Source organism: Actinacidiphila yanglinensis (assembly GCF_900107965.1).
GTDB classification, from domain to species: domain Bacteria; phylum Actinomycetota; class Actinomycetes; order Streptomycetales; family Streptomycetaceae; genus Actinacidiphila; species Actinacidiphila yanglinensis.
In genome coordinates, this window is the sequence record NZ_FNVU01000028.1 from 1 (window position 1) to 114,303 (window position 114,303).

Below are 114,303 nucleotides of genomic sequence, written 5' to 3' on the forward strand. Positions count from 1 at the left end.
GCGGCCGGTGGGGGGCCGATCCAGGTGAGGTCGGCGTCGAGGACGGCTTGGGCGAATTCGGCGTTCTCGGAGAGGAAGCCGTAGCCGGGGTGGATGGCGTCGGCGCCGGATTCCTTGGCGGCTGCCAGGACTTTGCCGATGTCGAGGTAGCTGGTGGCGGGGGTGTCACCTCCGAGTGCGTATGCCTCGTCGGCCACGCGGACGTGGACCGCGTCGCGGTCGGGGTCGGCGTAGATCGCGACACTGCCGATACCGGCATCCCTACACGCACGAGCGACACGGACCGCGATTTCACCGCGGTTGGCGATGAGCACCTTGCGCAGCGGCATCGTCAACTCCTCCCCGACGGCGCGAGGGTGGGGTGCGCGGGGCGCGGGGAGGCGCTCCACGCCACGAAGGGGACGGCGCGGGACTCCTCCACCCGCGGCCAGGCGGCGGGCGCCGGGCCCGTCGCGCCGGCGGGGCCGCCGGGACCGTCCAGCGCCAGGAGCAGGACGGCGGCGACCGCCGCGAGTTCGTCGGGGGACGGAACGCCCCGGTGGACGGCCAGCTCGGGCCCGGCCGCTGCGGCCGTGGTCAGGGCGCTCACTGGGGCTGGTTCCCGTGCTTGCGGCTGGGCAGCACCACGTACTTGCCGCGCAGCATGGCCAGGGCGTCGATGACGCGGGCGCGGGTCTCGGCCGGGTCGATCACGTCGTCGACCAGCCCGCGTTCGGCCGCGTAGTAGGGGTGCATGAGTTGCTCCCGGTATTCCTTGAGGTACTGGCGGCGGGCGAGTTCGGGATCGGCGGCGGCGGTGATCTGCCGGCGGAAGACCACGTCGGCGGCGCCCTCCGCGCCCATCACGGCGATCTCGTTGATCGGCCAGGCGAAGGACACGTCCGAACCGATGGAGCGCGAGTCCATGACGATGTAGGCCCCTCCGTACGCTTTGCGGAGGACGACCTGGACCCGTGGCACCGTGGCGTTGCAGTAGGCGTAGAGCAGCTTGGCCCCGTGGCGGATGATGCCGCCGTGCTCCTGGTCGACGCCGGGCAGGAAGCCGGGCACGTCCACCAGGGTCACCAGCGGGATGTTGAACGCGTCGCACATCTGCACGAAGCGCGCGGCCTTCTCGCTGCTCTTGATGTCCATGACGCCGGCCAGCGAGGACGGCTGGTTGGCGACGATGCCGACCACGTGGCCGTCCATCCGGGCCAGCGCGCACACGACGTTGGTGGCCCAGCGGGCGTGGATCTCGAAACAGTCCCCGTGGTCGACGATCTCCTCGATCACCCGCAGCACGTCGTACGGGCGGTTCGGCTCGGCCGGCACCAGGTCCACCAGGGCGTCGGTGCGCCGGTCCGCGGGGTCGTCGGCGGGCTCGGAGGGCGGCAGTTCGCGGTTGTTGGACGGCAGCATCGACAGCAGGTGCCGGACGTCGCCCAGGCACTCGGCCTCGTCGTCGTAGGCGAAGGAGGCGACGCCCGACAGGGACGCGTGCGCGGTGGCCCCGCCCAGCCCGTCGTGGGAGATGGTCTCCCCGGTGACCGCCTTCACCACCTCGGGGCCGGTGATGAACATCTGCGAGCTGCCCTGCACCATGAACACGAAGTCGGTGAGCGCCGGCGAGTAGGCGGCGCCGCCCGCGCAGGGGCCCATGATCACGCTGATCTGCGGGATCACCCCGGAGTTGCGGACGTTGCGCTGGAAGATCCCGCCGTAGCCGGCGAGCGCGCTCACCCCCTCCTGGATGCGCGCGCCGGCGCCGTCGCACAGGCCGACCAGCGGGGCGCCCGCCGTCGCGGCCATGTCCATGATCTTGTGGATCTTCTCCGCGTGCGCCTCGCCCAGCGAGCCGCCGAAGATCCGGAAGTCGTGCGCGTACGCGAAGACGGTACGGCCCTGCACCCGGCCCCAGCAGGTGACGACCCCGTCGGTGTGGGGGCGCCGGTCCTCGAGGCCGAACCCGGTGGCCCGGTGCCGCCGCAACCCCTCGACCTCGGTGAAGGCACCGTCGTCGAACAGCAGCGCCAGCCGCTCGCGGGCGGTGAGCTTCCCCTTGGACCGCTGGGCCTCGGTGGCCCGTTCGCTCGGCCCCTGTTCGACGGCGGCGCGGATCTCCCGGAGTTCCGCGACCCGGCTGTGCACGGCGTGCGGCGGGTTCTCCTCCACGACGGTCATGACTGCCCCTTCTGTCGGTCGGCGCGGCCAGCTTGGACGGCGCGCGTCGAAGGCGGTTCGAGGAACGCTCAGGCGTGGCAGACGGGCAGCCCGCCGTGGAACTGCACCATGTCGCGGAACGCGCCCATCTCGTCGATCCGTTCGCCGAGCGGCCCGCCCCGCTGCTCGGCGAAGGACCGTACGAGGTTGGCCACCAGGCGCTCGGAGTCCAGCAGGTCGGCCCACTCGCCGAGGTCCGCCCGGCGGGCCGCCTCAAGAGGCGAGCGGCCGATGGTCAGCGCCTCCTCGGCCAGCCGCTGGACCCAGTGCAGGTAGCGGGCGCAGGTGTCGAACACCTCGGGGCCGCAGACCGGTCCGTGCCCGGGAACGACGACCTCGGGCCGCAGCGCGAGCAGCGAGCGGATGGTGCGCAGCGAGCCCTCGACCGAGCCCATCAGGCAGAAGGGCGTGACCCCGTTCATCGCGATGTCGCCGGTGAACAGCACCCGTTGCCGGGGCAGCCACACCACGGTGTCGCCCAGGGTGTGGGCCGGGCCGGGATGGATCAGCTCGACCGGCCCGTCCGCGCGGTGGATCGTCATCCGGTCGCTGTAGGTGACCTGCGGCAGGGTCACCTCGACCGGGCCCCACTCGACGTCCGGCCACAACTGCTGCAACCCGAGGCCGGACTCGGCCATGTCGGTGCGGGCGGTGTCGTGCGCCACGAACAGCGCGTCGCGGGCGAACAGGCAGTTGCCGAAGGTGTGGTCGCCGTGCTGGTGGGTGTTGACCACCAGCATCCGCGAGTCGCCCCGCAGCCGGTCGGCCTCCTCCCGCAGCCGGCCGGCGCGGCCGATGGTGGCCGCGGTGTCGACGACGACGGTCACGTCCTCGCCCGGCAGCACGCCGGCGTTGCTGAGGCACCAGCTCCCGTCGGGCTGGACGAAGGCGTGCACGCCCGGGGCGACCTCCTCCACCCCGAGCGCGTCGAGACCGATCGGCGAGGGGGGCGTGGGCGGGTCGGGCGGCCCCGACGGGCCGGGCGGGCCGGTCGGCTCCGGGTGTGTGGACGACGTGGTGATGCTCAACCTTGTCCCTCCTCCATCTGGCGGCCCCGGGCGCCTGCGGGCGGCCCGGGCCGTCCAGCGTCGGACAGGACCCTAGAAACCGGTTAGCAAAGCCGTCTTGGCCCGGCAGGGTCACCGCCCGGGCGGCCCCCGGATGCGCGATCGGGCTTCGAGCGGTTCGTGACGAGGGGCTGCCAGCCTGCCGGAACCATTGGCAGGACAGGAGGGAGAAGGCTGCTCATGAACCCGAAAGCAGTGGTGACGGGCGGGACCCGGGGCGTCGGGCTGGCGGTCGCGCGCAGGCTGTGCGCGGAGGGCACCGACGTGCTGCTGGTGCACGCGCACGACTCCGCGACCGCGCGGGACGCGGTCGCCTCGCTGTCCGGGCTGCCGGGGACCGCGGCGGCCCTGCGGGCGGACCTGCGCGCACCCGGCGGCGCCGTGCGTGTCCTGGACGAGGTACGGGCCCGCTGGGGGGTGCTCGACGTCTTCGTGCACGCCGCGGCGGACTTTCACCCCGCGGCGACCCTCGACGTCTCCTTGCGGTCGGCGCGCGACGACCTGTCGCTGGCCGTGTCGCCGCTGCTGGGCGCGGCCGCCTCGCTGGCCGACCTGATGAAGGGCCGGCCCGGCCGGATCGTGGCGGTGAGCAGCGCCGGTGCCCGGCAGGCCGTGCGCGGCTACCTGACCCAGGGCGTGGCCAAGGCGGCGCTGGAGAGCCTGGTGCGGTACCTGGCCGTCGAGTTCGCGCCGCTGGGCATCACCGTGAACGCGGTCTCCCCCTCGAAGATCGCCACGGCCTCCGGGCCGGTCGGCCCCGAGGCGGCGCTGGCCGCCCGGACGCCCGCGGGGCGGCTCACCACCGCCGAGGACGTGGCGGGTGCGGTGATGCTGCTCTGCCACCCCGACGCCGGCTGGGTGCACGGCCAGGTGCTGACCGTGGACGGCGGCCTCTCGCTGGTCGCCGGCTGACCCCCGGCCCGGCCGCGCGCACCGGCCCGCCCCGCCCCGGTCGACGGGGTACGGGGCGGGCCGGCGCCGCATGCCCGCCGCCCCGTACCCCGCCGCCAAGCCCGGGGCACGGGATCGGGCCTCACTCCGCGGCGGCGGCCGCCGCTCGGAGCGTCCGGACGTGAACGGGCCCGGTCGGCATGGCAGTTGCGGTGGAGACGGCGGTCGCGGCGGGGAGGGCGGGCGGGTCCGGCACGACGTTCCGGTGGATCCGCGTCACCACCTCCGCCTGGTTGAGCGTGATGTAGTGCAGGCCGGGCGCCCCCTCGGCGAGCAGCCGCTCGGCCATCGCGCTCGCGTGGTCCACGCCGATCCGTCGGCCGGCCGCCGGATCGCCGCCGGCCGCGAGCAGCCGCTCGGCCAGCAGGGGCGGGAAGGACGCGCCGGACAGCGCCGCGAAGCGGCTGATCTGCTGGTGGTCGGTGGCCGGCATGATCTCCGGGATGATCGGGATGTCGCAGCCCGAAGCCGCCACCCGGTCGCGCAGCCGCAGGTAGTGCTCCACCCGGAAGAACATCTGGGTGATGGCGTAGTCGGCCCCGGCCCGGCACTTGGCGACGAAATGGCGGACCTCGGACTCCCAGTCCGGCGAGCGGGGGTGCCGCTCGGGGAAGGCCGCCACCCCGACCCGGAAGCCGCCCAGCGAGCGGACCAGGTCGACCAACTGGTGCGCGTACGTCAGCCCCCGCGGGTGCGGCGTCCACGGCCCGGCGGGGTCGCCCGGCGGGTCGCCGCGCAGCGCCAGCACGTCGCGGACGCCCGCGTCGGCGTACTGCCCGATCACGGACCGCAGTTCGGCCAGCGAGTGGCCGACCGCGGTCAGGTGCGCGACGGGGCGGAGCGTGGTCTCGGTGGTGATGCGCCGGATCAGCTCGACGGTGCGGTCCCGCGAGGAGCCGCCGGCGCCGTAGGTGATCGACACGAAGTCCGGCCGTACGGCCTCGATCCGGCGCAGGGCACTCCACAGCCGGCGCTCCCCCTCGGCGGTGCGCGGCGGGAAGAACTCGAAGGAGAAGGTCCGGTCCCGGCCGGTGCCGGCCGCCGGGGGCGCGGGGGTCACAGCGCTCCCGCCAGGACCGGCTCGATCGCGCCGGCGGCGGCGCGGCCGTAGGCGCTCTCGATCAGCGCGCAGAGCGCCGCGGGGACCGGCTTGTAGTCCTGCGGGCCGACCGACTCCAGCGCCAGCGTGGCCAGCGCGCAGCCGAGCTGGGCGGCCCGCTCCCGGGGCAGTTCCCGGGCGACGCCGGCGAGGAAGCCGGCCCGGAAGGCGTCCCCGACCCCGGTCGGGTCGGCCGGCGCCTGCGAGGGCACCGCGGGCACGTCGAGCACCGGGCCGCCCGCGCCGTGCAGCCGCACGCCGTCCGCGCCGCGGGTGACGATCCAGGTGCCCACCCGCCGCAGCACCTCCTCCTCCGACCAGCCGGTCCGCTCCTGGAGCAGCGCGGCCTCGTAGGCGTTGGTGAACAGCCAGCGGGCGCCGTCGACCAGCAGCCGGGCCTGCTCGGTGTCGAGCCGGGCCAGCTGCTGGGAGGGGTCGGCGGCGACCGGCACGCCGAGCGCGTGGGCGGCGGCGGTGTGCCGCACCATGGCCTGCGGGTCGTCGGCGCCGACCAGCACCAGGTCGAGCCCGCCCGCGGCGCGCCGCACCTCCGCGAGGTCGACGTACCGGGCCTCGGCCATCGCCCCGGCGTAGAAGGAGGCGATCTGGTTCTGCGCGGTGTCCGTGGTGCACAGGAAGCGGGCGGTGTGCAGGGACTCGCTCACCCGCACCGCGGAGGTGTCCACGCCCTCCTCCCGCAGCATCCGGTCGTACTCCGCGAAGTCCGCGCCGACCGCGCCCACCAGCACCGGGCGCAGCCCCAACCGGGCCAGTCCCAGGCAGATGTTGGCGGCGACGCCGCCGCGGCGGACCTCCAGCCGGTCCACCAGGAAGGAGAGCGAGACGTGCGCCAGGCTGTCGCCGAGCAGCAGGTCGGTGAAGCGGCCGGGGAATTGCATCAGATGATCGGTGGCGATCGAGCCGGCGACGGCGATGCGCACGACGGTTCCCCTTTCCTCGGGGGGTTCGTGGGGCTCATGGGGGTGGCACGAGGGTCAGGAGCGCGCGCCTCGCGGGACACGCGCCCGCTCCGGGCCACCGGACGGCCGCTCCGCCGCGCCGCGGCCCGGCCGACCGGCGCACCGTAGCGGCGGCGGATCGCGCCGGGTTCGCGACCGGGTCCAGGGCCCCACGCACGCTCCGCGCCGTCTCGACGGCGGCTGGAAGACGCCCCGCGACCATGGGCCGTCATCCGATTCCCGGAGGAACGCGAGGAGAGACCATGGCCATCGGCGCCACCAGCTCCGCACCGCCCGTCGACGCGCAGGCGCTCACCCGGCTCAGCTCGTCGTACGCCCAAGCCCGCATCCTGCACAGCGCCGTGGAGGTCGGGCTGTTCGAGCTCCTGAGCCAGGGACCGCTGAACGTGGACGAGATCCGCACCCGGCTGGACCTCCACCCACGCCTCCTGCGGGACTTCCTGGACGCCGTGGCCGCGCTCGGGCTGATCCGCAAGGAGGGCGCGCAGTACGCCATCGACCCGGAGGCGGCCCGCTTCCTCGTCCCGGGCGGCGGCCCGGTGTACCTGGGCGCCCGGATCCGGACGGCGGCCCAGCGGCACTACCACACCTGGGGCCGGCTGACCGATGCCCTGCGCGGCGGCGAGCCGCAGGCCGGGGTCGGCGGCGACGCCTTCGCCACGCTGTACAGCAACCCCGAGGCGACCCGGAACTTCCTGATCCACATGGACGCCAACAACGGCATGGTCGGGCCGCAACTCGCCGAGGCCGTCGACTGGTCGGCGTACCAGAGCTTCGTCGACGTCGGCGGGGCCCGCGGCAACGTGGCCTCGCACCTGGTGCGCAAGCACCCGCACCTGGCCGGCGGGGTCTTCGAACTCCCGGCGGTCCGCCCGTTCTTCGAGGAGTACATGGCGGAACTGGGCCTGACCGGGAAGGTGGTCTTCCACGGTGGCGACTTCTTCACCGCGCCGATGCCGGCTGCGGACGTCCTGGTCTTCGGGCACGTGCTGCACGACTGGTCCGAGAGCGACCGGCAGCAGCTGCTCAACCGCGCCTACGCCGCACTGCCGCCCGGCGGCGCGGTGGTCGTCTACGACCAGATGCTCGACGAGCAGGCCCCGGACCTGCGCAGCCTGATCGGCAGCCTGAACGTGGGGCTGATCACCACCGGTGGCTCGGAGTACACCGTGCCCGAGTGCCGGGTGTGGGTGGAGAAGGCGGGTTTCGCCTTCGCGTCCGCCACCCGGCTGGAGAGCGGCAACGACACGGTCGTCGTCGGCGTCAAGCAGCGCTGAACACACCTCGGCCCCGGAACCGTCCACCGGTTCCGGGGCCGAGGTGTGTGCGGGTTGCGGCGGTCAGCCCGCCGCGGCGGGCTCGCCGAGGGCGGCCAGCCGGTCCAGCCAGTCGCGGGACTCGGCGTCCAGCCGCCGGGACGCCTCGACGCCCTCCCCGCCGGCCTGCGGCGCGAGCGTCACGCTCCGGGACAGCCGGACCGTCACGCCGCCGTCCTCCTGGAGGAACTCGAAGGCGCCGGTGGAGGAATGCAGCCCCGGGGCGAGCCCTGCGTGCTGCTTGAAGACCAGCCGTCCCTCCTCCGGACGGACCCGGGCGTAGCTCTCGTCGTCGCCGACCAGCGCGGTGGCCGATGCGACCACCTCGCCGGCCGGTGCGGCCACCCGCACGTGCCGCACGCTGTCGGTGGTCGCGGCACGCAGCGCGTCGATCCGCCCGGCCAGCGCGGCGATGCCGGCGAGCTGCTTCGGCACGTTCGCGTCGAGCATCCCGGCCGCCTTGGCGGCGGCGGCCTCGGGGGCGCCGCCGACCAGGTCGAAGCGGTGCGCGACCGTGATCAGGGTGCCGCCGTCGGCGGTCTCCTCGAAGCGCCACTCGCCGCGCATGAAGCTCAGCGGCGCCTTGGGCGTCTCGTGCTGGAACGCGATGACCAGCTTCTCGGTGTCCCGGGTGCGGAACAGCCGCCAGCCGCGCACCGAGCCGTTGTCGATCACCCACCGCTCCACCAGGTCGCGTTCGGGGCTCTCGGTCCGCACGATCCAGGCGTGCAGGTGGGTGGGGAAGTACTGCGGCGCCTGCACCACGTCGGCGACCAGGTCGAACAGCAGCCGGGCGGGGGCCCGCGCCGTGACGGTGTGGACCAGTTCGTTCATCGGGCTTCCTCCTGTACTCGGGGGAGTTGCGGGGACACGTCGCGGGCGCGCGGGCCGGCCTGCCAGTTCTCCTCGATGCCCCAGGAGACGATCCGGACCGGGGTGATGCGGATCATCTCCTCCGCCACGCGGTCGTTGAAGGCCGCCCGGCCGCCCTCGGTCAGCGCCTCGGCGCTGCCGCGGATCTCCAGGCCCCGGGGGGCCGCCGGGTCGTCCGGGTCGATGTCGTCCACCACGATCGCGACCAGCGGGTGCCGCCGGACGTCCCGGTACTTGCGGCTCCGGCCGAGGTTGATGCCGCCGACGTCGATGGTGCCCAGCTCGGCGTTGTAGTGCAGACCCACCGGGACGACGTGCGGATCGCCGTGCGGGCCGACCGTGGCCAGCCGCCCGAACGGCTGGCCGGTGAGGTAGGCGATCTCCTTGTCGGTGAAGGTCACGGCGTCCCCCTCACAGCCGCGCGGCGGGACCGAGCGGATCGACGGTCAGCGACACGTCGGCGCGCACCACCGGCGCGACGGCGGCCTCCACGCGCCGCAGCAGCTCCGCGTCGAGCTCGACGTCGACCGCGGCGACGTTCTCCAGCAGCTGGGCCGGCCGGGACGCGCCCATCACGGTCGCGCTCACGCCGGGCGTCGCCAGCACCCAGGCGATCGCCAGCTGGGCCGGCGTCAACCCGGCCTCGGCCGCCAGCGGCCCGAGTTCGGCCACCGCCGTCAGCACCTTCTCGTTGAGGTAGTCCCAGCGGCCGATCGACTTCGCGCCCATCGGTCCCGACCCGGCCCGGCTGCCCTCGGGCAGCGCCGCGCCGGGCTTGTACTTGCCGGTGAGGACGCCGCCGGCCAGCGGCATCCACACGATCTGGCCGACCCCGCACTCCTGGCTGGTCGGCAGCACTGCGGTCTCGATGACCCGCCACAGCAGCGAGTACTGCGACTGGTTGGCGACGAAGGGGACCGACAGGTCGCGGGCGATCCGCGCGGCCTCGCGGATGACGTCGGCCGGCCACTCGGACACGCCGATGTAGTGCGCCTTGCCCGCCTTCACGATGTCCGCGAAGGCCGCGACGGTCTCCTCCACCGGGGTCTGCGGGTCGTAGCGGTGCGCCTGGTAGAGGTCGACGTGGTCGGTGCCGAGGCGGCGCAGCGAGGCGTCGATGGACTCGGCGATGTGCTTGCGCGACAGCCGCCCCGCATTGGGGTCGTCCTTGCGCATCCACCGGCCCACCTTGCTGCAGAGGACCAGCTGCTCGCGCCGCACCCCGGCCAGCGCGCGGCCGAGGATCTCCTCCGCCTCGCCCTCGGCGTACAGGTCGGCGGTGTCGAAGGTGGTGATGCCGCTGTCGAGTGCGGCGCGCACGCAGTCCCGTGCGAGGGACTCGTCGATCTGGTCCCCGTGGGTGATGGCGTTGCCGTAGATGATCCGGCTCACCACGAGGCCGCTCTCGCCGACCTGGGCGTACTTCATGTCAAGGTCCCTTCCTCCGCGTTCAGCGGACGGGTCATCAGGAGGTGGGGCGGATTTCGGCGGCGACGACCTGGACCGGCAGCCGGTCCACCCGGCGGGCCCCGGTCTCCACCAGACCGGCGTCGGACAGCATCCGGCGGGTGTCCGCGAGGGAGTACGCCTCGCCGCCGGGCGTGGAGACCAGCATCAGCAGCGACAGCATGTGCGCGGCGTGCTCGTCGGCGGGGGCGCCGCCGTCCACGCTGAAGCCGGCGGTCACCAGGCGGCCGCCGGGGGCCAGCACGCCGGCGAGCCGGCGCAGCAGCGCGGTGCCCGGCCCGGGGCCGAACATGGGCAGCATGTTCGCCACGACCACCAGGTCGTAGGGACCGCCGAGCGGCGTGGAGAAGAGGTCGCCCTCGATCCAGGAGGTGCGGTCGGTCAGACCCGCCCGCTCGGCGTGCCCGCGGGCCTGTGCCAGCACGCCGGGCCGGTCGAGGCCGGTGAGGGTCGCGCCGGGGTGGGCGCGCAGGACCTCCAGGCCGAACAGGGCATGGCCGCAGCCGGCGTCGAGGACGCGGAGCGGGCCGCGCTCCGCGGCCCAGGCGCGGGTCTCCTCGACGACCGCCGCTGCGGCGGCCCTGGTCACGAAGGTGCCCTGGGCGGCGAACTCCTCCCAGTAGCCGAACGCCTCCTCGGTGGCGTCCGGGCTCAGGGGCGTGCCGCCCTTGCGCACGGTCGCCGCCAGGTCGCGCATCACCTCCCACTCCCAGTCGCTGACGTTGATCCGCACCGCGTGCCCGGCGAATCCGGGGCGTCCGCTGACCAGGAGGTCCTCCGCGCCGGACGGCAGCGCGAACGCCCCGTCCCGCACCGCGAGCAGCCCGGTGGCGGCCGCCGCGCCCAGGAACACCCGCAGCGCGCGGGCGTCCACGCCCAGCACGCGGGCGAGTTCGGCGGCGTCGCGCGGCCCGCCGGCCAGCGCGTCGAAGACGCCGAGATCCAGGGCGGCCCGCAGCAGGCTGGTCCGCTTGAACGCCTGCAGGGTCTCCAGCAGGCTCTGCCGGGTGACGGCCGGCACCGGCTGCGTCGTCACCGGTCAGCTCCGCTCGAAGATGAAGCCGTAGGCGCGCTCGACCTTCAGGCGCAGCACGAGCCGCTGGTCCTTGACCTTGGTCTGGCGGAACTCGGTCCAGTCGGGGTGCTCGCCCTGCGTGGAGCGGTACATCTCCACCAGCTCGTCGACCACCGCGTCGTGGGGGTCGGCGGCCACCTCGGAGACCGTGGCCGTCCCGTCGAACACCCCGTAGGCGAACATGTCCTCGGTGGTGACGTGGAAGGTGGCCCGGCCGTCACGCCGCACGTTGCGGGTCTTGGCCCGGTCGTCGGTGGTGGCGATGCGGATGGTCTCGGTGGCCGGGTCGTAGCTGTACCCGACGTTGGACAGCTGCGGGCGGCCGTCCCGCCGGAGGGTGACCAGCACCCCCCGGCCGCCGCTGCGTTCGGCGAGCAGCTTCTTGTAGGCGTCTTCCTTGCTCTGGCTCACGCTTCTGCCTTTCGTGTCGGCTTGCCTGCCGCGTCCTTCACGGCCGGTCAGGTCGGTCGGTCAGTGCGCTCCGGGAATCTCCGCGGGCCGGTTGCCGGCCGCCGCGAGGCCGATCCGGCCCAGCAGCCGGATCAGCTCCTCGCTCCGGCGCAGCGGGCCCTTGGCCGCGAGATATCCGTCCGGGCGGATGAGCGCGTAGTCGCCCGGAGCCAGGCCGAGGTCGGCGCGCACGGTGCCGCCCGCGTCCAGCAGCGGGCGGGGGCCGGTCTGGCCGAAGTCGAGGTCGCACAGCGCGCGTACGGACAGGGCGCCGTACGTGCGGTCGAGGCGTTCGGGGAGCTCGCCGGCCACCCGGGCGGCGTCGGCGGGCAGCAGCAGGGTCCAGCGCGGGTCGGCGAGTTCCTCGCACAGCGCGCGCCAGCCCGCATGGTCGCGGTGGGCCTGCTCGGTGCACCCGACCCGCTGTCCGGGCAGGGGGCCGCGGACCTGTCCGGTGCCGGCGGCCGGAGGAGGCGGGTTGATCGGGCTGGTGGGGTACTCGACGTTCAGGCCGCAGAAGCCGCGGATCATCTTCCGCTCCAGCTTCCGCTTCAGCGGGCCCACCAGCCGCATGACGCCCATGCCGACCGGCAGCAGGATCGGGCCGAGCACGTTGCGCAGCGACACCAGGGCGGTGGCCAGCCGGGTCGAGCCGAGCAGCCGCTCGCCGATCGGCACCCGCTCGGCGCTGTAGCTGTCCAGCAGCCGGTACTCGGCGAAGCCGCGGACCACGTCGGCGAGCTTCCAGGAGAGGTTGTAGGCGTCCTGGATACCGGCGTTCATGCCCTGGCCGGAGGCGGGACTGTGCACGTGCGCGGCGTCGCCGGCCACGAAGCAGCGGCCCACCCGCATGCTGGTGATCATGCGCTGCTGCACGGTGAACACCGAGATCCAGGTGGGTTCGCCCACCGTGACCCGGTGGCCGACCGCAGCGGAGATCTTCGACTCCAGCCGGGTCCTGACCACTTCGGGCCGGTCCGCGTCGCCGATGTCCTGGGTGTCGATGACCCGCCACTTGCCGTCCTGCGGGAAGGGCACCATCAGCAAGGTGCCCTTGCCGGTGTGGAGCAGGTGGTTGCTGTCGGGCGGAAGGCCGAGGTCGGCCACCACCACGTCGGCGTTGAGCCAGGTCTCGGTGGCGTCACCGAGCAGCTGCAGCCCCAGGCTCTTGCGGACGGTGCTGTGCGCGCCGTCGGTGCCCACCAGCCACGGCACGGAGAGCAGCTCGGTGCTGCCCCCGGGACCCGACAGGCGCACGTCCACCCGGTCCTCGTGCGGGGTGAACTCCTCCAGGCCGACGCCCCATTCGACCTCGACCCCGAGCCGGGCCAGCCGCTCGCGCAGCACCCGCTCGGTGACCACCTGGTCGACCATGAGGCTGAACGGGAAGCGGGTGGGCAGCGCGGAGTAGTTGGTGTCGAACCGGATCAGGGTGCGGCCGCGCATGTGCAGGCTGAAGTGCTCCACCTTGCGGCCGAGCGGCATCAGGTCCCGCAGCACGCCCATCTGCTCCAGGATCTCCATGGTGCGGGCGTGCACGGCCAGCGCCCGGCTGGTGGTCGCCGGGCCGGCGGCCCGGTCCACCACCCGCACGGGCACGCCGCGGCGGGCCAGTTCGTGGGCGGCGACCAGGCCGACCGGCCCGGCCCCTGCGACCAGGACCGCGGGCGCGGACGGCTTCGTCGCGCCCGCCCGGACCTCACCCATGCCGGGCCTCCGCGAACGACTTGGCCAGGGCCAGCGTGGCGGCGCTGTTGCCGCCGACCGCGCGGCGGATGAACTCCCGGGCCGACGCGCGGGTCCCCTCGGGACCGAGCACGGAGGTGATGTTCCGGTCGTTGACCCGCACGCGGTGCCAGGACGTGGCGCGGACCCCCTCGGGGGTCGCCTCGACGGTCCACAGGCCGACGTGCGTGGTCATCAACGGCGGCGTGACGAGCTGCTTGTAGGCGATCCGGTGCTGGTCGGGGAAGCAGATGCGCACCGACTCCGTGGTGTGCTCGGACCCGTCCTTGGTGACGGTGTCCATGACCATCCACTGCTCGTTCTCGACGCTCTCGCGCACCCGCATCCGGGACACGTGCGGCAGCCGCTCCGGCCAGGCCTCGACCTCGTGCAGGAAGCGGTAGACGGTCTCGACGTCGGAGTCGACCAGGGTCGAGTCCTCGAAGTCGAAGACGAGTTCGGCCTCGCTGCCGAGCTGCTCGGCCAGCGCCTTGATGTTGGCCAGCTCGGTCCTGCTGTTGCTGTCGGTCGCCTTCTCGATCCACTCCAGGCCGGCCGGGTCGTCGCCGACGGCCGTGTACTCGTGCACCAGCGTCAGCCGCGAGGAGCCGGGGGTGGCGCCGGGCTCGACGATCCACTCGCCGCTCATCGACGCGACGGGCGGTGAGGACACCTCCTGGGCGAACCGGATACGGCGCCGTTCGGCGTCCAGTTCCCGCCAGGACGTCCAGCTCTTGGCCTCGCCGTTGGCGGTGGCCCAGATCCGCAGCCGCTCGCGGCCGCTGACGGCGGTGGACTCCGGGCCCTCCAGCCGGTCGACGTGGATGGTGGGGGCGAAGCGGGCCGGCCAGGCCGGGGTGTCGGCGACGATCCCGTAGACGGCCTCGGCGGGGGCGTCGATGTCGATGTGGTGGGTGGTGTGCTGGATTCCGGTACGCAGCATTGCTCCGCCTTTCTTTCGGTCGGCAGGGGCCGGCCCCGCCCGGGGGCGATCAGTAGATGCCGAGGCCGCCGCACACGTTGAGGGCCTGGGCGGTGATGGAGGCGGCGGTGTCGGTGACCAGGTAGTCGACGAGGCCCGCCACCTCCTCCGGCGTGGAGTAGCGGCCCATCGGGATCTTCGCCTCGAACTCGGTCAGCACGTCGGCCGTGCTGATGCCCCGCGTCGCGGCGTAGGACTCGCGGACCCGCACCGCCATCGGGGTCTCGACGTAGCCGGGGCACACCGCGTTGACGGTGATGCCGGAGGTGGCGAGTTCCTTGGCGAGCGCCTTGGTGAAGGCGATCACGCCGCCCTTGGCCGCGGAGTAGGGCGCACCGAACGGGACGCCCTGCTTGCCGCCGGTGGAGGCGATGGTGATGATGCGGCCGTCGCCGCACGTCTCCAGGCCGCCGGCCGCGAGCACCTCGCGGGTGACCTTGAAGACGCTGGTGAGGTTGGTGTCGATCACGTCGTCCCACAGGTCGTCGGCGATCTGCGAGGTGCGGCCGCCGCCGTTGCGCCCGGCGTTGTTCACCAGCACGGTGATGGGGCCGTAGCGCTCGACCGCCGCGCGCACCAGTGCCCGCACCGACTCGGTGGAGCGCACGTCGCACGCGCCGCCGTCGACCTCGAAGCCGAGGCCGCGCAGTTCCTTGACGGTCGACGACACGTTCTCCGCGGTCCGCGCGCACAGGTACACCGGGATGCCGCGGCGCACCAGCCGGTCCACCACGGAACGGCCGATGCCGCTGGTCCCGCCGGTGACCAGGGCGACCCGGGGCGCGCCCTGGGCGCCTTCCGGGCCGGGGGAAGCTGCGTGGGTCATCTCGTTCTCCTCGATCGGGTGCCCGGCAGCCTCGCGGACCGGACTAGAGGCTGGACCGAGGACGGTTGGAGGGCACGGCGGCCGGTGGACGGCCGGGCGAGGAGATCTCCAGCGGTTCTCGAATCGCGGCTGCCAGCCTCTGCTGCACGCCACCTCGCCGTCACCGGAAGGGATTCCGCCATGTCCTTGCACGCCCCGCCCGCGGACAGCGCCCAGGACACCGCGCTGTACCAGGAAGTCCAGCGGTTCTACGCCCACCAGATGCGCAGCCTCGACGAAGGCGACGTCGACTCCTGGGTCGCGACCTTCACCGAGGACGGCGTGTTCAGCGCCAACGCCCACCCCGAGCCGCAGGAGGGCCGGGAGGCGATCCGCGAGGGCGCCACCGCGGCCACCCGCAAGCTGGCCGAGGCGAAGATCCGCCGCCGGCACTGGCTCGGGATGCTGGACGTGGCGGCGAACCCCGACGGCACCGTCCGCGCCGTCACCTACGCCCAGATCATCGCCACCCCGCTCGGCGGCACCGCCCAGCTCGAACTGAGCTGCACCTGCGAGGACCTGCTCGTGCGCGAGGGCGGCCGGCTGCTCGTCCGGCACCGCCAGGTGTACCGCGACGACCTCGCGCGGTCGTGACGGCCGCAGTGTCCCGCACCGCCCCTCAGGAGGGAGCACCGCCATGGTGAACCCGGCACCGACCGCCACCCCGGGCCCCCGCCCGGAGTCCTACGCGGCAGGTGTCCCGCTGGACACGCTCGGCGACCTGATCGGCGGGCCGCGGATCGACGACCTGCTGCACCGGGCCGCCGCGGCGGCGCCCGACCGCGTCGCGGTCCGCGACGGCGCGAGCACCACCACATACCGGGAGTTGGAGGCACTGGCCGACCGGTACGCCGCGGGGCTGGCGGAGTTGACCGGCGGCCCGGGGGGTGCGGTGGCGATCGCCACCGCGCTCGACCGGTGGTTCCCGCCGGCGTTCTTCGGCATCGCCCGCTGCGGCGGCGTACCGGCGCTGTTCAACCCGCTGCTGCGGGAGAACGGCCTCGCGCACGTGCTGAGCGCCTGTTCCGCGCGCGTGGCGGTGATCCCGCCCGGCCTGTACGAGCGGCTCGCCTCGATCCGGGGCCGGCTGCCCGAGCTGCGCCACGTGGTGCTGACCCACCGCGACCCGTCGGTGGCCGGCGTGCCGTCCGACGTGCCCACCCTCGACGAACTGGGCGAGCGCGCCGCGGGCGCCCCGCCGGCCGCGCCGGGGGACGGCGCGGCGGACCCGCCGGGGGACGTCCCGGATCAGGTGGCCTGCATCCAGTTCACCAGCGGCACCACCGGCTCGGCCAAGACGGTCCTGCTCAGCCACCGCAACCTGCTGGTGAACGCGGCGCAGTCGGCGCGTGCGCACGGCCTGGACTCCTCGTCCGTGGTCTTCGACTACCTGCCGACGTTCCACCTGATGCACCTGACCATCACCGTCGCCGTGGGCGGCACGCTCGTGCTGTGCACCCAGCAGGACCCGGCGGACGCGATGGACACCGCCAACCGGCTGCGCGCCACGCACTTCTACAGCCTGCCGGTACGCCTGGCACGGCTGGCGGTGCACCCGCGGCTGCCGGAACTGGAGTGCCCGTCCCTGCGGGCGGTGCTCTCCGGCGGCTCGACGCTGCCGCCCGCCGCGGCCACCGCGCTGCACCAGCACTTCGGGGCGCCGGCGGTGCAGGGCTACGGACTGCAGGAGACCTCCCCCTCCACGCATTTCGACAGCCTGACCGCCCCCCGCTCCCGCTCGTCCGGCCCGCCGGTCGCGGGCACCGAGTGCCGGATCGTGCACGTGGACACCGGCGCGGTGCAGCCGGTGGGCGACAAGGGCGGGATCCAGGTCCGCGGGCCCCAGTTGATGAAGGGGTACCTCGGCCGGGACCTCGCGCTGGACACCGATGCCGATGGCTGGTTCTCCACCGGCGACATCGGGGTGATGGACGAGGACGGCTTCCTGTTCGTGGTCGACCGGGTCAAGGACGTCTTCAAGCGCGACAACTGGCTGGTCTCGCCCACGGAGATCGAGCGGGTCCTGCTGCGCCACCCGGCCGTCGCCGACTGCGCCGTCGTGGACCACCCGCACGAGTTCAGCGGGGCCGTGGCCCGCGGGTTCGTCGTCCTCGCCGACCACGCTCCGGCCGGTGCCGAGGCCGTCGTCGCCGAGGTCAACGCAGAACTGCCCTACTACGAGCACATCGAGCTCGTCGAGGTGACCGACCGTATCCCGCGCTCGCCCACCGGCAAGATCCTCCGCCAGGAGCTCCGCGCGCGTCCGGTCGCCGCCGAACAGCCCACCCCCCGTCAGGAGATGAGGTCCGCCATGCACTACTTCGTCAACCGCTTCACGGTCACCGGCGACGCCGAGGAGTTCGAGCGGCTGCTCGGCAAGATCACCGACTACATGGCGGGCCAGCCCGGCTTCCGCTCCTACAAGCTCTACCGCTCGGTGCAGGACCGCAACGTCTACGTCGAGACGGCGGAGTGGGACGACGCCGCCGCGCACCAGAAGGCCGTCAGCGGCGACGGGTTCCGCGGCCCGGTGATGGAGATCATGAAGCTCGCCAAGGCCGAGGCGGGGCCCTACACCCTCGTCACCGAGCACAACGGCCGTCCGTAACCGCCCCGCGGGTCCGCCCGCGCCCTGCCGCGCGGGCGGACCGCGTCCGCGTCGACCTTCCACGATGGGATGGGACAAGCGATGACCGAGGCACAACAGGCGACCACGACCGTACCCGGACCGGTGCTGCGGCTGCGGGAGTTCGCCCACAGCGCCGCCTGCGCGGCGTCCGTCCGCGCGGCCGCCCTGCTCGGGCTGCCGGAGGCCCTGGGCGACGAGCCCGCCTCGCCGGCCGACCTGGCCGCGGCCGTGGGCGCCGACCCGGACGCCACGGCCCGGCTGCTGCGCTCGCTGGCGGTCCACGGTGTCTTCACCGAGGACGCCGACGGCAACTACGCGCACACCCCGGAGTCCCGGCTGCTGCGCGAGGACGCCCCGCACAGCATCAAGTACAACGTCCTGTGGGCCACCGAGCCGTGGACCTGGGAGCTGCTGCAGCACCTGGACGAGGGGGTCCGCACCGGCAAGGCCGTCTTCCCCTCGCTGCACGGCGGTGAGGAGTTCTTCAGCCACCTGCACTCGCACACCCCGCGCTCGGCCGAGGTGTTCGACAAGGCGATGACGCAGTCCAGCCACCTGTCGGCGCGGGCCATCGCGGAGCGCCTGGACCTGAGCGGGGCCGGCACCGTCGCCGACATCGCCGGCGGCCAGGGGCTGGTGCTCGCGACCCTGCTGGAGAAGCACGCCGGCCTGCACGGCACCCTGCTCGACCTGCCGAACGTGGTGGCCAACCCGGACCCGCGGCTCGCGGCCGGCGGCGCGTTCGCCTCCCGCACCCGGCTGCTGCCGGGCGACTGCCTCCAGGGGATACCCGTCGAGGCCGACGTCTACATCTTCAAGAACATCCTGGAGTGGGACGACGAGAGCACCGTGACCGCCCTGCGCAACGCGGTGGCCGCCGGCCGTCCCGGCGCCCGGGTGATCGTGATCGAGAACCTGGTCGACGGCAGCCCCGAGATGAAGTTCACCACCGCGATGGACCTGCTCCTGCTGCTGAACGTCGGCGGCAAGAAGCACACCCGCAAGGGACTGGCCGCCCTCATGGAGAAGGCCGGCCTGCGGGTGGACCGGATCAGCGCGGTCAACTCCTACCTGCACATGTTCGAAGCGGTCATCCCCGGCTGAGCAGCCGGGCCGGCGCCGGGAGACGCCGGCCGGTCACGGGGTGACGACGTCCCCGGACCGGCCGGTCACCCCGCCGCGGGCCGCACCGATCCGCCGCCCCGGCCACCCGGCCACGGGCGGTCCGGCCCCCGACCACCCGACCCGGTACCCGACGCACCTCACCGCCGACGCGAGTCCCGCGTGCGGGCGGTGAGGTACGCGCGTGTCCGGGCCCGTCCGCCTCGGGCGGCGCGTTCCCGGGGCTCACCCTCCATGGAGGACCCATGTCCACAGCCCGTACCGCCGGCCTCCCGGCGCCGTCCCGCCCACCAGGCGAGGGGTTGCCGATCGCCCTGCTGCTGCCGGGCCAGGGCGCCCAGCAGCCGGGCATGGCGACCGGCCTGTACCAGCGGGAGCCCGTCTTCACCGCGTCGATGGACGCGTTCTTCGAGCTGATGGGGCGGGAGGGCACCGAGCTGCGGCAGGACTGGCTGGCCGAGCACCCCCGGGTCCCGCTCGACGACGCCTCGCGGGCGCAGCCATTGCTCTTCGCCGTCGGGTACGCGCTGGGCCGCTCGCTGCTGGAACGCGGCGTGCGGCCGGCCGTGATGCTCGGCCACAGCGTCGGCGAACTCGCCGCCGCGGCGCTGGCGGGCGTCTTCGACCTCGCCGCCGCGGCCCGGCTGATGTCGGCCAGGTCGGCGGCCATGGCGGCGACCGCGCCCGGCGGCATGCTCGCGGTCGCGGCCCGCCCCGAGGACCTCGCGCACCTGGTCGCCGGCCGGTCCGGCGGCGGCCGGCAGACGATCGCGGTCGGCGCGGTCAACGCGCCGGCCCAGACGGTGCTCAGCGGTCTGGAGCCCCACCTGTCCGAGGTGGCCGCCGAACTCGCCGGCGCCGGGGTGACCGCGCGCCGGGTGCCGGCCCTCCAGGCCTTCCACACCCCGGCCATCGCCGGGGCCGCCGACGCCTTCCGGCGCGCCTTCGACACGGTGCCGCTGCACGCGCCGTCCATCCCGGTCCGCTCCACCCGCACCGGGCGGCTGGTGACGCCCGCTCAGGCGGTCGACGGCGCCTTCTGGGCCGAGCAGCTCGCCGAGCCGGTGCTGTTCTGGCCGGCGCTCGACAGTCTGCTGCGGCAGGGCGACTTTCTGCTCATGGAAGCGGGTCCGGGGCAGAGCCTTTCCATGCTCGCACGAAGGCATCCTCATATCCGTGCCCGGCGCAGCCGCGTGCTGCCGCTGCTGCCGGCCCGGGCCGGGGACGATCTTGGTACGTTCCTGGCCGCGGTGTCGCACGTCCATCCGTGAGCCGCCCGCAGGGGCCGCGGTTTGCCCGCCGATCGCCGGTACGAATTTTACCGGTAGGCACCATTCTCTTGAATCCACCGGGATCCTTCGACCCGAAATGTCCACCGGGGGCCCACAGGTGACCGAGATGTGCAGAGATACGGAAGACGGGCAACTGGTTGATGCTGCATAGTGGAGCGTCGGGTAGTGTGGGACTCTGTTTTGCATCATCCGAGCGCGCCTGCACCGCGATTAGCGTCTACAGAATTGTCGTCAGTCGAGTAAATGTCCCAGGGACGCTACTCGAAGCTTTACAGGTGAACCGGAACGCTCTAGCGTGACCTCATTACGCTTCGGGGGATGATGCATGTCATCAGGGCAGACAAGGATACTTCTCGTGGACCACGAGACACTGCTCCGCGAGTCTCTCTGCGCCAGATTAGACGCAGAACGGGACATCACCGTGGTCGGCTGCGTCGGCAGCAGTGACAAGGCCATCGAGATCATCAACCAGAGCAACCCGCAGGTCGTCATCCTGGACGCCGACCGTCCCGAGGGAGTGATGGAGAGCTTCCTGCGCCTGCGGGAGGCCGCCGCCGACGCCCGCTTCCTGGTCCTGAGTTCCCATGAGCATCCTGCGCTCCTGCAAAAACTCCTGACCCTCGGAATCAACGGCTATCTGATGAAGAGCGTGACCGTCATGGAACTCATCACCGCAATTCGCGCGGTGGTGGAGCGTGACGGACGTGTGGTGCTCTCGGTGGCCAGAACGAGCATCGAGATGCTGGGACATCCGGCCGACGGCGCGGGTCTTTCCCGGCGCGAGCGTGAGATCATGCAGCGAATCGCCGAAGGTCTGAGCAACGGGCAGATAGCGCGCCGGCTATCCATCTCCGAGGGCACGGTGAAGCGCCACGTTCACCGCATCTTCGTGAAACTCGGAGCAGTTTCCCGTATCGACGCGGTCAACAAGTACTCGGTCGCGTCGGCGCGTCTGAACGTGCAGGAGCCCGCTTCGTGAGAAACGCCGGGCGACCGGCATCCCGCCCGGCAGCCGGTTCGGACCCCCCGCCTGGAAGCGGGGGGTCCGAACCGGTCTGTCGGGTGGCTCAGGTGCTCACTTGCTGGTGCGGGTGCGGTAGAGCCGTACGGCCAGCGGGGCGAAGATCACGATCATGCCGACCGAGTAGCAGATGGTCGCCACCACCGGGTGCTGGAGCGGCCAGGCGTCCACCGTGTGGGCCGGGTTCGGGTTGCCGAACAACTGCCGCAGCGCCGCGGCCAGCGCGCTGAGCGGGTTCCAGTTCGCCACGTTCCGGAGCCAGGCGGGCATCCCGCTGGTGGGCACGAAGGCACTGGAGACGAAGGTCAGACCGAGCATCATCAGCACGCCGAACTGCTGCACGCCCTCCGCGCTGCGGAAGACCATGCCGAGGCAGGACATCGCCCAGTTGAGTGCGTAGGCGAAGAGCAGGATCAGGCCGAAGGCGGCGGCCGCGTGCCCGAAGTCGGTGTGCACCCGCCAGCCGATGGCCAGGCCGGTGGCGGCGAGCACCACCACCGCGATGATGGTGGTCAGCAGGTCCGCGATGCTCTGGCCGGCCAGCACGCCGGCCCGCGACATCGGCAGCGACCTGAACCGGTCGATGATGCCGTTGGCCATGTCGGTGTTGACCGCGGCCGCGGTGCCGGTCGAGGCGGAGGCCATCGTCATCGCGAACATGCCGGGCACGAGGTAGTCGTGGTAACTCACGCCGTTGGGAAGGGCGATGGCGCCGCCCACCACGTAGGCGAAGAGCAGCGTGAACACCACGGGGGTGAGCGTGACGTCGATCAGCGACTCGGGTTCGCTGAGTGTCCGCACCAGGTTGCGGCGGGTGAGGACGACGGTGTCGCTGACCATCTGGCTGATCCGGTGCAGCGACCCGGGGGCGTTGTCGAGGCCGGGAGCGGCCGCGTACGTGGTCATCTCGTGTCTCCCAAGCTGAGGTGGGGTGCGAGGGTCAGTGCGCGAGTGCGGCGTCGTCGGCGTTCTTCTCGGCGTCGTCGGAGCCGGTCTTCTGGCCGGTGAGCGCGAGGAAGACGTCGTCGAGCGACGGGCGTCGGATCGAGCAGTCGTCCAGGGCGATGCCGACCTCGGTCATCGCCTGCACGACCTCCGTCGCCAGCCGCGGGCGCGGGGCCACGGAGACCTCCACGTGACGCGTCTCGGAGTCGATGGTGGCGGTGCCGGCGCCGAAGCCGCCCAGCACCATGGCCGCGGTGGCCAGGTCGCTGCCGGGCGAGACGACGACCTCCAACTGGGCGCCGCCGAGCACGGACTTCAGCTCGCGCGGGGTGCCGTCGGCGATCGCCCGGCCGCGGTCGATGACCACGATCCGGTCGGCCAGCTGGTCGGCCTCCTCCAGGTACTGCGTGGTGAGGAAGAGCGTGGTGCCCGAGGCGACCAGGTCGCGGATCACCTCGTACATCACGTTGCGGCTGCGGGGGTCGAGGCCGGTCGTCGGCTCGTCGAGGAAGAGGATGCGGGGGCGGGCGACGAGGCTGGCGGCGAGGTCGAGCCGGCGGCGCATACCGCCGGAGTAGCCCTTCACCGGGCGGTCGGCCGCGTCGACGAGGTCGAACTCGTCGAGCAGTTCGGCTGCCCGCGCCTTGGCCTCGCGGCGGCCGAGGCCGGCCAGCCGGCCGATCATCACGAGGTTGTCCCGGCCGGGCTGGAACTCGTCCAGCGCCGCGTACTGGCCGGTCAGGCCGATCGCCCTGCGCACGGCGGCCGGATCCTTCTCCACGTCGTGCCCGTCGACCAGCACGCGTCCGCCGTCGGGGCGCAGCAGCGTGGCGAGCACGCGGACGGTGGTGGTCTTGCCCGCGCCGTTGGGGCCCAGGACGCCGACGACCGAGCCGGCCGGGACCTGGAACTCCACGCCCTTGAGCGCCTCGTAGTCGCCGAAGCGCTTGACGAGGCCCTCGACACTGATGGCGATGTCACTTCCGGCATTGACGGTCATGGGTTCTCCTTCTCGGGTCAGAGCGGCGAACGACTGCACCGGTGGTTGGACTCCGCAGGACCATCCCTGTATCCGGGATTGCTACCGTTGTCGGTAGCTGGACCTCCCGGCAAGTCTGGCCTAGACACGTCGGCTAGCTTCCGTTTACCGGACTGTAGAGGATTTACTTGCCGATCGTCAAGGAGAGGGATGCGCGGAATGGTCAATCAAACGGCACGAGGCCAGGTCAAGAGGGGTGAGTCGGGTGCGGACTCGGGCCGTACCCGGGATCGTCTGCTGGCGGTGGCGACGGAACTCTTCATCACCCAGGGGTACGGAGGTACCTCGCTGCGTGAGATCGCCGAGCGGCTGGGCATCAGCAAGGCGGCGATCTACTACCACTTCCGGAGCAAGGAGGACATCGCCCGGGTGGTCGTGGAGCAGATCATGGAGGTCAACGGCGGTATCGCCGACCGGCTGACCGTCGCGGGCAAGGACTCCGCGGCGTGGCAGCGCGCGTTCGAGCAGATCATCGAGATCGCGCTCGCCAACCGCCCGCTGTTCCTGGTCTGGGACCGCAACGACGACGCGTTCCACAAGCTGTTCGCCGACGACCCGGTGCTCGGGCCGCAGATCGAGGCGCAGGGCGAGCCGCTGGCGAACCTGTTCGCCGACCCCACCCTGCCGCCGGAGGACCGCATCCGGCTCGGCTGCGCGTTCGGCGCGATGATGGGCCCTCTCGTGATGTTCACGACGTTCTACGAGGACCTCAGCACCGACGTCCTGCGCGACCAGATCCGTACGACGGTCTCCGCCCTGCTGGCGCAGTGAGACCGTCTGCGGCCGCACTCGCCCACGGGTGGGCCCCGGCGGCGAGTCGCCGGACCGGGGCCGGCGGGTGCGGCAGCGGACCCTACGGGTGCGGCGGGGGACCGTACGGGTGCGGCGGGGGATCCGGCCGCACCGTCACAGCACGTCCGTCTGCTCCCCGCGGGCCAGCGCGGCCACCCGCGCCCGCAGCCCCTCCTCGGCGGTGTGCTCGATCGCCCGGGTGGCGAAGCGGAGGATCGGCGGCGCCATCACCGAGGTGACCACGGCCACCAGCACCACGATGGTGTACGAGGACGTGGTCAGGATGCCCAGCCGCAGGCCCACCGACGCCACCACCACCTCGACCACACCCCGCGCGTTCATCCCGGCGCCCACCGCCAGCGCCTCCCACCGGTTGAGCCGGCCGAACCGCGCGCCCAGGAAGGCGCCGGCGAACTTGCCCAGCACCGCCACCGTCAGGACGATCAGCGCCACGCAGAGCACCTGCGGGTGGACCAGCTCGGTCAGGTCGACGCGCAGCCCCGCGGTCGCGAAGAACAGCGGGGCCAGCACGCCCATCGTGACCGTGCGCAGGGGGGCGATCCTGGCCAGCCCGTCGGTGCGGCCCCAGCGCAGCATGATGCCCGCGACCAGCGCGCCGAGGACCGGTTCGAGCGACATCGCCTGGGTCGCCGCGGCGCACAGCAGCACCGTTCCCGCCGCCACCGCCACGGTGGCACCGCCCCCGCCGGCGCGCTCGGCCCAGTCCAGCGCGGCGCGCACCGCCAGCTGGCCGACCGTCCCCGCCGCCCCGACCACCACGGCCAGCCACATCAGCGCGTGACCCACGGAGGACGCGCGCATCCCGCCGGCCGCGACGCTGGAGACGAACGACAGCAGCACCCAGCCGACGACGTCGTCGATGATGCCGGCCGCCATGGTCAGCTGGCCCACGTTGCGGTGCAGCAGGTTCATGTCGGAGAGCGTCTTGGCGATCACCGGGATCGCGCTCACGCACAGCGCGACCCCCAGGAACAGCGCGAACACGTGGCGGTGACCGGGACCGGTGCCCACGAACGAGGCCGGCAGGTGCCAGCCGACCAGGATGCCGAGGCCGAGGGGCACGGCCAGGCCGATCAGGCTGATCCCGAGCGCGGCCCGTCCGCGGCGCCGGACCAGGCCCAGATCCAGCTCCATCCCGGTCGTCGCCACCAGCAGCAGCACGCCGAACTCGCCGACCGCGTCCAGCAAGTGGAACTGCTCGGCGCTCCGCGGCAGCAGCCAGCCGGACAGGGCGGGGTCGACATGCCGCAGCACCGTGGGTCCCAGCAGCACGCCCACCCCCAACTCGCCGACCACGGAGGGCAGTCCGCAGCGGGTCGCCAGCCGGCTCAGCGCGTGGGCCAGCAGCAGGAGGAGACCGCACTGGAGGAGGAAGACGAGCAGCGAATGGGCGGCGATCGGCGGCACCGGGCCGGTCGAGGTCACGGCGACTCCCTGGGTGCGGGGCAACTCGGACCCGCGGCACGGTGGCAGTAGTGATCAGAGTCCCGGTCGAGGGACGATCGAGCGCCGGTGGACGCCGGACGGAAGCGCCGGCGGTTTCGGCGGGCCGGACGCCGCGGGACACAATGGACACCCGCTCCCAATACGGCGGTGGGATTACATCGAAAGTTACATTGCCGCTGGGCCACGTGGATCACCGGCGGAAACTTTCAGAGATCGCCGTTGCCATGAGCGTTGGCCCACGCTTAGCATCGTGCCGAGAGCTCGTCCACATCCAAAGTAATTCTCCTCACAAAGGAATCGAAGAAATGGAGTTCAGAGTTCTTGGCCCGCTGGAAGTGATCCATGATCGTCGAATATGCACACCTAAAGCTCCCAAAGTGAAGAAGTTACTCGCACTTCTCCTGCTCAGAGCGAACCAGGTAGTCGGTCTTGATTCCTTCGTCGAAGAACTCTGGGGCGACAATCCGCCGCAGACTGCGGTCACCACGACGCAGACGTACGTGTACCACCTGCGCAAGCTGATCACGGAAGCCAAGGTCAAGACGGCCGCCCCCGGTTACGTGCTGGAGGCGGACGAGGGCGATGTCGACGCCAACCGGTTCGACTCACTGATGGCCCGGGCGCAACTGTCCGCGGCGGCCGGCGACCACCGCGCGACCGCCGGACACGCGAAAGAGGCTCTCGCCCTCTGGCGGGGCACCCCGCTCGCCGGCGTCGACTGCGGGAACGTGCTGCGCGGCTACGCGGTCAATCTCGAGGAACGGCACATCGCGGCGCTCGAGTTGCGGGTCCGCGCGGAGATGCAACTCGGCAACTACCGCGAGATGATCGCGGATCTGCGCTCGCTGGTCGCCGTGCACCCGCTCAACGAATGGTTCCATGCGCAGCTCATCACCGCCCTGCACCGGGTGGGGCGCCGCAGCGAGGCACTCCGCGCGTACCAGACGGTGCGCGAACTGCTGCGCCGGGAACTCGGCCTGGAGCCGTCCCAGGAACTGTGGCAGCTGCACCAGGAGATCCTCGCGTCCGACATGCGCAGCCGTGCCACCCGCGGCCGGGCGCCGATGGTCGCCGGAGGCCTGATCCGTCCGGCCTCGGCCCTGTAGAGCGAAGGAGTCGACCATGCCCCCGCCTCCCGCGCCGACGCCGCCGGTTCCCCCTGCCGGCCCGGTCGACGCCCAGCTTTTCCGCGCGATCATGGGCGCGCTGCCCACCGGAGTGACCGTGGTCACGACGATCGATGCCCAGGGCGAGCCCTGCGGGTTCACCTGCAGCGCGTCGTGCAGCGTGTCCCAGGACCCGCCGCTTCTGCTGGTGTGCGTGAACAGCCGCAGCCGCGTGCTGCGGGCGATGCGTTCCACCGGGGCGTTCGCCGTCAACATCCTGCGCGACAGCCGGGAGTGGGTCTCGGCGCACTTCGCCTCCGGCGCCGACGACCGCTTCTCGTCGGTGGCCTGGAAAGCCACCGACCAGCTCGGCCTGCCCTGGCTCCCCGACGACACCGTCGCCTTCGCGGAGTGCCGGGTGGATTCGGCGATCACCGCGGGAGACCACACGGTGGTCATCGGTTCGGTGATCGGCGGTGAGGCCCGGCAGACCCGGGAGCCCCTGATGTACTGGCGTCGCGAGTACGCGGGCTGGCCGCTGCGCGACGCGCCGTACGGCATCACCTTCGCCACCGAGGGCTGACCCCGGCGAGGGCCGACCCCCACAGCACGGTGCCGCCGCCGGAATCCCGGCGGCGGCACCGTGCTGTGCGTCCTGCGTGGTCCGGGTGCCGGGTGCTGGGCGCTGCCTGTGCCGAGTTGAGCGCCGCGCGCGGGGGCGGACGCCGGGTGCGGGCCGCACCGCCGTGCCCCGACCCGCCGGTGGGACCGCACAAGCGGCTGCCGCCGCCGGGACTCCCGGCGGCGGCAGCCGCTTGCGTGCGGGCGCGGGTCAGAGCGTGGCCTGGACCTTCTGCGGGGACACCGCGAGCAGGTCGCGGATCTCCTTGCGCGGGTGGGTCTTCGCCCACTCGGCGACCGCCTGCATGTTCTCCGCGGTCGGGCTGATGAACCGCTCCTCGGGGCGGTTCAGGCCCAGCGCCGGGAACATCCAGTCCGACTCGCGGACCTTCGCGAGCATCTGGTCGGCGACCTCCTGCGCCGGCACCTCACCGGCGTCGACGCGGTCGCACGCCTCGATGAGCTCCTCGAACAGCTCGGCGCTGAAGTCCGTGGGGCACCACAGGCCCGGGTACTTGCTGTCGTCGAGCGCCCGCAGCGCGTCGTCGTTGCCGACGGCCTTGGAGGTGGCGAGCGCGTTGAGGAACCGCTTGCTGCCGATGGCGCTGCCGGTCACCCAGATCCGGAAGACGGCGTTCCACAGGTCGTAGTTCTGGAAGCTGATGTAGGAGGCGTTGACCAGCTTGTCGTTGTAGTCGAGCAGGCCCTGCTCCAGGCGCTCCACCGGAGCGAACCGGTCCATGCTGAAGTCGTCGTCCTTCAGGGCCTCGACCAGCCGCCACGCCAGCGTGTTGATCAGCTCGCACGTGTTGGACAGACCGCGGGAGAACAGCGGGTCGATGAACCCGGCCGCGTGGGACATCAGGCACCAGCGCGGGCCCACGGTGCGGGTGGAGGAGTACTGCATGCGCGAGGTGCGCACCCACTCGCGGGCGCTGCGGGCGTTGGCCAGTTGCCGGGCGACGACCGGGAAGCGGTTGGCGTGCTTCCAGAACTCGTCCTCCGGGGACAGGCCCGGCTCCTCGGGGTAGAGCCGCTCGTCCACCTGAAGGCCCACGCTGCACAGCGGGTTGGTGGACGCGGCGTGGTTGTCGAACGGGATGATCCAGAGCCAGCCGCGCTCGAACATGTGGTGCAGTGTCCCGGAGTGCCACGGCACGGGCGGCCGGTCGCCGGCCTCGTGCAGCAGGTGGTCGTCCGCGGGCTCGACGCCGATCATGTGCGTGAAGATCGACCGGGCGTGGTGCTTGAGCCGGCTCGGCTGCTCCCGCAGGCCGAGCTGGTCGGCCAGCGGCGAGCGGAAACCGCTCGCGTCGACGATGTAGCGGGCCTGGTAGGTGGAGCCGTCGGCGCCGATCACGGTCACGCCGTCGTCGGCGAAGTCCACCTTCGACACACGGTAGTTCTGCCGGGCCTCGCAGCCGTAGCGCAGCGCGACGTTGAACATGTACGTGTCGCTGTCCTGCCGGAAGAAGTGGGCGGCGTTGCCGGTGACGTCCAGCAGCCGGAACATGTTCGTCTCGCGCGGGTCCGGCTCCTCACCGTCCCGCTCCATGATGAAGCCGAAATTGCTTTTCTGGCCGTGCGAGGTACCCACGTGCTTGAGCACGCTGTCCAGGCTGCCGAGGTGGCCGATTTCCGGCACCTCGTACCGGTGGGCGAGCAGCCGCAGCAGGAAGAGCGTCTGCCCGATGGTCGACTCGCCCACCGCGAAGCGCGGATGTTGCGCCCCGTCCAGCAGGAGCACGCGAAATCCGTGCTTGGCGAGGATGGCGCCGAGCATCGTGCCGGAAAGCCCGGTCCCGACGATGGCGACATCGTACGTACCTTCGTCACGCTGCATTTTCTGGCTGTCCCTTCGTTCTTTTCGCGGATTTCCCGAGCGTTTTTACCGGACCAGTAGACCAAGGGGTATTCGAGGACCGATCCAGTCCCGGTCGCCGCGTCGTCACGGGTGCGGCGCGCGGAAGACGTGGTCACGGCATGCGACGAAACATGCATCAGTGGTCGATCCGCCTTCGAATCCGCCTCTATCGCGGGCCCGCATCCTCGATTCCGGCCCGGCGCCGAGGGTGCCGGATGCCGTGGGCCGGGGAAACGCCGGCGGAGGGAGACAAAGTGGAAGGGACACCCGAGGGTCGCCGCGTCGTCATCACCGGAATCGGAGTGGTGGCGCCCGGCGGAATCGGCAGGAAGCAGTACTGGGAACTGCTCACGGCGGGACGCACCGCGACGCGGACCATCTCGCTGTTCGACGCGTCCCCTTTTCGCTCGCGCGTCGCGGCCGAGTGCGACTTCGACCCGCTCGCGGCCGGTCTGAGCCGCCGGCAGATACGGCAGTGGGACCGCACCACCCAGTTCGCCGTGGTGGCCGGCCGGGAGGCCCTGGAGGACAGCGGAATCCTCGGCCAGACCGCGCCGTACCGCACCGGCGTCATGATGGGCACCGCGTGCGGCAGCACCATGAGCCTCGACAGCGAGTACGCGCTGGTGAGTGACGAAGGGAAGTCCTGGCAGGTCGACGAGTTCCACGGGTCGCCCTACCTCTACGACTACTTCGTCCCCTCCTCGATGGCCGCCGAACTGGCCTGGATCGTGGAGGCCGAGGGGCCGGTGGGCGTGGTGTCCACCGGCTGCACCTCCGGGGTCGACGTGCTCGGGCACTCCGCCGACCTGATCCGCGAGGGCCAGGCCGACGTCATCCTCACGGGGGCGTCGGACGCGGCGATCTCACCGATCACGGTGGCCTGTTTCGACGCCATCAAGGCGACCACCGCGCGCAACGACGCGCCGGAGACCGCCTCCCGGCCCTTCGACCGGACCCGCAACGGCTTCGTGCTCGGCGAGGGCTGCGCGGTGTTCGTGCTGGAGGAGCTGGAGCACGCCCGGCTCCGCGACGCGCACATCTACGCGGAGGTCTCCGGCCACGCGTCGCGGTGCAACGCCTACTCGATGACCGGGCTGAACGATCAGGGGCTGGAGATGGCGGACGCGATCACCGCCGCCCTGGACATGGCCCGTTTCGACCCCGCGGTCATCGACTACGTCAACGCGCACGGATCGGCGACCAAGCAGAACGACCGGCACGAGACCGACGCCCTCAAGCGGAGCCTCGGCTCGCACGCCTACGACATCCCGGTCAGCTCCATCAAGTCGATGATCGGGCACTCGCTGGGCGCGGTCGGCGCGCTGGAGACGGCGGCCTGCGCCATGGCACTGGAGCACGCGGTGGTGCCGCCGACGGCGAACCTGACCGAGCCGGACCCGGACTGCGACCTCGACTACGTCCCGCTGACCGCCCGCGAGCACAAGGTGGACGCGATCCTCAGCGTGGCCAGCGGGTTCGGCGGGTTCCAGAGCGCCCTGGTGCTCAACAAGCCGGAGCGGAGAGCGGTGTGACCGCCACCGGCGTGCAGACCCGGCCGGTGATCACCGGGATCGGGATCGTGGCGCCCAACGGCATGAGCACCGACGACTACTGGTCGGCCGTGCTCCGCGGCGACAGCGGCATCCGCCGCATCACCCGCTTCGACCCGTCCTCCTACCCCGCCGCGATCGCCGGCGAGATACCCGAGTACGACCCCGCCGGGCTGCTCCCGAACCGGCTGCTGCCGCAGACGGACCGGATGACCCGGCTGGCGCTGATCGCCGCGCAGGAGGCGCTGCGGGACGCCGACGCCGATCCGGCCGAGATGCCGCCCTTCGCCTGCGGGGTGGTCACCTCGGCCTCGGCCGGCGGCTTCGAGTTCGGGCAGAAGGAGCTCCAGGCGCTGTGGTCGCAGGGCGGCAAGTTCGTCAGTGCCTACCAGTCCTTCGCCTGGTTCTACCCGGTCAACACCGGGCAGATCTCCATCCGGCACGGGATGCGCGGCCCCGGCAGCGCGATCGTGGCCGAGGGGGCGGGCGGCCTGGACGCCATCGCCAAGGCCCGCCGGCACCTGCGGGCGGGTACCTCGCTGATGGTCACCGGCGGCGTGGACGGCTCGCTGTCCCCGTGGAGCTGGCTGTGCATCCTGCGCTCCGGCCGGATCAGCACCTCCTCGGACCCGCACAGCGCGTTCGTGCCCTTCGACCGCCGGGCCCGCGGCGCGGTGGTCGGCGAGGGCGGCGCCCTGTTCGTCATGGAGGACCCGGACCGGGCCGCGGAGCGCGGCGCCGCGCACCGCTACGGCGAAGTGCTGGGCTACGGCACCACGTTCGACCCGCGGCCGGGCACCGGGCGACCGCCCGGGCTGCGCCGGGCGGTCGAACTGGCCCTGGCCGAGGCCAGGACGGAGCCCTCCGACATCGACGTCGTCTTCGCCGACGCGGCCGGTTCCCCCGAACTCGACCTGGTGGAGGCGGAGACGATCGCCTCGGTGTTCGGTCCGCGGGGCGTCCCGGTCACCGCGACCAAGACCCTGACCGGCCGGCTGCTGGCCGGCGGCGCCCCGTTGGACGTCGCCACCGCGCTGCTGTCGATGCGCGACGGTGTCATCCCGGCCACCGTCCACGTGGACTCCCCGGCCTACGAGGACCTGCTCGACCTGGTCCGGGACGTCCCCAGGGAGCAGCGGGTGTCCACCGCGCTCGTGCTCGCCCGCGGCGAGGGCGGCTACAACTCCGCCCTGGTCGTCCGCAAGGCCACCTGACCGGCACGGACGGCCGGCGCGACCCCGCGCCGGCGTCCGATCCGCACCACCCGAGAGGAAGTGACTGGCATGGACACCTTCGACACCACCACCCTGGTGCAGCTCCTGCGCGAGTGCGCCGGCGAGGAGGAGGAAGTCGACCTGGACGGCGACATCCTCGACACCGCCTTCGAGGACCTGGGCTACGACTCCCTCGCCCTGTTCAACACGGTCAGCCGGATCGAGCGGGACTACGGCGTCGAACTGCCCGACGAGGTGGTCGCGGTGGCCCAGACGCCCCGCCAGCTCATGGACCTCGTCAACACCGGGATCGCCGAGCGGGTCTAGGGCCCGGAAGTACGCCAGCCGGACGCCGCCCGCGCACCGCGCCGGACCATCCGGACGCGGTGCCGCCGGGCGGCGCCTGACCTCTGAGGGAGACCGTGATGTGTGGCATAGCAGGATGGATCGACTTCGACCGGAACCTCGCCGCCGACTCCTCCGTGGTGGAGCGGATGACGAGGACCATGGCCTGCCGCGGGCCGGACGCCGAGGGCGTGTGGATCGACCATCACGCGGCGCTCGGCCACCGCCGGCTCGCCGTGATCGACCTCGAGGGCGGCCGCCAGCCCATGACGGCGGAGGACGACGAGGGCCGCACGCTGGCGGCGCTCACCTTCTGCGGCGAGGTCTACAACTACCGCGAGCTGCGGGCCGAGCTGATCGCGCGCGGCCACCGGTTCCGGACCGACAGCGACACGGAGGTCGTGCTGCGCGGCTACCTCCAGTGGGGCGAGCGGCTGCCGGAGCGGCTCAACGGCATGTTCGCGCTGGCCGTCTGGGACACCCGCACCGAGGAACTGATGCTGCTGCGCGACCGGATGGGCGTCAAACCGCTGTTCTACCTGCCCACCGAGCACGGCGTGCTGTTCGGCTCCGAGCCCAAGGCGATCCTCGCCAACCCCCGTGCGCCGCGCCGGGTCTCCCGCCAGGGCCTGTGCGAGGTCCTCGACATGGTGAAGACCCCCGAGGTGGCGGTCTTCGACGGGATGGCCGAGGTCCGGCCCGGCCACATGGTCCGGGTCAGCCGGCGGGGCCTGCGCAAGAGCGCCTACTGGCGGCTGGAGGCCCGCGAGCACACCGACGACCTGCACACCACCGTGGCGACCGTGCGCGGCCTGCTGGAGGACATCGTCGCCCGGCAGATGGTCTCCGACGTGCCGCTGTGCATGCTGCTCTCGGGCGGCCTGGACTCCTCCACGGTGACCGCGCTCGCGGCCCGCGCGTCGGCGGCGCAGGGCACCGGCGCGGTCCGTTCGTTCTCCGTCGACTTCACGCACGCCGACGAAGGGTTCGCGCCCGACGCGGTGCGCGGCGGCCGGGACGCGCCCTTCGTCCGCGACCTCGCCGAGCACGTCGGGTCGCAGCACACCGAGGTCATCCTCGACAGCGACCAGCTCACCGACCCCGTCCTGCGGGCCGCCGTGCTGACCGCGGTCGACCAGCCGCCCGCCTTCTGGGGCGACATGTGGCCCTCCCTCTACCTGCTCTTCCGCGCGGTGAAGCAGCACTCCACGGTGGCGCTGTCCGGCGAGGCGGCCGACGAACTCTTCGGCGGCTACCGGTGGTTCCGCAATCCCAAGGCGGTCGGCGCCGACACCTTCCCCTGGCTCACCGCGGGTTCGGCCCGCTACTTCGGCGGGCTGGCCCTCCTGGACAAGGGGTTCCTGGAGAAGATCGACATCCCCGGCTACCGTGCGGCCCGCTACCACGAGGCGATGGCCGAGTGCCCGACGCTGCCGGGCGAGGGGGCCGAGGACCGGATGATGCGCAAGGTCGGCTACCTCAACCTGACCCGTTTCGTGAACACGCTGCTGGACCGCAAGGACCGGATGAGCATGGGCGTCGGACTGGAGGTCCGGGTGCCCTTCTGCGACCACCGGCTGGTCGAGTACGTCTTCAACACCCCGTGGGCGATGAAGTCGTTCGACGGCCGGGAGAAGAGCCTGCTGCGGGCGGCCGCCGCCGACCTGCTGCCGCGCTCGGTGCTGGAGCGCGTCAAGAGCCCCTACCCGGCCACTCAGGACCCGGGGTACGAGCAGGTGCTGCGGACCGAACTGGCGGCTGTGCTCGCCGATCCCGACGCCCCGGTCCTCCCGCTGCTGGACCGCTCCCGCGCGGCCGGCGTCGCCGACCGGCCGCTGCGCGACGTCAGCCTGCCCTACGACCGCGGCAGCCTGGAGATGGCCCTGTGGCTCAACTCCTGGCTGACCGCCTACGACGTCACGCTCGACGTCTGAGACGGAGGGGTGATGGACACACGTACCGACGTCCTGGTGATCGGCGGTGGGCCGGCCGGCCTGACGCTCGCCCTCCTGCTGCTGCGCTCCGGCGTACGCGTCGCCGTCATGGAGAAGGCGGCCGGCCTGGACCGCGAGTACCGCGGCGAGATCCTCCAGCCGGGCGGTCAGGCGCTGCTGCACGACCTCGGCGTGCTCGACGGCGCCCGCGAGCGGGGCGGATACGAGCACGACCGGTTCCTGCTGGAGGAGCGGGGCCGGGTGCTGATCAACGGCGACTACCGCCGGCTGCCCGGACCGTTCAACTGCCTGCTCAGCATCCCCCAGCGGCACGTGCTGGAGGAACTGCTCGCCGCCTGCTCCGGCCACGACGGCTTCGAGTACCTCCCCGCCACCCGCTGCTCCACGCTGATCGAGGACTCCTCGCGGCAGGTGCACGGCGTCATCGGCCGCGGGCCCGGCGGGGACCGCACGGTGTACGCCCGGTGGATCGTCGCGGCCGACGGCCGTTACTCCAAGGTCCGGCAGCTGGCCGGCATCCCGTACGACCGGCTGGAGGCGTTCGAGCAGGACGTGCTGTGGTTCAAGCTCCCGGCGCACGACGACCGCCCGAGGAACGTGCGGATCTTCCGGGCCGGCGGCAACCCGGCGCTGTCGTACGCCGCCCACCCGGGGATGGTGCAGATCGGCTGGACCCTCCCGCACAAGAGCTACCAGGAGCTGGCCGCCTCGGGGCTGGACCGGATCAAGGAGCGCCTCGGCGCGGCCGTCCCGGACCGGGCCGAGCAGATCGCCGCGGAGATCACCTCCTTCAAGGACCTCTCCCTGCTCGACGTCTTCTCCGGGACGGCACGGCAGTGGGTGCGCCCCGGCCTGCTGCTGCTCGGCGACAGCGCGCACACCCACGGCCCGATCGGCGCCCAGGGCATCAACCTGGCGATCCAGGACGCGGTGGCGGCCCACCCCGCACTCCTGGCCGCCCTGGACTCCGGGGACGACGGTGCGGAGCCCCTGGAGCGCTATGCGGCGGAGCGGCGGCGCGACGTGGACCGCATCCTGAGGATCCAGCACCTCCAGGCCAAGATGATGCTCTCCACCCAGGGGATCGCCTCGGTGGTACGCCCCAAGGCCGCGGCGGTGGTCTCCCGGACCCCCGTCTACCGGAAGGTGCTCCACCAACTGGCCTTCGGCAACCGGTCGATCGCGGTCCGCGACGACCTCTACCGGGCGCCGGCGACGGCCTGAACGGCGCCGCGGTACCGGAACGCAGAAGGCGCCGCACCGCGCGGGCCGCACCGCTCCCCGGTGTGGTCCGCGCGGTGCGGCGCCCTTCTCGCGGTCGGTCCGCGGGTGCCCCGCGGTCAGTCCTCGGGCCAGTCGAACCGCACCGGGAACAGCTCCCGGCTCAACCGCCGTTCGAGCTCCGTCAGGGGGATGTCGGGACGGATCCGCTCGGGGTGGCCGGGCCGCGGGTCGTCCGGGGGCGGCGGCGCGTCCCGCTCGGGCCCGCGCGCCAGCATGTCGCCCAGCGTCGCCTTGCCCTCGGGGTCCGCGACGTACAGCGAACCGTAGGAGATCAGCGTGCGCATGATGGCGCGTGCGAGCGCCCGCAGCCGCCTGCGGCAGTGCGAGTTGCCGTCCATGTCCGAACCCCGCCCTTCGCCGACCGGTACCACCGGCCGAGCATGCCGCCGGGCGGTCGGGGACCGCTGGACTGCCGCCGGAGGCTCGATGGAGCCTCGACCGTCCGCCTCTGGAGGGGCCCGCGCCGGGCGCCGCAGGGCCGTCGCGGGGAGCGGTTCACACCGGCGCGCACCAGGTGCGCAGGGCGCGGTCGAGGCCGGCGGGGTCGGCGGGCGCGCCGGCCGCCGCGGCCCAGGCGACCACGCCGTCCGGGCGCAGGAGGACGGCGGACAGCTCCCCGCCGCCGATCGCGCCGACCCGGACCACGGTGACCGCGCTCTCCCGGTCTGGGCTCTCCCGGTCTGTGCCCTCCCGTTCCACGGCCGTCGGCGGCAGGCCCGCGCCGTCGGTGTGCACCAGCACGCTGCCGCCCCGCTCGGTCAGCGCGTAGAGCGACGCCCCGGCGGCTCGGTCGGCCCCGCCGGTCCGGGGCGCCGTCAGCACCAGGTCGGGACAGTGCGTGCCGACCGCCGGGTGGGCGTCCGGCCCCGCCTCCGGCAGCGGATACCGCGTGCCCAGGCCGTTGAGCATCCGGCCGAAGTACCGGTTGACGTCGGGGAGGTCCATGAGCTCGGCGACGATGTCCCGCAGCGCGTCCGTGTGGGGGCCCGGCCGCATCAGGGCGGACTGGGCCCGCGTGTTGTGCAGGACGGCCTCGGCCGCCGGGCGGCGCTCGGCGGTGTAGCTGTCCAGCAGTCCGGGCCGCCCGTCCACCGCGGCGGCCAGCTTCCAGCCCAGGTTGGCGGCGTCCAGCAGACCGAGGGTCAGCCCCTGGCCGCCGTTGGGCGAGTGGACGTGGGCGGCGTCCCCGGCGAGCAGCACCCGGCCGAGCCGGTAGGACGGCACCAGGCGGGCCTGGTCGGTGAAGCGGGTGGCGCCGCGCAGTGCGGTCACGGTCACCTCGGTGCCGGCCACCCGGCACAGGCTGGCCTCCAGTTCCCGCGTGGTGACCGGGGAGCGCGGGTCGACCTCGGCCTCCTCGAAGTCGAAGGTGCCTACGGCGCCCGGGGCGTGGAACAGGGTGCCGGTCGGGGTGCGGCCGACCGGTGGCAGCCCGGCCGGGCAGAGCACGTCGGCGTCGGCCCGGCGGGCCGTCATGAGCGGCCCGGTGCCGGGGAAGGGGAAGCCGGCCAGCTTGCGCACGGTGGACCGCCCGCCGTCGCAGCCCACCACGTAGGCCGCCCGCAGGCGGAGTTCGCCGCCGGGGGCCCCGCACACGACGGTGACGCCGTCCCCGTCCTCCTCCAGCGCGGTCACCTGGTGCGCGCGGAGCGCCTTCCCGCCCAGCCGGTCGAGGTGTTCGGCGAGCACCCGCTCCAGGTCGGGCTGCGCGATGAGGACGCCGGTGCGGTGCGGCTCGTCCTGCATCTCCTGGTCGATCTTGTGGATCCAGCCGAAGTGCCCCTTCTCCGACCCGTGGTCGCGCGCCCGGTCCGCCCGGCCCCGCGGATGGAAGGCGTCCAGCCGCGCGCCCAGCCCGCGGCGTTGCAGCGCCTCGGCGGCCAGCGGCCCGACGCCCCGCGCCCGGGGCTCCCGTGACGGCTCGGCGAGCCTCTCCACCACCAGCGCCTGCGCCCCGGCCAGCTCCAGTTCCGCGGCCAGCAGCAATCCCACCGGCCCGGCCCCCACCACCACGACGTCCGCGTCCACTCCGCGCCTCCCATTCGTCCCACCCGTGCCGTCGCCCCGCAGATCCGGGGCATCACCTCCCCGTCAACGGTCCGTCGGCGCGGGAGGGTTACGCGGGGAGGCCGGGTGTTCACCCGAACGAACCGGGCGCGGGAATTGGCCGTATATCCGGCGTTTATCCGGGTCTGCCTAGGGTGGGAGCGTGCACCCACCCTCACTTGCCGTGGATGCCGCGTCCCCGAAGGTGGCCAGGATCAACCATCAGATCAGGCGACTCATGGAACGGCCCAGCAGTGTCGAACGGACGGCGGAATACGTACGGCTCCTCGGCCTGTGGGCCGAGGTGACCACAGCGCTCGACGGCCGCGCCACCGCGGCCTGAACACGCAGAAGGCGCACCGTGCCACCCACGGTGCGCCGGAACCGACACGACGCTACGACGAAGACCGGACGTTCTCCCACGTCAGCGCTGCTGTCGGGGGAGAGTGCCCGGAGCCGGACTTGAACCGGCACGCCCTCGAGGGGCAGCGAGGTTTAAGCTCGCCGTGTCTGCGTTCCACCATCCGGGCCGGCGGGGCGCAGACAAAAGCGTATCCGGGTTGGGAGACGTGAACAGGGCGTCTAAGTAGCCATGTTGTCTTATTTTAGGGGTTACTGACGCGGCGTCAGGGAGCCGCCCATGGTCCCGTCGCACCACAGGCGGCTTTCCCAGCAGCATCACGTCTCACGCAGAAGTGACGTGAAATCGCTCTCCGCAATCGTCTGCCGGGCCCGTCGCGACCCGCGCGGGGCCACGCGTCACGACAGCCACCCGGACCGGGTGGCCGGCAGCCCGGCCCGGCCCGCGGGGTCGGTGCGGACCGCCATCACCTGGTTCACACCGATGTGGTTGCGCTCGAAGGACAGCGCGGACGCGGCCATGTAGAGCCGCCACACCCGGGCCCGTCCGGCGCTGGTCGCGGCCACCGCCTCCTTCCAGTGCGCCTCCAGGTTCGCCACCCAGGAGCGCAGGGTGCGGCCGTAGTGCTCGCGCAGCGCCTCGACGTCCCGCACCTCGAAGCCCGCCTCCTCCAGCCGGCCCACCGTGGTGCCCACCGGGGAGAGTTCGCCGTCCGGGAAGACGTAGCGGTCGATGAACTCGTCGACCCGGTACTCCTCCTCCTGGCGCAGCGGGCGGCGGGCGATCTGGTGGTTCAGCAGCCGGCCGCCCGGCCTGAGCAGTGCGTACAGGGTCCGGGCGTACTCCAGGTAGCGCTCGCTGCCGACGTGCTCGGCCATCCCGATCGACGAGATCGCGTCGTACGGACCGTCCCTGACGTCGCGGTAGTCCTGTACCCGGATCTCGATCCGGTCGGTGAGCCCGGCCTCCGCGATCCGCTTGCGCGCGAAGGCGGCCTGCTCCACCGACAGGGTCACCCCGGTGACCCGCACCCCGTAGTGCCCGGCGGCGTGCAGCGCCATGGAGCCCCAGCCGCAGCCGACGTCCAGCAGCCGCTGGCCCTCGCGCAGCCCCAGCTTGCGGCAGACGAGATCGAGTTTGGCGTACTGCGCCTGCTCCAGGGTGACCTCCGCGGCGCCGACCGGATCGGTGCCCTCGACGGACCGGTGGGCGGCTGCACTTGCAGTCGCGGCATCCGCGGCGCGGGCCCGGGCGGCGGTCGCGTCCTCGACGACGGCGTCCGCCACGGCGTCCGACGCGCCCTCGGCGTCGCCCCACAGCGCGCACGAGTACACCATGGACGGGCCGAGCACGATCTCGTAGAAGGCGTTCCCGACGTCGTAGTGGTGGGAGATCGCCTCCTTGTCGCGGCGCTTGGTGTGCGCGATGCCGGTGCGCCGGCGCACCTCCTCGGGCGGCGGGGCGGGCGGCAGCCCCGGGCCGGCCAGTGACAGCACGCTGCGGGCGAGCCGGTAGGTCACCGGGTTGCGCAGCGCGGCGACGGCCTGCCGGACGTTCTCGGCCCGGCCGGCCGCCGGATCGGACTCGCCGCGCTCCCAGATCAGCCCGGAGAGCGTGTCGAGCGCGGTGTAGAGGTCGCCGTCGACATCGAGGTCGCCGGCCACCCACGCTCTGGCCAGGCCGAGTTCACCTGGCCGCCACAGCAGCCGGCGCAGTGCCCGGCGCTTTCTGAAGACGAGTACGGGTGCGCCGGCCGGCCCGGTCTCGCTGCCGTCCCAGGCGCGGACGCGCAGCGGGAACGGGCTGGAGAGAGCGTGGTCGGCGAGTTCGAGGATGCGATGTGCCGCGTCAGCCATAAATCCGAGCGTACGACTGAAAATCGCACTTGAGGCGCCTGACGCGGAAATCTACGTTGTGGATACACGCAGTTGGGCCGGAAGGGGCCGCTCGCGGGTCCGGCGGGGCATCGCGCCGGCCCGCGGTGGTGCCGGGCGCGGTGCGTCCGGACATCCGGAAGTGGCCCGGGCGAACGCGCGGGAACTGCCCGGCCGGACGCCGTCGAAGGAGCCGGGCGGGCATCGCCGGAGGAGCCCGGGCAACGCCGAAGGAGCAGGGGCCGGCATCGTGAAGGCGCCCGGGCATGCGGAAGGGCGCCCGCACCACGGATGGCGGGCGCCCTTCGCTGCTTGCGCGCTCCTGCTGACGCCCCGCTAGGAGGCGACCTTCTCGGCGGCGCCGGCCTCGCTGCTGCCGGCACGCTTCTCGGCGGCGGGCGCCGGGATCGGCCGCGCTGCCTCGTAGAACTCCTCGCGGGGGTTCTCGATCGCGCCGAGCGAGACGACCTCGCGCTTGAGGAACATGCCGAGCGTCCAGTCGGCGAAGACCCGGATCTTGCGGTTCCAGGTCGGCACCGCGAGGCCGTGGTAGCCGCGGTGCATGTACCAGGCGATCCGGCCCTTGAACTTGATCCTGGTCTTGCCGACCACGATCATCGCGACGCCCTTGTGCAGGCCCAGCCCCGCGACCGCGCCCTTGTTCGCGTGCTTGTAGTCCTGCTGCGGGAAGCCGCGCATCCCGGAGACCACGTTGTCGCCGAGCACCTTCGCCTGGCGCAGCGCGTGCTGGGCGTTCGGCGGGCACCAGGCGCCCTCGCCCGCGGCCAGGTCCGGGACCTGGGCGTTGTCGCCCGCGGCCCAGATGTAGTCGGTGCCCTGCACCTGGAGGGTGGTGGCGGTGTCCACGTGGCCCCGCGGGCCCAGCGGCAGGCCGAACCTGGCCAGTGCCGGGTTCGGCTTCACGCCGGCCGTCCACACGATGGTGGAAGCGTCGACCTCAAGTCCGTTGGCGAGCACCACGTGCTTGTCGACACAACTCTTCATCGAGGTGCTGAGGTAGATCTCGATGCCGCGCTCCTGGAGGTGCTCCAGGCCCCACTTGCCGAGCTGCGGGCCGACCTCCGGGAGGATCTTGTCGGCCGCGTCGACGAGGATGAAGCGCATGTCCTCGCGCTTCACGTTCGGGTAGTAGGCCGCCGCGTCGCGGGCCATGTCCTCGACCTCGCCGATGGTCTCCGCACCGGCGAAGCCGCCGCCGACGAAGACGAAGGTGAGCGCCTTGCGGCGGATCTCCTCGTCGGTGGTCGAGTCGGCCTTGTCGAGCTGCTCCAGGACGTGGTTGCGAAGGCCGATGGCCTCCTCCACGCCCTTCATTCCGATGCCGTTCTCGGCCAGGCCCGGGATCGGGAAGGTGCGGGAGACCGCGCCGAGCGCGATCACCAGGTAGTCGAAGGGCAGCTCGTACGACTCGCCCACCAGGGGCTCGACCGCGGCGACCTTGCGGTCCTGGTCGATGGTGGTGACCCGGCCGGTGAGCACCTCGACCCCGGGCAGCACGCGTCGCAGCGGGACGACGACATGCCGCGGGGAGATGCTGCCTGCTGCGGTTTCGGGAAGGAAGGGCTGGTACGTCATGTACGAGCGCGGGTCGACGACCGTGACGGTCGCCTCGCCGTACCGCATCTTCTTCATGATGCGGCGCGCCGCGTACAGGCCGACGTAACCGCCGCCTACTACGAGAATCCGTGGACGCTCCGTGGTGCTCATGGTTCGAGTATCCAGTACGCCCAGGGGGGTACCTCGTGAGCCCCTTCACAAGGGTATGGACACCCTCTGCTACACTGCGCACCTTCATGGCCGGGTTCGTCGCCGTGGCGCGACGCCCCATCGGGCCACCAGCCGTTATACACGGCGCTGAGCAGCGTGGATCGCCGGCCCGCCCGCTGCCGCACTCACTCCCGTAACACCCCGGACCCACGGACGGCCCAGGGATTCAGGGGGATTTGGGGCCCGGAGCCTGGGAAAGTCGGCCCGCTGGGCGGGAACTTCATGTGAAGAGTTTCACAAAGGTTCTGGCGTGCCCATGATCCGGACGGCCTGCCCGGCCCGCCCGGCGCGCTCACCAGGGGAGATCGCCTCCTCAACTGAGCGCGTCCGCATGCCCGCAGGAGGCCGCGGCGCCCCTGCGGAAGGGCCCGGCGGAGCTGTCCGTACTCCGCGCCGTACTCCGCGGGGAGCAGCCCTGCCCCTTGCCGGGCACGGCCGCCGGCGGTCACGCTCCGCGGCGGGCCGCGCCCTCCGGGGACGCGTCGCCCGGGTCCCCGCTGTCGTTCTGCGGGTGCTCCTGCTCCACCGGGCGCCGCCGGCGCCGCTTCATCAGCGCCCAGCGCCCGCGCGGCCCGGACGAGACGGCATGCGCGGCCGTCACCTCCGTACCGGCCTCCGACGCCGCCTCGGCCGCGGCCTCCGCGACCGGCAGGAAGCCCTCGCCGCGCCGCGCGTCCGGCCGCTCGTCGGCCTCCGGCCACAGCCCGAGCGTCGCGCACAGCGTGGGCAGGATCGCCATCGCCGCGGTCGCGTACCCCTCGGCCGAGGGATGGAAGTTGTCCGGGCCGAACAGCTCGCGCGGCCGGGCCTCGAACTCCGGGCCCAGCAGGTCGCCCAGCGAGACCGTCCGTCCGCCCAGGCCCACCACCGCGATGGTCTGCGCCGCCGCGAGCTGCCGGCTCGCCCGCCGGGCCAGCCAGCGCAGCGGCTGGTAGACCGGCTCCACCGACCCCAGGTCCGGGCAGGTGCCGACCACCACCTCGGCGCCGGTGTCGCGCAGCCGCCGCACCGCGTCCGACAGCAGCCGCACCGAGGCCGCCAGCGGCATCCGGCGGGTCACGTCGTTGGCGCCGATGATGACCACGGCCACGTCCGGCAGCGGCAGCGAGGAGTCCAGCAGCAGCGACACCTGCCGGTCCAGGTCGTCGGACTTCGCCCCGGGCAGCGCCACGTTCTCCAGCTTCACCGGGCGCTCGGCCACCGCCGCCAGCCCCGAGGCGAGCAGCGCGCCCGGCGTCTCCCGGGCCCGCCGCACCCCCAGGCCCGCCGCGATGGAATCACCCAGGAAGACCAGCCGCAGCGCGGCCTCGTCGGTGCGGTGCGCGAACGCCGACCCGTAGCGCCCGTCCGCCCGGGGCGGCACGCCGTCCGATCCGCCGACCATGCGCTTCGCCAGCCGGGCCTCCGTCAGCAGGACCCCCACCGCGGCCCCTCCCAGCAGGCTGATCCCGCCGCCGCCGAACGCCGCGGCGGTCGCGATCCGCCGTGCCACCCTCGCCCTGGACATCGAGTCGGCCCCTTTCTGGCTGTCTGGCTGTCTGGCCGTTTGACGCTCTGGTTCTCCGGAATGTCGGGACACCGCCCAGTGCCCCGCACCCACGGTCTCCCGCCGGCTGCCGATACCGTGCACCGACCCGCCGCGCCGCGCACCACGCGAGACACCACTACCCAGGTGAACGCCGATCGCAGCGTCCGCGTTTCGGCAGGCCCTAACCTGGGTGGGCTGGTGCCACCATCACGGAGAACCCGGAGACACACGGTGCAGTTTCACGACTCGATGATCAGCCTCGTCGGCAACACCCCGCTGGTGAGGCTCAACAGCGTGACCGCAGGAATCAAGGCGACCGTCCTCGCGAAGGTCGAGTACTTCAACCCCGGAGGCTCGGTCAAGGACCGCATCGCCCTGCGGATGATCGAGGCAGCCGAGGAGAGCGGCCAGCTGCGCCCCGGCGGCACCATCGTGGAGCCCACCTCCGGCAACACCGGTGTCGGCCTGGCGATGGTCGCCCAGCGCAAGGGCTACCACTGCATCTTCGTCTGCCCGGACAAGGTCTCGACGGACAAGATCAACGTCATGCGGGCCTACGGTGCCGAGGTCGTGGTCTGCCCGACCGCCGTCGACCCCAGCCACCCCGACTCGTACTACAACGTGTCCGACCGGCTGGTGCGCGAGACGCCCAACGCCTGGAAGCCGGACCAGTACAGCAACCCGAACAACCCGCTGTCGCACTACCACTCCACCGGTCCCGAGCTGTGGAAGCAGACCGACGGGCGGATCACCCACTTCGTGGCCGGCGTCGGCACCGGCGGCACCATCTCCGGCACCGGGCGGTACCTCAAGGACGCCAGCGAGGGCCGGGTCCGGGTGATCGGCGCCGACCCCGAGGGCTCCGTCTACAGCGGTGGCTCCGGGCGCCCGTACCTGGTCGAGGGGGTCGGCGAGGACTTCTGGCCGACCGCCTACGACCGCGAGGTGGCCGACGAGATCGTGGCCGTCTCCGACAAGGACTCCTTCCAGATGACCCGCCGGCTCGCCCGCGAGGAGGGCCTGCTCGTCGGCGGCTCCTGCGGCATGGCGGTCGTCGCCGCGCTGGAGGTGGCGTCCCGGCTCGGCCCGGACGACGTGGTCGTGGTCCTGCTGCCCGACAGCGGCCGCGGCTACCTGTCGAAGATCTTCAGCGACGAGTGGATGAGCTCGCACGGCTTCCTCGACGAGAACGAGGGCGAGCCCCGGGTCGTCGACGTGCTCGCGCACAAGGACGGCGGCCTGCCCAACCTGGTCCACATGCACCCCGACGAGACCGTCGGCCAGGCCATCGAGGTGCTGCGCGAGTACGGCGTCTCGCAGATGCCCGTGGTCAAGCCCGGCGCCGGGCACCCCGACGTCATGGCGGCCGAGGTGATCGGCTCGGTGGTCGAACGCGAGTTGCTGCACGCGCTGTTCAGCAAGCGCGCGAACCTCGACGACCCGCTCGACAAGCACCTGTGCCCCCCGCTGCCGCAGGTCGGCTCGGGCGAGCCGGTCGGCGACCTGATGACGGTGCTGGAGAACGCGGACGCGGCGATCGTGCTGGTGGAGGGGAAGCCGACCAACGTCGTGAGCAGGCAGGACCTGCTCGCCTTCCTCGCCGGGCACGCCGGCGCCTGAGCCGTCCCCGGGCCCTCCCGAGGGCGGGCTCGGGAGGTCGCGGCGGGTTCCGCGAACTGGTACACCCGCGACACGTCCGCGCAGCACGCGCTTAACACGGGTCCGGCAGATTGGGTCACGTCGAAAGCGCGGCCGGTTCACCGGCCGCACCGGCACCCGAGTGGCGCCAAGGCTTCCGGAGCGGCTCCCGGACTCCATGGTGACCCTGGACGCGTACGGCCCGGCCCTGACCCGGCCCGCGTCCCGGCGAGGACCGCCGTCGTCCCGCCCCCCGGCAGCGATGCCCGGGGGTGCGGCGGTCCTCGCCCCCTTTTTTTGAGGCTCTCTCGTCTCCGGGCTCCCCCAGGGCTCCCCAAGGGCTTCGCCTGGGAGGTACCCCCACCTTTCGACACCGGCGCGCCCTTTGGCTCGCTCGCGACCCGGGGGGAGGGTGCCCTCCGGCTACTCCGGGGGGAGGTGGAGGGCAGGCTCGGAGGAGCTGGGGGCGGGCCGGGGCTGAGGCGGGGTCAGGACCAGTCGTCCTTGTCGGGGTGGCGGTCGCGGGGGGAGAGGAAACTGCCCAGGCCCTGGGCGAGGTTGACGCCGACGATGCCGGCCCAGGTGATGAGGAGCCCCGCGGTGCCCCCGTTCACCGCGCCGATCGCGGAGAGCGGGATCGCGGCGATCAGCGTGAAGCCGGCGAAGCCGTAGCGCGCGAAGCGGGGATTGCTCTGCGGCGGCCCGATCGGGCGCCGGTCGGCGCGGGCGGACGACGTCTGCTGCTGGGCCAACTCGCGGCGTACCCGCTGCTCGACGCGGCTGTCCAGCCGGTCGGTCACTTTTTCCATGAACGAGTCGACCAGTTCCGACTCGTACTCCTCGCCCAGGGCCTTGCGCGCCTCAAGGGTGGCGGAGAGTTCTTTCCTGAGTTCCGGGTCGCGGGCATCCATAAGGGAAACCGTAAGAGGCAGGGCGGCTGGGCGACACTGGGGCTAGCCCCCGGTTTTCCCGGGGGCGGACCGTCCCGTAGGAGGATTCCATGTCAACGGTGCCGCTGCTCACTGCTCTGCACGGCGGGCCGGACCGTCCGGACGCGCTGCGGGTGGACGGCAAGGCGTGCGGCTACGAGGAGCTGCTCGGCGCGGCGGGCGCGGTGGCCCGCCGGGTGGCGGGGATGCCGGCCTTCGCGGTGGAGGCCGACGCGTCGCTGGAGACGGTCGCGGCGGTGGTCGGCGGGCTGCTGGCCGGGGTGCCGGTGGTGCCGCTGGCGCCGGACGCGGGTGCGGACGAACGCGCCCACGTGCTGCGGGACTCCGGCGCGGAACTGGTGGCCGTCGACTTCGCGGAGCGGGCCGACGTCGCGGAGCGGACCGACCAGGCGCCGGAGCGGCCCGCGCTGGTCCTCTACACCTCGGGGACGACCGGCCCGCCCAAGGGCGTCATGGTCTCGCGGGACGCCATCGCCGCCGACCTCGACGCCTTGGCGCAGGCCTGGCAGTGGACGGCCGACGACACCCTGGTGCACGGCCTGCCGCTGTTCCACGTGCACGGCCTGGTGCTCGGCGTGCTCGGCGCGCTCCGCGTCGGCAGCCGCCTGGTGCACACCGGCCGTCCCACCCCGGCGGCGTACGCGGCGGCCGGCGGCAGCCTCTACTTCGGGGTGCCCACCGTGTGGCACCGGGTGGCGCGCGACGAGGCGGCCGCCCGCGCGCTGTCCGGCGCGCGACTGCTGGTCTCCGGCAGCGCACCGCTGCCCGCGCCGGTCTTCACCGCCCTGGCAGGCCTGACCGGGCACGAGCCGGTCGAGCGCTACGGCATGACAGAGACGCTGATCACCGTCAGCGCCCGGGCGGACGGGCCGCGCCGCCCGGGCGCGGTCGGCACCCCGCTGCCCGGGATCGCCACCAGGATCGCGGAGTCCGCGGACGGCATCGGGGAACTCCAGCTCACCGGTCCCACCCTCTTCGACGGGTACCTCGGCCGCCCGGAGGCCACCGCGGCGTCGTACACCGAGGACGGCTGGTTCCGCACCGGCGACATCGCGTCCGTCGAGGAGGACGGCACGCACCGGATCGTCGGGCGCGCGTCCACCGACCTGATCAAGTCCGGCGGCTACCGGGTCGGCGCGGGCGAGGTGGAGAACGCGCTGCTGGCCCATCCGGCGGTACGCGAGGCGGCGGTGGTCGGCGCGCCGCACACCGACCTGGGGCAGGAGATCGTCGCCTACGTGGTCGCCGACGGGGTGAGCGCGACCGAACTCACCGACTTCGTCTCCGCCCGGCTGTCCGTGCACAAGCGCCCACGGCGGGTCCGATTCCTGGCCGAACTACCGCGCAATGCCATGGGGAAGCCGCAAAAGCGGTTGCTGCCCCCGATGTGACCGGGGTACAGATGCCTGGTCCTCCCGCCGTCGGGGCCGGCCTGCGGGACGCCCCGGGGGCGGAGCTTGCCGCTAGCCGGACGGCAAGTAAGATCTGTCTCACAACCCACCCATACGAAAACCTCCGGGCGACGTCTTGCGCGTCGCCCGGGTCGCCGATACCCGGGTACCGCTCCAAAGGGTGGCGGTGATACGTCCTGCCATGGAGGCAGCACCGCATGTTCCACCGCATCGGACGCGCCGTCGTCCGCCATCCCGTATGGACGATCGTCGCGTGGCTCGTCGCAGCCATCGCGATCGTCGCCACCGCGCCGAGCCTGCCGTCCAACAGCGACGAGAGCAGCTTCCTGCCGAGCAGCTACCAGTCGATCAAGGCGCTGGACCTGCAGGAGAAGGCGTTCCCGTCGGCGTTCACGCCGTCGGCGATCGTCCTCTACCAGCGGACCGACAACGCGCCGCTGACCGCTGCCGACAAGGCGGACATCAGCCGGATCACCACGGCCCTGGGCAACAAGCACATCGACCAGGTGCAGAAGGTCATCACGGGTTCGGAGTCCGGCGACCACAAGTACAAGACCGCGCTGGTCCAGATGGACAAGAAGTCCGACGGGCAGCCCAAGCAGGCCGACGCGGCCAAGGCGCTGCGCGCGGACTCCGCCGACCTCGCCAAGGGCACCCAGCTGAAGGTCCTGGTCGGCGGTCAGGCCGCGCAGAACCTCGACCAGCAGGACGCGGGCAACTCCTCGGACGCCGTCGCCCTGGTCGGCTCACTGCTCATCATCATCATCACGCTGCTGATCATCTTCAGGTCCCCACTGATTGCGATCATGCCGCTGGTCATCCTGATGGGCCTGGTGTTCACCACCTCCAACGGCCTGATCTCCTACGCCACCAAGCTCTTCGGCCTCCAGGCCAACAGCTCCATCTCGGCGCTGCTGATCGTGGTGGTGCTGGGTGTCGGCACGGACTACTTCCTGTTCCTCATGTTCCGCTACCGAGAACGGCTGCGGCTGGGTGACGACCCCAAGGAAGCGATGGTCAACAGCGTCACCCGGGTCGGCGAGGCCATCGCCTCGGCGGCCGGCGCGGTGATCATCTCCTTCCTGGCGCTGTCCCTGTCGACCCTGGGCTTCCTCACCCAGCTCGGCCCGGCGCTCGCCATCCTGGTCGCGGTCACCCTGATCGCGGGTCTGACCCTCTTCCCGGCGATCTGCTCGCTGATCCCGCCGAGGGCGCTGTTCTGGCCCGGCAAGAAGTGGGGCCAGGAGCCGACCGGTACCCGCTTCACCTCGATCGGCCGGATGGTCGGCGGCAAGTCCGGGTGGGTCGCGATCGTCTCCGGCCTGGTGATGGTGCTGCTGGCGCTCGGCACTCTCGGCTACAAGGCCGACTACGACCTCGCCTCCGGGTCCATCCCCAAGACCAAGGAGTCGATGGTCGTCCAGGACACCATGAAGAAGGCGTTCTCCGCCGGTGCGGCCGACCCGACCTCCGTCTTCCTCACCCGGACCGACCACAAGCCGCTGACCGGTGTGGACTTCACCGCGTACAAGGACAAGCTGGCGCAGGCCGACGGCGTCGCCAGCGCGACCTTCGACCAGAAGACCGGGCTGAGCAAGGACCGGACCACGGCCCTGTTCAACCTGACGCTGAAGTACTCCGGCGCCAGCGACAAGGCCATCTCGGCCGTCGGCGACGTCCGGACGACCGCCAAGGACAACGCTCCGCCCGGAACCGAGGCGGTGGTCGGCGGCACGTCCTCGATCTACCGGGACATCAACGCGGCCGTGAACCACGACTACCGCACGGTCTTCCCGGTGGCCGCGATCCTGATCATGGTGATCCTGGGGCTCCTGCTGCGCAGTATCGTGGCGCCCTGGTACCTGATCGCCTCGGTGGCCCTCGGGTTCGGCGCGACGCTCGGCGCCACGGTGCTGATCTTCGGCCGCGGCGACGGGTTGATCTTCCTGCTGCCGATCATCATGTACCTGTTCGTGGTGGCGATCGGAACGGACTACAACATCCTGATGATCGCCCGGCTCCGGGAGGAGGCCCGCGAGGGCCGGGAGCCACGCGAGGCCGCCGCGGAGGCGCTGCGGCACGCCGGTCCCACGATCGCCTCGGCCGGTTTCATCCTGGCCGCGACCTTCGCGACCCTGATGCTGTCGGGGAACTCCTTCCTCACCGAGATGGGCTTCGCGATCGCCTTCGGCATCGTGGTCGCCGCGTTCGTGATGGCGATGTTCTTCACGCCGAGCCTCACCGCGCTGATCGGGCACGCCGCCTGGTGGCCGGGGCACGCGGACCGCGGTGCCGGCCCGCAGGGCGGCGTGGTCGCCGCGGGCGGCGGCACGGACCCGTACGGTGCGCCGGAACTGGACGAGAGCGGACGGCGGCGCTAGCCGGCCGGGAGTTGTCCACAGGGGCCGGACAGGCGGGGAACCGCCTGTCCGGCCCTTCGGCTACGCTGGCAGAGCGGTGGGTGATTGCGGAGAGTGACCGGTTCGGGGCGGTCCGCTGCGGGCGGTGCGTGCCCACCGGGTGCGGCCGCCTGGTGTGGCCGGTCCGCGGTTCCCGGGACCGGGGCGCCGGGGGTTCCCGGAGTGGGGACGTGCTGTCCGCGAGGCCGTGGCGACGTGGCGGTCGGGCCCGCCGGGGGACGGAGTGATCGAGTCCATCGAGGGCGTGGAGGATCCGGGGGAGGCGGAGATGGGGGAAGCGATCCGTGCCGTGGACGGCGGCTCGGCGGGGGAGCACGACCGGGAGTGGCGAGCGGGTCCACCGCCGCCGTGGCCGGAGCCGCCCGAGTGGGAGCTGCCGTCGGCGCGTTGGCGGCGGCAGGTGCTGGCGGCGCCGGGACTCGCGCTGCTCGGCGTGGCGATGCTGGTGGCCGAGGTGATGCTGGACAACCGGCAGGGCCGGCGGGCGGCGGCGCTGTGCCACCGGTTGCCGGTGCCGTGGACGCAGTTCGCGGCGGCTTACGCGGCGCTGCTGTGCGGGGTGGCCGGATCGGTGCTGTGCGTGCTGCTCTTCCGGGCGGCGTCCCGGGTGGGCGCGCGCGGCGCCGAGACCTGGCAGGGCACCCTCGCGCTGTGCATATGCGTTGCCAACGTGCTGGCGCTGCTCGTCGAGGCGGTCGCGGTCCACGGGGTGCACGCCGAGGCCGGTGATCCGTACTGGCAGTGCTCGGGAGCACCCGCGCTTGCCGGACTGCATATGCTCATGCAGAGTCATGTCCTGTGAATAGGCCGGTCGACCGGGCCGCCCGCGCGCGGACCTCGCCGAGCGGTTCGGACCAGGGACGGACGGGCATGGGCAGTGCTGACGGGGCGGACGCCGCGGGTCGCGCGAGCGATGCGGACGGAGCGGGCGGCACGCCTGCCGAGGTGGGCGGCGCGTCTGCCGATGGCGGCGGGCAGGCACCCGGCGGTGGTGCGGGGACGGCCGGGAGCGGCGGGTCCGCGCGGCTGCTGAAACTCTTCGAGGCGCACCGGCTGACGCCGACCCAGCGACGCATCGCCCACTGCCTGGTGCGCAAGGCGGACGAGGCGGCGTTCCTGTCGAGCGTCGAGGTGGCCGAGCTGGCGGGCGTCAGCCAGCCGTCCGTGACCCGGTTCGCGGTCGCCCTCGGCTTCGACGGCTACCCGGCCCTGCGCAGGCACCTGCGCGAGGTGGCACCGGCAGCCGACCAGGTCGGCGCGACCGCGTACAACGAGTACCAGCAGGCAGTGCAGGCCGAGATCGAGAACCTGCGGCACCTGGCCGAGCTGCTGGCCGACCCGGCGCCCGTGGCCAGGGCCGGGGCCCTGCTCGCCGGTTCGCGTCCGCTGCCGGTGCTGGGACTGCGGGCCGCGGGTGCCCAGGCGCGCGGGTTCGCGTACTTCGCCGCGAAGGTGCACCCGGACGTGCGGCTGCTGGACGAGGGCGGCACCATGCTCGCCGACCGGATCGACGCGGCGGTGCGGGCGGGCGCGAGCGCGCTGCTGTGCTTCGCGCTGCCCCGGCACCCCCGGGAGGTGGCCGACGCGCTCGGGTACGCGCGGGCGGCCGGGCTCACCGTGGTCACCGTCGCGGACAGCGCGTTCGCGCCGGTGGCCGCGCACAGTGACCTGCTGCTGCCCGCGGCCGTCGGCACGGGTCTTGCCTTCGACACGGCGTGCGCGCCGATGCTGCTGGGCCGGGTGCTGCTGGAGTCGATGTGCGACGACCTGCCGGACGCACAGGCGCGGTTGGAGGAGTTCGACGCGCGTGCCGCGGCCCGCGGGGTGTTCATGGAGTGATCCCCGCGGGCCCTGCGGGGGCGCCGGTCGCCGGTGTGGTCAGTTGCCGGTGCGGCGGGTTCGGCGGCTGCGGGCGAGGGCGAAGGCGGCGCCGCCGAAGGCGAGGGCGGCGGCACCGGTCCAGGTGAGGATCCAGGTGCCGGTGTTGCCCGTCGTGGCGAGGGAGCCGTCGCCGCCGGTGGCGTGCGCGTCCGTGCCGGGCGTGTGGCCGGTGCCGGCCTGGGCGCTCGGCCGGTTGCCGCCGGAGCCGTCCCCCACGCCCGCGCCGCCGGCCGACGGCGACGGGGTGGGCGTGGTCGCGCCGCCCTGCACGTGCACGGTGAGCGGCGCGGTGTCGTTCGCGTGGTCGGGGTCGAAGGGCAGCCCGAGGTCGTAGACGGTGGTGGCCTTCACCGATCCGGTGGCGAGGGCGGGCGCGCCGGCGTCGATCCGCAGCGTGAACGGCAGCCGCACCACCTGGTTCGCCTCGAACGGGCGCTGGACCGCGCAGATGTAGCGGGGCGCGCCGAGGGCGGGCCGGCCCGGGCCGTCCGTCGCCCAGGGGTTGCACGCGCCGGGCACCTTCACCGCGGTGGTGCCGTGCGGAATGTCGACCATCACGCCGAGCTGGTTGTCGCTGGTCTCGACATCGACGGTGGCGGGGCCGTCGCTGCGCATCGAGGCGGTGACCACCACCCGGTCACCGGGCCTGCCCCGGGCGGTGTCTCCGCCCGCCGCGAGGTCGGCGGTGTTGTCGGTGTCGACCGTCCAGTCCGCGGAGTCCTCGCCGCCGGTGGGAGCGGCGCCGTCCGGGACGAGCGAGAGCACCGGGCCGCTGCCGTCGCCGGTCGGCGCACTTCCGGAACCGGGGACGGCCGTGTACCGGACCAGGTCCCACAGCGCCCGGGGGGTGACGTCGATGCCGATCCGGCCGGACAGCCGGTACTTCCCGCCCGGCTGGACGATGGTGGCGATGTGGCACAACGCGTCGTCGGTCAGGGAGGGATAGCCGTTGTCGATGGTCTGCCGGCTGTAGACGCAGTTGGAGAAGTGCTGCGCGAATCCGAGCCCTTCGGTGGTGGTCAGCCGCAGATCGACACCGTCGGAGGGCAGTTGGCCGGTGTTCGCGACGGTGACGCCCGCGTCCAGGGTGCTGCCGGGCGTGGCGTGGCCGACGGGCGGCAGGTCGTTGACCACCAGCCCGACCCTGCCGACGGTCACCTTCACCGTGACCGGGGTGAGCGCGGCGCCCTGCGCGGTACCGGACAGCACGGCCGTGCCCGTGGTGCCGAGCGGGACGCCCGCCTTGGCGTTGAGTTCGACCAGGCCGCCGGTGCCGCCGACGCCCAAGGCGGCGGTCTTCCACTCGCAGACGTCGTTCCGGCACTGCCCGCCGTCGTCGGCGAAGGAGCTGATCCCGGAGACGTCGAGGGTGACGTCGACGTCCGTGACGGCGGTGCCGTCGCCAGGGGCGGCCAGGCTCCAGCTGATCTGGGGCGGGTCGTCCGGGGTGGCCGGCTGCGGCAGGCCCACGTCGGTGCTGACCGCGACGAGCGGGAGCGTGGGCTGCGTGGCGGCGCGCGCGGACGGCTCGACCGCGACGGCGCCGAGCAGCGCGACCGCGCAGGCGGTGAGCGCGGCGGCCGGGCGGCGCCGGGTGAGGAGCGTGCGGAGCGGCATCACGGGATCTTCCCCCAAGTCCCTTGGACGCGACGGCGAACACCTGCTGCGACGGCCGGCGTCGGTAAATGGTTGCGTGGAAAAGCGGACCGATCGGGTTTTCGGTTTAACGAAAATCTGAGAAAGGCGCAGTAATCTCCCTCCCCAGCGCGTGGCCAACGGCGCCGTACCACCGGGACGGCGGGCCGCGACGACGACGGAGGGAGCGCGACGTGGTGCGCGGGGCCTACACATTGGCGCGGGTGGCGGTGACGGTGCGCGTGGCGGCGGCCTGGCTGTGGTGGCTGGGCGTGATCGCCGCGATTCCGGGGACCGCGGTGACGTTCAGCCCGACTGGCCGGCGGATCGGCGTGATGGCGGGCGTCGTGCTCTTCCTGCTGGCCGCGGTGATCGCCTCCCTCGTCCGCGGTGGCCGCCACGGCGAACGGGCCAAGGGCGCCTCCCGCGCCGCGAAGTCCGTGTTCCTCCAGGACCGCAAGGTGACCGCCCGGGCCTGGGTGCGTCGCCGCCGCTGGTGGCTGGTGGCCGCCTTCGTGGTCGCCGCCGCCGCGAATGCGGTCCTGCCCTGTGCGGCGGGGATGCTGCTGGGCGGGGTCGGCGCGGGCCTGTGGGTACGCTCCCGCCGCGTGGCCCGCCTCGAACGCTCCCGCGACGCCCTCCTCTGGGTCCGCCCCGACGGGGATCCCGCGCTGTATCAGCTCACTGGGACGGCCGCCGGTGATGCGGCCCCCGGCGGTGGGCGCCGCCGCTGAGGGTGCGCCCGGGGTGCCCTGGACCCTCCAGGGTGCCCGGTCCTGCCGGTTGAGGGACCACCTGCCGGTGGTGGGTTGGGGGTGCCTCCCAGGCGGAGCTCTGGGGGAGCGCAGTTCCCCGCGCCCCTTGGTTGGCGCGGCTCCCTCCGCGAAAAGAGGGTCACCAACCAGGGGGCGCGTGGGGGCACTCCCCCTGGCTTCGCCGGGGGCACCCCCACCCAGCCGCCAGGCTGGGGGAGAACTGCGCGGGCAACCACGGCCGGACCGCAAGGTCCCGTCACCGGCGGACCGGGGCAGCCGGGTGGGTCAGGCGGGCCCCAACGGGGGGAACCCCGCACCGCTCTCCGCGAGGAGCTCCTCCTGGGTCTGGGCCGCCCGCACGGGCGAGAAGTCGACGGCGCCGTCCGGGTGGACGCGGTAGCCGTACACCGCGGGCCGCGGCAGCGAGTTGTACGCGAAGTGGTTGGAGAAGTAGTACGCCCCGGTGTCGAGCAGCGCCACGTGATCCCCGGGCTCGAGCAGCGGCAGCGAACGCCCCTTGGCCACGAGGTCCCCGGCGAAGCAGCACGGTCCGGCCACATCCTGGACCACCGGCTCGCCGCCCTTCTCCACCCCCTTGGCATCCAGCGCGAGCACCCGGATCGGCCACGCCTCGGGCACGAACACCGTGCGGGTGGCGACCTGGGCGCCGGCGTGGGTGACCGCGATCGGCCGCCCGCCCGCGGACTTCGCGTACTCCACTCGCGCCAGCACGGTCCCGCTCTTGGCGAGCAGCGAGCGGCCGAACTCCGTGACGATGCCGTAGCGGCCGTCGAAGAGCCCGGGGATCTCGCTGCGCAGCAGGTCGGCGTAGTCGGCGAAGGACGGCATCGCCTCGTCGGAGCCGAAGTTCACCGGCAGGCCGCCGCCGATGTCGAGGGCGTCGACCTGCTGCCGTCCGGCGGCCGCGTTGATCCGCTCGGCCAGCTCGTAGGCGGCCCGCACCCCCTCGACCATGAGCGCCAGCGGCACCCCCTGCGAACCGGTGTGCGTGTGCAGCCGGTTGAGCCACGGCCGGCGCGCATACGCCTCCAGGACCCAGTCCAGCGCGCCCTCGTCGCGCAGCGCCACGCCGAACTTCGAGCTGGCCGTGGCGGTGCTCATCGCCCCGATACTGCCGCCGCCGACCTGGGGGTTGATCCGCAGGCCGACGGGCGCGGTGGAGGGCGCGGCCTCGCGCAGGGCGTCGATCCGGGCCAGCTCCTGCGGGTTGTCCGCGTTGACCGCGATGCCGAGCGCGAGCGCCTCGCGCAGTTCGGCGACGGTCTTGGCGGGGGAGTCCAGCACGATCCGTTCCGCGGGGATGCCGGCCGCGCGGGCCAGCGCGAGTTCGCCGGGACTGGCCACCTCCGCGCCGAGCCCGCAGGCGTTGAGCAATCCGAGCACCGGGACGAGGGAGGCAGCCTTTACGGCGAAGGTGTGCGTGATGCTCACCCCGGGGGTGGCGAACGCGTCGCGCAGGGCCGTCGCCGAGGCGGCGATGCCCGCGACGTCCAGCAGCCCGACCACGGGTTCGGCCTCGCCGGCCAGCCCCCGCTCCACCGCGGCACGCAGTGCGTGCCCCCGCCGTATCCCCAGCTCATCCGTCATGTCTGCCATCCCACCATCCCGCCCGGCGGGACTTCCACCCGGGTCCTGTTGACTAGGGCTATTCAGCGGGCAAGGATGTGAATATTTCGCCACCACGAGGAGGCTTGCCCGATGTCCGGACCGAGGCCGGTACGCGCACCGCGCGGCACGGAACTGAGCGCCCAGGGTTGGCAGCAGGAGGCCGCGCTGCGGATGCTCCAGAACAACCTGGACCCCGAAGTCGCCGAGCACCCCGACCAGCTCGTCGTCTACGGCGGCACCGGCCGGGCCGCCCGGGACTGGAACTCCTTCGACGCCATGGTGCGCACCCTGCGCGGCCTCAAGCAGGACGAGACCATGCTCGTCCAGTCAGGCCGCCCGGTCGGCGTCATGCAGACCCACGAGTGGGCGCCGCGGGTGCTGATCGCCAACTCCAACCTCGTCGGCGACTGGGCCACCTGGGAGGAGTTCCGCCGCCTGGAGGCGCTCGGCCTGACCATGTACGGGCAGATGACCGCCGGCTCCTGGATCTACATCGGTACCCAGGGCATCCTGCAGGGCACCTACGAGACCTTCGCCGCCGTCGCCGAGAAGCGCTTCGGCGGCACCCTGGCCGGCACGATCACCCTCACCGCCGGGCTCGGCGGCATGGGCGGCGCCCAGCCGCTGGCCGTGACCATGAACGGCGGCGTGGTGATCTGCGTCGACTGCGACCCGCGCGCCATCGACCGCCGGATCGAGCACCGCTACCTCGACGTACGCGCCGACTCCCTCGACCATGCGCTCCGGCTGGCCACCGAGGCCCGCGACGCCCGCCGCCCGCTGTCCATCGGCGTCCTCGGCAACGCCGCCGAGGCCGTCCCGCAGCTGCTCGCGATGGGCGCGCCGATCGACGTCGTCACCGACCAGACCTCCGCGCACGACCCGCTCGCCTACCTGCCGCTCGGCATGGACTTCGACGACATGGCCCGCTACGCGGCCGAGAAGCCGGCCGACTTCACCCTGCGGGCCCGCGAGTCCATGGCCCGGCACGTGGCGGCCATGGTCGGCTTCCAGGACGCCGGCGCCGAGGTCTTCGACTACGGCAACTCCATCCGCGGCGAGGCCCAACTCGCCGGCTACGAGCGAGCCTTCGCCTTCCCGGGCTTCGTGCCCGCCTACATCCGCCCGCTGTTCTGCGAGGGCAAGGGCCCCTTCCGCTGGGCCGCGCTGTCCGGCGACCCCGCCGACATCCACCACACCGACCGGGCGATCCTCGACCTCTTCCCGGAGAACGAGTCGCTGGCCCGCTGGATCAAGCTGGCCGGCGAGCGCGTCCACTTCCAGGGACTGCCCGCCCGCATCTGCTGGCTCGGCCACGGCGAGCGGGACCGCGCCGGCGAGCGCTTCAACGAGATGGTCGCCGACGGCACCCTCAAGGCGCCGGTCGTGATCGGCCGCGACCACCTGGACGCCGGCTCGGTCGCCTCCCCCTACCGGGAGACCGAGGGCATGCTCGACGGCTCCGACGCCATCGCGGACTGGCCGCTGCTCAACGCCATGGTCAACGTCGCCTCCGGCGCGTCCTGGGTCTCCATCCACCACGGCGGCGGCGTCGGGATCGGCCGCAGCATCCACGCCGGGCAGGTCACCGTCGCCGACGGCACCCCGCTCGCCGCCGAGAAGATCCGGCGCGTGCTCACCAACGACCCCGGCATGGGCGTCATCCGCCACGTGGACGCCGGCTACGACCGCGCGAAAGAGGTCGCGGCCGAGCGGGGCGTGCGGGTGCCGATGCGGGAGGACCAGCCGCGGTGAACGCGCGCAGCGAAGCGGGCGGCGGGTACTCCCGCGCCCGGCAGGCCCCCGCCCCGCCGCCCGGGTCCGGCGGCTCCGGACGGACCGGTACCGGCGCGGGCTTCCAGACGATGTGGCGGGAACTGGCCGCCGTCGGCCGCGACAGCGGGAGCGGCGGCTACCGCCGCTACGCCTGGACGCCCGCGGACACCGACTGCCGCGCCTGGTTCCGCGCGCAGGCCGAGGACCGCGGCCTGGCCTACGAGACCGACCGCAACGGCAACCAGTGGGCCTGGCTCGGCGACTCCGCGGCCGGCGACGCCGTGGTGACCGGCTCGCACCTGGACTCCGTGCCCGACGGAGGCGCCTTCGACGGGCCGCTCGGCGTGGTCTCCGCCTTCGCCGCCGTCGACGAGCTGCGCGCGCGGGACGTCCGGCCGCACCGGCCGCTGGCCGTGGTGAACTTCGGCGACGAGGAGGGCGCCCGCTTCGGCCTGGCCTGCGTCGGTTCGCGGCTGACCGCGGGCCGGCTCGCCGCGCGGGACGCCCGGGAGCTGCGCGACGCCGACGGGGTCACCCTCGCCCACGCCATGGAGCGGGCCGGGTACGACCCCGACGCGATCGGCGCCGACCCCGAACGCCTCGCCCGCATCGGCGCGTTCGTCGAACTGCACGTGGAGCAGGGCCGCGCCCTGGACCTGGACGGGCACCCGGTCGGGGTGGCCTCCGCGATCTGGCCGCACGGCCGCTGGCGCTTCGACTTCCGCGGCCAGGCCAACCACGCGGGGACCACCCGGCTGGAGGACCGGCACGACCCGATGCTGACCTACGCCGAGACGGTGCTCGCCGCCCGCGCCCGGGCCCGCACGTCGGGCGCGCTGGCCACCTTCGGCAAGGTCGCCGTGGAACCCAACGGGGTCAACGCCATCGCCTCCCTCGTACGCGGCTGGCTCGACTCCCGCGCCGCCGACGAGGACACCCTCGCCGAGGTCGTCGCCGGGATCGAGCAGGCGGCCAGGGAGCACGGCGCCCGCGACGGCGTGAGCGTCGAGGTGGTCCGCGAGTCCTTCACCCCGGTGGTGGAGTTCGCCCACGACCTGCGCGACCGGCTCGCCGCCCTGATCGGCGCGGACACGCCCGTCCCGGTGCTGCCGACCGGAGCGGGACACGACGCGGGAATCCTCGCCTCGGCGGTCCCGACCGCCATGCTGTTCGTACGCAACCCCACCGGTGTCTCCCATTCCCCGGCGGAGTTCGCGGCCGAGGACGACTGCGCCGCGGGCGTCACCGCGCTCGCCGATGTGCTGGAGGGGCTCGCGTGCCGGTGACGTACTGGTTGGAGCACGCCTGGCTCGACCCGATCGTCGAGCCGGGCGTGCTGCTGACCGCCGACGGCGGCCGGATCACCGCGCTGCGCCCCGGCTGCACCACCCCGCCACCGGGCGCGGTCCCGCTGCGCGGCCTGACGCTGCCCGGCCTGGCCAACGCGCACAGCCACGCCTTCCACCGCGCCCTGCGCGGCGCCGCCCAGACCGGCGGCGGCACCTTCTGGACCTGGCGCGAGATCATGTACACCACCGCACGGCACCTCACCCCCGACTCCTACTTCGACCTGGCCCGTGCGGTCTACGCCGAGATGGCGCTCGCGGGCATCACCTGCGTCGGCGAGTTCCACTACCTGCACCACCAGCCGGACGGCACCGCGTACGCCGACCCCAACGCGATGGGCGAGGCACTGATCGCGGCCGCCGCCGACGCGGGCATCCGGATCACCCTGCTGGACACGGTCTACCTGCGCGGCGGCCTGGTGCCCGGCGGCTACCGCCCGCTGGAGGGCGTCCAGGCGCGCTTCGGCGACGGCACGGCCGACCGCTGGTTCGCGCGCTGGTCACGGCTCAAGGGCGGCGAGCACGCCAGGATCGGCGCCGCCCTGCACTCGGTGCGTGCCTTCTCCGACCAGGACGGCTACGCCGACTTCGCCGAGCGCACCAAGGACGTCCCGGTGCACATCCACCTGTCCGAGCAGCCCGCCGAGAACGAGGCGTGCCTGGCGGTGCACGGCCGCACCCCGGCCCGGCTGCTCGACGACGCGGGCTTCTGGGGGCCGCACACCACCGCGGTGCACGCCACCCACCTCACCGCCGACGACATCGCCCTGCTCGGCAGCGCGGGCAGCGCGGTGTGCATGTGCCCCACCACCGAACGCGACCTCGCCGACGGCATCGGCCCCGCGCCCGCGCTGCAGCGGGCCGGCAGCCCGTTGACCCTGGGCAGCGACAGCCACGCCGTGGTGGACCTGCTGGAGGAGGCCCGCGCGATGGAGCTGAACGAGCGGCTGCGCACCCGGGCCCGCGGCCACTGGACCGCCGCCGCCCTGCTGCGCGCGGCCACCACCGACGGCCACGCCTGCCTCGGCTGGCCCGACGCGGGCCGCCTGGAGCCGGGCGCGCTCGCCGACCTCACCACCCTCGCGCTGGACTCGGTGCGCACCGCGGGGCCACCGCCCCGGCTGGGCGCCGAGACCGCGGTATTCGCGGCGACCGCCGCGGACGTACGGCACACCGTGGTGGCGGGCCGTCAGATCGTGGCGGACGGGCAGCACCTGCGCGTGACGGACGTGGCCGGCGCGCTGGCCACCGCGATCGCCGCCACCCGCGGCTGAGCCCGGCCCCGCCCGGTGCGCGAACGACCCCGGTGGTGCCCATCGCGCCGGCCCCTCCGTCCTCGCCGCGGTCGGCCGGGCGGCTCCCCCCGGGCCCGAGCGGTGCAGCGCGCCGCCGCACCGCCGGGAAGGACCCCCGTGCCCTCCCGGAGAAGCCGCGCCGGTCCGCGGAACACCCCCGTGTTCCCGCGAACCGGCCCACCCCCGCGAGCCCCCGCACTCCTGCGGACGCCCGCGCCACCGCGACCTCCCTCGCCCACGCCAGCAGCACGAAGGAGCAGGCCATGACGGTCAGCACGGCCATCACCGACATCGGCAGCCTGATCACCAACGACCCCTCCCTCACCAGCGCGGACAACCCCCTCGGACTGGTCCGGGACGCCGCCGTCGTCATCGAGGGCGACCGCGTCGTCTGGACCGGTGCGACCAGCAAAGCACCCCCCACTGACAATCGCGTCGATGCCGGCGGCCGCGCGCTGCTGCCCGGCTTCGTCGACTCCCACGCACACCTGGTCTTCGCCGGCGACCGCGGCCCGGAGTTCGCCGCGCGGATGTCCGGCCGGCCCTACAGCGCGGGCGGCATCCGCACCACCGTGGCGGCCACCCGGGCCGCCTCCGACGCCGAACTCGACGGCAACCTCGCCCGCCTCATCGCGGAGGCCCGCCGGCAGGGCACCACCACGGTCGAGACCAAGTCCGGCTACGGCCTCACCGTCGAGGACGAGGCCCGCGCGCTGCGGATCGCCGCCGAGCGGACCCCCGAGACCACCTACCTCGGCGCCCACGTCGTCGCCCCCGAGTACGCCGGCGACCCGGCCGGGTACGTCGACCTCGTGACCGGGCCGATGCTCGACGCCTGCGCGCCGTACGCCCGCTGGGTCGACGTGTTCTGCGAGCGGGGCGCCTTCGACGGCGACCAGGCCCGCGCGGTCCTCGACGCCGGGCGCGCCCGCGGGTTGACCCCCCGGGTGCACGCCAACCAGCTCGGCCACGGCCCCGGGGTGCTGCTCGCGGTCGAGCTCGGCGCCGCCTCCGCCGACCACTGCACGTACCTCACCGACGCCGACGTCGACGCCCTGGCGAGCGGCGACACCGTCGCCACGCTGCTGCCCGGCGCCGAGTTCTCCACCCGCGCCACCTACCCCGACGCCCGACGGCTCCTGGACGCGGGCGCCACCGTGGCGCTGTCCACCGACTGCAACCCCGGCTCGTCCTTCACCACGTCGATGCCCTTCTGCATCGCGGTTGCCGTCCGCGAGATGGGCATGTCGCCCGACGAGGCGGTCCGCGCCGCCACCTACGGCGGCGCGCGCGCCCTGCGCCGCACCGACGTCGGGACGGTCGCCCCCGGCTCCCGGGCCGACCTGCACCTCATCGACGCGCCCAGCCACATCCACCTCGCCTACCGCCCGGGCGTCCCGCTCACCGCGGCGGTCTGGCAGGCCGGCGCGCTGGTGAGCGCGGACGGCGCGGCGGTCTGAGCGGCCTGCGGCAGGGGACTCAGGTCCGCGGGGCCGGGACCCGCAGGATGCGCAGGAGCGTCGAGGTGAGCGCCTCGCGCAGTTCGCCGTCGGTGAGGTCGGTCAGCTCGGAAAGGCACTCCGGAATGGTGAACACCGCGTTGTAGGCGAGCCGTTCGGCGCCGCTGGGCCGGTCGCCGTAGAGCAGTCCCAGGCCGCGTTCGTGCAGGACGGACGCCTCGCTCTTGTCCTTGACCGCGGGCCGCTCGGGGTCGGTGGACGCCATCACCATGTTCTGCCGGTGGGTGACGAGGAAGTCGACGAAGCCGTGCACCAGGTGCTCGGTCCTGGCCCGGCGGCTCCGGATGTGCTCCGCCTCGTCCAGCAGCGTGCCCACCCGCTCGATGCCGGGCAGCAGCGCCGCGTGCAGGATGTCGCTCTTCGCCCGGAAGTGGTAGTAGACGGCCGCCTTCGTCAGGCCCAGCTCGTCCGCGATCATCTGGAGCGAGGTGGCGCTGTAGCCGAGTTCCGCGAAGAGCCGCTGGGCCGTCTCGAGGATCAACTGCCGTGTCTGCTCGGCCTGCGCCGCGCGGCTGGTCAGGCCCTTGGCCGACGTCGCCATGGCTGTGCCCCTCTTTCGTCCCCGTGACCCCGCAGCATACAAGTCGCCGGATGCACCGTCACCAGGTTCCACCGGCTGCTCCCGCCCGGTGGAACGGTCTCCTCCGCACCCGGGGGAGGCCGCTCTCCGGAAGCCCGCCGCGAACGTCCTCGGAGTGCCCGCACAGGACTGCTTCACCTGCCAATGGAAGGTGATTCACCTGCCAACGGCAAGTCTTTCGCTTGACGAGCGGCTAGTGAAAGCCTAGCGTCGTCGAGCGGGACGGCAACTGCGGAGAGCAGCGGCCGGAGACACCGGAGACATGGGGAAGACGTATATGTCCAGCTATCTGTACCGGCTTGCCCGCTTCTGCTACCGGCGGCGGGTACGCGTCCTCGTCGTGTGGCTGGTGGCGGCGATCGCCGCCATCGCGATCGCCCAACTGAGTGGCGGCAAGACCAACGACAACTTCACGATCCCCGGCACCGAGGCGCAGAACGCGACCGACGTGCTGAAGGCCAAGCTCCCGGCGTTCAGCGGCGGACAGAGCACCATCGTCTTCGCGACGAAGAACGGCGCCAGGATCACCGCCCCCGCCACCCGCGCCGAGATCACCACGGCGATGAAGCGGATCAGGTCCGTGCCCCAGGTGTCGGCGGTCGTGGACCCGTACGCCTCGAAGCTGGTCTCCGCGGACGACCGGATCGCCCTCGGGCAGGTCCAGTGGTCCGCGCAGCCGGCGGACGTCAAGGACGCCAACCTCGACGCCGTGCAGGACGCGGTACAGCCGGTGAGGGCCGCCGGGGTGCAGGTCGAGTACAACGGCAGCGTCTATCCCGGCTGGCGGTTCGAGGTGTCCGAGGTGCCCGAACTCGTCGGCCTGGTGATCGCGTTCGGCATCCTGATGGTCACCTTCGGCGCGTTCGCCGCCGCGGGCATGCCGATCCTCGGCGCGATCATCGGGGTGGTCACCACCTTGATGGGCGTCACCGCGGTGGCCTCCGTCGTCACCATCGCCTCGGCCTCCACCACCGTCGCGCTGATGCTCGGCCTGTCCTGCGGCATCGACTACGGCCTGTTCATCCTGTCCCGGCACCGCGCCAACCTGCTGCGCGGCGTCCCACCGGAGGAGTCGGTGCCGCTGGCCATGGGCACCGCGGGCAGCTCCGTGGTCTTCGCCGCGCTCACCGTGATCATCGCGCTGTGCGGGCTGACCGTGGTCGGCATCCCGTTCCTGACCGTGATGGGCGTGGCCGCCGCGTGCTCGGTCGCCGTGGCGCTGCTGATCGCGCTCACGCTGCTGCCGGCCCTGCTCGGCTTCGCCGGGCGCCGGGTCGCCCGCTTCAGCCGGCTGCCCAAGTTCGGCGCGCACGCCGAGCGGGTCGCCCGCCGCACCGCCGCCGACCCGGGCAGCACCGCGGGCGCGGGCTGGTCGCGGTTCGTCGTGCGCCACCGGGCGCTGGTCACCGTGGTCGGCGTGGTGCTGCTCGGCGTGCTGGCCATCCCCGCCGCGAGCATCGAGCTCGGCCTGCCGTCCGGCGCCTCCCAGTCGAAGGACAACACCCAGCGCAAGGCGTACGACCTGACCACCGAAGGCTTCGGCGCCGGGTTCAACGGCGCGCTGCTGATCGTCGCCCAGGACGTCTCCTCGCCGGCCGACACCGCGAGGATCGCCGCCGCTCTCGCCCGGCAGCCCGACGTCGTCAAGGTCACGCCGCTGGCCGGGCAGAACAACACCTCGCTGATCCGGGTGATCCCGAAGTCCGGCCCGAACGACCAGGCCACCCAGGACCTCGTGCACTCGCTGCGCGACAACCGCGCGGCCATCGAGTCGGGCACCGGGGCGCACATCCTCGTCGGCGGCACCACCGCCTCCAACATCGACGTGTCGTCGAAGCTCTCCAGCGCGCTGCCGGTCTTCCTGATCACGGTCGTCGGCCTGGCGTTCGTCCTGCTGACCTTCGCCTTCCGCACCATCCTGGTGCCGCTGAAGTCGATCGTCGGCTTCCTGCTGTCCATGGCAGCCGCGCTTGGCGCCCAGGTGGCGGTCTTCCAGTGGGGCTGGGGCCGGCACCTGCTGGGCATCACCCCGACCGAGACGATCAGCTTCCTGCCGATCATCATGCTCGCCATCATCTTCGGGCTGTCCAGCGACTACGAGGTGTTCGTCGTCTCCCGCATCAAGGAGGAGTTCACCCGGCACGGCGACGCCCGCAGGTCCGTGGAGCGCGGCACCGCGCTGTCGGCCCGGGTGGTGACCGCGGCCGCCCTGATCATGTTCTCGATCTTCGTGGCCTTCGCCTTCACCAACAACCCGACAATCCGGGCGATCGGCTTCAGCTTCGCGGTCGGCGTCTTCCTCGACGCCTTCGTGGTGCGCCTCACCCTGGTCCCGGCCGTGATGGCCCTCGTCGGCGCGCGGATCTGGTACCACCCGAAGTGGTTCGGCCGCTGGGTGCCGGACCCGGACATCGAGGGCCGCCGGCTCGAGGAGCAGCTGGCGGACGGCCGGTTCGGCGCGGACGCCGCGCAGGCCGTGGCGGACTCGAACGCAGTGGCGCGATAGCAGCGCAGGCGGCCGGAGCGGGATCCGCTCCGGCCGCCTGCGGCGTCCGCCGGGGCTAGTCCTCGACCATCAGGCCGCGGCGCAGCCGGGCGAGGGTGCGGCTGAGGAGGCGGGAGACGTGCATCTGGGAGATGCCCAGCTCCTCGCCGATCTCGGACTGGGTGAGGTTGCCCACGAAGCGCAGCGACAGGATGGTGCGGTCGCGCACCGGCAGCTTGGCGATCAGCGGCTTCAGGGACTCGATGTACTCGACGCCCTCGAGGTCCTGGTCGTCGTAGCCGATCCGGTCGGCGAGCGCGCCCTCCGGGTCGTCCTCGGCCGGCTGGGCGTCCAGCGAGCTGGCGGTGTAGGCGTTGCTCGCCGCCATGCCCTCGATCACCTCGTCGTCGGGCAGGTCCAGCCGGTCGGCCAGCTCCCGCACGGTCGGCGTGCGGTCGAGCTGCTGGGCCAGCTCGTCGCCGGCCTTGGCCAGGTCCAGGCGCAGTTCCTGGAGCCGCCGCGGCACCCGCACCGACCAGGACGTGTCACGGAAGAACCGCTTGATCTCGCCGACGATGGTCGGCATCGCGAAGGTCGGGAACTCCACACCGCGGGAGAGCTCGAACCGGTCGATCGCCTTGATCAGGCCGATGGTGCCGACCTGGACGATGTCCTCCATCGGCTCGCTGCGGGTGCGGAACCGGGAGGCGGCGAACTTCACCAGCGCCAGGTTCAGCTCCACCAGCGTGTTGCGGACGTAGCTGTACTCGCCGGTGCCCTCCTCCAGGGACTGGAGGCGGCCGAAGAGCGTCTTGGACAGCGCTCGCGCGTCCACCGGGCCGATCTCGTCGTAGGGCGGGATCTCCGGCAGCCCCTCGGGTTCGAAGCCGGTGTGGGCCGGCGCGTACGTCCCCCCGCCGAGCGTCTCCTCCCACCGGGCGGGGACGTCCCCCTGCTGTTGCTCCTGCTCCTGCTCGTGTTCCGGGCCGAGCCGGGGTGTCATGCGCTCATCCCTCTCTTGCGGCACGAGTGCCGTTCGTCTGCCGTACTTCAGCCCTACCCCCATCCGGAGGTGTCCCGCAAGTCCCGAGGGTTGCGCGATCGACTACCGCACGCACCTCGAAACGCGTAGGGTCGGGCTGGCGTCACCCGGGGGCGCAGGGTGTGTGACCAGGGACGCAGCGAGGGAGCGCAGATGGACCACGAGGCGGTGGGCACCGCCGGTCTCGGCCGGCTGCACGTCGAGGTGGGGCAGCAGGGCGGCAGCACGGTTTTCACCCCGTCGGGAGAACTCGACCACCACACCGCCGACCTCCTCGCCGAGCCGATCGCCGCGGCCGTCGACGCGGGCGCGTCCCGTCTGGTGGTGGACTGCTCGGGCCTGGAGTTCTGCGACTCCACCGGGCTGAACGTCCTGCTCGGCGCGCGTCTGCGGGTCGAGGCGCTGGGCGGCGGGGTGCACCTGGCGGCCATGCGGCCGACGGTCGCGCGGGTGTTCGAGATCACAGGCGCCGACGCGGTGTTCACCGTGCACGAAACGCTCGACCAGGCTCTCCAGGAGTAGCCGGGTCAGGGGGACGGGGGCGAGGACGCATGAGCGGTATCAGCCGGACCCCGCGCGCATTGGTCGCGTGTGGGGCGTGTTCCCGGAGATCGACCGGGCAGAAGACAGGTCGGACCCAGCCGTACATCCGTGAGGTGAGGCCTTGATGAGCACCACTCGGCCGTACGCCGCGGGTGACCAGGCGCCCGATGCGGGCGACGGCGAGAGCGAGCCGGACGTGAATCTTCGGGCGCCGGAGCCGGTGCGGCGGCTGGCGCTTTCCGGGGAGAGCGGGATCGTTCCGCGGGCTCGCGACTTCACCCGTCAGGCGCTGCGCGACTGGGGCTGGCTGCCCGGGTCGACCGCCGACCGCAGGGCCGCCGCGGAGGACGTGCTGCTCGTCGTCTCCGAACTGGTCACCAACGCGTGCCTGCATGCCGGGGGCCCCGAGGAGCTCCGGCTGCTGCGCAACGGCAAGGCGGTGCGCCTGGAGGTCGTCGACGGCGCCAGCGGCGAGCCGGCGCCCCGCTCCCCGCACCGCGCGGGCCGGCCCGGCGGCCACGGCATGTTCATCGTGCAGCGCCTGTGCCTGGACTGGGGCGTCATCCGTGACGGAGAGCGCCCGGGAAAGACCGTCTGGGCGGAGCTGGCCGCCCCGCAGTAGCCGGCCCGCGGGGAAACCGCCCGGGGCCGCCGATCGGGCGCCCCCGGGCAGGCTACGGCCGCGTCAGCGCATTCACGAGGGCGTCCAGGGCGGCGGGATACGCCCCCTCCGCCGGAGTGCCGTAGCCGACGATCAGTCCCTGCGGGCGGTGCGCGCCGCCCTCGGGCCCGGCCGCCTCCTCGTGCCAGTGATCGCCGAGCGTGCCGACCGCCAGGTCCAGCCGCGCCGCCCGCCGGCGTACGTCCGCCTCCGCCAGCTCGCCCGCCGGCAGTGTCAGCACGGCGTGCAGCCCCGCCGCGATCCCGTCCAGGCCGTACGGCCCGCCCGCGCTGCCCGCCGCCCCCGTCCCGTACGCCCGCTCCAGCCGGGCCACCAGCAGGTCGCGGCGCCGCCGGTAGCGGGACCGGCAGGCGCGCACGTGGCGGTCGTAGCCGTGGTCGCGGATCAGCTCGGCGAGGGCGAGCTGGCCCAGCGCGCCGGTGTGGAAGTCGGTGTGCAGCTTCTCCTCGGCGACCGGCCCGACCAGATGCGGCGGCAGCACCATCCAGCCCAGCCGCAACGCGGGCCCCAGCGTCTTCGAGGCGGTCCCGACGTACACCACGTGGTCGGGCGCGGTGCCCTGCAGGGCGCCCACCGGCTGGCGGTCGTAGCGGAACTCGCCGTCGTAGTCGTCCTCGACCACCAGGCCGCCGGACGCGCGCGCCCAGGCGGTCAGCGCGTGCCGGCGCGAGGGGTGCAGGGTCACCCCGGTCGGGTACTGGTGCGCGGGGGTCACCACGACCGCGTCCACCGCGCCGGCGCCCGCGGCCAGTTCGTGGGTACGCGCGCCCCGCCCGTCCGTGGGCAGCGCGACCACCCGGCCGCCGGCCCGCCGCACCACGTCGCGGTGGAAGGGCAGCCCCGGGTCCTCCATGGCGACCGTGCGCGCCGCGACCCGCACCAGCAGCGCCAGCGCCTGGACGTAGCCCGAGGTGATGACGATCCGCCCGGGTTCCGCGACGACCCCGCGGGCGCGCCCCAGGTACTCCGCGAGGGCCGTCCGCAGCTCGATCCGGCCGCAGGGGTCGCCGTAGTCGTAGGCGGCCGAGGGAGCGGCCGCCAGGGCACGCCGGGTCGCCCTGACCCAGGCGGGCGCCGGGAAGGACGTCACGTCGGGGCTGCCGGGCCGCAGGTCGTGGCGGGGCGCCCTGGGCCGGTGCCCGCCGCCGGCGGGCGTCTGCGGGGGCGCGGGGCGGCCGGCGACCACGGTGCCCGAACCCTGCCGCGCGTCGAGGTACCCCTCCGCCACGAGCTGGTCGTAGGCGGCCTTGACGGTGCCGCGCGCCACCCCGGTGTCGGCGGCGAGCCGGCGGGTGGACGGCAGCCGCGCGCCCGGGGCGAGGCGGCCGTCGCGGACGGCGGCACGCAGCGCCCGCTCCAGGGCGGCGCGACGGCCGCCCTGCCCCGGGCCCGACGGCAGGTCGAGGTGCAGGTCCACCCCGGAGGTGCCCGGCGGCGCGGGCGATCCGGGCGGAGCGGGGGGAGCCTGGGACGTCGGGGACCCCGGGGGCTCCGGGGAGGTTCCGGGAGGCGAAGTGGGCCAGGAATCATGCACGGAACTGGATCTTATCCGCGGTCCACTCCGGCCGTAGGTTCCTCGTATGAGCACTGACACCAGCACCGCACAGACCGCCGGGAACAGCGCGACCGCCGGGACCTCCCCTCACGTCGTGCCGCCCGTACGCTTCGCCGTCGACCGCCTCGCCCCGCACATCAACCGCGCGATGAACGCCCTGGACGCCGCCTCCCGCGAGGTCGGCCTGGAGGCCCCGCTGCTCGAACTCGTCCGCGCCCGCGCGTCCCAGCTCAACGGCTGCGCCTACTGCGTCGACACCCACACCAAGGACGCCCGCAGTGGCGGCGAGAGCGAGCAGCGCCTGTACGCGCTGGCGGTCTGGCGGGAGACGCCGTTCTTCACCGCCCGCGAGCGGGCCGCCCTCGCCCTGACCGAGGCGGCCACCCGCCTCACCGACGGGCCCGTGCCCGACGCCGTCGTCGACGAGGCGGCGGAGCACTTCAACCCCACCGAACTCGCCGAACTGCTGTGGACGATCACGGTGATCAACGCCTGGAACCGGCTGGGCGCGGTGGCCCGCCCCTGGCCGCTGAACGTGAGCGCGTGAGTGCCTGAGGGGGCGCCAGAGGGGGCCTGAGTACGGGTGGCGGCGGGCGCCTCAGCCGTCGAGCTGCCCGATCGTCGCCGCCGACGGCCCCCGCTCGGCGCGCAGCGTCGTCGCCGCCGACTCCGCGTCGCGCAGCACCCGGACGGCGTTGTGCCAGGTGAGCTTGGCGATGTCGGCCTCGGACCAGGAGCGGTCCAGCAGTTCGGCCACGAGGAGGGGATAGCCGGACACGTCGGGCAGGTCGGCCGGGGTGAAGGCGGTGCCGTCGTAGTCGCCGCCGATGCCGATGTGGTCGATGCCGGCCACCGCGCGCATGTGGTCGAGGTGTTCGGCCACCGTGGCGGCCGTGGCGAGCGGGCGGGGGTGCACGGCCTCGAAGGCGTGCTGCACTGCCATGCCGGCCGGGGTGGTGTCCAGGGCGTGCAGGCCGTGGGCCCGCATGTTCGCGTCCGCCTCCAGGGTCCACTCGATGGCGGCCGGCAGGATGAACTTCGGCACGAAGGTCGCCATCGCCACGCCGCCGTTGGCCGGCAGCAGCGCGAGCACGTCGTCGGGGATGTTGCGTGGGTGGTCGCAGACCGCCCGGGCCGAGGAGTGCGAGAACAGCACCGGCGCCTGCGCCACCCGCAGCGCGTCGCGCATGGTGTCGGGGGAGACGTGCGAGAGGTCCACCAGCATGCCGAGCCGGTTCATCTCGCGGACCACCTCCTCGCCGAAGGCGGTCAGCCCGTGGGCAGCCGGCTCGTCGGTCGCGGAGTCCGCCCAGGGGGTGTTGCTGTTGTGGGTGAGCGTCATGTAGCGCACCCCCAGCTCGTACAGGGCGCGCAGCGCGGCCAGCGAGCAGTCGATGGAGTGCCCGCCCTCGGCCCCCATCAGGGACGCGATCCGGCCGGACGCGCGGGCCGCCTCCATGTCGTCGGCGGTGGTCGCCAGCAGCAGGTCGGACGGGTGGCGCTCGGTCATCCTGCGCACCACGTCGACCTGTTCGAGGGTCGCGGTGAGCGCATCGCCGCCCTTGAGCGCGATCGACACGTACACCGACCAGAACTGCGCGCCCACCCCGCCGGCCCGCAGCCGCGGCAGGTCGGTGTGGGTGCGCGCGCTCTGGTCGGCGGCCAGGTCGAAACGGTCCAGGTCGTACGCGACCTGCTCGCGCAGCGCCCACGGGAGGTCGTTGTGGCCGTCCACCACGGGGTGGGCGGCGAGCAGTTCGCGGGCGCGGTCGAGGAGGCGGTCCACAGGTGTACTCCAGGTGCGTTGCGGCGGTGCGCACCGCGGGGGCGCGCGCCGCGGTGGGCGTCGGTCAGCGGGCGAAGCCGAAGCCGGCGGCCCCCTTCACCTTCGCACGCAACCGGTCGCCCTTCTCCGTGGCCTGCTCCGTCAGCGAGGTCTGGAACTCCACCATCCGCTCGCGCAGTTCCGCGTCGTGGGCGGCCAGGACGCGCACGGCCAGCAGGCCGGCGTTGCGCGCACCGGCCACCGACACCGTGGCGACGGGTACGCCCGCGGGCATCTGCACGATCGACAGCAGCGAGTCCATGCCGTCGAGGTACTTCAGCGGCACCGGCACGCCGATCACCGGCAGCGGGGTGACCGCGGCGAGCATGCCCGGCAGGTGGGCGGCGCCTCCGGCGCCCGCGATCAGCGCCTTCAGACCGCGCCCCGCGGCCTGCTCGCCGTAGGCGATCATCTCGTGCACCATCCGGTGCGCGGAGACGACGTCGACCTCGTAGGGCACGGCGAACTCGTCCAGCGCCTTGGCCGCGGCCTCCATCACCGGCCAGTCGGAGTCGGAGCCCATCACGATGCCGACGACGGGGGACGGCGCTTCACTCATCGATGGTTCCTCGCAGGTAGCCGGCCGCGTGGCGGGCGCGCTCACGCACGTCGGCCAGGTCGTCGCCGTAGGTGTTGACATGGCCCACCTTGCGGCCGGGCTTCACGTCCTTGCCGTACATGTGGATCTTCAGGCCGGGGTCGCGGGCCATGCAGTGCAGGTAGGCCCGGTACATGTCGGGGTAGTCGCCGCCGAGGACGTTGGCCATCACCGTCCAGGGCGCGCGGGGGCGCGGGTCGCCGAGCGGCAGGTCGAGGACGGCCCGCAGGTGGTTGGCGAACTGCGAGGTGACCGCGCCGTCCATGGTCCAGTGGCCGCTGTTGTGCGGGCGCATCGCGAGCTCGTTGACGAGGATCTCGGAGCTGCCGTCGGCGCCGCGCACCTCGAACAGCTCGACCGCCAGGTGCCCGACCACGCCCACCTCGCGGGCGATCGTCAGGGCCAGCCGCTGGGCCCGCGCGGACAGCTCGTCCGGCAGCCCGGGCGCGGGCGCGATCACGGTGTCGCACACGCCGTCCACCTGGATCGACTCGACCACCGGGTAGGACACCGCCTGGCCGTGCGGCGACCGCACCACGTTCGCGGCCAGCTCGCGGACGAAGTCGACCTTCTCCTCGGCCAGCACCGGCACGCCGGCCCGGAACGGTTCCTCGGCCTCGGCCGCGGAGCGGACGATCCACACGCCCTTGCCGTCGTACCCGCCGCGCGAGGTCTTCAGCACGACCGGGAACCCGTCGCCCTCCTCCGCGAACCGCTGCACGTCGGCCGGGTCGGTGACGACCCGGTTGCGCGGGCACGGCGCGCCGATCTCGGCGAGCCGGGTCCGCATCACGGCCTTGTCCTGGGCGTGCACCAGGGCGTCGGGGCCGGGCCGCACCGCGATGCCGTCGGCCTCCAGGGCGCGCAGGTGCTCGGTCGGCACGTGCTCGTGGTCGAAGGTGATGACGTCGCAGCCCGCGGCGAAGGCACGCAGGGTGTCGAGGTCGCGGTAGTCGCCGACGGTGACGTCGGCCACGACCTGGGCGGCGGAGTCCTGCGGGGTGTCGCTGAGCAGCCGGAAACGGATGCCGAGCGGGATGCCCGCTTCGTGGGTCATGCGGGCGAGCTGGCCGCCGCCGACCATGCCGACTACGGGGAATGTCACAGTGTGTCCTGCCGGTGGTACGGGGGCTTGGCGCTCCCCAGAATATCCGCTCGGCATGTCGTGCAACTCATCGGCATCGGCGGCCGTCTACTTCTGCGAGGCGGTTAGGCTGTGGTCCAGACGCTGGCATGCGGCATTCCGGCCCACCAGGAAGCCGATTCCCAGACTCCGAAAGACAGGGCCCACCGACACCATGAGCCGATTGCGCGCACTGCGTTCGAAGCTGGCCCTGCTGTACCGCGAGATCGCCAAGTTCGGTGTCGTCGGCGCGGCGGGCGTACTGGTCAACATCGGCGTGTTCAACCTGGTCAGGCACAACTCCGGGCTGCAGACGGTGCGGGCCAGCATCGTGGCCACGATGGTGTCGATCGTCTTCAACTACGTCGGCTTCCGGTATTTCACCTACCGTGACCGGGACCGTGCGGGCCGTACCAAGGAGCTCAGCCTCTTCCTGTTCTTCAGCGCCATCGGCCTGGTGATCGAGAACGGCGTGCTGTACCTGGCGACGTACGGCTTCGGCTGGGACAGCCAGCTGCAGAGCAACGTGTTCAAGTTCGCCGGTATCGGGGTGGCGACGCTCTTCCGGTTCTGGTCCTACCGCACCTGGGTGTTCCGGCGGCTGCCGGCCCACGACGCGGTCGCCCAGGCCGAGTCGTTCCTCACCGACGCCGAGCGGGGCAAGCAGGGCAAGGTCGGCCGGCAGAAGAAGCCGGCCGCCGACCGGATAGCCTGACCCGCCGCCTGGCACGATCCCGCCCCGGGCGGTTTCGTTCGGATCAACGCAGGGGCGAGTGAGGCGGGCGGTTCCTGGTGGCACTCTGGAGCGATGCGACCTGGAACCGGTGTCTCCGAGAGCGGCCTGCGGCATCTGCTCAACGAGTGGGATCCGATCGGCGTTGCCGACAAGGTGCAGGACGAGTACGACTGCATGCTCGTTCCTCTCCTCCAGCGGCTCCGCAGTGGTGCCGGCCAGGCGGAGATCGGTGAGTTCCTGCGGCACGAGCTGGAAGGCCACTTCGGTCTCACCCCTCAGCCGTTGGAGCCGGAAGCGATGGCGGCCCGAGTGATGTCCTGGTGGACGGCTAGCGGCAGGACCGACAGCACCGCCTCCGCGTAGTCGCTTCCTCCGGAACGTCCGCTCGCCGGTCGGGGTCTGATCGCCACCCGCTTCGAGAGGACGGCGGCCATCCACCTGGCCGGACCCCACGTCGCCGGCATCCTTCCCCGGTCTGCCGGACGACCCCGACGAAATCGCCTAGCCGATGACGTCCTCGCGCGGGGGCGGCGGGGTGATCTCCTGCGCCAGGAACAGCGCGAAGACCGGCGGGCGCTGCTGGAGCAGCTCCAGCCGTCCGCCGTCCGCCTCGGCGAGGTCGCGGGCAACGGCGAGGCCGAGGCCGGTGGAGTTGCGGCCGCTGACCGAGCGCTCGAAGACCCGGGCGCCCAGGTCCGTCGGCACCCCGGGGCCGTCGTCCGACACCTCGACCACCGCCTGGTTGCCGGTCACCCGGGTGTGCAGGGCGAGGGTGCCCGCGCCGTGCATCAGCGAGTTCTCGATGAGGGTGGCGAGCACCTGCGCCACGGCGCCGGGCGTGCCGACCGCGCGCAGCCCGCGGGCCCCGGACAGCTCCACCGCCCGGCCCTCGTTCTGGTAGGCGGGGCGCCACTCCTCGATCTGCTGCCGGATCACCTCGTCCAGGTCGAAGTCGACCGCGGAGCCGCTGCGCGGGTCGCGCGAGTTGGTCAGCAGCCGCTGGACGACGTCGGTGAGGCGCTCGACCTGGCCGAGGGCGATCGCCGCCTCCTCCTTGACCGCCTCGTGGTCGTCGGCGGTGGCGACGATCTCCTCCAGCCGCATCGACAGGGCGGTCAGCGGGGTGCGCAGCTGGTGCGAGGCGTCGGCGGCGAGCCGCCGCTCGGCGGTCAGCATCCGGCCGATCCGCTCGGCGCTGGCGTCCAGCACGTCCGCGATCCGGTCGAGTTCCGGCACCCCGTAGCGGCGGTGCCGGGGCCGCGGGTCGCCCGAGCCGAGGCGTTCGGCGGTCTCGGCGAGGTCGGTGAGCGGGTCGGCCAGCCGCCGGGCCTGGCGCACCGCGAGAGCGACCGCGGCCAGGACCGCGAGCAGCGCCACCGCGAGGATCACCAGCAGGGTGCGGCCGATCTCCCGGCTGACCGTGGAGCGGGCCTCCTCGACGGTGACGGACTCGCCGTGGTCGCCGAGCTGCGTCGACTTCAGGACGGCGCCCTTCGGCTGCTCGCCGAGTCGTACCTCGGGGTGGCCGGGCACCTTGACGATCGCGAAGCGGTTGTCGGCGATCTGCCGGTCCAGGCCCTTGGCGTCGACCGACTCACCGGCCAGGATGCGGTTCTCCACGATTCCGGTGAGTCGGACCGCCTCGGACTGCACCCCGTCCTGGGCGCTGCTCTGGATGGTCCGGGCCTCCACGATGACCAGGGAGATGCCGAACACGGCGATGACGACGAGCACCACGGCCAGCGTGGAGGAGATCAGGCGGCGGCGCATCGAGCGGGCGGGTCAGTTCTTCTCGAAGCGGAAGCCGACGCCGCGGACGGTCGCGATGTAGCGCGGGTTGGCGGCGTCGTCCCCGAGCTTCTTGCGCAGCCACGAGATGTGCATGTCGAGGGTCTTGGTCGACGACCACCAGGTGGTGTCCCAGACCTCGCGCATCAGCTGCTCGCGGGTGACCACCCGGCCCGCGTCCCGCACCAGCACCCGGAGCAGGTCGAACTCCTTGGCGGTGAGCTGGAGTTCGTCGTCGCCCATCCAGGCGCGGTGCGACTCGACGTCGATCCGCACCCCGTGGGTGGAGGGCTGGGTGGGCTCGGTGGTGCCGCGCCGCAGCAGGGCGCGGACCCGGGCGAGCAACTCGGCGAGGCGGAACGGCTTGGTGACGTAGTCGTCGGCGCCTGCGTCGAGGCCGACCACGGTGTCCACCTCGTCGGCCCGCGCGGTGAGCACCAGCACGGGGAACGTGTGGCCCTCCGTGCGGATGCGGCGGCACACGTCCAGGCCGTCCATGCCGGGCAGGCCCAGGTCGAGCACCACCAGGTCGACGGCGCCGAGCAGCGCCGTCTCCAGTGCGGTGGGTCCGTCCTCGCGCACCTCGACCTCGTACCCCTCGCGGCGCAGGGCGCGTGCGAGCGGTTCCGAGATGGATGCGTCGTCCTCGGCGAGAAGTACGCGGGTCATGGGCTTGATGGTAGTCCGCGCCGGAGCGTACCGGACCCGAGGTCCGCGCAGCCCTTTCGAGGGCCGGTCACAGCACTTTGCGGCGGATCAGCGCGCTCAGCACCAGGGTCGCCGGCAGCAGCGGCAACCACACGGTGACGATGCGGAAGGCGAGCACCGCGGAGGCGGCGGCCGAGGTGGGGGATCCGGCGGCGACCAGGGCGACGGCGAGGGCGGCGTCGACCGAGCCGATGCCGCCGGGGGAGGGCACCAGGGCGGCCGCGCAGGTCGCCGCGAGGTAGGCGAGCGCCACGTGCACGGGCGCCACCGGCAGGCCCAGTGCCCGCGCGACCGCCGCCATCGAGCCGGCCTGGAGCAGCGGGAAGGCCAGCGAGCCGCCCCACAGCGCCAGCACGCGCCCGGGGCGGGTGTGCAGGGTGCGGGCGTCGGCGAGCGCCGAGGTGACGAAACCGGTCACCGCCCGCCGCAGCCGCCCGGCCAGGACGAGGGTGAGGACGGCCGTGACCGCGACGGCGGCGACGGCCGTGGCCGGCAGCAGCAGTCCGGCGCCGTCGGGCAGCAGCCCCTTGGCGCGCAGTGCGTGCGGGTACGCGGCCAGCAGGACCAGGAGCAGGCCCACCCGGCAGGCGGACTCGGCGAGCGAGTACAGCGCCAGGGCGGCCGTCGAGCGGGCCAGCGGCAGCCCGTTGACGCGCAGGAAGCGCAGGTTGACCGCGCTGGCCCCGAGTCCCGCGGGGGCGAGCTGGCCGGCGGCGGTCGCGGCGAACTGGGTGGCCAGCAGCGGAAGGGGCGGCAGCGGTTCCACGACGCTGCCCTGGCGGGCGACCGCGTTGGCGACCCAGCCGAGCCCGGTGCCCGCCAGTGCGGCCAGCAGCCAGCCGGGGTCGGCGGAGACCAGGTCGTGCAGGCCCGACGCCATCAGCGAGCGGTGCAGGAGCACCCACACCGCGACCAGGACCGCGGGGACCAGTCCGGCGAGCGTGCGCAGGGGCAGGCGCCGCCACAGGGGCTTCCGGTCGGGCGGCGGCCCGCTCCGCGGCCGGGTGCGTGCGCGGCCGCGCGCCCGGGCCGGCGTTCGCAGCATCCCCGCCCCCCGCCCCGCTCGTCGCCGCACGTCGCGCGCGGCCCGGCCGGCCGCTCCTGGGGGCAGCATCGTCGGGCCGGGATACGGCGGGGATACGCCCGGGCCACGGATGGGACACGTCCTGGCGTCGGTTGGGCCGGGGCCCGGGCGCTCCGGGGGAGGGGCTCGCGTGAGGAGGGTGTCAGCCCGCCCGCCGCAGAGAGCTCAGCATGTACGGCGGCCGGACGTCAGCACGCGCGGCGGCCCGACGTCAGCACGCGCACAGGCAGAAGGGGTGCCCGGCCGGGTCCGCGTACACCCGCCAGTTGCGCTTGCCCCCGAGGTCGTCCTCGAGCAGGGTCGCGCCCAGGCCGAGGACGACCTCCTCGGCCGCCGCCATCTCGGCACGCGGCACGGCGATGTCGAGATGGAACTGCTGGGGCCGCTCCGGGTCGGGCCAGGCGGGAGGGCGGTGGTCCGGGGCGAACTGGAAGGACAGCATCTGGCCGCCCTCGCGGTCGAGGTCGACCCACGTCTCGTCCTCGTCCTCGGCCTTGACGGTGCCGCCGACGAGTTCGGCGTAGAAGGCGGCGAGCGAGGTGGGATCGGGGCAGTCGAGGACGACCGCGCCGAGGGTGCCGATCATGCGGGCTCCTTCCGGGAGCGTCATTGGCGCACAGGCGAACGGGCGGCCCGGGGCGGGTCGTGCGCGCCTGTTACCAGTGGAGGGCGTGAGCCGGTAACCGTTACCTCATGATGGTGGGGCAGGGGTAACGATGCAAGGGAGATCCGGCAGTAACGTTGCGAGGGTGGAACAGCCAGGAGAGCGCTACGCCGCCCCCGAGTCGCTGCGGCTGGTGCAGGACCTGGTCAACACCGTTGACCTGGAAGGCGGCACGGAGGAACTGGACACGCCGTCGGCCCTGACCGCCTGGGTGCGCGGGCGCGGCATCGCCGTCGGCCCCCGCGGCTTCGACCGGGCCGGGCTGCACGACGTCCTGGTGCTGCGGGAGGCGCTTCGGGACGTCTGCTCCGCGCACGCGGGCGCCGACGTGCCCCCGGGCGCCCTGGCCGCGCTCGACGGATTGCTCGCCGCCGCTCCGCTGCGGCTCGCGGTCGATCCGGCGGGCGGTGCCACGGTGGTCCCGGTGCCCGCCTCCGGGGGCGTCGCCGCCCTCACCGCGGAGGTGGCAGCCGTGATCGCCGCGGCCGCGGCGGAGGGCACCTGGCCGCGCCTGAAGGCGTGCGCGGCCGACACCTGCCGCTGGGTCTACTACGACCGCAGCCCGGCAGGGCGCGGCCGCTGGTGCTCGATGGCGATCTGCGGCAGCCGCGCCAAGATGCGGGCGTACCGCGGCAGGAAGTGACCCTGGCGGGGGCGAACGGCCCGGGTGGGGCTACGCGTTCGGGCGGCCCATCGCGCGGTAGGTCCAACCGGCCTTCCGCCACTGCTCGGCGTCCAGCGCGTTGCGCCCGTCGAGGAGGTGCCGCTGGCCGGCCACCTCGGCCAGTCGCGCGGGGTCCAGCTCGCGGAACTCCCGCCACTCGGTGAGGTGCAGGACGATGTCGGCGCCGCGCACGGCGTCGAGCGCGCTCCGGGCGTAGCCGAGGGTGGGGAAGACCCGGCGGGCGTTGTCCATGCCCTTGGGGTCGTAGACGGTGACCTGGCCGCCCTGGAGGTGGATCTGGCCGGCGACATTGAGCGCGGGGGAGTCGCGCACGTCGTCGGAGTCCGGCTTGAACGTGGCGCCGAGCACCGCGATCCGGCGGCCCAGGAAGCTCCCGCCCAGCGCCTCGCGGGCGAGTTCCACCATGTGCGTGCGGCGCCGCATGTTGACCGAGTCGACCTCGCGCAGGAACGTCAGCGCCTGGTCGGCGCCCAGCTCGCCGGCCCGGGCCATGAACGCCCGGATGTCCTTGGGCAGGCAGCCGCCGCCGAAGCCGATGCCGGCCCGCAGGAACTTGTGGCCGATCCGGTCGTCGTGCCCTATGGCCTGCGCCAGCATCGCGACGTCGCCGCCGGCGGACTCGCACACCTCGGCCATGGCGTTGATGAAGGAGATCTTCGTGGCCAGGAAGGCGTTCGCGGCGGTCTTCACCAGTTCCGAGGTCGGATAGTCCGCGACGAGGAACGGCGTCCCTTCTGCGACGGGTCCTGAGTAAACCTCCCGCAGGAGTGACTCGGCGCGCTCGCTCGCCACGCCCACCACGATCCGGTCCGGGTGCATGGTGTCCTGCACCGCGAAGCCCTCGCGCAGGAACTCCGGGTTCCAGGCGAGCTCCACCTCGTCGCCGGCGGGGGCCAGTTCGCGCAGCTTTCCGGCCAGCCGGGCCGCACTGCCCACCGGCACGGTGGACTTGCCGACCACCAGCGCGGGCCGCCGCAGGTGCGGGGCGAGCAGGGCGAAGGCGCTGTCCACGTGGCTCATGTCGCAGCCGTACTCGCCCTGCTTCTGCGGGGTGTTGACGCACACGAAGTGCACGTCGCCGAACTCGGCCACCTCCTGCCACGAGGTGGTGAAGCGCAACCTGCCGCTGGAGCCCTCCAGTCCCACCACGTGGCGGGCGAGCATGTCGTCGAGACCGGGCTCGTAGATCGGCGTCCGGCCCTGGGAGAGCAGGGCGACCTTGCCCTCGTCGATGTCGAGGCCGAGCACCTCGAATCCCAGCTCGGCCATGGCGGCGGCGTGGGTGGCGCCGAGGTAACCGGTGCCGATGACGGTGAGCTTCAGAGGCATGGGCCGAAGCATAGTCGGCACGGGCTGGGTCAAATCCAGGATGGGGGCGTGGCCAGAGGGCCACAATGCGTGCATAGATCCACAGGTCTACCGGGGTGGGGGTGCGTCATGTCGGAAGAGGGCAGACCGGACGGGACGGGCGAGGGTCCGGACGCTACGGGGGCGGGCGGGAGCGCGAAGGATGCGGACGCGGCGGCCGCCGGGGCCGCCGGGGGAGCGGTGCACGTCACGGCGACCGGGGACGCCACGGCAACCAGGGGTGTCACGGAGGTCACGGACGAAACCGGGGCGGAGCCGCCGGCGCGGCTCGACGACCTGATGTCGGAGCGCGGGGCCGAGGATGCCGCCGAGCCGGGCTCCGAGGGCGCGACCGGGCCCGGCACCGCTGAGCCCGGCACGGCCGATCCGGGCGTCCCCGAGGAGCCCGCCGGCCCTGAGCCCGCCGCTCCCGAGGGCGAGCCCGACCGCCGTGCGCGCCGCCGGCGCCGGACCCGCCGGGTGCTCTACGGGGCCCTGAGCCTGCTGTGCGCCGGTGTGCTGCTGATCGCGGGCACCGGCTACTGGGCGTACCACCACTACACCGGCCGGGTGCAGCGCATCCCGAACGCCTTCCCCACCGACGTGCCCGCCTCGGCGCAGCCGAAGCCGTCGAAGGGCGGCAGCCAGACCTTCCTGCTGGTCGGCCTCGACGCCAGGTCCGACCTGCCCACCACCGGCAAGGGCGCCAAGGCCGCCGAGTGGAAGCCGGGCGCCCAGCGCAGCGACACGATGATGCTGGTGCACATACCCGCGAACCACAAGAACGCCTACGTCGTCTCGCTGCCGCGCGACTCCTGGGTGAACATCCCCGGCCACGGCATGGCCAAGCTGAACGCGGCCTTCTCCTGGGGCGGCCCGCCGCTCCTGATCGACACCGTGCAGCGCCTGACGAAGGTGAAGATCGACCACCTGATGGTGATCGACTGGAGCGGCTTCAAGAAGCTCACCGACGCGGTCGGCGGGGTGGACATCACCGTCGACAAGACCGTCTCGCGGCGCAACGGACCCGGCGGGGTGTGGACCGCCGGCACCCACCACATGAACGGCTCGGAGGCGCTGGACTACGTCCGCGAGCGCTACGGCCTGCCGCGCGGCGACCTCGACCGCACCCACCGCCAGCAGAACTTCCTGCGCGCCGTGCTGGGCAAGATGCTCTCCACCGGCACCTTCACCAACCCGCTCAAGCTCAAGCGCACCCTCGACCAGGTCACCTCGGTGGTCAGCTTCGACGACAAGCTCTCCAACGGCGACCTGCGCGACCTGGTGTGGAACATGCGCGGGGTGCGCTCCAAGGACATGGCGTTCATGAACGCGCCCGTGGCGGGCTTCGACACGATCGACAAGCAGTCGGTCGTGCTGCTGGACGCCAACGCCACCAGCGAGCTGTGGGAGGCGATGCGCAACGACACCATGGCGCACTACATGGCCACCACCGACGGCGTCGACGAGCTCGGTACGCACGTGTCCTGACCGGCGCGGCCGGGGTGTCGCGAACGTCACGCGGGGGGAGACAGCACACGTGCGGGACCCGGTGGCCCCTGCCGTCCTACGATCGTAGGCTTACGGGGTTACCGGACAGTAGCGAGTACTCGGGAGTGGGATTTCATGGCCTCAGCAGCGGACTTCGACCTTTTCCGGACCTCCGAGGAGCACGAGATGCTCCGCGATGCCGTCCGGTCGCTCGCCGAGGCCAAGATCGCCCCCTTCGCCGCCGAGGTCGACGAGCAGGCCCGCTTCCCCCAGGAGGCGCGCGACGCCCTGGAGACCAACGACCTGCACGCCATCCACGTACCGGAGGCGTACGACGGCTCGGGCGCCGACGCGCTGTCCACGGTGATCGTGATCGAGGAGGTCGCCCGGGTCTGCGCGTCCTCCTCGCTCATCCCGGCGGTCAACAAGCTCGGCTCGATGCCGGTGCAGCTGTCCGGCTCGGAGGAGCTGAAGGCCAAGTATCTGGGCGCGCTGGCCCGCAAGGAGGGCATGTTCTCCTACGCGCTGTCGGAGCCCGAGGCCGGTTCCGACGCGGCGGGCATGAAGACGCGCGCGGTGCGCGACGGCGACTTCTACGTCCTCAACGGCGTCAAGCGCTGGATCACCAACGCGGGCGTCTCGGAGTTCTACACGGTGATGGCCGTGACCGACCCCGAGAAGCGGTCCAAGGGCATCTCCGCGTTCGTGGTCGAGAAGGGCGACGAGGGCGTCTCCTTCGGCGCCCCCGAGAAGAAGCTCGGCATCAAGGGCTCCCCGACCCGCGAGGTCTACTTCGACAACGTCCGCATCCCCGCGGACCGGATGATCGGCGCGGAGGGCACCGGCTTCGCCACCGCGATGAAGACCCTGGACCACACCCGCGTCACCATCGCCGCGCAGGCGCTGGGCATCGCCCAGGGCGCCCTGGACTACGCCAAGGGGTACGTCCAGGAGCGCAAGCAGTTCGGCAAGGCGATCGCCGAGTTCCAGGGCATCCAGTTCATGCTCGCGGACATGGCGATGAAGCTGGAGGCCGCCCGGCAGATCACGTACGCGGCCGCCGCCAGGTCGGAGCGCTCCGACCCCGACCTGACCTTCTTCGGCGCCGCCGCCAAGTGCTACGCCTCCGACGCCGCGATGGAGATCACCACGGACGCGGTGCAGCTCCTGGGCGGCTACGGCTATACCCGCGACTACCCGCTGGAGCGCATGATGCGCGACGCGAAGATCACCCAGATCTACGAGGGCACGAACCAGGTGCAGCGGATCGTGATGGCCCGTCAGCTCCTCAAGGGCTGAGTCCCCGCTGCCCGTTCCGGTCGCCCCGGGTACGTCTCAACTCTGTAATAAAGGCACGCCGGGGCGTGACCGCTTGGGCGAACTTTGGGTGGTTGGAAAGGTTTAGTGGGCGATTTGCGATCAATTGACAAGCGGTCGCCCACACTTGTAGAGCTGTGTGGGCCAACAGTGGAGACGGGGGGCGTTCGTCACCCACTGGGTGGCCATCCGCGCTTCTGCTCCGAATCTGTGAAGGGCAAACGTGTCCATATCCCGCCGCACCTCTCTTACGGTGCGTACCGTAGGCGTTGCCTCCGCCGCAGCCGCTCTCGCGCTGGGCGTCGCAGGCACCGCGTCAGCTTGCAACATCAATGACTTCTCGTTCACCGGGTCCGCCACTTGTGACCAGGCCAGCGGCAACGGAGTCATCACGGTGCACGACACCGACGGCACCCGTCCGGTGACGATCACCGTCAAGGACGACAGCGGCAAGCAGGTCGCCACCCAGCAGTTCACCGACCGCAGCGGCGACTTCAGCATCTCGGTGCCGTGGGCCGCCGGCACGCACTACCAGGTGCTCGCCTCGGTCGCGAACTACTTCCAGGACAAGCCGGTGGACAACGGCGTCACGCTGCCGAGCACCGACTGCGGCACCAAGACCCCGCCGACCAGTCCGCCGGCCTCGACGTCGCCTTCCGCGTCGCCGTCCACCTCCCCCTCGACCGCGCCGTCGGCCAGCCCGTCCGCCGTGGCGAGCACTTCGGCCGCCGCCGTGGCCGACACCAGCTCCCCCTCCCCCTCGGCGAGCGGCAGCCTCGCCGAGACCGGTGGCGGCAGCAACACCGGGATGATCGCGGGTATCGCGGGCGCCCTGGTGGTCGTCGGCGGTGGCGCGGTGTTCGGTCTGCGCCGCCGGAACGCCACCGCGCGCCACTGACCCCTCGGGTTCGTCACGGGTGCGTCTCGACGACGCGCTCCGCATGTCCCCGACACGTTTGAGGGCGGTACGCTGCGACGCCGCCGCCGGTTCGCCGGCGGCGGCGTCGTCGTCTCGTCAGCACGTCGAAAAATGGGGGCACTTCCATGGCCATTCGCAAATCCACCATGCAGGAGCAGGTGGCACAGGCCATCGCACAGATCAACCCGGGGGACCGGCCGATCGCCACGATCCACGTCCAGACCGGCCCGAGCCCGTGGGCGATCGCCGCGATCGGGGCGCTGGGCCAGGCGTTCGTGAAGTACTACTTCGTCACCGTCACCGAGCAGGCCGTGGTCTTCCACAAGGCCGGCCGGATGAGCGCGCGCCCCAAGGAACTGGTGGCCGCGATACCCCGGCAGGAGGCCGCCGGCCTGGTCAGCCAGGTCCAGCGCAACGCGGTGTGGAGCTCGATGCGGTTCCAGCTGCCCAACCAGCCGAAGCCGACCCGGCTGAACATCGGCCGCTACTGGCGTGCCGAGCTGGACCAGTGGGTGCCGGCCGTGACCGGGATGCCGGTCGCCCAGTAGCCGTGTCCGACCCGTCGTGACGGCAGCGGCCCCGGCACCCTTCCCGGGTGCCGGGGCCGCTGTATGCCGGTGCGCGGGGCGACCGGCCGGTGCTCAGCTCGCGTCGACCTTCTGGTCCTGCTGAAGTTCGGTGAAGAGCTGGTCCGCCTTCGTCTTGTCCCACAGCACGGCGTCGCCGTCCGAGGTCTCGTAGTTGGCGTTGGCTATCGGCACCGTCAGCTGGTGGCCGCTGCCGCCGCTGACGCTCTTCATCGCGAAGAACATGTGCGTCAGGTCGAGCAGGCTCATGCCCTTGTCCACCACCAGGGTGTCCAGGCCGGAGCCGATCACCGGATAGAGCTTGAACGGGTTGAGGATGGTCGACGGCGACGCCGCCTGGTGCGCCAGCGTGGCCAGGAACTGCTGCTGGTGCTTCATCCGGCCCAGGTCCTGGTCCGCCTCCTGGTGCCGCTCGCGGACGTAGGCGAGGGACTCCTTGCCGTTGACCTTCTGGCAGCCCTTCTGGAGGTCCGCGCCGGACGCCTCGTCCTTCAGCGGTGCGTCCAGGCAGAGCTTCACTCCGCCGAGCGCGTCGACCAGGTTCACGAAGCCGGAGAAGCCGATCTCCGCGTAGTGGTCGATGTGGATGCCCGTGTCGTGCTCGACGGTACGGGTCAGCAGCTCGGGGCCGCCGTCCGCGTACGCCTTGTTGAGCTTGTGGGTGGAGGCCGCGTACTCCTTCTTGGTCTCCTTGCCGTAGAACGACGGGATGTTCACGTAGGAGTCGCGGGGCAGGCTCAGCATCGTGCTGCCGTTGCTGCCGGTGTGCAGGATCATCATCGAGTCGGTGCGCTGGCCGGAGTCGGAACCGGTGTGCAGGGCCTTCTCCTGGGCCTTGGTCAGGCCCTCGCGGCTGTCGGAGCCCACGATGAGGTAGTTGGTGCCCTTGCCCTTGGCGGGGGCGCCCTGCTCCTTGTTGATGGCGCTCAGGTCCACCTCGCGGCGCACCTTGGAGTCGGCCCAGAAGTACGTGGAGACCGACACCACGAGCAGCACCACGACCAGACCCAGCGCGGTGTAGCCGATCTTCTTGCGGGTGCTCCAGCGCGGTCCGCGCGGTCCCCGGCCACCCGGCCCGCCGGTGCTCGGCGGCCCGTAGCCGTCACCCGATCCGCTGCCCGGCAGCACACCCGGCTGCGGCCGCCGCGCCTGCTGCGGCGGGACCCCGCCGTGGGCAGCTGCGGCACGGCGCGGCGACAGTTCTGGGGGCAGCGGAGGCTCGACAAGCCTGCGCCGCTCGGTGTCATCGCTCCAACCGTTCATGCCCGCCAGTGTGCCCGCGCCCGCCGCCGGACCCGCAATCACCGGCGGTTCTGTAGCAGATCCGATGCATTCGGCCACCGATCGCAGCCGGTCCGCGACAGACACATACCGGACCGCGACAGTCTTCACCGGCGACTTACAGTTGATGGCGTGATCGACTCATCCGCCGCACGGGAGCCACTGCCCACCCCGCAGGTCCCCGCTCTCCCGGGCAAGCCCACCTCCGCTTCCCGCATCACGCTCTCGCACATCATGAGCGCCCATGACACGAACCTGCTGGGCACCGTGCACGGCGGCGTGGTGATGAAGCTGGTCGACGACGCCGCGGGCGCGGTCGCCGGCCGCCACTCCGAGGGCCCCGCGGTCACCGGGGCCATGGACGAGATGGCCTTCCTCGAACCGGTCAGGGTCGGCGACCTGCTCCAGGTCAAGGCCCAGGTGAACTGGACGGGCAAGACCTCCATGGAGGTCGGGGTCCGGGTGGTCGCCGAGCGCTGGAACCAGGCGGGCCCGGGCGAGCAGGTCGCCAGCGCCTACCTGGTCTTCGTGGCCGTCGACGCCGAGGGCAAGCCGCGCCGGGTGCCGCAGGTGATCCCCGAGACCGACCGGGACCGGCGCCGCTGGCAGGAGGCGCAGATCCGCCGCACCCACCGGCTGGCCCGCCGCCGCGCGATCCTGGAGCTGCGGCGCGAGCGTGCCGCCGAGGGCCTGGACGGCTAGGTACTGTCGTGTGGATCTCCGCGGCGTCGCGGTGGAGCGCAGGGTCAGCAGCCTGCCTGCTCGCCGGTCTGCGCCGTGGCGGCCGGCTTCGGCGCCTGCGCGGTCACCGGCTGCACCCTGTGCCCCTTGAAGTCCGCGCCGAGCGTGACCTGCATCACCGGTCCCTGCCCCTTCGCCTTGACCAGCTGGGCGCCGGGCAGCGCGCCTGCCAGTGACTTCGCCGAGCGGTCCCACCGGGGGTCGTAGCGGATGGTGGTGCGCGCGACGTGCCGCTCCGCGGTGGTGGGCAGTCCCGGGGTGGCGAACCCGGTCGCGTGCAGGGCCCGCTGCGCCGTCCCGGCCAGCCCGTTGATACCGGTGCCGTTGGCCACCCGGACGCTGATGCCGCTGGGGGCGACGGCGACCTTGACCGCCTTGGAGGCGGGGGACTGCGCCGAGGGGGACGCATCCGGCGAGGTGGACGTCGCAGGGTGCGCGGTCAGCGGGCGGTCGGCGCGGATGGCCGCCCACAGCCGGCCGGCCTTGTTCGTGTCCCACTTCACGGTGGAGCCGACCCCGGGCACGTAGAAGCCCAGGTTGCTCAGCGGCACCGAAGCGAACTCCGAGGAGTCGGCGGAGAAGCCCTTCAGGCTGCTCGCCAGGGAGATCAGGTCGGCCGGCCGCAGCCCCTCGTCCGCGCGGACCGAGTCCAGTACGGTGCCCGCCACCTTCTCCAGCCTCAGCGGGTTCGTCAGGGTGCCGCTGTCGGTGACCTTGTGGATCACCTGGGCGACGAAGTGCTGCTGGCGCTGCATCCGCCCGAGGTCGGAGTCGGCGTCGATGTGCCGGGAGCGCACGTACTGCAGTGCCTCGCCGCCGTCGAGGGTCGTGGTGCCCACCGGCAGGTTCAGCCCGGTGTAGGAGTCCTTGAGCGGGCGCTTGGTGCAGACCGGGACGCCGCCGAGCACGTCCACGGTCTTCATGAAGCTGACGAAGTCGACCTCCAGGTAGTGGTCGATGTGCACGCCGGTCAGCCGTTCCACGGTGCTGACGGTGAGTTTGGGGCCGCCGTCGGCGTACGCCTCGTTGATCTTCGCCGGGTGGGTGGGGGGCAGCGGGTGCCCGCCGGCCGAGGTGGCGGTCGCCTTGGCCGAGACATGCGCGGCCGGCTTCGCGGTGACGGCACCGTGCGGCCCGGTGCCCTTGGCACCCGCCGTCCCCTTCCGCCGCGCCAGCGCGGCCGCCGGGCCGACGTCCGGCAGCTGCACGTAGGTGTCGCGGGGGATGCTCACCACGCTCGCGCGCCGGCGGTCCTGGGAGAGGTGCACCAGCATGATCGTGTCCGTGCAGTGGCAGGGCGCGCCGCCGAGGTGGTACTGCTTCTTCTCCGCCGGGTCCAGCCCGTCGCGGCCGTCGGTGCCGACCAGCAGGAAGTTGGTGCCCTTGCTGTCTCCCGGGCGGTTCTGCATGCCGCCGAACGCGTCCACCCGGTTGATCGCGCCGTTCAGCCCGGTCACCACCGCGTGACCCACACCACTCGCGGTGATCACCAGCAGTGCCACCCCGCCCGCGATCCGGGTGCTGAGCCGGACCGGCGGTCGCGGGCGCGGCCGCCGTCCGGCCGCCGTGCGGACCGAGGCCGGCGCGCGTACCGGTGCCGGAGGGCGTACGACGGCCGGCGGCGGACGGCGTCGGGTGGGCGGCACGGGCGACCTCCGAACTGAGCGGCGCAGCGGTCACCGCGAGGACACGGCGGCTCGGCGGCTGCGTACTGACCCGTTCAGGCTAGGGACAAATAGGACTGTCAGCTCTCACCCCACGCGCTGGTGTCCCCCGTTAGCGGTAACGTTTGCCGGGATGAACGCCGCCACCCCCACCGCGCTCCCGGCCGTCTCCGTGATCATGCCGGTGCTCAACGAAGAGCGCCATCTGCGCAATTCCGTCCGGCACATCCTGGAACAGGACTACCCGGGCGCGCTCGAAGTCGTCATCGCGCTCGGCCCGTCCGTGGACCGTACCGACGCGATCGCGGCCGAGCTGGTCGCCGAGGACTCCCGGGTCCACACGGTGCCCAACCCCACCGGCCGCACCCCCGCCGCGCTGAATGCGGCGATCAAGGCGTCCCGGCACCCGGTCGTGGTCCGCGTCGACGGGCACGGCATGCTCTCGCCGAACTACATCGCCACCGCCGTCCGGCTGCTGGACGAGACGGGTGCGGCCAACGTCGGCGGCATCATGCACGCCGAGGGTGAGAACGACTGGGAGCGCGCGGTGGCCGCCGCCATGACCTCGAAGATCGGCGTCGGCAACGCGGCCTTCCACACCGGGGGTTCCGCCGCCCCCGCCGACACCGTGTACCTCGGCGTCTTCCGCCGCGAGGTGCTGGAGCGGCAGGGCGGCTACAACGTGGAGTTCATCCGCGCGCAGGACTGGGAGCTGAACTACCGGATCCGCGAGGCCGGGCACCTCATCTGGTTCTCGCCGGAACTGCGGGTGTCCTACCGGCCCCGGCCCAGCGTGCGCACCCTCGCCAAGCAGTACAAGGACTACGGCCGCTGGCGCCGCGTGGTGACCCGCTACCACCGCGGCTCGGTGAACCTGCGCTACCTCGCCGCCCCGGCCGCCCTGCTGGCCAATGCGGTCGGCATCGTGGTCGGCGCCGCGCTCACCCCCTGGGCGCTGCTCGTCCCGGCCGCGTACGCCGTCGGCATCACGGTCGGCTCGCTGCCGGCCGGCCGCGGCCTGCCCGCCGGCGCCCGGCTGCGCGTCCCGCTCGCGCTGGCCACCATGCACATGTGCTGGGGCTACGGCTTCCTCACCAGCCCCCGCTCGCTGGCCCGGCGGGTCATCGCCAGCCGCCGCCCCGCGGTGACCGGCGCCGAGCACCCCCAGCCGGCGGACGTGTAACCCCGCCCGCGCGCGGCGCGCCGTACGGACGACGGACGAGGGGCCCACCGGAACTTCCGGTGGGCCCCTCGTCCGTGCCGCGCGGCGGTGTGCGCCGTCCTCAGAACGCTCAGAACTGGTAGGTCGGCAGGATGTCCATGCAGCCCTTGGTGTCCGCGCCGTTGATCACATCGGCGTCGGAGGGCACGGAACCCGCCTTCGGCAGCGTCTTCGCGTAGTCGGTGCCGGTCTTCCAGTCCGAGCCGATCGTGAGGGTGATCGTCTGCACGTCGGTGGACGCCTTGACGTTGCTCGCCGGGATCTTCAGCGCCTTGGCCACCGACAGCGCGTCCGACTTGCTCTGCGCGCCGCCGCTGGACGGGTAGTTCAGCACCGTGCCCTGGCGGGGTGCCTGGGTCTGGCTCGCGGTGGTCCGGGTGAACCCGGCGGTCTTGAGGGTGCCGGCGATCGAACCGGCGCGACCGGGGGTCGCCTCGCCGTCCGCGCTGCCCGCGGTGCCGTTGACCACGGTGACCGGGATGCTCGACGCCGCCTGCGCGGCCGGACCCGAGGGCGCCGACGTGGTCGGCTTGGCCGACGAGGTGCTGGTCTTCGCCTTGCCGTTGGCGTCCATCGCCACGTCGTTGCGCATCAGCGACCAGACCGTCGAGGCGTCCGGGGCCGGCAGGTAGTGCGCGTTGGGGTCCTGCGGGTCGGCGATCCGCGGCATGGTCAGCAGCGTGATCCGGTTCGGCGGGATCGTCTTGAGCTGCATGCCGAGGTCGTAGAGCTTCTTCGGGGTGCCGATCTCGGAGGAGACCTCGAACGCGGACATCGCCGTGGTGGCGATCTTGTTGAGCTTCGCCGGGTTGGTGAAGAGGTTCTGGCTGCGCAGCTTGCGGATCAGCGAGCTCATGTACATGTGCTGCGCCTTCGAGCGGCCCGCGTCACTGCCGAAGGCGTGCCGGGTGCGCAGCCACTGGAGCGCCTGGTTGCCCTTGACGGTGTGGGTGCCCGCGGTCAGGTGCAGGTGCGAGCCGCCGGGCTGGGCCGCGGTCGCGTGGTCGTCGACGTTCTCCTTCACGCAGACGTCGACACCGCCGACCACGTCGGCCATCTTCACCACGCCGGCGAAGTCGATGGTCAGCCAGTGGTCGATGTACAGACCGGTGAGGTTCTGCACGGCGGCCAGGGTGCAGCCCGCGCCGCCCCGGCTGAGCGAGGCGTTGATGATGTCGTTGGTCTTCGGGTAGACCTTGTGCGACTTGGGGTCGGTGCACTCGGGGATGTCCACCCGGGTGTCGCGGGGGATGCTGACCACCGACATGTTGCTGCGGTCGGCCGACAGGTGCGCGATCATGATCACGTCGGCGCGTGCGCCGGTGGCGTCGGCCGCGCCGCCGAGCTTGGCGTCCTCGGGGTCGGCGCGGGTGTCGGAGCCGAGGATCATGATGTTCATCGGCGTCTGGCCCGACGAGTTCGCCTTGGGCTTGGCGACGTTGGTCTTGCCGCTGCTGCGCTCGCCCTTGCGGATCTTGCTGGACAGGTACTCGTAGTAGCCGTAGGCCGCGCCCGCGGAGCCGAGGACGGCCACCGCGGCCACGATCGCCACCCAGCGGAGCACCTTGCGCTTGCGGCTCTTGGGCTTGCGCCGCCCGCCGCGCCGGTGGCCGCCGCCCTGACCCGCGGGGTCGAGGCCGTCGCCGGATCCGCCGGGCCCCCCGGGGCCGCCCGGGCCCTCCGGCCCGCCTGGGCCGTGGCCGCCGTCGTCGCCGCGCCCGGTCCGGTGTTCGGCCGAGCGCGGCCCGGGTATCGCGCCGTCGTGCTCCGGCGACGCCCCGAAGTCGTCCTGGTAGGCCGGGTACGACGGGCCGCCCGGGTGCCCGCCCTGGCGGAGGTCCTGCTGGTAGCCGTCGTGGTAGGAGCCCTGGGAGCTCTGGTCCCAGTCCGGGCCGCCGGGGTTGGAAGCAGCCCCGTAGCCGGGCCCTCCCATCCTGCCGTCGCGCATGCGGACTCCTCCATCGTCACTGGTCCGGCTGTGCCAGCCGTCGTCCTGTCTTCGCTGTCTTCAGTGCTGTGTGCTGTGTTCTGTGCTGTGTTCTGTCCGGACGGTCTTCAGTTCGGTCCGTCCAGATATCAGACGGTCGGGCGCCGCCTGTAGTTGCATCCCGCACCTGTGACTTGCTGTGACTTGCCACGGGGTGCCGTGTGCCGCCCGGTCCCCCCGGACGCAGGTGTCAGGCGTACCGCCCGCGCCCACCTCGCCTGCCGGTGGGCACGTCGCGTGTCACGGGCACCGTCCGCCCCCCACCACCGGCCGGTCCGCGTCCTTGCGGCCGGCACCGACGGTCAGCGTAACCATGCCGATGTCCGGTGATGCTTTCACACCGGTGTCCCGAAACTCACGCCCCTACCGCACCCGGACCGTCCGCCGCGCCCACCTGCCGCCATCAACAGGGCGCGGTGGCGGGACACATGGGTGATCACCGGACATTCCGGAGTGTGAGCTATCCCACGCAGGTGGTGCTGTCCGCCGTGATCGACCGCAGTCCCGCGGGCGGGGTGGTGGGCGGCGCGATCGGCGTGCCCGGCTGGGTGTAGTCCGCGCCCAGAGTGAGCGACATGTACGTCAGCCGCGGGACGTCCTTCGTCCCCTCGACCAGCGCCGAAGCGGGCAGGCCCATCAGCGCGGCCAGCTCGCGGGCCTGGTCGGCCTGGTTGGGGGCGTAGTCGAGGATCGTCTTCGGGTAACGCTTCGCGGCGTCGCCGCCGTTGGCCGAGCGGTTGACGCCCTCGTTGACCTGGAGCCACTGGAGGACGTCCTGCGAGGCGCCGAAGGTCCCGGTGCCGTTGTGCACGGTCACCCGGGTGTTGTGCGGGGTGGTCCTCGATCCGACCAGCTTGGGGTCCGGCGCGACCGGCCCGCGCGAGAGCGAGATGTCCTGCTTGACCAGCCCGAACAGCTGGGTCGACTTCGCCTGGTCCAGGACGACCGTGTGGTGCGTGCTGTCGGCGGGGTTGTCCTTCACTGGCAGCTCGGCGAACGTGAAGTGCTTCTGGTCGACCTTGCCGAGCTCCCGGGCCAGGTCGTCGAGCGTGCCGACGCTGCCGATCGGGGTGTCCACGGTCAGCACGCTCGCGGCCGTGGTGGCCAGCGCGGTCAGCTTCTTGGGATCGGTCAGGGTCGCGCCGGATGCCGCGGTACGGAACAGCCCGGCCAGGAACTGCTCCTGGACCTCCACCCGGGCCAGGTCGCTGCCGGCCGGGACACCGGACGTACCGGGCAGCGCCTGCTTGGCGCGCACCAGGGCCAGCGCCTGCTCACCCTCGATCCTCTGCCGGCCCGCGTCCAGTGACAGTCCGGCCGCCTTGTCGTGCAGCGGCTCCTTGAGGCACATCTCCACCCCGCCGAGCGCCGTGCTCAGTTTCTGCACCGCCGCGAAGTCCACCATCAGGAAGTGGTCCACCCGCACCCCGGTGATCTGCGTGACCAGCCGCATCGCGCACCCCGGGTCGCGCCCGGCGAGCACCGTCGAGAACTGCTGCCCGGTCGCGCCCTTCACGACCTGGTTGCCCACCGGGCACTCGGGGATGTCGGTGATCAGGTCGGGCGGGATGCTGACCGCGGTGGCGTTGCTGCGGTCGGCCGAGAGGTGCAGCAGCACCGCGGTGTCGGCCTGCCCGGTCGCGGACGCGTCGCCGGCCTCGTGGCCGAGGCCGGCGCGGCTGTCCGTGCCCAATACCAGCAGGTTCATCGCGCCGGTCGAGGAGAAGGCCGCGCTGCCCGCGTTGCCGACGTCCACGGCGTGGATGACGGTGCCGGTGCGGTGGAAGGCGAGGTAGCCGCCCAGGCCGCCGGCGACGACCGCGAGGCCGATGGTGCCGGCCGTCCACAACAGCGCCTTGGACTTGCGCTCCTTGGGCTTGCGGCGGCTCGGGGGCCCGCTGCTTCCGGTGCCGCCGCCGTGGCCGCCGTTCCCGTGCCCGACGCCCGCGGCGCGGCGGGCGGCGCGGCCGGAGGGGGCGCGGCGGCTGCCGGGAGGCCGGGGCACGGAGGGCGCGGGGACGGAGGAGGAGGCGGAGACAGGGGCCGGGTCGGGACGGGTGCCGGCGCGCGTGCCTGATTCCGGGGCGGGGCCGGGCTGCGGGGCAGGTGCTCCGGCCGGGCCCGGCGGTACGGGGCCCGGCGGTACGGGGCCCGGTGCGGACGGGTCCGGTGACTCGGCCGGTTCCAGCCGCAGTTGGTAGGTGCCCGTGACGGGGTCGAGCACCCACTGGTCCGCCGGGTCGACGTACCCGGAGCCTTGCGTGTCCACGGTCGCTCGGGACCTCCATCCGCAGTGGCCGGAGCGGCCAACCTTAGTTCATCCGTCCGTGCCGCAGATGGCTCGGTCGGCTGTCGTTCCCTGGAACGTGGGTGTGTTCGAAGGGGTTCCGGACGGGGTTCCGGAAGCGGTGCCGGACGGGGTGTGGGTGGCCGTGTCCGACGGGGTGCCGGACGGGTCCGGCGAGGCCGAGCCGCCGGTGCCGGCGTCGGACGAACCCTTCGCATCGCCGCTCGTGCCGCCGCTCTTGCCGTCGTCGCTGACCTGCACCGGCTGGTCGGCGCGCACCGCGGCGAAGAGGCTGTCGGCGTCGGGCTGCACGAGCTGGTCGCGGTTGTGGTCCTCGACATAGGGCTCGACGGGCGCCGTCACGAAGTGGATCGCGCCGGTGGGTATCTTCTGGAGCCGTTGCGCCAGGGAGTACAGCTCGCTGAGGGAGTTCAGACCGGAGTCGGCGGTCAGCGACTTGGTGGCCGCGTTCAGCAACGGGTACACCTTGCCCGGGTTGAGCAGCACCCCGTTGCTCTGCACCTTCTTGATCAGCGACGCGAGGAAGTCCTGCTGGCGGCCTATTCGCTCGGTGTCGCTGCCGTCGCCGATGCCGTGCCGGACCCGTACGTAGCCCAGCGCCTGCTCGCCGCTCAGCTTGTGCCGGCCGGCGGACAGGTCCAGGTGCGCGTCCTTGTCGTGGATCGCCTCCGGCACGCACACGTCGACGCCGCCGACCGCGTTCACCATGCTCTTGAAGCCGTTGAAGTCCACGATCAGGTGGTGGTCGATCCGCACGCCGGTCAGCTCCTCGACCGCGCGGATCGTGCAGGCCGCGCCGCCGAACTCGAACGCCCAGTTGAACTGCTCGAACTTGGGGCTGACGGTGCTGCCGTCCGCCTTGGTGCACTCCGGCACGTGCACCATCAGGTCACGCGGGATGCTGACCGCGGTGGCGTTGCTGCGGTCGGCCGAGAGGTGCAGCAGGATCGTGGTGTCCGAGCGCTGCGTTCCGGTGTCCTCGCCGTACTTCTCGTTGCCCCCGCCGCGGTTGTCCGAGCCGATCAGCAGGATGTTCTCGGTCGAGGCCGGGCCCTCGGGCGGGCGCTGCGACGCCTGCGCCTTGAGCTCGGTGTCGGTCACGGTGTCGGTGGTGATGTTGCCGTTGAGCTGCTGGTAGAGGTACCAGGCGCCTCCGGCGCCGGCCAGGACGAGCACGGTGGTGCTGATCGCGACCACCTTCAGCCAGCCGAAGCGGCGCCGGCGCGCGGGGGGTTCGGGCGGGACCGAGGAGTCGGCCGCGGCGGTGGCTGCGGCTGTCGCGGCAGCCGCGACCTCGGGCCGGTCCGGCGCCGAGGCGTCGGGGGCGTCGGGCGCCGTCCCGCCGCCGTGGGGCTTCTTGACCAGGTCGGGCTGCCCGTCCGGGCCGGGCTTCGCGTCCGGGTCGGGGGTCGTGTCCGCACCGGAACCCTCGGGACTCCCGGAACCCCCGGAACCCCCGGGATCCTGGGGGCCCTCGGCGGCCGGGTCGGCGTCGGAGCCGTCCACCGCGTCCGTGTCCGAGTCCTCCACCGTCTCCGCGGCGGAGTCGTCCTGCGGGGGCTCTGCTGGCGTGGTCACGTCGTGTCCGTCCCTCGGTCAATGGCCCGGCAGCGTACCCGGGCACGGCTTCACGCCGGGGGGATCGGACCCGAGTACCCGCACGGCACTCGTTCAGACAGTCGAAACACCGCAAGGGTTGCCTAGTGCACCCAACCTGTGCGGGAGTTGAGGAAATGTTCACGCGCGGATAACTCCCGCGTGCGGCCGGAACCGCTCAGGCGCCGCCCGGCACTGCCAGGTGCGTGACCCGTTCCTCGTCCTTGCGGCGGGCCAGCCCCTCGGGCGCGAGCTGGTCGAGGTGGCGGCACAGCACCACCGAGGACTCCGCGGCGAGTGGCGCCAACAGGCCGGTGGCCAGGCCGTTCCAGTCGCCGTACGGCAGGCCGGACAGCAGTCGCGATCCCGGCGTCAGTTCCAGGACGTCCGCCTCGGAGCGTGCCCTCGTCACCACCTCGCCCGCCGTCAGCACCTCGCCGCCGGGCAGTTCGAGGGCGGGGTCGTCCGGGCCGACGGGCACGTAGGGCGCGAACCGGTCGCCCTGGCCCGGCACCTCGACCGCGTAGTCCGCGAACCCCCGCGGCGGCTGCGGGAACCGGCCGCCGAGCGGCCGCAGCGCCAGTGCCATCCGCTCGCCGTCGCAGCGCTCGGCCTCCGCCAGCGTGTCCGGGCCGCTCACCACCAGGTCCGCGCCGGCCGGGTCGCCGCCGGGCACCGCGACCACCCCGGTGGAGAACGCCGCGAGCAGCCACACCGCGGTCTGCCAGTGCGCGGGCAGCAGCAGGGCGAGCCGGTCGCCGGGCTGCGCGCCGAGGCCGTCCTGCAGCAGGTTCGCGGTCTTGGCCACCCAGTTGCCGAACGTCGCCACGGAGAGCTCGACCCGCTCGCCGGTCGCGTCGTCGTAGAAAGTGATCAACGGGCGGCCCGGGTCGGCACGGAGTGCGTCGGCGAGCAGTCCGGCCGGGGTCAGTGCGCTGGAGGTCACACCGGCCAGGCTACCTGCGTGATCAGGCCGGCCGGGGACGGAGGGGCGGTGCCGGTCCGGGGCGGGGAGGCGCTGGCGGTCGCGGATGAACAGGGGGCGACCGGCGGCTGAACGGCTGACGAGATATCAGATGATGGTTTATCGGGTTTAAGGCTTATGCCACTATCTTCCCCATGCGAGCACATCCCGCCTCCGCGACCGGTCCAGCCGATCCGACCCGACGTCCCGCCACCGAAGCGGTTCTGCTGGTCGGCGGCAAAGGCACCCGACTGCGCCCGCTCACCGTACACACCCCCAAGCCGATGGTCCCGGCCGCAGGGGTGCCGTTCCTGACGCACCAGCTCGCGCGGGCCCGGGCCGCAGGTGTCGAGCACGTGGTGATGGCCACGTCCTACCTCGCCGAAGTCTTCGAACCGTACTTCGGCGACGGCTCCGCGCTCGGCCTGCACCTGGAGTACGTCACCGAGACCGAACCACTCGGCACCGGCGGAGCCCTGCGCAACGTCGCCCACCGGCTGCACTCCGCGCCCGGCGAGCCGGTCCTCGTCTTCAACGGCGACATCCTCACCGGCCTGGACATCGGCGCGCTCGTCGCCACCCACCGCACCAGCGGCGCCGACGTGTCGCTGCACCTCACCCGCGTCGAGGACCCGCGCGCCTTCGGTCTGGTGCCGACCGATCCCGACGGCCGGGTCACCGCCTTCCTGGAGAAGCCGCAGACGCCCGAGGAGATCGTCACCGACCAGATCAACGCGGGTGCCTACGTCTTCACCCGCGCCCTCCTCGACGAGATCCCCTCCGGCCGCCCGGTCTCCGTCGAACGCGAGACGTTCCCCGGACTGCTCGCCGCCGGCGCCCACCTGCACGGCATGGTCGACTCCACGTACTGGCTCGACCTCGGCACCCCCGAGGCGTTCGTCCGCGGCTCCGCCGACCTCGTCCTCGGCCGCGCCCCCTCGCCCGCCGTTCCCGGCCGGCACGGCGAACGCCTCGTCCTGCCCGGCGCCGTCGTCGCCGACGACGCCAAGCTCTTCGGCGGCACCTCCGTTGCCGCGGGCGCCGTCATCGGCTCCGGCGCGCTGGTCGAAGGCAGCACCGTCCTGCCCGGCGCCCGCATCGCCCCCGACGCCGTCATCCGTGACAGCCTGATCGGCGCCAACGCCCACATCGGGGACCGCACCGTCCTCGTCGGCGCCGTCGTCGGCGACAACGCGGTCGTCGGCCCCGACAACGAACTCCTCCGCGGCGCCCGCGTCTGGTGCGGCGCCCATCTCGCACCCTCCTCCATCCGCTTCTCCTCCGACCAGTAGCCCCACCGCCCGGACCGAGCCGGCCCCCGCTGGGCGCGGACCGGCGTCGGTCGTGCGTGCCCCGAAGAGGCGCGGGGAACCGCGCGCCCAGCAGGCCACCGGCGCGCAGCCGGCAGCGAACCGTGAGGGCCGCCCCGGCCCCCGTACCCCACCGTCGGGCACCCGGGGAACACGAACGGGACCCCCCACTCCCACCGAACCCCGTTACCCTTCCGTCGTGCCCGAAGAGACCCCGCCCCCTCCGACCGTCGCCGCGCAGGCACGCGCGCTGACACCCGCGCCGGCTCGTACCCGAACCTGGGCACCCCCCACCCCCCTCGACGTACGCCGCACCCTGATGCCGTTGCGCCGCGGCGGCGGCGACCCCACCTTCCGCATCGCCCCCGACGGCACGGTGTGGCGCGCCAGCCGCACCCCCGCGGGCCCCGCCACCCTGCGGCTGACCGGAACCCCCGCGGCGATCGAGGGCACCGCCTGGGGCCCGGGGGCGCAATGGATGCTCGACGGCCTCCCCGCGCTCCTGGGCGCCGACGACGACCCCTCCGCGTTCGTACCGCGGCACCGCATCGTGCACGCCGCGCACCGGCGGCACCCCGGGCTGCGGCTGACCCGCACCGGCCTGGTGCTGGAATCGCTGATCCCGTCCGTCCTGGAGCAGAAGGTCACCACGATCGAGGCGTACCGCGCCTGGCGGTTGCTGCTCCTCCAGCACGGCGAGGCGGCCCCGGGGCCGCAGGGCGCCGACGTGCCGCGCGGCCTGCGGGTCATGCCCGATCCGCGCGGCTGGACCCGGGTGCCGTCCTGGGACTGGCGCGGCGCCGGCGTCGACAACAAGCGGGCCTCCGCGATCCTGCGCGCCGTACGCCTGGGTGCCCGTCTCGACACCCTCGCCGGCCGCCCGGTCGAGGAGGCGTCCGCCCTGCTCCAGACCATCCCGGGGATCGGGCCGTGGACGGCCGCGGAGACCCTCCAGCGCAGTCACGGCGCCCCCGACGCCGTGACCGTCGGCGACCTGCACCTGCCGCACCACATCGGCTACGCCCTCACCGGCGAGCCGCGCTCCGACGACGAGACGATGCTGCGCCTGCTGGCTCCCTACGAGGGCCAGCGGCACCGGGCCACCCGGCTGATCCTTGCCGTCGCGCCCGGGCCGCCCCGTCACGCGCCCCGGATGGCGCCGGCCCGGCACCGCTGAGTCGCGCCATCCGGCGGGCCGCTCAGCGCACGGCGAGGAAGGGCTCTGCCTCGCGCTCGCGCCGGGGCGCGGGGGGTGTGGCGGCGCGTCCGACCGCAATGGTGCCCAGCGGGTCCCAGGACGGCGGCAGGTCGAGCACGTCCCGCACCACGTCGCGGCAGAACAGCGCCGAGGACACCCACGCCGACCCCAACTGCTCGCCGGCGAGGGCGACCAGGAAGTTCTGCACACCGGCGCCCCCGGAGACCAGGAACATCTCCCGCTCCGCCGTCGCCCGCCGCGCGTCCGGGTAGGCGTGCGCGCCGCCCTCGGTGACCAGGCACGGCACCACCAGGTACGGCGCCCTGCGCAACACGTCTCCCCGCCGCAAACGCTTGGCGACGCTCACCTCGGAGAAGCCGTCCCCGCGCAGGTCCGCCGCCCAGGCGTCCCGCATCGCGTCGAGCAGCCGCAGCCGCGCCTCCGGCGTCTCCAGCAGCACGAACCGCCAGGGCGTGGTGTGGTGCGGCGCGGGCGCGGTCACCGCAAGGGCGACGGCCCGCCGGACCGCCCCAGGATCCACCGGTTCGTCGGTGAACTCCCTGACGGTGCGCCGCAGCGACACCGCCTCGCGCACGGCCTCGGAGGTGCCGAGCCGGAACATGTCGTTGGCCGCGACCCGCACCAGCGCGCGCGCCCCGGTGTCGGTCGGGGAGCCCTCCGCGGTGCCCTCGTCGCCGGCGCCGCCCGCTTCGCCGCTCCCGCTCGCGTCGGAGTCCAGCAGTATGCCGCCCAGGCCGCGTACCACCGCGACCGGCAGCCCGCTCGCCTTGCCCTTGACCAGGTCGCCGGCGGCGGCCAGTTCGTCCGCGAGCGCGGTGACCGTGACGTTCAACGGGTTGCCGTGGGAGTCCTCGCCGCCGCGCAGGTCCTCCAGCACCCGCACTCCCGCCGCACCGATCGCCACATCGGTGAGCCCCTCGCGCCAGGGCCGTCCGAAGGTGTCGGTGACGACGACGCCGACCCGCACCCCCAGCGCGTCCCGCAACCCGTCCCGGATACGGCGGGCCGAGGCGTCGGGGTCCTCGGGCAGCAGGAGGACGGTGCCCGCAGGGGTGTTGGACGCGTCGACGCCCGCCGCGGCCATCACGAAACCGTGCCGGGTCTCCACGATCCGGGTGGGGCCGCGCCGCGCGACCAGCCGCACCGCTTCGGCGTCGATCGCGGCCTCCCGGTCGTCGGCGTGCACCAGGCGGCCCTCGGCCTTGCTGACGATCTTCGACGTGACCAGGAGCACGTCGCCGTCGGCAAGCGCCGTGCCCGCGGCGGCGATCAGCTTGGCGATGTCTGCGCCCGGCTGCACCTCGCCGATCCCGAGCACCCCGAACACCTCGTAGCGCGGCACCGCCGTGGTCATGCCCGCACCTCCTCGGCGAGGGTGAGTGCCTCCCGCGCCATCCGCGTGGTCGCCTCCAGGTCGGTCATGAGCAGCGGCACCGCCCGGCAGCGGATGCCGGCCGCCTCGACCTCGTCCACGGCCCCGGCGTCCACGGTGTCGACGAGCCACCCGTCGAGCAGCCCGCTGCCGTAGTGGGCCGCGACCGCCGCCGCGGTGGACTCGACGCCGACGGCGGCCAGCACCTTGTCGGCCATCCCGCGCACCGGTGCGTCACCGACGATGGGGGACAGGCCCACCACCGGCACTCCGGCCTCCGCGATGGCCTCACGCACGCCCGGCACGGCGAGGATCGTGCCGACGCTCACCACCGGGTTTGACGGCGGGAAGACGATCACGTCCGCGGCGCCGATCGCCTCCAGCACCCCGGGCGCCGGCTTGGCACCCTCCGCGCCCACGGGTACCACCGCGTGCGCGGGCACCGAGGCGCGCAACCGTACCCAGTACTCCTGGAAGTGGATGGCCTTCCGCTCCCCGTCGATCTCGACCAGCACATGGGTCTCGACCCGGTCGTCCGACATCGGGATCAGCCGCACGCCGGGCTTCCAGCGCGCGCACAGCGCCTCGGTGACGGCGCTGAGCGGGTAGCCCGCGCCGATCATCTGGGTGCGGACGATGTGTGTGGCGAAGTCCCGGTCGCCCAGGCCGAACCACTCCGGTCCGACGCCGTACGCGGCGAGTTCGTCCTTGACCGCGAAGGTCTCGTCGGCCCGGCCCCAGCCCTGCTCCTCGTGGATACCGCCGCCCAGGGTGTACATGACGGTGTCCAGGTCGGGGCAGACCTTGAGCCCGAACAGGTGGATGTCGTCTCCGGTGTTGCCGATGACGGTGATGTCCGCCTCCGGCGCCGCTGCCTTGAGGCCGCGCAGGAAGCGCGCTCCTCCGATACCTCCGGCCAGAACCACGATTCGCATGGGGACCAGTCTGTCAGCCCCCGGAGGCCGGCAGACCTGGCCGTCGGTCCTACCGTGCCCGCTCGGCTGTGCGGGCGCCCGGCGTGCAGGAGTACGGCGTCATCTCGGTCAGCCCCGGGAAGTAGACGTGCAGGCTGACCGCGCCCTCCAGCGACTCGTTGACCACGTCGTGGACGTAGCCGGTCGCGAACACCCGCTGGTGACCGGGGGTCAGGACGCGGCGGGTCTCGCCGCGGGCGGTCAGCGCCCGCTCGTGCAGGGTGCCTTCCACGACGGTGAGCACGGCGCTGGAGCCGCCGTGGTCGTGCAGGCCGCTGCCCTGTCCGGGCAGCCAGCTCAGCAGCCACACCTCGTAGCCGGGGCCGGTGTGCAGACGGGCGTATCCACGCGTGGTCGCGTCGTAGTGCACCTGCGGGGCCCATCGCGCGCGGTCGGCGGCAATGGAGCGGGCGAGTCCGGCGAACTCCGCGACGGTGCTCGGGTGTTGGGGCACCGGCGGGAGCAGGTGGGGCAGTTCGAGCGGGTCACCGGCGATCGAGACGTCGGAGTACATGAAGGTGTGTTCCTTGGGGTGCGCATGATGCGAAAGGTGCCGGCGGCCGTGTGGCGGCCGGACAGGGGATCAGCGGCAGCGGAAGGAACAACAACAGCTCTGTGCGAGCGCGACGCAGCAGGACTCGCGGCGGCGAGTCCGGAAGGGCGCGTTGTGCTCGGCATGCATGACGCAAGCCAATCGTTCGCGGCGGCGGCCTGTCAACTGAATGTCGAGAATGTCCGAATAGTTTCACCTGATCCGGCAAGGCCCGATGCCGAAAGGTTTGTGCATGGGGGTCTGAGGATAGGAGGTGCCGCATCCGTGCAGATCTGATGGTGATCGCCGTTTCGGTCCGGAGGGACATCCTCTTCCGGTATGACGTTGTGCTTCTGTGATCGAAATGTGATCCGCAACGCTTCACTCGAACGGACGGAACGCCGCGCATCGCCGCAGCGTCTGACGGAACGTGAACGTTTGGTCGTCGGGACCACGGTTGACGGATGCGGTCGTTTGAGCCGATATCAACACTATCTGTCACTCCTTGGTTCAGCGGAGTGAATAACGGGCTCAATAGCAGATCTCGGCTTGACTGGCCCGGATCGGCACACTTGTAATTTCACTCGTGTCGTTCGGCCGGACCGCCGGACGTGGTGGCAGGCAACATCACGGGGAAGCACGACAGACAGGGGCGCGCATGACCGAGCAGTTCCAGTTGTTGCTGGCCGAAGAGGCCGACGAGGAACTCGGCTGGCAGGAGCGCGCGCTGTGTGCGCAGACCGACCCCGAGTCCTTCTTCCCGGAGAAGGGCGGCTCGACCCGCGAGGCGAAGAAGGTCTGCCTCGCCTGCGAAGTCCGTTCCGACTGCCTGGAGTACGCCCTCGCCAACGACGAGCGCTTCGGCATCTGGGGCGGGCTGTCCGAGCGGGAGCGCCGCCGGCTGAAGAAGGGCGTCGTCTGACCTCGGGCACCCCTGCGGCGCCTCGGCTTCCAGCTGGTCCCCGCCCGTCGCGGACCCCGCCTCCGGCCCGTCTTCCGCGCCCTCCGGCACGGCAGGCGGGCCGCTGTTGTACCCACACCCGGACGGCCGCACCGCTGTAAGCCGTTAGTGTGGGGGGCCGTCCGAGATGCATGCCCCGCCAGTGGTGGGTTGATGCGTCCACCGCAGTCCAGCGAACCGGGGCCCGAACCTCGATGTCCGTGAACAGCCCAGCACCGGCCGTCCAGGCGCCCGGTGTCCCTGAGTTCCCGCGCCACGTCGTCACCGCCGTGCTCGTCGCGCACGACGGTGCGCGCTGGCTGCCCAAGGCCCTCCAGGGGCTGCTCGCGCAGGAGCGACCCGTCCAGGACGTCGTCGCCGCGGACACCGGCAGCGCCGACGACTCCGCCCGCCTGCTCTCCGAGGCCATCGGCGACCAGCGCGTGCTGCACCTCGCCCGCCGCACCGGCTTCGGCGCCGCCGTCGAGGAGGCCGCCCGTTCCACCGCGCCGCTGACCGCCGACGACCTGCCGTACCTGCGCCGCCGCAGCGGCTGGGATCCCGTCAGCCGCAGCTGGAACGACGACGCGTACGACGAGCCCGCCCAGCCGCATGGCGACCCGGTCCAGTGGCTGTGGCTGCTGCACGACGACTGCGAGCCCGACCCCGGGGCACTGGCCGCACTGCTGCGCACCGCCGAGGCCTCGCCCTCCGCCGCGATCATCGGCCCCAAACTCCGGAGCTGGTACGACCGTCGCCAACTCCTCGAAACGGGCGTCTCCATCGCCCGCAGCGGCCGGCGCTGGACCGGCCTGGAGCGGCGCGAGCAGGACCAGGGCCAGCACGACCAGGTCCGCCCCGTGCTGTCCGTCTCCTCCGCCGGCATGCTCGTGCGCCGCGACGTGTGGGAGGAACTCGGCGGCTTCGACCGCCGGCTGCCCCTCATGCGCGACGACGTCGACTTCTGCTGGCGCGCCCAGTCCGCCGGCCACACCGTCCTGATCGCCCCCGACGCGGTGATGCGGCACGCCGAAGCGGCCTCCCGCGAACGCCGACCCGTCGACTGCGCCGGCCGCTCGGCCGTCAACCCGCACCGGGTCGACAAGGCGGGCGCCGTCTACACCCTCCTGGCCAACACCCGCGGCCCGCTGCTCCCGTACGTGATGCTGCGGATCGTCGTCGGCACCCTGCTGCGCACCCTCGCCTACCTCGTGGGCAAGGTGCCGGGCCAGGCCGTCGACGAGATCGTCGGCCTGCTCGGCGTCCTCCTGCGCCCGGGCCGCCTGCTCGCCGCGCGCCACCGCCGCGGCCGCGGGGTCGTACCACCGTCCGAACTGCGCCCCCTGTTCCCGCCGCCGGGCGCGACCGTGCGCGCCACCGTCGACCAGGTCGTCAGCAACTTCGCCGGCCGCGCCGACGACGCGACCGCCGCGGTCGGCCGCCATGGCGGCGCGGTCGAGTCCGGACCCGGCGAGGACGACGGCGACTACCTCGAACTCGAGCAGTTCGCCCGGCTCAAGCGCATCGCCCGCAAACCGGGCCCGGTGCTCTTCGCCGTGCTGCTCGTCGTCTCCCTGGCCGCCTGCCGCGGCCTGCTCGGCGGCGGAGCTCTCGCCGGTGGCGCCCTGCTGCCCGCCGACCCGGGCGCCTCCGACCTGTGGGACACCTACGCCGGCTCCTGGCACGCCCTGGGCGCCGGCGGCACCCAGGCCGCGCCGCCCTACATCGCGGTCCTCGCACTCTTCGCCACGGTGCTCTTCGGCTCCACCGGGCTGACCTTGACGCTGTTCCTGGTCGCCTCCGTGCCGCTGGCCGGCGTCACCGCCTACTTCGCCTCCAGGCCGCTGGTCGAGTCCCGGCTGCTGCGCGCCTGGGCGTCGGTCGCCTACGCCTTCCTGCCCGCGGCGACCGGCGCGCTGGCCGGCGGCCGGCTGGGCACGGCCGTCCTGGCGATCCTGCTGCCCCTGATGGCCCGCGCCGCCGTGGCCTCCGCGGGACTCCAGTTGAGCGACTCCGCGATCGAGCGCGGCGCCCGCCCCGGCTGGCGCGCCACTTGGGCGCTTGCGCTGATGCTCACCTTCACCACCGCGTTCACGCCCGTCACCTGGCCGCTCGCCCTGGTGCTCACCGCGGGCGCGCTCGCCTGGCGCCTGGCCCGGGGACAGCAGCAGCTGCTCGTTCCGCACCTGCTGCGCTCCGCCGCCCTGGTCGTCACCCCGATCGTGCTGCTCGCCCCGTGGTCGCTGACGCTGCTCGGGCACCCCGGGCGCATGCTCGACGAGGCGGGCCTGGCGTACTCGACCAAGACCGCGTCCGGCCTCGACCTGCTCCTGCTCAGCCCCGGCGGCCCCAAGGCCTCCGGCGGCTTCCTGCTGATCGGCGTCGTGCTGGCCGCCCTCGCCGCCCTGATGCGCGGCACCCGCCGCACCTCCATCGTCGCGGCCTGGGCCGTCGCGCTGACCGGACTGCTCTTCGCCGTCATCGAGAACGGCAAGGACTGGGCCGGCCCCGCCACCCTGATCTACGGGATCGCGCTGCTGGCCGCCGCCGCGATCGGCGCCGAGGGCGCGAACGAGCGGATCGCCGCCAGCGGTTTCGGCTGGCGCCAGCCGGTCGCCGCCCTCATCGCCTTCGCCGCGGTCGCCGCCCCCCTCCTCGCCGCCTTCACCTGGGTCATCGACGGCGCCGACGGCCCGCTCAAGCGCACCGACCCGCAACAGGTCCCCGCGTTCGTCGCCGAGGAGGCCACCACCTCCGACCAGCCCCGCACCCTGGTGCTGACCGGCACCGAGGGGCATGTCAGCTACGCCGTCGTCCGCGGCTCCGGCGCCCGGATCGGGGATGCCGAACTCGGCGCCGAGGCACCACGCAACCACGCGCTGGACACGGTGGTGGCCAACCTCGTCGCGGGCTCGGGCGCCGACCAGGGCAGCCGGCTCGCCGGATACGACGTGCGCTACGTCCTGGCGCCCAAGGGCGCGCCCCGCTCCTTCGGCCGCGTCCTCGACAGCACCCCGGGCCTGTCCCGGCTCAGCCAGTCCGACGGCACCGAGCTGTGGCGGGTCAACCAGGACGTCTCCCGCATCACCATCACCAGCAAGGGCGCCCAGCCCATCGGCGTCCCCGCGGGCCGCCTGGAGGCACACACCAAGGTGCCTGCCGGCCCGTCCGGCCGGGTGCTGCGCATCGCCGACACCGCCGAGCCGGGCTGGCACGCCACCCTCGACGGCTCCGCGCTCACCCCGGTCAAGGTCGACGGCTGGGCGCAGGGCTTCGAACTGCCCGCCAACGGCGGCCGGCTGGACCTCACCTTCAAGGAACCGGTCACCCACATCGGCTGGCTCGGGATCCAGGCGTTCCTGCTTCTCGTGGTGATCGTGCTCGCGCTCCCCGGCCGCAGCCAGCAGATCGACGACGACCTGCCCGAGGCGGAGGGCGCCGCCGACATCCCCGGCCAGGCCACGGGCGAGGGCCGCCGCGCCCGCCGCCTCCAGGCCGCTGCCGAGGCCGAGGCGGAGGCCGCCGCGACGGGCGCCGAGCCGGCGCCGCCGGAACCCGCTCCCGCCGAGCCACTGCCGGTACGCGTTCCCCCGGCCCGGCAGGAGGCCCAGGAGGCCCAGGAGCCGGCCTACGACGAGCAGTCCGGCTACCCGGCCCAGGAGGGCGGCTACGACCCGTACGCGGCCCCTGAGGGCGGCGACGGCTACGCCTACCAGAACACCGGCTACCAGGAGGGCTCCTACCAGGAGGCCGGCTACCCGGAGGGCGGGTACCAGGACCCGGCCTACTCCCACTCCCAGGGCGCGGCCGAATGGGACGGCAGCCAGCCGTATCCGGCCGAGCCTGCCGGATACGACCAGCAGGCGTACGGCGACGCCTACGGCTACCCGCCGCAGCCCGGCTACGACCCCTACGCGCCGCAGCAGCAACTCCCGGACGGCCAGGTGCCGTACGAGCAGGGCTACGACGAGCAGCAGGGCGAGGGCGACCAGGGCGGTGAGCAGCCGTACCCCGGCCAGGCCGGCTACGTCGATCCCGCCTCGTACTACGCAGAAGGCGACCAGCACCACGACGGGAGCGACTACCAGTGAACCGCAGCACCCTCTCCCTGGCCGGTGCCGTCGTCGCGCTCGCCGTCCTGACCGGCGCGGCCTCGATGACCGGGGGCAGCACGTCCGACACCGCCCCGGCGGCCTCCGCGGCCCGGCTGCCCGTGCAGCGCAGCACCCTGCTGTGCCCCGAGCCGTCGCCGTCGGAGTTCGCCAGCACCACGTACACCTCGTTCACGCCGGTGAGCAGCGGACCGGGGACGAGCACGGGCGAGAGCACGGGTGCGGCCACGGGTACGTCAGGCGCCAAGGCGACGCTCGTACCCGCCACCACCAAGCCCAAGGCGCTCAAGCCGCTCACCGCGACGGGCAAGCCCATCACGTCGTCCACCGACAAGGCGGACTCGCCCGCGCTCGTCGGCACCGCGGACGGTGCCCTGGCGCCCGGGTGGACCGTGCAGCAGACCACCGTGGTGAGCGACGGCCCCGGCCGCGGCGTGCTCGGTACCTCCTGCGTCGCGCCCGACAGCGAGTTCTGGTTCCCGGGCGCGAGCACCGTGGACGGCCGCCAGGACTACGTCCACCTGGTGAACCCCGACGAGACCCCCGCCGTCGTGGACATCGACCTGTACGGCAAGGACGGCCAGCTCAAGGGCTCGACCGGGGACGGCATCACCGTGCCGGGCGACAGCTCCAAGCCGGTGCTGCTGTCCACGCTCATCGCGGACAAGGTCCAGGACCTGACCGTGCACGTCGTCGCGCGCAGCGGACGGGTCGGAGCGGCCGTCCAGGCCACCGACAACAAGGCCGGCACCGACTGGCTGGCGGCCGCCGCCGAGCCCTCCGGCAACCTGGTCATGCCGGGCATCCCCTCCGACGCCACCGACGTGCGTCTGATCACCTACGCGACCGGCTCCGACGACGCCGACCTCACGCTGAAGCTCGCCACCTCCACCGGCTCGATCACCCCGGCCGGCCACGAGACGCTGCACGTCAAGAGCGGCATGACCACCGCGGTCGACCTCGGGGACCTCACCAAGGGCGACGCCGGATCGCTGATCATCGGGTCGAGCACCTCGCACGACCCGGTGCCGGTGGTCGCCGCGCTGGAGATCACCCGGGGCAAGGGCAGCGACCAGGAGATCGCCTTCCTGCCCGCGACGAACCGGATCGACCGTGAGGCGACCGTCGCCGACAACCGGGCCAAGGGCTCCACGCTCGCGCTGACCGCGACCGGCAAGGACGTCAGCGTGAAGATCACCTCCTCGGCGGGCTCGACCGGCGGCGAGTCGACGAGCAAGACCGTCACCGTCAAGGCGGGCTCGACCCTGTCCATGGCCCCGCCGCAGCCGTCCGGCCTCAAGGGCACCTTCGCGGTCACCGTGCAGCGCCTGTCCGGCGGGCAGCTCTACGCGTCACGGATGCTGGCACTGCCGCTGGACGGGGTGCCGATGTTCACGATCCAGCCGATGCCGGACGACCAGGGCATGGTCGCGGTGCCGGATGCCGATGCGGACCTGCGGGTCCTGGAGCACTAGCCTCCCGGGGCGCCTGGCCACCCAGGACACGGGCTCACCTGGGCGCTGGGTTGCCTGGGGTGCTTGGCGTCCTAGGAGGGCAAGCGCCCCAGGATGCCGATCTCCTTCGCGCCCAGGGCACGAAGGAGGTCCTCACTCCTCGCCGTACTTCGGGTCGACGCTCTCCGGTGAGAGCCCGAGCAGTTCGGCGACCTGCTCCACGACGACCTCGTGCACCAGCAGCGCCCGCTCGTCGCGGCCCTTGGCGCGGATCTCCACCGGGCGCCGGTAGACGACGATCCGGCTCGGCCGGTCCTTGTCCGCGCCGATCAGCCTGCCGAGCGGCACCGGGTCGCCGTCGGACGGCGGGGCCTCCTGCGGCCAGGGCACGTCCTGGACGGCGAACTCCACGTCCGCGAGCTGCGGCCAGCGCCGCTCCAGCCGGTCGGCGGCATCGCGCACCAGGTCGTCGAAGGCGTCGGCCCGGCTGAGCGCGAGCGGCACCTGCGGGGGCGCGATGGGCCCGCGCATGCCGCGGCCATGGCGGTCGCGGTGCCGCGGCCGAGGCGCGGGCTGGGGCGGGGGAGGAGGGGCCGAGCTGTCCATCAGCGTGAGCCTAGTCCCCGACGCGGATGCGCACAGCAGGGCATCACCCCCCGCCGCCGTCCAGGTGCCCGAGCAGCCAGGTATCCGCAGCCCCCACCCGGCGCCGTCCACCGCGCCGTCGCCGGAACGGTGACCGGTTGCCGAACGACCCTGCCGCAGTGAGATCGAATCGGGCCACGGCGTGACGGATATCCGCCACTTGGCGACGGGACACGAAAGAGCCGGATGGCGGCGGTCATACCGTTGCTTTCGCTACCGATATCCGTCACTCCGATGGTCGTCGCAGGTCAGCCTCGTACCCCCGTGGCGCCCGGCCTCGGACCCCCACGGACGACACGAGCGGGTGAGCTGGCGGAGAGTCGTCGCGGCCCGCTCAAGAGTGCGGTACCGTCCAACATCGTGAGCCCTGTACGTCGCTGTTCGCGCACCGCTTGCGGCCGCCCCGCCGTCGCGACACTGACGTACGTCTACGCGGACTCCACGGCCGTCCTCGGCCCGCTGGCGACCTACGCCGAACCGCACTGCTACGACCTCTGCTCCGAGCACTCCGAGCGGCTCACCGCGCCCCGCGGCTGGGAGGTCGTCCGCCTGGTCACCGACACCGGCCCGGTCCGCCCGAGCGGCGACGATCTCGAAGCCCTCGCCAACGCGGTCCGCGAAGCGGCCCGCCCGCACGAACGCGGCCGGGGACCGGCCGCGGCCCGCGACATCGACCCGGTCGAGGTCGCCCGGCGCGGGCACCTGCGGGTCCTGCGGTCACCGGAGTCCTAGCCTCCGCGAAGGCCCCCGCCCGCGCCTCGGATAGGTTGTGCGCACCGGACCGCCCGGGACCGTAACGCAGAGGTGTGCAGTGCCCCAATCATCGGGTTCTTCGGTGTCACCCGACCTGTCACAGATCGTCAAGGCGTACGACATCCGCGGCGTCGTCCCCGACCAGTGGGGCGAGCCGCTCGCCGAGGTCTTCGGCGCGGCGTTCGCCACGGTCACCGGAGCCGATGCCATCGTCGTCGGCCACGACATGCGGCCCTCCTCGCCCGGGCTGTCCCGCGCCTTCGCGCGCGGCGCCGCGTCCAGGGGCGCCGACGTCACCGAGATCGGCCTGTGCTCCACCGACGAGCTGTACTTCGCCAGCGGGCACCTCGACCGGCCCGGCGCCATGTTCACCGCCAGCCACAACCCGGCCCGCTACAACGGCATCAAGATGTGCCGGGCCGGCGCCGCGCCCATCGGCCAGGACACCGGGCTGGCAGAGATCCGCGATCTGGCCGAGCGGTGGTCGGCGACCGGGCTGCCGGCCGCCACCGACGAACCCGGCACCCTCACCTCCCGCGACGTCCTCGGCGAATACGCGGGCTTCCTGCGCTCCCTGGTCGACCTGTCCAGGATCCGCCCGCTGAAGGTCGTCGTGGACGCCGGAAACGGCATGGGCGGCCACACCGTGCCCACGGTCCTGGACGGCCTGCCCGTGGACCTCGTGCCGATGTACTTCGAACTCGACGGCACCTTCCCCCACCACGAGGCGAACCCGCTCGACCCGAAGAACCTCGTCGACCTCCAGGCGGAGGTCCGCGCGACCGGCGCCGACCTGGGCCTCGCCTTCGACGGCGACGCCGACCGCTGCTTCGCGGTGGACGAGCACGGCGACCCGGTGAACCCGTCCGCCGTCACCGCGCTGGTCGCCGCCCGCGAACTGGCCAAGAACCCGGGCGGCACCATCATCCACAACCTGATCACCTCCCGGTCGGTGCCCGAGGTCGTCGCCGAGCACGGCGGCATCGCGGTGCGCACCCGAGTCGGCCACTCCTTCATCAAGCAGCAGATGGCCGAGTCGGGCGCCGTCTTCGGCGGCGAGCACTCCGCGCACTACTACTTCCGCGACTTCTGGAACGCCGACACGGGCATGCTCGCCGCCCTCCACCTGCTGGCGGCGCTCGGCGGCCAGGACGGCCCGCTGTCCGCCCTCGTCGACTCCTACGACCGCTACCCGGCCTCGGGCGAGATCAACAGCACGGTCACCGACCAGGCGGGCCGCACCGCCGCCGTGCGTGCCGCCTTCACCGAGGACGAGCACGTCACCTTCGACGAACTCGACGGCCTGACCGTGACCGCCGACGACTGGTGGTTCAACCTGCGCCCGTCGAACACCGAGCCCCTGCTCCGGCTCAACGTCGAGGCCGGCGACAGCGAGACGGTCGACCGGATCAGGGACCGCGTCCTCGCGATCGTCCGGGCCTGAGCCCGGTCCTCGCCGGAGCGTCCGGCGGCGCCCGGCGAGTCGTCCGCGGGATCCCCGATCGCCCGCCCTGCGCGCACGTCCGGGCGGAACCGCCCCGCCGGCCGCACGGCGATAGGCTGAACCCGCAGGCCGCAACGCCCACCCAACGCCGCAACCCGCACGGAGGATTCCATGCCGCTCGTCGAACCCAGCCTCTTGGAGATCCTTGCCTGCCCGGCCTGCCACGCACCGCTGCGTGAGGAAGCAGCCGAGGCCGAACTCGTGTGCACGTCCGACACGTGCGGCCTGGCCTATCCCGTACGCGATGAGATCCCCGTCCTCCTCGTGGACGAGGCCCGCCGCCCCGCCTGACCCCCAGGCCGCATCCGCACCCGACCGGGAGATCGTGTTGTTCGACGAGTCGCTGTTGGAGGATCCCGACGCGCTCGCCCGCGCCGACGTCCACGGACTGCTGCGCGGCGTCGCCGCGGCCGGGGCACGCGTGCGCACCGCCCTGAGGCTCGCCCAGGAGGCGGGCATCACCGACCTGCGCCCCGACGGCCGCCCGCGCGCCCTGCTCGTGGCAGGCAGCGGCCCCGAGGCCGCCGCGGCCGCCGACCTGCTCGCCGCGCTCGGCTCGGGCGCCGCCCCCGTGCAGCTGCTCACCCCCACCGGGCCCACCCCGGAGCAGGGCACCTGGACCCTGCCCGGCTGGGCCGGCCCGCTCGATCTGCTGCTCCTGCTCAGCGAGCACGGCACCGAGCAGGGCCTCACCGACCTCGTCGAGCAGGCGTACCGGCGGGGCTGTACCGCCGCCGCCGTCACGCCCGCCAGGACCCCGCTCGCCGAGGCCGTCGAACAGGTCCGCGGCATGGCGCTGCCCTTCGCCGGCCCCGGCAGCGAGTTCGTCCCGGCAACGTCCCCCGCGCAGGCGACGACCGACACCGGCGCGTTCTGGGCGCTGCTGACGCCGCTGCTCTCCCTCACCGACCGCATCGGGCTGATCAGCGCGCCGACGACCGCGCTCCAAGCCGTCGCCGACCGTCTCGACGCGATCGCCACCCGGTGCGGGCCCGCGGTCGCCACGTACACCAACCCGGCGAAGACCCTGGCCGCCGAACTCGACGACTCGCTGCCCCTGTTGTGGAGCCAGGGCCCCGTTGCCGCCGCTGCCGCCCGCCGGTTCGCGACCGTCCTGGCCATCCTCGCCGGACGGCCCGCGCTCGCCGCGGAGCTGCCCGCCGCACTCCCCGCCCACGTCCCCCTGCAGGCCGGCGCCCACACCCTGGCCGGCGACCCCGACGACTTCTTCCGCGATCGGGTCGAGGACACCCAGGAGCTGCGGCTCCGCATCGTCCTGCTGCAAGAGGCCCCCGACCAGCCCGGCTCGGCGGCGCCCGCGGCCCGCGAGCAGGCGTACGCCCACGACACCCCACTCAGCGAGATCACCGCCCCCGGCGGTTCCCCGCTCGACACCGCTGCCGAACTCCTCGCCCTCACCGACTTCGCCGCCGTATACCTGGCCGTCGCCTCGACCGAGAGACCATGACCGGAATGAATCGCCTCACCAACACCATCCGCCCCTACGCCTGGGGCTCCACCACCGCCATCCCCGAGCTCCTCGGCACGCCGCCCACCGGCGAGCCCCAGGCCGAACTGTGGATGGGCGCCCACCCCGGCGCACCCTCCCGCATCGACCGCGGCCAGGGCCCTATCCCCCTCGACACGGTCATCGACGCCGACCCCACCGCCGAACTCGGCGAAGCCACGGTCAAGCGCTTCGGACCTCACCTGCCCTTTCTGTTCAAGGTCCTCGCCGCCGGCGCGCCCCTGTCCCTCCAGGTCCACCCCGACCTCGACCAGGCGGCTGCCGGTTACGCCGACGAGGAGGCTCGCGGCATCCCCCTGGACGCGCCGAACCGCAACTACAAGGACGCCAACCACAAGCCCGAGATGATCGTCGCGCTGTCGCCCTTCGTCGGCCTGTGCGGCTTCCGCCGGCCCACCGAAGCCGCCGACCTCATCGACGCCCTCGGCATCCCCACCCTCGCGCCCTACGTCGACATTCTCCGCGCCCACCCGGAGGACCGCGCCCTGCGCGAGGTCCTCGCGGCCGTCCTCGGCGCGGAACCCGACGCCATGGCCGAGACCGTGCGCGCGGCGACCGAGGCGGCGGCCCGCCTCGCCGCAACCCCGGGCACGCCGCACGCCACCGCGTACGCCGCCTACGCGAGCGCGGCCCAGAGCTTCCCCGGCGACCGCGGCATCATCGCCGCGATGCTGCTCAACCATGTGCTCCTCCAGCCCGGTGAAGCCCTCTACCTCGGCGCCGGCGTCCCGCACGCCTACCTCAGCGGCCTCGGCGTCGAGATCATGGCCAACTCCGACAACGTCCTGCGCTGCGGCCTCACGCCCAAGCACATCGACGTACCCGAACTCCTGCGCATCGTCCGCTTCGAGGCCGGCGACCCGGGCGTGCTCCGCCCCGAGGCGGCTCCGGACGGCGAGGAGCTCTACCCGGCCCCGATCGACGAGTTCCGGCTCTCCCGCCACCTCCTCGCTCCCGGCGCCGACCCCCGCACCCTGCCGTCCGGCACTCCGCAGATACTCCTGTGCACGAGCGGCGAGGTCCGACTGCGGACCCTCGACGGTCCCGAACTCGAACCCGACACCACCTCCTCTCCTTCCGCTCCCGCCGGCACCCTCACTCTCGTACAAGGCGAATCCGCCTACGTCCCCGCCGGAGAACGCATCGAACTCACCGGCCAGGGCACCCTGTTCCGTGCGACCGTGACCGCCTGAGCGGCACCGGACGAACCGACGGCGACCCGGACGCCAGGGCGAGCCTCTGCCACAATGCCCGTCCGTAACGCCCGAACCGACGGGTCCCAAGCGCCCGTCGACCGAGCCGACCGAAGGGACACCCACCACCAATGAGCGCGTCAGGCGGAACCAGGGCGATCATCGCGGCACTCAGCGCCAACCTCGCCATCGCCGCCGCCAAGTTCGTCGCCTTCGCGTTCAGCGGCTCGTCCTCGATGCTTGCCGAAGGCGTGCACTCGGTCGCCGACTCCGGCAACCAGGCACTCCTGCTCATCGGCAACAAGAAGGCCAAGCGCGCCGCGAACGAGGAACACCCCTTCGGCTACGGCCGCGAACGCTACGTCTACGCCTTCCTCGTCTCGATCGTCCTCTTCTCCGTCGGCGGCATGTTCGCCCTCTACGAGGGCTACGAGAAGATCCGCCACCCGCACCCCATCGACCACTGGTACTGGCCGGTCGGTGTCCTCATCTTCGCGGTCCTCGCCGAGGGGTCCTCGTTCCGCACCGCGGTCAAGGAGTCCAACCACACCCGCGGGCACATGTCCTGGATCGAGTTCATCCGCCGCGCGAAGGCCCCCGAACTCCCCATCGTCCTGCTGGAGGACTTCGGTGCCCTGATCGGCCTCGTCCTCGCCCTGGCCGGCGTCGGTATCGCGCTCGCCACCGACGACGGCGTCTGGGACGGCATCGGCACCCTCTGCATCGGAACCCTCCTCATCTGCATCGCACTCGTCCTCGCAGCCGAGACCAAGTCCCTGCTGATCGGTGAGGGCGCCGCCGCCGAAACCGTCGACCGCATCCGCGCCGCGGCCATCGACGGCGACACGGTCACCGGTGTCATCCACATGCGCACCCTCCACCTCGGCCCGGAAGAACTCCTGGTCGCCGCCAAGATCGCCGTGCAGCACGACGACACCGCCGCTCAGGTCGCCATCGCCATCGACGCCGCCGAGGAACGCATCCGTGCCGCAGTGCCGATCGTCCGGGTCATTTACCTCGAACCCGACATCTACAGCGAGGCGGCAGCGGCGGCGGGCCCCGACCCCGACCAGACCCCGGGGGGCCGCTGACCGCGACGCCCTGCGGGCGAGAGGTCGACCGGTGTAGATTCATACGTAGCCAGACGTCGCTGCTGATGGCGGTCGGGCGGTCACCGCACCATGACCGGCCGAGGGAGAGAGGGCCTCCGACGGATTGCGCTGCCAATAGGGGACAGGTGTGTCCGTAGCAATCGGCACGCCTTGCCGCCTGGTAGCGCCGTGTCCACGTCCACCTCGACCACCACGAGGAGCAGCCCGTATGACCACCACCGCCACCGACTTCAAGGTCGCGGACCTTTCCCTTGCCGCCTTCGGCCGCAAGGAGATCACCCTCGCCGAGCACGAAATGCCCGGCCTGATGTCCCTGCGTTCCGAGTACGGCACGGCCCAGCCGCTCGCCGGCGCCCGCATCACCGGGTCCCTGCACATGACCGTGCAGACCGCCGTCCTCATCGAGACCCTCGTCGCCCTCGGCGCGGAGGTCCGTTGGGCCTCGTGCAACATCTTCTCCACCCAGGACCACGCGGCCGCGGCCATCGCCGTCGGCCCGAACGGCACTCCGGACAACCCGCAGGGTGTCCCCGTCTTCGCCTGGAAGGGCGAGTCGCTCGAAGAGTACTGGTGGTGCACCGAGCAGGCCCTGACCTGGCCGAACACCCCCACCGGCGGCCCCAACATGATCCTGGACGACGGCGGCGACGCCACGCTCCTGGTGCACAAGGGCGTCGAGTTCGAGAAGGCGGGCGCGGTCCCGGCCACCGCTGCGGACGACAGCGAGGAGTACGGCTACATCCTCGAACTGCTGCGCCGCACCATCTCCGCGAGCCCGCAGAAGTGGACCCAGCTCGCCTCCGAGATCCGCGGCGTCACCGAGGAGACCACCACCGGCGTCCACCGCCTGTACGAGATGCAGCAGGAAGGCTCCCTGCTGTTCCCGGCGATCAACGTCAACGACGCGGTCACCAAGTCGAAGTTCGACAACAAGTACGGCTGCCGGCACTCCCTCGTCGACGGCATCAACCGCGCCAC

General features: G+C 72.8%; 98 protein-coding genes and 1 tRNA gene (1 of these 99 only partly in view). 51 read left to right on the forward strand and 48 right to left on the reverse strand.

All coding sequences use genetic code 11. The annotated features are described in order from the left end of the window. The 4 genes from C4U44_RS37365 to C4U44_RS37380 all read right to left on the reverse strand — a co-directional run. A partial coding sequence (locus C4U44_RS37365; RefSeq protein WP_322973729.1) for a biotin carboxylase N-terminal domain-containing protein occupies positions 1 to 323 on the reverse strand: 323 nt, incomplete at its 3' end. A gap of 8 nt (positions 324 to 331) precedes the next feature. After that, positions 332 to 589 carry an acyl-CoA carboxylase epsilon subunit gene (locus C4U44_RS37370; RefSeq protein ID WP_103890573.1) on the reverse strand — a complete coding sequence of 86 codons (258 nt, stop codon included), beginning with the start codon at positions 587 to 589 and terminating at the stop codon, positions 332 to 334. Next, complete coding sequence (locus C4U44_RS37375; protein ID WP_103890574.1) at positions 586 to 2,163, reverse strand: acyl-CoA carboxylase subunit beta; 1,578 nt, start codon at positions 2,161 to 2,163, stop codon at positions 586 to 588. The genes C4U44_RS37370 and C4U44_RS37375 overlap by 4 nt, the downstream gene beginning before the upstream one ends. Positions 2,164 to 2,231: 68 nt before the next feature. Further along, positions 2,232 to 3,230, reverse strand: coding sequence for an MBL fold metallo-hydrolase (locus C4U44_RS37380; protein WP_235032633.1), 999 nt, complete (start codon positions 3,228 to 3,230; stop codon positions 2,232 to 2,234). A gap of 219 nt (positions 3,231 to 3,449) precedes the next feature. Between C4U44_RS37380 and C4U44_RS37385 the strand changes: the two genes are divergently transcribed. Continuing rightward, a complete protein-coding gene (locus tag C4U44_RS37385; RefSeq protein WP_103890575.1) occupies positions 3,450 to 4,181 on the forward strand; it encodes an SDR family oxidoreductase in 732 nt (243 codons plus the stop codon). Positions 4,182 to 4,302: 121 nt separating this feature from the next. Here the strand turns inward: C4U44_RS37385 and metF are convergent, their stop codons facing one another. Both metF and C4U44_RS37395 read right to left on the reverse strand, forming a co-directional pair. Then, a complete protein-coding gene (gene metF / locus C4U44_RS37390) occupies positions 4,303 to 5,280 on the reverse strand; it encodes a methylenetetrahydrofolate reductase [NAD(P)H] (protein ID WP_103890576.1) in 978 nt (325 codons plus the stop codon). Then, positions 5,277 to 6,260 (reverse strand): carbohydrate kinase family protein, encoded by a 984-nt coding sequence (locus C4U44_RS37395; protein WP_103890577.1) that lies wholly within the window; start codon positions 6,258 to 6,260, stop codon positions 5,277 to 5,279. Before C4U44_RS37395 ends, metF begins: the two co-directional genes overlap by 4 nt. Positions 6,261 to 6,541: 281 nt before the next feature. Here C4U44_RS37395 and C4U44_RS37400 point away from each other — a divergent pair, with 281 nt between their 5' ends. Continuing rightward, entirely contained in the window at positions 6,542 to 7,576 is a 1,035-nt protein-coding gene (locus tag C4U44_RS37400) for a methyltransferase (protein ID WP_103890578.1), read from the forward strand. A gap of 63 nt (positions 7,577 to 7,639) precedes the next feature. Here the strand turns inward: C4U44_RS37400 and C4U44_RS37405 are convergent, their stop codons facing one another. From C4U44_RS37405 to C4U44_RS37440, 8 genes are read right to left on the reverse strand one after another with little or no spacing between them, the layout of a single operon-like run. Next, positions 7,640 to 8,449 (reverse strand): aromatase/cyclase, encoded by an 810-nt coding sequence (locus C4U44_RS37405; protein ID WP_103890579.1) that lies wholly within the window; start codon positions 8,447 to 8,449, stop codon positions 7,640 to 7,642. Then, a complete protein-coding gene (locus C4U44_RS37410) occupies positions 8,446 to 8,889 on the reverse strand; it encodes a PPOX class F420-dependent oxidoreductase (RefSeq protein ID WP_103890580.1) in 444 nt (147 codons plus the stop codon). Before C4U44_RS37410 ends, C4U44_RS37405 begins: the two co-directional genes overlap by 4 nt. A 10-nt stretch (positions 8,890 to 8,899) precedes the next feature. Continuing rightward, the gene (locus C4U44_RS37415; RefSeq protein ID WP_103890581.1) at positions 8,900 to 9,916 is read right to left on the reverse strand and encodes an aldo/keto reductase family protein; all 1,017 of its coding nucleotides are present in this window, start codon (positions 9,914 to 9,916) and stop codon (positions 8,900 to 8,902) included. 37 nt (positions 9,917 to 9,953) lie between these two features. Then, a complete protein-coding gene (locus C4U44_RS37420) occupies positions 9,954 to 10,991 on the reverse strand; it encodes a class I SAM-dependent methyltransferase (protein WP_103890582.1) in 1,038 nt (345 codons plus the stop codon). Between the two features lie 3 nt (positions 10,992 to 10,994). After that, positions 10,995 to 11,441: a PPOX class F420-dependent oxidoreductase gene (locus tag C4U44_RS37425; protein ID WP_103890583.1), complete on the reverse strand. Its 447-nt coding sequence runs from the start codon at positions 11,439 to 11,441 to the stop codon at positions 10,995 to 10,997. 60 nt (positions 11,442 to 11,501) lie between these two features. Continuing rightward, complete coding sequence (locus tag C4U44_RS37430; RefSeq protein WP_103890584.1) at positions 11,502 to 13,187, reverse strand: FAD-dependent oxidoreductase; 1,686 nt, start codon at positions 13,185 to 13,187, stop codon at positions 11,502 to 11,504. Next, positions 13,180 to 14,148 (reverse strand): aromatase/cyclase, encoded by a 969-nt coding sequence (locus C4U44_RS37435; protein ID WP_103890585.1) that lies wholly within the window; start codon positions 14,146 to 14,148, stop codon positions 13,180 to 13,182. The genes C4U44_RS37430 and C4U44_RS37435 overlap by 8 nt, the downstream gene beginning before the upstream one ends. 49 nt (positions 14,149 to 14,197) lie before the next feature. Continuing rightward, positions 14,198 to 15,013, reverse strand: a complete 816-nt coding sequence (locus tag C4U44_RS37440; RefSeq protein ID WP_103890586.1) for an SDR family NAD(P)-dependent oxidoreductase — start codon at positions 15,011 to 15,013, stop codon at positions 14,198 to 14,200. Positions 15,014 to 15,193: 180 nt separating this feature from the next. Here C4U44_RS37440 and C4U44_RS37445 point away from each other — a divergent pair, with 180 nt between their 5' ends. The 5 genes from C4U44_RS37445 to C4U44_RS43370 all read left to right on the forward strand — a co-directional run bounded on the left by C4U44_RS37445 (position 15,194) and on the right by C4U44_RS43370 (position 21,074). Next, entirely contained in the window at positions 15,194 to 15,646 is a 453-nt protein-coding gene (locus C4U44_RS37445) for a nuclear transport factor 2 family protein (RefSeq protein WP_103890587.1), read from the forward strand. Between the two features lie 43 nt (positions 15,647 to 15,689). Next, the gene (locus tag C4U44_RS37450; RefSeq protein ID WP_103890588.1) at positions 15,690 to 17,660 is read left to right on the forward strand and encodes an AMP-binding protein; all 1,971 of its coding nucleotides are present in this window, start codon (positions 15,690 to 15,692) and stop codon (positions 17,658 to 17,660) included. 81 nt (positions 17,661 to 17,741) lie between these two features. Continuing rightward, on the forward strand, positions 17,742 to 18,785 hold the full coding sequence (locus C4U44_RS37455; RefSeq protein ID WP_103890589.1) for a methyltransferase: 1,044 nt from the start codon (positions 17,742 to 17,744) through the stop codon (positions 18,783 to 18,785). Positions 18,786 to 19,048: 263 nt separating this feature from the next. After that, positions 19,049 to 20,074, forward strand: a complete 1,026-nt coding sequence (locus C4U44_RS37460; RefSeq protein ID WP_103890590.1) for an acyltransferase domain-containing protein — start codon at positions 19,049 to 19,051, stop codon at positions 20,072 to 20,074. A gap of 376 nt (positions 20,075 to 20,450) precedes the next feature. Further along, positions 20,451 to 21,074 (forward strand): LuxR C-terminal-related transcriptional regulator, encoded by a 624-nt coding sequence (locus C4U44_RS43370; RefSeq protein ID WP_200823544.1) that lies wholly within the window; start codon positions 20,451 to 20,453, stop codon positions 21,072 to 21,074. 96 nt (positions 21,075 to 21,170) lie between these two features. Here the strand turns inward: C4U44_RS43370 and C4U44_RS37470 are convergent, their stop codons facing one another. Together C4U44_RS37470 and C4U44_RS37475 are read right to left on the reverse strand one after the other, a co-directional pair. Beyond that, a complete protein-coding gene (locus C4U44_RS37470) occupies positions 21,171 to 22,022 on the reverse strand; it encodes an ABC transporter permease (protein WP_103890592.1) in 852 nt (283 codons plus the stop codon). Positions 22,023 to 22,056: 34 nt separating this feature from the next. Beyond that, positions 22,057 to 23,061: an ATP-binding cassette domain-containing protein gene (locus C4U44_RS37475; protein WP_103890593.1), complete on the reverse strand. Its 1,005-nt coding sequence runs from the start codon at positions 23,059 to 23,061 to the stop codon at positions 22,057 to 22,059. A gap of 282 nt (positions 23,062 to 23,343) precedes the next feature. On the opposite strand from C4U44_RS37475, the gene C4U44_RS37480 reads away from it, so the two are divergent. Then, complete coding sequence (locus C4U44_RS37480) at positions 23,344 to 23,871, forward strand: TetR/AcrR family transcriptional regulator (RefSeq protein ID WP_407642945.1); 528 nt, start codon at positions 23,344 to 23,346, stop codon at positions 23,869 to 23,871. 135 nt (positions 23,872 to 24,006) lie between these two features. Here the strand turns inward: C4U44_RS37480 and C4U44_RS37485 are convergent, their stop codons facing one another. Beyond that, the gene (locus tag C4U44_RS37485; protein WP_103890595.1) at positions 24,007 to 25,338 is read right to left on the reverse strand and encodes a cation:proton antiporter; all 1,332 of its coding nucleotides are present in this window, start codon (positions 25,336 to 25,338) and stop codon (positions 24,007 to 24,009) included. 398 nt (positions 25,339 to 25,736) lie between these two features. Between C4U44_RS37485 and C4U44_RS37490 the strand changes: the two genes are divergently transcribed. Continuing rightward, positions 25,737 to 26,465, forward strand: a complete 729-nt coding sequence (locus C4U44_RS37490) for an AfsR/SARP family transcriptional regulator (RefSeq protein ID WP_160145190.1) — start codon at positions 25,737 to 25,739, stop codon at positions 26,463 to 26,465. 16 nt (positions 26,466 to 26,481) lie between these two features. Further along, positions 26,482 to 27,048, forward strand: coding sequence for a flavin reductase family protein (locus C4U44_RS37495; protein ID WP_103890597.1), 567 nt, complete (start codon positions 26,482 to 26,484; stop codon positions 27,046 to 27,048). A 249-nt stretch (positions 27,049 to 27,297) separates the two neighbouring features. Here C4U44_RS37495 and C4U44_RS37500 read toward each other — a convergent pair whose 3' ends face one another. Further along, entirely contained in the window at positions 27,298 to 28,929 is a 1,632-nt protein-coding gene (locus C4U44_RS37500) for an NAD(P)/FAD-dependent oxidoreductase (RefSeq protein WP_103890598.1), read from the reverse strand. A gap of 236 nt (positions 28,930 to 29,165) precedes the next feature. Here C4U44_RS37500 and C4U44_RS37505 point away from each other — a divergent pair, with 236 nt between their 5' ends. The 5 genes from C4U44_RS37505 (at position 29,166) to C4U44_RS37525 (ending at position 35,241) form a co-directional block, all read left to right on the forward strand. Beyond that, on the forward strand, positions 29,166 to 30,485 hold the full coding sequence (locus C4U44_RS37505) for a beta-ketoacyl-[acyl-carrier-protein] synthase family protein (protein WP_103890599.1): 1,320 nt from the start codon (positions 29,166 to 29,168) through the stop codon (positions 30,483 to 30,485). A 62-nt stretch (positions 30,486 to 30,547) separates the two neighbouring features. Next, the gene (locus C4U44_RS37510) at positions 30,548 to 31,717 is read left to right on the forward strand and encodes a ketosynthase chain-length factor (protein ID WP_103890660.1); all 1,170 of its coding nucleotides are present in this window, start codon (positions 30,548 to 30,550) and stop codon (positions 31,715 to 31,717) included. Positions 31,718 to 31,786: 69 nt separating this feature from the next. Further along, positions 31,787 to 32,044, forward strand: coding sequence for an acyl carrier protein (locus C4U44_RS37515; RefSeq protein WP_103890600.1), 258 nt, complete (start codon positions 31,787 to 31,789; stop codon positions 32,042 to 32,044). A 98-nt stretch (positions 32,045 to 32,142) separates the two neighbouring features. Then, positions 32,143 to 33,996 carry an asparagine synthase (glutamine-hydrolyzing) gene (gene asnB / locus C4U44_RS37520; protein WP_103890601.1) on the forward strand — a complete coding sequence of 618 codons (1,854 nt, stop codon included), beginning with the start codon at positions 32,143 to 32,145 and terminating at the stop codon, positions 33,994 to 33,996. A gap of 12 nt (positions 33,997 to 34,008) precedes the next feature. Next, the gene (locus tag C4U44_RS37525; protein WP_103890602.1) at positions 34,009 to 35,241 is read left to right on the forward strand and encodes an FAD-dependent monooxygenase; all 1,233 of its coding nucleotides are present in this window, start codon (positions 34,009 to 34,011) and stop codon (positions 35,239 to 35,241) included. A gap of 116 nt (positions 35,242 to 35,357) precedes the next feature. Here the strand turns inward: C4U44_RS37525 and C4U44_RS37530 are convergent, their stop codons facing one another. Both C4U44_RS37530 and C4U44_RS37535 read right to left on the reverse strand, forming a co-directional pair. Further along, positions 35,358 to 35,639: a DUF6059 family protein gene (locus tag C4U44_RS37530; protein WP_103890603.1), complete on the reverse strand. Its 282-nt coding sequence runs from the start codon at positions 35,637 to 35,639 to the stop codon at positions 35,358 to 35,360. A gap of 157 nt (positions 35,640 to 35,796) precedes the next feature. Further along, on the reverse strand, positions 35,797 to 37,329 hold the full coding sequence (locus C4U44_RS37535; protein ID WP_103890604.1) for an FAD-dependent monooxygenase: 1,533 nt from the start codon (positions 37,327 to 37,329) through the stop codon (positions 35,797 to 35,799). Positions 37,330 to 37,531: 202 nt separating this feature from the next. On the opposite strand from C4U44_RS37535, the gene C4U44_RS41765 reads away from it, so the two are divergent. After that, complete coding sequence (locus C4U44_RS41765; protein ID WP_160145191.1) at positions 37,532 to 37,690, forward strand: hypothetical protein; 159 nt, start codon at positions 37,532 to 37,534, stop codon at positions 37,688 to 37,690. 104 nt (positions 37,691 to 37,794) lie between these two features. Here C4U44_RS41765 and C4U44_RS37540 read toward each other — a convergent pair. The 4 genes from C4U44_RS37540 to C4U44_RS37555 all read right to left on the reverse strand — a co-directional run bounded on the left by C4U44_RS37540 (position 37,795) and on the right by C4U44_RS37555 (position 42,877). Further along, a tRNA-Leu gene (locus C4U44_RS37540) sits at positions 37,795 to 37,877 on the reverse strand. Positions 37,878 to 38,106: 229 nt separating this feature from the next. Then, positions 38,107 to 39,564, reverse strand: coding sequence for an SAM-dependent methyltransferase (locus C4U44_RS37545; RefSeq protein WP_103890605.1), 1,458 nt, complete (start codon positions 39,562 to 39,564; stop codon positions 38,107 to 38,109). A 354-nt stretch (positions 39,565 to 39,918) separates the two neighbouring features. Continuing rightward, positions 39,919 to 41,310, reverse strand: a complete 1,392-nt coding sequence (locus tag C4U44_RS37550; protein ID WP_103890606.1) for an NAD(P)/FAD-dependent oxidoreductase — start codon at positions 41,308 to 41,310, stop codon at positions 39,919 to 39,921. 505 nt (positions 41,311 to 41,815) lie between these two features. Next, positions 41,816 to 42,877, reverse strand: coding sequence for an SGNH/GDSL hydrolase family protein (locus C4U44_RS37555; protein ID WP_103890607.1), 1,062 nt, complete (start codon positions 42,875 to 42,877; stop codon positions 41,816 to 41,818). 252 nt (positions 42,878 to 43,129) lie between these two features. Between C4U44_RS37555 and C4U44_RS37560 the strand changes: the two genes are divergently transcribed. Continuing rightward, positions 43,130 to 44,518, forward strand: coding sequence for a cystathionine beta-synthase (locus C4U44_RS37560; protein WP_103890608.1), 1,389 nt, complete (start codon positions 43,130 to 43,132; stop codon positions 44,516 to 44,518). Between the two features lie 506 nt (positions 44,519 to 45,024). Here the strand turns inward: C4U44_RS37560 and C4U44_RS37565 are convergent. Then, positions 45,025 to 45,447, reverse strand: a complete 423-nt coding sequence (locus C4U44_RS37565) for a hypothetical protein (protein WP_103890609.1) — start codon at positions 45,445 to 45,447, stop codon at positions 45,025 to 45,027. 89 nt (positions 45,448 to 45,536) lie between these two features. Between C4U44_RS37565 and C4U44_RS37570 the strand changes: the two genes are divergently transcribed. From C4U44_RS37570 to C4U44_RS37585, 4 genes are all read left to right on the forward strand, one after another. After that, complete coding sequence (locus C4U44_RS37570; RefSeq protein ID WP_200823546.1) at positions 45,537 to 46,877, forward strand: AMP-binding protein; 1,341 nt, start codon at positions 45,537 to 45,539, stop codon at positions 46,875 to 46,877. Between the two features lie 218 nt (positions 46,878 to 47,095). Then, entirely contained in the window at positions 47,096 to 49,279 is a 2,184-nt protein-coding gene (locus C4U44_RS37575) for an MMPL family transporter (RefSeq protein ID WP_103890611.1), read from the forward strand. A gap of 307 nt (positions 49,280 to 49,586) precedes the next feature. Continuing rightward, positions 49,587 to 50,120: a hypothetical protein gene (locus C4U44_RS37580; RefSeq protein WP_146088436.1), complete on the forward strand. Its 534-nt coding sequence runs from the start codon at positions 49,587 to 49,589 to the stop codon at positions 50,118 to 50,120. A 68-nt stretch (positions 50,121 to 50,188) separates the two neighbouring features. Then, positions 50,189 to 51,157, forward strand: a complete 969-nt coding sequence (locus tag C4U44_RS37585; protein WP_103890613.1) for a MurR/RpiR family transcriptional regulator — start codon at positions 50,189 to 50,191, stop codon at positions 51,155 to 51,157. Between the two features lie 39 nt (positions 51,158 to 51,196). On the opposite strand, the gene C4U44_RS37590 is transcribed toward C4U44_RS37585, so the two are convergent. Further along, entirely contained in the window at positions 51,197 to 52,816 is a 1,620-nt protein-coding gene (locus C4U44_RS37590; RefSeq protein WP_103890614.1) for a COG1361 family protein, read from the reverse strand. 212 nt (positions 52,817 to 53,028) lie between these two features. On the opposite strand from C4U44_RS37590, the gene C4U44_RS37595 reads away from it, so the two are divergent. Further along, positions 53,029 to 53,568, forward strand: a complete 540-nt coding sequence (locus tag C4U44_RS37595; RefSeq protein WP_103890615.1) for a hypothetical protein — start codon at positions 53,029 to 53,031, stop codon at positions 53,566 to 53,568. A 306-nt stretch (positions 53,569 to 53,874) separates the two neighbouring features. Here C4U44_RS37595 and C4U44_RS37600 read toward each other — a convergent pair whose 3' ends face one another. Next, on the reverse strand, positions 53,875 to 55,197 hold the full coding sequence (locus C4U44_RS37600) for a type III PLP-dependent enzyme domain-containing protein (RefSeq protein ID WP_103890616.1): 1,323 nt from the start codon (positions 55,195 to 55,197) through the stop codon (positions 53,875 to 53,877). Between the two features lie 111 nt (positions 55,198 to 55,308). On the opposite strand from C4U44_RS37600, the gene hutU reads away from it, so the two are divergent. The 4 genes from hutU (at position 55,309) to hutI (ending at position 61,095) form a co-directional block, all read left to right on the forward strand. Further along, positions 55,309 to 56,973, forward strand: a complete 1,665-nt coding sequence (hutU, locus tag C4U44_RS37605; protein WP_103890617.1) for a urocanate hydratase — start codon at positions 55,309 to 55,311, stop codon at positions 56,971 to 56,973. A gap of 110 nt (positions 56,974 to 57,083) precedes the next feature. Further along, positions 57,084 to 58,280, forward strand: a complete 1,197-nt coding sequence (locus C4U44_RS37610; RefSeq protein ID WP_103890661.1) for an allantoate amidohydrolase — start codon at positions 57,084 to 57,086, stop codon at positions 58,278 to 58,280. Continuing rightward, complete coding sequence (locus C4U44_RS37615) at positions 58,271 to 59,614, forward strand: formimidoylglutamate deiminase (protein ID WP_103890618.1); 1,344 nt, start codon at positions 58,271 to 58,273, stop codon at positions 59,612 to 59,614. Before C4U44_RS37610 ends, C4U44_RS37615 begins: the two co-directional genes overlap by 10 nt. A 284-nt stretch (positions 59,615 to 59,898) precedes the next feature. Then, a complete protein-coding gene (hutI, locus tag C4U44_RS37620) occupies positions 59,899 to 61,095 on the forward strand; it encodes an imidazolonepropionase (RefSeq protein ID WP_103890619.1) in 1,197 nt (398 codons plus the stop codon). Between the two features lie 19 nt (positions 61,096 to 61,114). Here the strand turns inward: hutI and C4U44_RS37625 are convergent, their stop codons facing one another. Then, positions 61,115 to 61,696 (reverse strand): TetR/AcrR family transcriptional regulator, encoded by a 582-nt coding sequence (locus C4U44_RS37625; protein WP_103890620.1) that lies wholly within the window; start codon positions 61,694 to 61,696, stop codon positions 61,115 to 61,117. 316 nt (positions 61,697 to 62,012) lie between these two features. On the opposite strand from C4U44_RS37625, the gene C4U44_RS37630 reads away from it, so the two are divergent. Beyond that, positions 62,013 to 64,241 carry an MMPL family transporter gene (locus C4U44_RS37630; protein ID WP_103890621.1) on the forward strand — a complete coding sequence of 743 codons (2,229 nt, stop codon included), beginning with the start codon at positions 62,013 to 62,015 and terminating at the stop codon, positions 64,239 to 64,241. A 55-nt stretch (positions 64,242 to 64,296) separates the two neighbouring features. Here the strand turns inward: C4U44_RS37630 and C4U44_RS37635 are convergent, their stop codons facing one another. After that, a complete protein-coding gene (locus C4U44_RS37635; RefSeq protein WP_103890622.1) occupies positions 64,297 to 65,223 on the reverse strand; it encodes an RNA polymerase sigma factor SigF in 927 nt (308 codons plus the stop codon). Positions 65,224 to 65,415: 192 nt separating this feature from the next. Here C4U44_RS37635 and C4U44_RS37640 point away from each other — a divergent pair, with 192 nt between their 5' ends. After that, on the forward strand, positions 65,416 to 65,784 hold the full coding sequence (locus C4U44_RS37640; protein WP_103890623.1) for an STAS domain-containing protein: 369 nt from the start codon (positions 65,416 to 65,418) through the stop codon (positions 65,782 to 65,784). Between the two features lie 145 nt (positions 65,785 to 65,929). Next, on the forward strand, positions 65,930 to 66,427 hold the full coding sequence (locus C4U44_RS37645) for an ATP-binding protein (RefSeq protein WP_103890624.1): 498 nt from the start codon (positions 65,930 to 65,932) through the stop codon (positions 66,425 to 66,427). A 52-nt stretch (positions 66,428 to 66,479) separates the two neighbouring features. On the opposite strand, the gene pdxR is transcribed toward C4U44_RS37645, so the two are convergent. Then, entirely contained in the window at positions 66,480 to 67,904 is a 1,425-nt protein-coding gene (gene pdxR, locus C4U44_RS37650) for a MocR-like pyridoxine biosynthesis transcription factor PdxR (RefSeq protein WP_103890625.1), read from the reverse strand. A 163-nt stretch (positions 67,905 to 68,067) separates the two neighbouring features. On the opposite strand from pdxR, the gene C4U44_RS37655 reads away from it, so the two are divergent. Next, positions 68,068 to 68,589, forward strand: a complete 522-nt coding sequence (locus tag C4U44_RS37655) for a carboxymuconolactone decarboxylase family protein (RefSeq protein WP_103890626.1) — start codon at positions 68,068 to 68,070, stop codon at positions 68,587 to 68,589. Positions 68,590 to 68,640: 51 nt separating this feature from the next. On the opposite strand, the gene C4U44_RS37660 is transcribed toward C4U44_RS37655, so the two are convergent. The 3 genes from C4U44_RS37660 to C4U44_RS37670 all read right to left on the reverse strand — a co-directional run bounded on the left by C4U44_RS37660 (position 68,641) and on the right by C4U44_RS37670 (position 71,549). Further along, positions 68,641 to 69,828 carry a dipeptidase gene (locus C4U44_RS37660; RefSeq protein ID WP_103890627.1) on the reverse strand — a complete coding sequence of 396 codons (1,188 nt, stop codon included), beginning with the start codon at positions 69,826 to 69,828 and terminating at the stop codon, positions 68,641 to 68,643. A gap of 64 nt (positions 69,829 to 69,892) precedes the next feature. Further along, positions 69,893 to 70,426 (reverse strand): 5-(carboxyamino)imidazole ribonucleotide mutase, encoded by a 534-nt coding sequence (gene purE / locus C4U44_RS37665; protein ID WP_103890628.1) that lies wholly within the window; start codon positions 70,424 to 70,426, stop codon positions 69,893 to 69,895. Continuing rightward, positions 70,419 to 71,549: a 5-(carboxyamino)imidazole ribonucleotide synthase gene (locus tag C4U44_RS37670; RefSeq protein ID WP_322973730.1), complete on the reverse strand. Its 1,131-nt coding sequence runs from the start codon at positions 71,547 to 71,549 to the stop codon at positions 70,419 to 70,421. Before C4U44_RS37670 ends, purE begins: the two co-directional genes overlap by 8 nt. A gap of 214 nt (positions 71,550 to 71,763) precedes the next feature. On the opposite strand from C4U44_RS37670, the gene C4U44_RS37675 reads away from it, so the two are divergent. Together C4U44_RS37675 and C4U44_RS37680 are read left to right on the forward strand one after the other, a co-directional pair. Continuing rightward, complete coding sequence (locus C4U44_RS37675) at positions 71,764 to 72,303, forward strand: GtrA family protein (RefSeq protein WP_103890630.1); 540 nt, start codon at positions 71,764 to 71,766, stop codon at positions 72,301 to 72,303. Positions 72,304 to 72,396: 93 nt separating this feature from the next. Further along, positions 72,397 to 72,687 (forward strand): hypothetical protein, encoded by a 291-nt coding sequence (locus tag C4U44_RS37680; RefSeq protein WP_103890631.1) that lies wholly within the window; start codon positions 72,397 to 72,399, stop codon positions 72,685 to 72,687. Positions 72,688 to 72,825: 138 nt separating this feature from the next. Here C4U44_RS37680 and C4U44_RS37685 read toward each other — a convergent pair whose 3' ends face one another. The 4 genes from C4U44_RS37685 to C4U44_RS37700 all read right to left on the reverse strand — a co-directional run bounded on the left by C4U44_RS37685 (position 72,826) and on the right by C4U44_RS37700 (position 76,490). Then, on the reverse strand, positions 72,826 to 74,094 hold the full coding sequence (locus C4U44_RS37685; RefSeq protein WP_103890632.1) for an ATP-binding protein: 1,269 nt from the start codon (positions 74,092 to 74,094) through the stop codon (positions 72,826 to 72,828). 12 nt (positions 74,095 to 74,106) lie between these two features. Beyond that, the gene (locus C4U44_RS37690; protein WP_103890633.1) at positions 74,107 to 74,781 is read right to left on the reverse strand and encodes a response regulator transcription factor; all 675 of its coding nucleotides are present in this window, start codon (positions 74,779 to 74,781) and stop codon (positions 74,107 to 74,109) included. Positions 74,782 to 74,848: 67 nt separating this feature from the next. Then, positions 74,849 to 75,865 carry a lysylphosphatidylglycerol synthase transmembrane domain-containing protein gene (locus tag C4U44_RS37695; protein WP_103890634.1) on the reverse strand — a complete coding sequence of 339 codons (1,017 nt, stop codon included), beginning with the start codon at positions 75,863 to 75,865 and terminating at the stop codon, positions 74,849 to 74,851. 250 nt (positions 75,866 to 76,115) lie between these two features. Next, positions 76,116 to 76,490 (reverse strand): VOC family protein, encoded by a 375-nt coding sequence (locus tag C4U44_RS37700; RefSeq protein WP_103890635.1) that lies wholly within the window; start codon positions 76,488 to 76,490, stop codon positions 76,116 to 76,118. 163 nt (positions 76,491 to 76,653) lie between these two features. Here C4U44_RS37700 and C4U44_RS37705 point away from each other — a divergent pair, with 163 nt between their 5' ends. Then, positions 76,654 to 77,211 (forward strand): CGNR zinc finger domain-containing protein, encoded by a 558-nt coding sequence (locus tag C4U44_RS37705; RefSeq protein WP_235032636.1) that lies wholly within the window; start codon positions 76,654 to 76,656, stop codon positions 77,209 to 77,211. A gap of 30 nt (positions 77,212 to 77,241) precedes the next feature. Here the strand turns inward: C4U44_RS37705 and C4U44_RS37710 are convergent, their stop codons facing one another. Beyond that, a complete protein-coding gene (locus C4U44_RS37710) occupies positions 77,242 to 78,582 on the reverse strand; it encodes a UDP-glucose dehydrogenase family protein (protein WP_103890637.1) in 1,341 nt (446 codons plus the stop codon). Positions 78,583 to 78,801: 219 nt separating this feature from the next. Between C4U44_RS37710 and C4U44_RS37715 the strand changes: the two genes are divergently transcribed. From C4U44_RS37715 to C4U44_RS37730, 4 genes are all read left to right on the forward strand, one after another. Next, positions 78,802 to 80,091 (forward strand): LCP family protein, encoded by a 1,290-nt coding sequence (locus tag C4U44_RS37715; RefSeq protein ID WP_235032637.1) that lies wholly within the window; start codon positions 78,802 to 78,804, stop codon positions 80,089 to 80,091. 135 nt (positions 80,092 to 80,226) lie between these two features. After that, entirely contained in the window at positions 80,227 to 81,390 is a 1,164-nt protein-coding gene (locus tag C4U44_RS37720) for an acyl-CoA dehydrogenase family protein (protein ID WP_103890638.1), read from the forward strand. Between the two features lie 241 nt (positions 81,391 to 81,631). Further along, on the forward strand, positions 81,632 to 82,306 hold the full coding sequence (locus C4U44_RS37725; RefSeq protein ID WP_103890639.1) for an LAETG motif-containing sortase-dependent surface protein: 675 nt from the start codon (positions 81,632 to 81,634) through the stop codon (positions 82,304 to 82,306). Positions 82,307 to 82,452: 146 nt separating this feature from the next. Beyond that, the gene (locus tag C4U44_RS37730) at positions 82,453 to 82,875 is read left to right on the forward strand and encodes a hypothetical protein (RefSeq protein WP_146088437.1); all 423 of its coding nucleotides are present in this window, start codon (positions 82,453 to 82,455) and stop codon (positions 82,873 to 82,875) included. A 93-nt stretch (positions 82,876 to 82,968) separates the two neighbouring features. On the opposite strand, the gene C4U44_RS37735 is transcribed toward C4U44_RS37730, so the two are convergent. Next, on the reverse strand, positions 82,969 to 84,177 hold the full coding sequence (locus C4U44_RS37735) for an LCP family protein (RefSeq protein ID WP_103890663.1): 1,209 nt from the start codon (positions 84,175 to 84,177) through the stop codon (positions 82,969 to 82,971). Positions 84,178 to 84,429: 252 nt separating this feature from the next. Between C4U44_RS37735 and C4U44_RS37740 the strand changes: the two genes are divergently transcribed. Beyond that, a complete protein-coding gene (locus C4U44_RS37740; RefSeq protein ID WP_103890664.1) occupies positions 84,430 to 84,897 on the forward strand; it encodes an acyl-CoA thioesterase in 468 nt (155 codons plus the stop codon). A 44-nt stretch (positions 84,898 to 84,941) separates the two neighbouring features. On the opposite strand, the gene C4U44_RS37745 is transcribed toward C4U44_RS37740, so the two are convergent. After that, on the reverse strand, positions 84,942 to 86,582 hold the full coding sequence (locus tag C4U44_RS37745) for an LCP family protein (protein WP_200823547.1): 1,641 nt from the start codon (positions 86,580 to 86,582) through the stop codon (positions 84,942 to 84,944). A 151-nt stretch (positions 86,583 to 86,733) separates the two neighbouring features. Here C4U44_RS37745 and C4U44_RS37750 point away from each other — a divergent pair, with 151 nt between their 5' ends. Further along, positions 86,734 to 87,783: a glycosyltransferase family 2 protein gene (locus C4U44_RS37750; protein ID WP_103890642.1), complete on the forward strand. Its 1,050-nt coding sequence runs from the start codon at positions 86,734 to 86,736 to the stop codon at positions 87,781 to 87,783. Between the two features lie 109 nt (positions 87,784 to 87,892). Here C4U44_RS37750 and C4U44_RS37755 read toward each other — a convergent pair whose 3' ends face one another. From C4U44_RS37755 to C4U44_RS37770, 4 genes are all read right to left on the reverse strand, one after another. Beyond that, a complete protein-coding gene (locus tag C4U44_RS37755) occupies positions 87,893 to 89,770 on the reverse strand; it encodes an LCP family protein (RefSeq protein ID WP_235032639.1) in 1,878 nt (625 codons plus the stop codon). Positions 89,771 to 90,269: 499 nt separating this feature from the next. Further along, positions 90,270 to 92,078 carry an LCP family protein gene (locus tag C4U44_RS37760; protein ID WP_103890643.1) on the reverse strand — a complete coding sequence of 603 codons (1,809 nt, stop codon included), beginning with the start codon at positions 92,076 to 92,078 and terminating at the stop codon, positions 90,270 to 90,272. 48 nt (positions 92,079 to 92,126) lie between these two features. After that, complete coding sequence (locus C4U44_RS37765) at positions 92,127 to 93,695, reverse strand: LCP family protein (RefSeq protein WP_235032640.1); 1,569 nt, start codon at positions 93,693 to 93,695, stop codon at positions 92,127 to 92,129. Between the two features lie 196 nt (positions 93,696 to 93,891). Next, positions 93,892 to 94,659, reverse strand: coding sequence for a TIGR03089 family protein (locus C4U44_RS37770; RefSeq protein ID WP_103890644.1), 768 nt, complete (start codon positions 94,657 to 94,659; stop codon positions 93,892 to 93,894). Between the two features lie 173 nt (positions 94,660 to 94,832). Here C4U44_RS37770 and manB point away from each other — a divergent pair, with 173 nt between their 5' ends. Then, positions 94,833 to 95,969: a mannose-1-phosphate guanylyltransferase gene (gene manB, locus C4U44_RS37775; protein WP_103890645.1), complete on the forward strand. Its 1,137-nt coding sequence runs from the start codon at positions 94,833 to 94,835 to the stop codon at positions 95,967 to 95,969. Between the two features lie 217 nt (positions 95,970 to 96,186). Continuing rightward, positions 96,187 to 97,164: a DNA-3-methyladenine glycosylase family protein gene (locus tag C4U44_RS37780; RefSeq protein WP_407642946.1), complete on the forward strand. Its 978-nt coding sequence runs from the start codon at positions 96,187 to 96,189 to the stop codon at positions 97,162 to 97,164. 22 nt (positions 97,165 to 97,186) lie between these two features. Here C4U44_RS37780 and C4U44_RS37785 read toward each other — a convergent pair whose 3' ends face one another. From C4U44_RS37785 to C4U44_RS37795, 3 genes are read right to left on the reverse strand one after another with little or no spacing between them, the layout of a single operon-like run. Then, complete coding sequence (locus C4U44_RS37785) at positions 97,187 to 98,560, reverse strand: coenzyme F420-0:L-glutamate ligase (RefSeq protein ID WP_103890647.1); 1,374 nt, start codon at positions 98,558 to 98,560, stop codon at positions 97,187 to 97,189. Then, the gene (cofD, locus tag C4U44_RS37790; protein WP_103890648.1) at positions 98,557 to 99,513 is read right to left on the reverse strand and encodes a 2-phospho-L-lactate transferase; all 957 of its coding nucleotides are present in this window, start codon (positions 99,511 to 99,513) and stop codon (positions 98,557 to 98,559) included. The genes C4U44_RS37785 and cofD overlap by 4 nt, the downstream gene beginning before the upstream one ends. A gap of 49 nt (positions 99,514 to 99,562) precedes the next feature. Continuing rightward, complete coding sequence (locus C4U44_RS37795) at positions 99,563 to 100,066, reverse strand: cysteine dioxygenase (protein ID WP_103890649.1); 504 nt, start codon at positions 100,064 to 100,066, stop codon at positions 99,563 to 99,565. 676 nt (positions 100,067 to 100,742) lie between these two features. On the opposite strand from C4U44_RS37795, the gene C4U44_RS37800 reads away from it, so the two are divergent. The 3 genes from C4U44_RS37800 to C4U44_RS37810 all read left to right on the forward strand — a co-directional run bounded on the left by C4U44_RS37800 (position 100,743) and on the right by C4U44_RS37810 (position 106,611). After that, complete coding sequence (locus tag C4U44_RS37800) at positions 100,743 to 101,006, forward strand: WhiB family transcriptional regulator (RefSeq protein ID WP_031519519.1); 264 nt, start codon at positions 100,743 to 100,745, stop codon at positions 101,004 to 101,006. Between the two features lie 233 nt (positions 101,007 to 101,239). After that, the gene (locus C4U44_RS37805; RefSeq protein WP_103890650.1) at positions 101,240 to 105,115 is read left to right on the forward strand and encodes a glycosyltransferase family 2 protein; all 3,876 of its coding nucleotides are present in this window, start codon (positions 101,240 to 101,242) and stop codon (positions 105,113 to 105,115) included. Next, positions 105,112 to 106,611 (forward strand): DUF5719 family protein, encoded by a 1,500-nt coding sequence (locus tag C4U44_RS37810; RefSeq protein ID WP_103890651.1) that lies wholly within the window; start codon positions 105,112 to 105,114, stop codon positions 106,609 to 106,611. Before C4U44_RS37805 ends, C4U44_RS37810 begins: the two co-directional genes overlap by 4 nt. A gap of 132 nt (positions 106,612 to 106,743) precedes the next feature. On the opposite strand, the gene C4U44_RS37815 is transcribed toward C4U44_RS37810, so the two are convergent. Then, positions 106,744 to 107,196 carry a metallopeptidase family protein gene (locus C4U44_RS37815; RefSeq protein WP_103890652.1) on the reverse strand — a complete coding sequence of 151 codons (453 nt, stop codon included), beginning with the start codon at positions 107,194 to 107,196 and terminating at the stop codon, positions 106,744 to 106,746. 348 nt (positions 107,197 to 107,544) lie between these two features. On the opposite strand from C4U44_RS37815, the gene C4U44_RS37820 reads away from it, so the two are divergent. The 7 genes from C4U44_RS37820 to ahcY form a co-directional block, all read left to right on the forward strand. After that, on the forward strand, positions 107,545 to 107,967 hold the full coding sequence (locus C4U44_RS37820) for a DUF3499 domain-containing protein (RefSeq protein ID WP_103890667.1): 423 nt from the start codon (positions 107,545 to 107,547) through the stop codon (positions 107,965 to 107,967). A gap of 103 nt (positions 107,968 to 108,070) precedes the next feature. Beyond that, positions 108,071 to 109,432: a phosphomannomutase/phosphoglucomutase gene (locus C4U44_RS37825; RefSeq protein ID WP_103890653.1), complete on the forward strand. Its 1,362-nt coding sequence runs from the start codon at positions 108,071 to 108,073 to the stop codon at positions 109,430 to 109,432. A gap of 171 nt (positions 109,433 to 109,603) precedes the next feature. Beyond that, complete coding sequence (locus C4U44_RS37830; RefSeq protein ID WP_103890654.1) at positions 109,604 to 109,783, forward strand: Trm112 family protein; 180 nt, start codon at positions 109,604 to 109,606, stop codon at positions 109,781 to 109,783. Positions 109,784 to 109,820: 37 nt separating this feature from the next. Beyond that, positions 109,821 to 110,960 (forward strand): SIS domain-containing protein, encoded by a 1,140-nt coding sequence (locus C4U44_RS37835; protein ID WP_103890655.1) that lies wholly within the window; start codon positions 109,821 to 109,823, stop codon positions 110,958 to 110,960. Positions 110,961 to 110,965: 5 nt separating this feature from the next. Further along, positions 110,966 to 112,213: a mannose-6-phosphate isomerase, class I gene (gene manA / locus C4U44_RS37840; protein WP_103890668.1), complete on the forward strand. Its 1,248-nt coding sequence runs from the start codon at positions 110,966 to 110,968 to the stop codon at positions 112,211 to 112,213. A gap of 131 nt (positions 112,214 to 112,344) precedes the next feature. Next, positions 112,345 to 113,304: a cation diffusion facilitator family transporter gene (locus tag C4U44_RS37845; protein WP_103890656.1), complete on the forward strand. Its 960-nt coding sequence runs from the start codon at positions 112,345 to 112,347 to the stop codon at positions 113,302 to 113,304. Positions 113,305 to 113,533: 229 nt separating this feature from the next. After that, positions 113,534 to 114,303, forward strand: partial view of an adenosylhomocysteinase gene (ahcY, locus tag C4U44_RS37850; protein WP_103890657.1) — the 5' portion only. Its footprint extends 682 nt past the window's final position; the window shows 770 of its 1,452 coding nt (coding positions 1–770); its start codon is at positions 113,534 to 113,536; its stop codon lies beyond the right edge, outside the window.

Excerpts from the sequence above, each read along its gene's own strand:
- C4U44_RS37510 (WP_103890660.1), top strand. The coding sequence starts at position 30,548 with ATGAGCACCGACGACTACTGGTCGGCCGTGCTCCGCGGCGACAGCGGC.
- purE (WP_103890628.1), bottom strand. The coding sequence starts at position 70,426 with ATGAGTGAAGCGCCGTCCCCCGTCGTCGGCATCGTGATGGGCTCCGAC.
- C4U44_RS37730 (WP_146088437.1), top strand. The coding sequence starts at position 82,453 with ATGGCCATTCGCAAATCCACCATGCAGGAGCAGGTGGCACAGGCCATC.
- hutU (WP_103890617.1), top strand. The coding sequence starts at position 55,309 with ATGTCCGGACCGAGGCCGGTACGCGCACCGCGCGGCACGGAACTGAGC.
- C4U44_RS37495 (WP_103890597.1), top strand. The coding sequence starts at position 26,482 with ATGCCCCCGCCTCCCGCGCCGACGCCGCCGGTTCCCCCTGCCGGCCCG.
- C4U44_RS37460 (WP_103890590.1), top strand. The coding sequence starts at position 19,049 with ATGTCCACAGCCCGTACCGCCGGCCTCCCGGCGCCGTCCCGCCCACCA.
- C4U44_RS37800 (WP_031519519.1), top strand. The coding sequence starts at position 100,743 with ATGACCGAGCAGTTCCAGTTGTTGCTGGCCGAAGAGGCCGACGAGGAA.
- C4U44_RS37740 (WP_103890664.1), top strand. The coding sequence starts at position 84,430 with ATGAGCGCCCATGACACGAACCTGCTGGGCACCGTGCACGGCGGCGTG.
- C4U44_RS37710 (WP_103890637.1), bottom strand. The coding sequence starts at position 78,582 with ATGCCTCTGAAGCTCACCGTCATCGGCACCGGTTACCTCGGCGCCACC.
- C4U44_RS37785 (WP_103890647.1), bottom strand. The coding sequence starts at position 98,560 with ATGACCACGGCGGTGCCGCGCTACGAGGTGTTCGGGGTGCTCGGGATC.
- asnB (WP_103890601.1), top strand. The coding sequence starts at position 32,143 with ATGTGTGGCATAGCAGGATGGATCGACTTCGACCGGAACCTCGCCGCC.
- C4U44_RS37655 (WP_103890626.1), top strand. The coding sequence starts at position 68,068 with ATGAGCACTGACACCAGCACCGCACAGACCGCCGGGAACAGCGCGACC.
- C4U44_RS37845 (WP_103890656.1), top strand. The coding sequence starts at position 112,345 with ATGAGCGCGTCAGGCGGAACCAGGGCGATCATCGCGGCACTCAGCGCC.
- C4U44_RS37625 (WP_103890620.1), bottom strand. The coding sequence starts at position 61,696 with ATGGCGACGTCGGCCAAGGGCCTGACCAGCCGCGCGGCGCAGGCCGAG.
- C4U44_RS37630 (WP_103890621.1), top strand. The coding sequence starts at position 62,013 with ATGTCCAGCTATCTGTACCGGCTTGCCCGCTTCTGCTACCGGCGGCGG.
- C4U44_RS37570 (WP_200823546.1), top strand. The coding sequence starts at position 45,537 with ATGTCAACGGTGCCGCTGCTCACTGCTCTGCACGGCGGGCCGGACCGT.
- C4U44_RS37750 (WP_103890642.1), top strand. The coding sequence starts at position 86,734 with ATGAACGCCGCCACCCCCACCGCGCTCCCGGCCGTCTCCGTGATCATG.
- C4U44_RS37590 (WP_103890614.1), bottom strand. The coding sequence starts at position 52,816 with ATGCCGCTCCGCACGCTCCTCACCCGGCGCCGCCCGGCCGCCGCGCTC.
- C4U44_RS37580 (WP_146088436.1), top strand. The coding sequence starts at position 49,587 with ATGGGGGAAGCGATCCGTGCCGTGGACGGCGGCTCGGCGGGGGAGCAC.
- C4U44_RS37450 (WP_103890588.1), top strand. The coding sequence starts at position 15,690 with ATGGTGAACCCGGCACCGACCGCCACCCCGGGCCCCCGCCCGGAGTCC.
- manB (WP_103890645.1), top strand. The coding sequence starts at position 94,833 with ATGCGAGCACATCCCGCCTCCGCGACCGGTCCAGCCGATCCGACCCGA.
- cofD (WP_103890648.1), bottom strand. The coding sequence starts at position 99,513 with ATGCGAATCGTGGTTCTGGCCGGAGGTATCGGAGGAGCGCGCTTCCTG.
- C4U44_RS37695 (WP_103890634.1), bottom strand. The coding sequence starts at position 75,865 with ATGCTGCGAACGCCGGCCCGGGCGCGCGGCCGCGCACGCACCCGGCCG.
- C4U44_RS37565 (WP_103890609.1), bottom strand. The coding sequence starts at position 45,447 with ATGGATGCCCGCGACCCGGAACTCAGGAAAGAACTCTCCGCCACCCTT.
- C4U44_RS37550 (WP_103890606.1), bottom strand. The coding sequence starts at position 41,310 with ATGAGCACCACGGAGCGTCCACGGATTCTCGTAGTAGGCGGCGGTTAC.
- C4U44_RS37475 (WP_103890593.1), bottom strand. The coding sequence starts at position 23,061 with ATGACCGTCAATGCCGGAAGTGACATCGCCATCAGTGTCGAGGGCCTC.
- C4U44_RS37680 (WP_103890631.1), top strand. The coding sequence starts at position 72,397 with ATGCGACCTGGAACCGGTGTCTCCGAGAGCGGCCTGCGGCATCTGCTC.
- C4U44_RS37610 (WP_103890661.1), top strand. The coding sequence starts at position 57,084 with ATGTGGCGGGAACTGGCCGCCGTCGGCCGCGACAGCGGGAGCGGCGGC.
- C4U44_RS37735 (WP_103890663.1), bottom strand. The coding sequence starts at position 84,177 with ATGAACGGTTGGAGCGATGACACCGAGCGGCGCAGGCTTGTCGAGCCT.
- C4U44_RS37815 (WP_103890652.1), bottom strand. The coding sequence starts at position 107,196 with ATGGACAGCTCGGCCCCTCCTCCCCCGCCCCAGCCCGCGCCTCGGCCG.
- C4U44_RS37635 (WP_103890622.1), bottom strand. The coding sequence starts at position 65,223 with ATGACACCCCGGCTCGGCCCGGAACACGAGCAGGAGCAGGAGCAACAG.
- C4U44_RS37455 (WP_103890589.1), top strand. The coding sequence starts at position 17,742 with ATGACCGAGGCACAACAGGCGACCACGACCGTACCCGGACCGGTGCTG.
- C4U44_RS37445 (WP_103890587.1), top strand. The coding sequence starts at position 15,194 with ATGTCCTTGCACGCCCCGCCCGCGGACAGCGCCCAGGACACCGCGCTG.
- C4U44_RS37795 (WP_103890649.1), bottom strand. The coding sequence starts at position 100,066 with ATGTACTCCGACGTCTCGATCGCCGGTGACCCGCTCGAACTGCCCCAC.
- C4U44_RS37435 (WP_103890585.1), bottom strand. The coding sequence starts at position 14,148 with ATGCTGCGTACCGGAATCCAGCACACCACCCACCACATCGACATCGAC.
- C4U44_RS37585 (WP_103890613.1), top strand. The coding sequence starts at position 50,189 with ATGGGCAGTGCTGACGGGGCGGACGCCGCGGGTCGCGCGAGCGATGCG.
- C4U44_RS37525 (WP_103890602.1), top strand. The coding sequence starts at position 34,009 with ATGGACACACGTACCGACGTCCTGGTGATCGGCGGTGGGCCGGCCGGC.
- C4U44_RS37830 (WP_103890654.1), top strand. The coding sequence starts at position 109,604 with ATGCCGCTCGTCGAACCCAGCCTCTTGGAGATCCTTGCCTGCCCGGCC.
- C4U44_RS37415 (WP_103890581.1), bottom strand. The coding sequence starts at position 9,916 with ATGAAGTACGCCCAGGTCGGCGAGAGCGGCCTCGTGGTGAGCCGGATC.
- C4U44_RS37805 (WP_103890650.1), top strand. The coding sequence starts at position 101,240 with ATGTCCGTGAACAGCCCAGCACCGGCCGTCCAGGCGCCCGGTGTCCCT.
- C4U44_RS37385 (WP_103890575.1), top strand. The coding sequence starts at position 3,450 with ATGAACCCGAAAGCAGTGGTGACGGGCGGGACCCGGGGCGTCGGGCTG.
- C4U44_RS37575 (WP_103890611.1), top strand. The coding sequence starts at position 47,096 with ATGTTCCACCGCATCGGACGCGCCGTCGTCCGCCATCCCGTATGGACG.
- C4U44_RS37700 (WP_103890635.1), bottom strand. The coding sequence starts at position 76,490 with ATGATCGGCACCCTCGGCGCGGTCGTCCTCGACTGCCCCGATCCCACC.
- C4U44_RS37545 (WP_103890605.1), bottom strand. The coding sequence starts at position 39,564 with ATGGCTGACGCGGCACATCGCATCCTCGAACTCGCCGACCACGCTCTC.
- C4U44_RS37645 (WP_103890624.1), top strand. The coding sequence starts at position 65,930 with ATGAGCACCACTCGGCCGTACGCCGCGGGTGACCAGGCGCCCGATGCG.
- C4U44_RS37440 (WP_103890586.1), bottom strand. The coding sequence starts at position 15,013 with ATGACCCACGCAGCTTCCCCCGGCCCGGAAGGCGCCCAGGGCGCGCCC.
- C4U44_RS37375 (WP_103890574.1), bottom strand. The coding sequence starts at position 2,163 with ATGACCGTCGTGGAGGAGAACCCGCCGCACGCCGTGCACAGCCGGGTC.
- C4U44_RS37470 (WP_103890592.1), bottom strand. The coding sequence starts at position 22,022 with ATGACCACGTACGCGGCCGCTCCCGGCCTCGACAACGCCCCCGGGTCG.
- C4U44_RS37400 (WP_103890578.1), top strand. The coding sequence starts at position 6,542 with ATGGCCATCGGCGCCACCAGCTCCGCACCGCCCGTCGACGCGCAGGCG.
- C4U44_RS37530 (WP_103890603.1), bottom strand. The coding sequence starts at position 35,639 with ATGGACGGCAACTCGCACTGCCGCAGGCGGCTGCGGGCGCTCGCACGC.
- C4U44_RS37675 (WP_103890630.1), top strand. The coding sequence starts at position 71,764 with ATGAGCCGATTGCGCGCACTGCGTTCGAAGCTGGCCCTGCTGTACCGC.
- C4U44_RS37690 (WP_103890633.1), bottom strand. The coding sequence starts at position 74,781 with ATGACCCGCGTACTTCTCGCCGAGGACGACGCATCCATCTCGGAACCG.
- hutI (WP_103890619.1), top strand. The coding sequence starts at position 59,899 with ATGACGGTCAGCACGGCCATCACCGACATCGGCAGCCTGATCACCAAC.
- C4U44_RS37640 (WP_103890623.1), top strand. The coding sequence starts at position 65,416 with ATGGACCACGAGGCGGTGGGCACCGCCGGTCTCGGCCGGCTGCACGTC.
- manA (WP_103890668.1), top strand. The coding sequence starts at position 110,966 with ATGAATCGCCTCACCAACACCATCCGCCCCTACGCCTGGGGCTCCACC.
- C4U44_RS37720 (WP_103890638.1), top strand. The coding sequence starts at position 80,227 with ATGGCCTCAGCAGCGGACTTCGACCTTTTCCGGACCTCCGAGGAGCAC.
- C4U44_RS37405 (WP_103890579.1), bottom strand. The coding sequence starts at position 8,449 with ATGAACGAACTGGTCCACACCGTCACGGCGCGGGCCCCCGCCCGGCTG.
- C4U44_RS37500 (WP_103890598.1), bottom strand. The coding sequence starts at position 28,929 with ATGCAGCGTGACGAAGGTACGTACGATGTCGCCATCGTCGGGACCGGG.
- C4U44_RS37600 (WP_103890616.1), bottom strand. The coding sequence starts at position 55,197 with ATGACGGATGAGCTGGGGATACGGCGGGGGCACGCACTGCGTGCCGCG.
- C4U44_RS37515 (WP_103890600.1), top strand. The coding sequence starts at position 31,787 with ATGGACACCTTCGACACCACCACCCTGGTGCAGCTCCTGCGCGAGTGC.
- C4U44_RS37430 (WP_103890584.1), bottom strand. The coding sequence starts at position 13,187 with ATGGGTGAGGTCCGGGCGGGCGCGACGAAGCCGTCCGCGCCCGCGGTC.
- C4U44_RS37670 (WP_322973730.1), bottom strand. The coding sequence starts at position 71,549 with ATGGTCGGCGGCGGCCAGCTCGCCCGCATGACCCACGAAGCGGGCATC.
- C4U44_RS37555 (WP_103890607.1), bottom strand. The coding sequence starts at position 42,877 with ATGTCCAGGGCGAGGGTGGCACGGCGGATCGCGACCGCCGCGGCGTTC.
- C4U44_RS37505 (WP_103890599.1), top strand. The coding sequence starts at position 29,166 with ATGCCGTGGGCCGGGGAAACGCCGGCGGAGGGAGACAAAGTGGAAGGG.
- C4U44_RS37685 (WP_103890632.1), bottom strand. The coding sequence starts at position 74,094 with ATGCGCCGCCGCCTGATCTCCTCCACGCTGGCCGTGGTGCTCGTCGTC.
- C4U44_RS37755 (WP_235032639.1), bottom strand. The coding sequence starts at position 89,770 with ATGCGCGACGGCAGGATGGGAGGGCCCGGCTACGGGGCTGCTTCCAAC.